The organism is Brachybacterium epidermidis, from assembly GCF_015209585.1.
Taxonomy (GTDB): domain Bacteria; phylum Actinomycetota; class Actinomycetes; order Actinomycetales; family Dermabacteraceae; genus Brachybacterium; species Brachybacterium epidermidis.
Map to the genome: position 1 here is coordinate 457,626 of NZ_JADEYR010000001.1, position 115,343 is coordinate 572,968.

At 70.5% G+C, this 115,343-nt stretch carries 93 protein-coding genes, 4 tRNA genes and 4 pseudogenes (1 of these 101 only partly in view); 61 read left to right on the top strand and 40 right to left on the bottom strand.

Annotation, left to right across the window (positions count from 1 at the left end; genetic code table 11):
• From IOE58_RS02090 to IOE58_RS02135, 9 genes are all read right to left on the bottom strand, one after another.
• Positions 1-199, bottom strand: partial view of a cation efflux transmembrane domain-containing protein gene (locus IOE58_RS02090; RefSeq protein WP_193864762.1) — the 5' end (the start) only. 821 nt of this gene lie to the left of the window's left edge; the window shows 199 of its 1,020 coding nt (coding positions 1-199); its start codon is at positions 197-199; its stop codon lies off the left edge, out of view.
• The gene (locus IOE58_RS02095) at positions 199-720 is read right to left on the bottom strand and encodes a substrate-binding periplasmic protein (RefSeq protein ID WP_193864763.1); all 522 of its coding nucleotides are present in this window, start codon (positions 718-720) and stop codon (positions 199-201) included. Before IOE58_RS02095 ends, IOE58_RS02090 begins: the two co-directional genes overlap by 1 nt.
• 7 nt (positions 721-727) lie before the next feature.
• On the bottom strand, positions 728-1,165 hold the full coding sequence (locus tag IOE58_RS14585; protein WP_228018480.1) for an ArsR/SmtB family transcription factor: 438 nt from the start codon (positions 1,163-1,165) through the stop codon (positions 728-730).
• Positions 1,166-1,420: 255 nt separating this feature from the next.
• Positions 1,421-2,320: an SDR family oxidoreductase gene (locus tag IOE58_RS02105; protein ID WP_228018481.1), complete on the bottom strand. Its 900-nt coding sequence runs from the start codon at positions 2,318-2,320 to the stop codon at positions 1,421-1,423.
• 228 nt (positions 2,321-2,548) lie between these two features.
• Complete coding sequence (locus IOE58_RS14100) at positions 2,549-4,429, bottom strand: cytochrome P450 (protein WP_228018483.1); 1,881 nt, start codon at positions 4,427-4,429, stop codon at positions 2,549-2,551.
• Positions 4,426-5,214: an NAD-dependent epimerase/dehydratase family protein gene (locus tag IOE58_RS02120; RefSeq protein ID WP_193864764.1), complete on the bottom strand. Its 789-nt coding sequence runs from the start codon at positions 5,212-5,214 to the stop codon at positions 4,426-4,428. Before IOE58_RS02120 ends, IOE58_RS14100 begins: the two co-directional genes overlap by 4 nt.
• Before the next feature lie 308 nt (positions 5,215-5,522).
• Positions 5,523-6,224 carry a TVP38/TMEM64 family protein gene (locus IOE58_RS02125; RefSeq protein WP_193864765.1) on the bottom strand — a complete coding sequence of 234 codons (702 nt, stop codon included), beginning with the start codon at positions 6,222-6,224 and terminating at the stop codon, positions 5,523-5,525.
• A 159-nt stretch (positions 6,225-6,383) separates the two neighbouring features.
• Positions 6,384-6,459 (bottom strand) — tRNA-His (locus tag IOE58_RS02130).
• A 155-nt stretch (positions 6,460-6,614) separates the two neighbouring features.
• Positions 6,615-6,866 (bottom strand): hypothetical protein, encoded by a 252-nt coding sequence (locus IOE58_RS02135; protein ID WP_193864766.1) that lies wholly within the window; start codon positions 6,864-6,866, stop codon positions 6,615-6,617.
• A gap of 236 nt (positions 6,867-7,102) precedes the next feature.
• Between IOE58_RS02135 and IOE58_RS02140 the strand changes: the two genes are divergently transcribed.
• Positions 7,103-7,447: a thiamine-binding protein gene (locus IOE58_RS02140; protein ID WP_193864767.1), complete on the top strand. Its 345-nt coding sequence runs from the start codon at positions 7,103-7,105 to the stop codon at positions 7,445-7,447.
• A 61-nt stretch (positions 7,448-7,508) separates the two neighbouring features.
• Here IOE58_RS02140 and orn read toward each other — a convergent pair whose 3' ends face one another.
• Positions 7,509-9,515: an oligoribonuclease gene (orn, locus tag IOE58_RS02145; RefSeq protein ID WP_193864768.1), complete on the bottom strand. Its 2,007-nt coding sequence runs from the start codon at positions 9,513-9,515 to the stop codon at positions 7,509-7,511.
• 67 nt (positions 9,516-9,582) lie between these two features.
• Here orn and IOE58_RS02150 point away from each other — a divergent pair, with 67 nt between their 5' ends.
• Complete coding sequence (locus IOE58_RS02150) at positions 9,583-10,110, top strand: acyl-CoA thioesterase (RefSeq protein WP_193864769.1); 528 nt, start codon at positions 9,583-9,585, stop codon at positions 10,108-10,110.
• A 727-nt stretch (positions 10,111-10,837) separates the two neighbouring features.
• Here IOE58_RS02150 and IOE58_RS02155 read toward each other — a convergent pair.
• The 3 genes from IOE58_RS02155 to IOE58_RS02165 all read right to left on the bottom strand — a co-directional run bounded on the left by IOE58_RS02155 (position 10,838) and on the right by IOE58_RS02165 (position 16,579).
• Positions 10,838-10,910, bottom strand: a tRNA-Arg gene (locus IOE58_RS02155).
• A gap of 47 nt (positions 10,911-10,957) precedes the next feature.
• The gene (locus tag IOE58_RS02160; RefSeq protein ID WP_193864770.1) at positions 10,958-11,857 is read right to left on the bottom strand and encodes a DNA-formamidopyrimidine glycosylase family protein; all 900 of its coding nucleotides are present in this window, start codon (positions 11,855-11,857) and stop codon (positions 10,958-10,960) included.
• 54 nt (positions 11,858-11,911) lie between these two features.
• Positions 11,912-16,579, bottom strand: a complete 4,668-nt coding sequence (locus IOE58_RS02165; protein WP_431831685.1) for a DEAD/DEAH box helicase — start codon at positions 16,577-16,579, stop codon at positions 11,912-11,914.
• Between the two features lie 283 nt (positions 16,580-16,862).
• On the opposite strand from IOE58_RS02165, the gene IOE58_RS02170 reads away from it, so the two are divergent.
• Positions 16,863-17,492 (top strand): superoxide dismutase, encoded by a 630-nt coding sequence (locus IOE58_RS02170; RefSeq protein WP_193864772.1) that lies wholly within the window; start codon positions 16,863-16,865, stop codon positions 17,490-17,492.
• A gap of 216 nt (positions 17,493-17,708) precedes the next feature.
• On the top strand, positions 17,709-18,221 hold the full coding sequence (locus IOE58_RS02175; RefSeq protein WP_228018485.1) for a single-stranded DNA-binding protein: 513 nt from the start codon (positions 17,709-17,711) through the stop codon (positions 18,219-18,221).
• 73 nt (positions 18,222-18,294) lie between these two features.
• Here the strand turns inward: IOE58_RS02175 and IOE58_RS02180 are convergent, their stop codons facing one another.
• The gene (locus tag IOE58_RS02180; RefSeq protein WP_193864773.1) at positions 18,295-18,861 is read right to left on the bottom strand and encodes a PPA1309 family protein; all 567 of its coding nucleotides are present in this window, start codon (positions 18,859-18,861) and stop codon (positions 18,295-18,297) included.
• 135 nt (positions 18,862-18,996) lie between these two features.
• Here IOE58_RS02180 and IOE58_RS02185 point away from each other — a divergent pair, with 135 nt between their 5' ends.
• The 3 genes from IOE58_RS02185 (at position 18,997) to IOE58_RS02195 (ending at position 23,046) form a co-directional block, all read left to right on the top strand.
• Positions 18,997-22,104, top strand: coding sequence for a UPF0182 family membrane protein (locus IOE58_RS02185; RefSeq protein ID WP_193864774.1), 3,108 nt, complete (start codon positions 18,997-18,999; stop codon positions 22,102-22,104).
• Positions 22,105-22,214: 110 nt separating this feature from the next.
• Positions 22,215-22,288, top strand: a tRNA-Met gene (locus IOE58_RS02190).
• Positions 22,289-22,392: 104 nt separating this feature from the next.
• Positions 22,393-23,046 carry an SGNH/GDSL hydrolase family protein gene (locus IOE58_RS02195; RefSeq protein ID WP_193864775.1) on the top strand — a complete coding sequence of 218 codons (654 nt, stop codon included), beginning with the start codon at positions 22,393-22,395 and terminating at the stop codon, positions 23,044-23,046.
• A gap of 27 nt (positions 23,047-23,073) precedes the next feature.
• Here the strand turns inward: IOE58_RS02195 and IOE58_RS02200 are convergent, their stop codons facing one another.
• The 6 genes from IOE58_RS02200 to IOE58_RS02225 form a co-directional block, all read right to left on the bottom strand.
• On the bottom strand, positions 23,074-23,916 hold the full coding sequence (locus IOE58_RS02200; protein WP_193864776.1) for a C2 family cysteine protease: 843 nt from the start codon (positions 23,914-23,916) through the stop codon (positions 23,074-23,076).
• 46 nt (positions 23,917-23,962) lie between these two features.
• Positions 23,963-25,183, bottom strand: a complete 1,221-nt coding sequence (locus IOE58_RS02205; protein ID WP_193864777.1) for a pyrophosphate--fructose-6-phosphate 1-phosphotransferase — start codon at positions 25,181-25,183, stop codon at positions 23,963-23,965.
• Between the two features lie 95 nt (positions 25,184-25,278).
• Positions 25,279-26,079: a histidinol-phosphatase gene (gene hisN, locus IOE58_RS02210; RefSeq protein ID WP_193864778.1), complete on the bottom strand. Its 801-nt coding sequence runs from the start codon at positions 26,077-26,079 to the stop codon at positions 25,279-25,281.
• Between the two features lie 100 nt (positions 26,080-26,179).
• Positions 26,180-27,226: a ribosome small subunit-dependent GTPase A gene (rsgA, locus tag IOE58_RS02215; protein ID WP_193864913.1), complete on the bottom strand. Its 1,047-nt coding sequence runs from the start codon at positions 27,224-27,226 to the stop codon at positions 26,180-26,182.
• The gene (gene aroA, locus IOE58_RS02220) at positions 27,220-28,548 is read right to left on the bottom strand and encodes a 3-phosphoshikimate 1-carboxyvinyltransferase (protein WP_193864779.1); all 1,329 of its coding nucleotides are present in this window, start codon (positions 28,546-28,548) and stop codon (positions 27,220-27,222) included. Before aroA ends, rsgA begins: the two co-directional genes overlap by 7 nt.
• A gap of 4 nt (positions 28,549-28,552) precedes the next feature.
• Positions 28,553-29,119: a hypothetical protein gene (locus tag IOE58_RS02225; protein ID WP_193864780.1), complete on the bottom strand. Its 567-nt coding sequence runs from the start codon at positions 29,117-29,119 to the stop codon at positions 28,553-28,555.
• A 313-nt stretch (positions 29,120-29,432) separates the two neighbouring features.
• On the opposite strand from IOE58_RS02225, the gene IOE58_RS02230 reads away from it, so the two are divergent.
• Both IOE58_RS02230 and IOE58_RS02235 read left to right on the top strand, forming a co-directional pair.
• Positions 29,433-30,086 (top strand): sigma-70 family RNA polymerase sigma factor, encoded by a 654-nt coding sequence (locus IOE58_RS02230; RefSeq protein ID WP_193864781.1) that lies wholly within the window; start codon positions 29,433-29,435, stop codon positions 30,084-30,086.
• Positions 30,083-30,430 carry an anti-sigma factor gene (locus IOE58_RS02235; protein ID WP_193864782.1) on the top strand — a complete coding sequence of 116 codons (348 nt, stop codon included), beginning with the start codon at positions 30,083-30,085 and terminating at the stop codon, positions 30,428-30,430. Before IOE58_RS02230 ends, IOE58_RS02235 begins: the two co-directional genes overlap by 4 nt.
• A 79-nt stretch (positions 30,431-30,509) precedes the next feature.
• On the opposite strand, the gene IOE58_RS14835 is transcribed toward IOE58_RS02235, so the two are convergent.
• The 5 genes and pseudogenes from IOE58_RS14835 to IOE58_RS02255 all read right to left on the bottom strand — a co-directional run bounded on the left by IOE58_RS14835 (position 30,510) and on the right by IOE58_RS02255 (position 37,337).
• A complete protein-coding gene (locus tag IOE58_RS14835; protein WP_369832988.1) occupies positions 30,510-30,584 on the bottom strand; it encodes a 50S ribosomal protein bL37 in 75 nt (24 codons plus the stop codon).
• A gap of 105 nt (positions 30,585-30,689) precedes the next feature.
• Positions 30,690-31,334: a GDSL-type esterase/lipase family protein gene (locus tag IOE58_RS02240; RefSeq protein WP_193864783.1), complete on the bottom strand. Its 645-nt coding sequence runs from the start codon at positions 31,332-31,334 to the stop codon at positions 30,690-30,692.
• Between the two features lie 49 nt (positions 31,335-31,383).
• Positions 31,384-35,300: pseudogene (locus tag IOE58_RS02245) on the bottom strand (multifunctional oxoglutarate decarboxylase/oxoglutarate dehydrogenase thiamine pyrophosphate-binding subunit/dihydrolipoyllysine-residue succinyltransferase subunit).
• Between the two features lie 139 nt (positions 35,301-35,439).
• Complete coding sequence (locus tag IOE58_RS02250; RefSeq protein ID WP_193864784.1) at positions 35,440-36,564, bottom strand: sensor histidine kinase; 1,125 nt, start codon at positions 36,562-36,564, stop codon at positions 35,440-35,442.
• Positions 36,561-37,337, bottom strand: a complete 777-nt coding sequence (locus IOE58_RS02255) for a response regulator transcription factor (protein WP_193864785.1) — start codon at positions 37,335-37,337, stop codon at positions 36,561-36,563. Before IOE58_RS02255 ends, IOE58_RS02250 begins: the two co-directional genes overlap by 4 nt.
• A gap of 289 nt (positions 37,338-37,626) precedes the next feature.
• On the opposite strand from IOE58_RS02255, the gene IOE58_RS02260 reads away from it, so the two are divergent.
• The 3 genes from IOE58_RS02260 (at position 37,627) to IOE58_RS02270 (ending at position 39,774) form a co-directional block, all read left to right on the top strand.
• Positions 37,627-38,517: a peptidoglycan DD-metalloendopeptidase family protein gene (locus tag IOE58_RS02260; protein ID WP_193864786.1), complete on the top strand. Its 891-nt coding sequence runs from the start codon at positions 37,627-37,629 to the stop codon at positions 38,515-38,517.
• Complete coding sequence (gene tsaD / locus IOE58_RS02265) at positions 38,514-39,566, top strand: tRNA (adenosine(37)-N6)-threonylcarbamoyltransferase complex transferase subunit TsaD (RefSeq protein ID WP_193864787.1); 1,053 nt, start codon at positions 38,514-38,516, stop codon at positions 39,564-39,566. The genes IOE58_RS02260 and tsaD overlap by 4 nt, the downstream gene beginning before the upstream one ends.
• Positions 39,567-39,701: 135 nt before the next feature.
• A tRNA-Arg gene (locus IOE58_RS02270) sits at positions 39,702-39,774 on the top strand.
• A 194-nt stretch (positions 39,775-39,968) separates the two neighbouring features.
• Here IOE58_RS02270 and IOE58_RS02275 read toward each other — a convergent pair.
• A complete protein-coding gene (locus IOE58_RS02275; RefSeq protein WP_193864788.1) occupies positions 39,969-42,245 on the bottom strand; it encodes a bifunctional alpha,alpha-trehalose-phosphate synthase (UDP-forming)/trehalose-phosphatase in 2,277 nt (758 codons plus the stop codon).
• A 203-nt stretch (positions 42,246-42,448) separates the two neighbouring features.
• Between IOE58_RS02275 and lysA the strand changes: the two genes are divergently transcribed.
• The 22 genes from lysA (at position 42,449) to IOE58_RS02385 (ending at position 63,769) form a co-directional block, all read left to right on the top strand.
• A complete protein-coding gene (gene lysA, locus IOE58_RS02280; protein ID WP_193864789.1) occupies positions 42,449-43,864 on the top strand; it encodes a diaminopimelate decarboxylase in 1,416 nt (471 codons plus the stop codon).
• A gap of 127 nt (positions 43,865-43,991) precedes the next feature.
• Positions 43,992-45,356: a homoserine dehydrogenase gene (locus IOE58_RS02285; protein WP_193864790.1), complete on the top strand. Its 1,365-nt coding sequence runs from the start codon at positions 43,992-43,994 to the stop codon at positions 45,354-45,356.
• Between the two features lie 4 nt (positions 45,357-45,360).
• Positions 45,361-46,419, top strand: a complete 1,059-nt coding sequence (gene thrC / locus IOE58_RS02290) for a threonine synthase (RefSeq protein WP_193864791.1) — start codon at positions 45,361-45,363, stop codon at positions 46,417-46,419.
• A complete protein-coding gene (gene thrB, locus IOE58_RS02295; RefSeq protein ID WP_193864792.1) occupies positions 46,416-47,333 on the top strand; it encodes a homoserine kinase in 918 nt (305 codons plus the stop codon). Before thrC ends, thrB begins: the two co-directional genes overlap by 4 nt.
• A 312-nt stretch (positions 47,334-47,645) precedes the next feature.
• Complete coding sequence (rho, locus tag IOE58_RS02300) at positions 47,646-49,679, top strand: transcription termination factor Rho (RefSeq protein ID WP_193864793.1); 2,034 nt, start codon at positions 47,646-47,648, stop codon at positions 49,677-49,679.
• A gap of 152 nt (positions 49,680-49,831) precedes the next feature.
• On the top strand, positions 49,832-49,987 hold the full coding sequence (locus IOE58_RS02305; RefSeq protein WP_193864794.1) for a hypothetical protein: 156 nt from the start codon (positions 49,832-49,834) through the stop codon (positions 49,985-49,987).
• Positions 49,957-50,997 (top strand): LacI family DNA-binding transcriptional regulator, encoded by a 1,041-nt coding sequence (locus tag IOE58_RS02310; protein WP_228018487.1) that lies wholly within the window; start codon positions 49,957-49,959, stop codon positions 50,995-50,997. The genes IOE58_RS02305 and IOE58_RS02310 overlap by 31 nt, the downstream gene beginning before the upstream one ends.
• 142 nt (positions 50,998-51,139) lie before the next feature.
• Complete coding sequence (rpmE, locus tag IOE58_RS02315; protein ID WP_193864795.1) at positions 51,140-51,352, top strand: 50S ribosomal protein L31; 213 nt, start codon at positions 51,140-51,142, stop codon at positions 51,350-51,352.
• A 97-nt stretch (positions 51,353-51,449) separates the two neighbouring features.
• On the top strand, positions 51,450-52,568 hold the full coding sequence (prfA, locus tag IOE58_RS02320) for a peptide chain release factor 1 (protein ID WP_193864796.1): 1,119 nt from the start codon (positions 51,450-51,452) through the stop codon (positions 52,566-52,568).
• On the top strand, positions 52,565-53,530 hold the full coding sequence (gene prmC / locus IOE58_RS02325; protein ID WP_193864797.1) for a peptide chain release factor N(5)-glutamine methyltransferase: 966 nt from the start codon (positions 52,565-52,567) through the stop codon (positions 53,528-53,530). Before prfA ends, prmC begins: the two co-directional genes overlap by 4 nt.
• A gap of 12 nt (positions 53,531-53,542) precedes the next feature.
• The gene (locus IOE58_RS02330; protein ID WP_193864798.1) at positions 53,543-54,523 is read left to right on the top strand and encodes an L-threonylcarbamoyladenylate synthase; all 981 of its coding nucleotides are present in this window, start codon (positions 53,543-53,545) and stop codon (positions 54,521-54,523) included.
• Positions 54,520-55,644 carry an MraY family glycosyltransferase gene (locus IOE58_RS02335; RefSeq protein WP_193864799.1) on the top strand — a complete coding sequence of 375 codons (1,125 nt, stop codon included), beginning with the start codon at positions 54,520-54,522 and terminating at the stop codon, positions 55,642-55,644. The genes IOE58_RS02330 and IOE58_RS02335 overlap by 4 nt, the downstream gene beginning before the upstream one ends.
• Positions 55,628-56,092, top strand: coding sequence for a Cg1360 family ATP-synthase-associated protein (locus IOE58_RS02340; protein WP_193864800.1), 465 nt, complete (start codon positions 55,628-55,630; stop codon positions 56,090-56,092). Before IOE58_RS02335 ends, IOE58_RS02340 begins: the two co-directional genes overlap by 17 nt.
• A 283-nt stretch (positions 56,093-56,375) precedes the next feature.
• Positions 56,376-57,092 (top strand): F0F1 ATP synthase subunit A, encoded by a 717-nt coding sequence (gene atpB / locus IOE58_RS02345; protein ID WP_228018707.1) that lies wholly within the window; start codon positions 56,376-56,378, stop codon positions 57,090-57,092.
• Positions 57,093-57,175: 83 nt separating this feature from the next.
• Positions 57,176-57,412: an ATP synthase F0 subunit C gene (gene atpE / locus IOE58_RS02350; protein ID WP_193864801.1), complete on the top strand. Its 237-nt coding sequence runs from the start codon at positions 57,176-57,178 to the stop codon at positions 57,410-57,412.
• 10 nt (positions 57,413-57,422) lie between these two features.
• Positions 57,423-57,968 (top strand): F0F1 ATP synthase subunit B, encoded by a 546-nt coding sequence (locus IOE58_RS02355; protein WP_193864802.1) that lies wholly within the window; start codon positions 57,423-57,425, stop codon positions 57,966-57,968.
• 9 nt (positions 57,969-57,977) lie between these two features.
• Complete coding sequence (locus IOE58_RS02360; RefSeq protein ID WP_193864803.1) at positions 57,978-58,793, top strand: F0F1 ATP synthase subunit delta; 816 nt, start codon at positions 57,978-57,980, stop codon at positions 58,791-58,793.
• A gap of 92 nt (positions 58,794-58,885) precedes the next feature.
• On the top strand, positions 58,886-60,517 hold the full coding sequence (gene atpA, locus IOE58_RS02365) for a F0F1 ATP synthase subunit alpha (protein WP_193864804.1): 1,632 nt from the start codon (positions 58,886-58,888) through the stop codon (positions 60,515-60,517).
• A gap of 71 nt (positions 60,518-60,588) precedes the next feature.
• Positions 60,589-61,503, top strand: a complete 915-nt coding sequence (locus IOE58_RS02370; RefSeq protein ID WP_193864805.1) for a F0F1 ATP synthase subunit gamma — start codon at positions 60,589-60,591, stop codon at positions 61,501-61,503.
• A 67-nt stretch (positions 61,504-61,570) separates the two neighbouring features.
• Positions 61,571-63,040, top strand: a complete 1,470-nt coding sequence (atpD, locus tag IOE58_RS02375) for a F0F1 ATP synthase subunit beta (RefSeq protein WP_193864806.1) — start codon at positions 61,571-61,573, stop codon at positions 63,038-63,040.
• Positions 63,037-63,312 carry a F0F1 ATP synthase subunit epsilon gene (locus tag IOE58_RS02380; protein WP_193864807.1) on the top strand — a complete coding sequence of 92 codons (276 nt, stop codon included), beginning with the start codon at positions 63,037-63,039 and terminating at the stop codon, positions 63,310-63,312. Before atpD ends, IOE58_RS02380 begins: the two co-directional genes overlap by 4 nt.
• A gap of 16 nt (positions 63,313-63,328) precedes the next feature.
• A complete protein-coding gene (locus tag IOE58_RS02385; protein WP_193864808.1) occupies positions 63,329-63,769 on the top strand; it encodes a DUF2550 domain-containing protein in 441 nt (146 codons plus the stop codon).
• A gap of 8 nt (positions 63,770-63,777) precedes the next feature.
• On the opposite strand, the gene IOE58_RS02390 is transcribed toward IOE58_RS02385, so the two are convergent.
• Positions 63,778-65,034, bottom strand: coding sequence for an N-acetylglucosamine-6-phosphate deacetylase (locus tag IOE58_RS02390; protein ID WP_193864809.1), 1,257 nt, complete (start codon positions 65,032-65,034; stop codon positions 63,778-63,780).
• Between the two features lie 38 nt (positions 65,035-65,072).
• Positions 65,073-65,780 (bottom strand): endonuclease NucS, encoded by a 708-nt coding sequence (gene nucS, locus IOE58_RS02395; protein ID WP_193864810.1) that lies wholly within the window; start codon positions 65,778-65,780, stop codon positions 65,073-65,075.
• Positions 65,781-65,914: 134 nt separating this feature from the next.
• Here nucS and IOE58_RS02400 point away from each other — a divergent pair, with 134 nt between their 5' ends.
• From IOE58_RS02400 to IOE58_RS14720, 3 genes are read left to right on the top strand one after another with little or no spacing between them, the layout of a single operon-like run.
• Positions 65,915-66,748, top strand: coding sequence for a hypothetical protein (locus tag IOE58_RS02400; protein WP_193864811.1), 834 nt, complete (start codon positions 65,915-65,917; stop codon positions 66,746-66,748).
• Positions 66,748-67,872, top strand: coding sequence for a DUF8094 domain-containing protein (locus IOE58_RS02405; RefSeq protein WP_228018491.1), 1,125 nt, complete (start codon positions 66,748-66,750; stop codon positions 67,870-67,872). The genes IOE58_RS02400 and IOE58_RS02405 overlap by 1 nt, the downstream gene beginning before the upstream one ends.
• A 52-nt stretch (positions 67,873-67,924) precedes the next feature.
• Positions 67,925-68,836, top strand: a complete 912-nt coding sequence (locus IOE58_RS14720; protein WP_193864812.1) for a co-chaperone YbbN — start codon at positions 67,925-67,927, stop codon at positions 68,834-68,836.
• Positions 68,837-68,935: 99 nt separating this feature from the next.
• Here the strand turns inward: IOE58_RS14720 and glgB are convergent, their stop codons facing one another.
• The 3 genes from glgB to glgX all read right to left on the bottom strand — a co-directional run bounded on the left by glgB (position 68,936) and on the right by glgX (position 75,652).
• Positions 68,936-71,254: a 1,4-alpha-glucan branching protein GlgB gene (gene glgB / locus IOE58_RS02415; protein WP_228018493.1), complete on the bottom strand. Its 2,319-nt coding sequence runs from the start codon at positions 71,252-71,254 to the stop codon at positions 68,936-68,938.
• The gene (locus IOE58_RS02420) at positions 71,247-73,229 is read right to left on the bottom strand and encodes an alpha-1,4-glucan--maltose-1-phosphate maltosyltransferase (protein WP_431831688.1); all 1,983 of its coding nucleotides are present in this window, start codon (positions 73,227-73,229) and stop codon (positions 71,247-71,249) included. The genes glgB and IOE58_RS02420 overlap by 8 nt, the downstream gene beginning before the upstream one ends.
• 197 nt (positions 73,230-73,426) lie before the next feature.
• Positions 73,427-75,652, bottom strand: coding sequence for a glycogen debranching protein GlgX (gene glgX, locus IOE58_RS02425; protein ID WP_193864814.1), 2,226 nt, complete (start codon positions 75,650-75,652; stop codon positions 73,427-73,429).
• Positions 75,653-75,832: 180 nt separating this feature from the next.
• Here glgX and IOE58_RS02430 point away from each other — a divergent pair, with 180 nt between their 5' ends.
• The 9 genes from IOE58_RS02430 to IOE58_RS02470 all read left to right on the top strand — a co-directional run bounded on the left by IOE58_RS02430 (position 75,833) and on the right by IOE58_RS02470 (position 84,849).
• Entirely contained in the window at positions 75,833-76,942 is a 1,110-nt protein-coding gene (locus IOE58_RS02430) for an AAA family ATPase (protein ID WP_396121460.1), read from the top strand.
• A 20-nt stretch (positions 76,943-76,962) separates the two neighbouring features.
• Positions 76,963-77,859 (top strand): DUF58 domain-containing protein, encoded by an 897-nt coding sequence (locus tag IOE58_RS02435; protein ID WP_193864815.1) that lies wholly within the window; start codon positions 76,963-76,965, stop codon positions 77,857-77,859.
• A complete protein-coding gene (locus IOE58_RS02440; protein ID WP_193864816.1) occupies positions 77,846-78,334 on the top strand; it encodes a hypothetical protein in 489 nt (162 codons plus the stop codon). The genes IOE58_RS02435 and IOE58_RS02440 overlap by 14 nt, the downstream gene beginning before the upstream one ends.
• Positions 78,325-79,347, top strand: coding sequence for a vWA domain-containing protein (locus IOE58_RS02445; protein WP_193864817.1), 1,023 nt, complete (start codon positions 78,325-78,327; stop codon positions 79,345-79,347). Before IOE58_RS02440 ends, IOE58_RS02445 begins: the two co-directional genes overlap by 10 nt.
• On the top strand, positions 79,344-80,342 hold the full coding sequence (locus IOE58_RS02450) for a vWA domain-containing protein (RefSeq protein ID WP_193864818.1): 999 nt from the start codon (positions 79,344-79,346) through the stop codon (positions 80,340-80,342). The genes IOE58_RS02445 and IOE58_RS02450 overlap by 4 nt, the downstream gene beginning before the upstream one ends.
• Complete coding sequence (locus tag IOE58_RS02455) at positions 80,339-81,298, top strand: hypothetical protein (protein WP_193864819.1); 960 nt, start codon at positions 80,339-80,341, stop codon at positions 81,296-81,298. Before IOE58_RS02450 ends, IOE58_RS02455 begins: the two co-directional genes overlap by 4 nt.
• On the top strand, positions 81,295-82,497 hold the full coding sequence (locus IOE58_RS02460; protein WP_193864820.1) for a cysteine desulfurase family protein: 1,203 nt from the start codon (positions 81,295-81,297) through the stop codon (positions 82,495-82,497). The genes IOE58_RS02455 and IOE58_RS02460 overlap by 4 nt, the downstream gene beginning before the upstream one ends.
• A 142-nt stretch (positions 82,498-82,639) precedes the next feature.
• Positions 82,640-83,728: a tRNA 2-thiouridine(34) synthase MnmA gene (gene mnmA, locus IOE58_RS02465; RefSeq protein WP_193864821.1), complete on the top strand. Its 1,089-nt coding sequence runs from the start codon at positions 82,640-82,642 to the stop codon at positions 83,726-83,728.
• Positions 83,725-84,849, top strand: coding sequence for a hypothetical protein (locus tag IOE58_RS02470; RefSeq protein ID WP_193864822.1), 1,125 nt, complete (start codon positions 83,725-83,727; stop codon positions 84,847-84,849). The genes mnmA and IOE58_RS02470 overlap by 4 nt, the downstream gene beginning before the upstream one ends.
• Before the next feature lie 13 nt (positions 84,850-84,862).
• Here the strand turns inward: IOE58_RS02470 and IOE58_RS02475 are convergent, their stop codons facing one another.
• Positions 84,863-85,990: a YeiH family protein gene (locus tag IOE58_RS02475; RefSeq protein ID WP_228018495.1), complete on the bottom strand. Its 1,128-nt coding sequence runs from the start codon at positions 85,988-85,990 to the stop codon at positions 84,863-84,865.
• Between the two features lie 71 nt (positions 85,991-86,061).
• On the opposite strand from IOE58_RS02475, the gene IOE58_RS02480 reads away from it, so the two are divergent.
• Positions 86,062-86,952 carry a LysR family transcriptional regulator gene (locus tag IOE58_RS02480; protein ID WP_193864823.1) on the top strand — a complete coding sequence of 297 codons (891 nt, stop codon included), beginning with the start codon at positions 86,062-86,064 and terminating at the stop codon, positions 86,950-86,952.
• Positions 86,953-86,974: 22 nt separating this feature from the next.
• Positions 86,975-89,412: pseudogene (gene ligA / locus IOE58_RS02485) on the top strand (NAD-dependent DNA ligase LigA).
• A 32-nt stretch (positions 89,413-89,444) separates the two neighbouring features.
• Here the strand turns inward: ligA and IOE58_RS02490 are convergent.
• Entirely contained in the window at positions 89,445-91,658 is a 2,214-nt protein-coding gene (locus IOE58_RS02490) for a RecQ family ATP-dependent DNA helicase (protein WP_193864824.1), read from the bottom strand.
• Positions 91,659-91,802: 144 nt separating this feature from the next.
• Positions 91,803-92,015, bottom strand: coding sequence for a hypothetical protein (locus IOE58_RS02495; protein ID WP_193864825.1), 213 nt, complete (start codon positions 92,013-92,015; stop codon positions 91,803-91,805).
• Between the two features lie 255 nt (positions 92,016-92,270).
• Here IOE58_RS02495 and gatC point away from each other — a divergent pair, with 255 nt between their 5' ends.
• The 7 genes and pseudogenes from gatC (at position 92,271) to IOE58_RS14120 (ending at position 99,083) form a co-directional block, all read left to right on the top strand.
• The gene (gene gatC / locus IOE58_RS02500) at positions 92,271-92,567 is read left to right on the top strand and encodes an Asp-tRNA(Asn)/Glu-tRNA(Gln) amidotransferase subunit GatC (protein ID WP_193864826.1); all 297 of its coding nucleotides are present in this window, start codon (positions 92,271-92,273) and stop codon (positions 92,565-92,567) included.
• A 7-nt stretch (positions 92,568-92,574) separates the two neighbouring features.
• Positions 92,575-94,083 carry an Asp-tRNA(Asn)/Glu-tRNA(Gln) amidotransferase subunit GatA gene (gene gatA / locus IOE58_RS02505; RefSeq protein WP_193864827.1) on the top strand — a complete coding sequence of 503 codons (1,509 nt, stop codon included), beginning with the start codon at positions 92,575-92,577 and terminating at the stop codon, positions 94,081-94,083.
• Positions 94,083-95,588: an Asp-tRNA(Asn)/Glu-tRNA(Gln) amidotransferase subunit GatB gene (gatB, locus tag IOE58_RS02510; RefSeq protein ID WP_193864828.1), complete on the top strand. Its 1,506-nt coding sequence runs from the start codon at positions 94,083-94,085 to the stop codon at positions 95,586-95,588. The genes gatA and gatB overlap by 1 nt, the downstream gene beginning before the upstream one ends.
• Positions 95,589-96,011: 423 nt before the next feature.
• On the top strand, positions 96,012-97,787 hold the full coding sequence (locus tag IOE58_RS02515) for an alanine/glycine:cation symporter family protein (protein WP_193864829.1): 1,776 nt from the start codon (positions 96,012-96,014) through the stop codon (positions 97,785-97,787).
• Positions 97,788-97,915: 128 nt separating this feature from the next.
• Positions 97,916-98,545, top strand: a complete 630-nt coding sequence (locus IOE58_RS14110) for an alanine:cation symporter family protein (protein WP_228018497.1) — start codon at positions 97,916-97,918, stop codon at positions 98,543-98,545.
• Positions 98,485-98,628: pseudogene (locus IOE58_RS14500) on the top strand (alanine:cation symporter family protein); the annotation flags it as partial. The gene IOE58_RS14110 and the pseudogene IOE58_RS14500, both read left to right, overlap by 61 nt.
• 89 nt (positions 98,629-98,717) lie before the next feature.
• Positions 98,718-99,083 (top strand): hypothetical protein, encoded by a 366-nt coding sequence (locus IOE58_RS14120; RefSeq protein ID WP_228018499.1) that lies wholly within the window; start codon positions 98,718-98,720, stop codon positions 99,081-99,083.
• Positions 99,084-99,140: 57 nt separating this feature from the next.
• Here the strand turns inward: IOE58_RS14120 and IOE58_RS02525 are convergent, their stop codons facing one another.
• Positions 99,141-99,512, bottom strand: coding sequence for a hypothetical protein (locus tag IOE58_RS02525; protein WP_193864830.1), 372 nt, complete (start codon positions 99,510-99,512; stop codon positions 99,141-99,143).
• Positions 99,513-99,973: 461 nt separating this feature from the next.
• Between IOE58_RS02525 and IOE58_RS02530 the strand changes: the two genes are divergently transcribed.
• Together IOE58_RS02530 and ilvD are read left to right on the top strand one after the other, a co-directional pair.
• Entirely contained in the window at positions 99,974-100,207 is a 234-nt protein-coding gene (locus IOE58_RS02530; RefSeq protein ID WP_193864831.1) for a hypothetical protein, read from the top strand.
• A 220-nt stretch (positions 100,208-100,427) separates the two neighbouring features.
• On the top strand, positions 100,428-102,260 hold the full coding sequence (ilvD, locus tag IOE58_RS02535) for a dihydroxy-acid dehydratase (protein WP_193864832.1): 1,833 nt from the start codon (positions 100,428-100,430) through the stop codon (positions 102,258-102,260).
• Between the two features lie 46 nt (positions 102,261-102,306).
• Here the strand turns inward: ilvD and IOE58_RS02540 are convergent, their stop codons facing one another.
• From IOE58_RS02540 to nirB, 5 genes are all read right to left on the bottom strand, one after another.
• Positions 102,307-102,507: a YbdD/YjiX family protein gene (locus tag IOE58_RS02540; RefSeq protein ID WP_193864833.1), complete on the bottom strand. Its 201-nt coding sequence runs from the start codon at positions 102,505-102,507 to the stop codon at positions 102,307-102,309.
• Positions 102,508-102,512: 5 nt separating this feature from the next.
• Positions 102,513-104,813 carry a carbon starvation CstA family protein gene (locus tag IOE58_RS02545; RefSeq protein WP_193864834.1) on the bottom strand — a complete coding sequence of 767 codons (2,301 nt, stop codon included), beginning with the start codon at positions 104,811-104,813 and terminating at the stop codon, positions 102,513-102,515.
• Positions 104,814-105,260: 447 nt separating this feature from the next.
• Entirely contained in the window at positions 105,261-106,889 is a 1,629-nt protein-coding gene (gene cobA / locus IOE58_RS02550) for a uroporphyrinogen-III C-methyltransferase (RefSeq protein ID WP_228018501.1), read from the bottom strand.
• Complete coding sequence (locus IOE58_RS02555; protein ID WP_193864835.1) at positions 106,886-107,314, bottom strand: nitrite reductase (NAD(P)H) small subunit; 429 nt, start codon at positions 107,312-107,314, stop codon at positions 106,886-106,888. The genes cobA and IOE58_RS02555 overlap by 4 nt, the downstream gene beginning before the upstream one ends.
• A 13-nt stretch (positions 107,315-107,327) precedes the next feature.
• Entirely contained in the window at positions 107,328-110,015 is a 2,688-nt protein-coding gene (gene nirB, locus IOE58_RS02560) for a nitrite reductase large subunit NirB (protein WP_193864836.1), read from the bottom strand.
• Positions 110,016-110,332: 317 nt separating this feature from the next.
• Between nirB and IOE58_RS02565 the strand changes: the two are divergent.
• From IOE58_RS02565 to IOE58_RS02580, 4 genes and pseudogenes are all read left to right on the top strand, one after another.
• Positions 110,333-112,088 (top strand): annotated as a pseudogene (locus IOE58_RS02565) (acetolactate synthase large subunit).
• A 2-nt stretch (positions 112,089-112,090) separates the two neighbouring features.
• The gene (gene ilvN / locus IOE58_RS02570; protein ID WP_193864837.1) at positions 112,091-112,627 is read left to right on the top strand and encodes an acetolactate synthase small subunit; all 537 of its coding nucleotides are present in this window, start codon (positions 112,091-112,093) and stop codon (positions 112,625-112,627) included.
• A 140-nt stretch (positions 112,628-112,767) separates the two neighbouring features.
• The gene (gene ilvC / locus IOE58_RS02575; RefSeq protein WP_348981841.1) at positions 112,768-113,799 is read left to right on the top strand and encodes a ketol-acid reductoisomerase; all 1,032 of its coding nucleotides are present in this window, start codon (positions 112,768-112,770) and stop codon (positions 113,797-113,799) included.
• A 127-nt stretch (positions 113,800-113,926) separates the two neighbouring features.
• Positions 113,927-115,258, top strand: a complete 1,332-nt coding sequence (locus IOE58_RS02580) for a hypothetical protein (RefSeq protein WP_228018502.1) — start codon at positions 113,927-113,929, stop codon at positions 115,256-115,258.
• Positions 115,259-115,343 lie beyond the last annotated feature (85 nt).

Consider the following 115,343-nt stretch of genomic DNA (forward strand, 5'->3'; position numbering starts at 1 on the left):
CCGCCCAGGCGGCGCGCATGGCCTGGGACTGGCCGGCCACCAGCCCCACCAGCACCACGGTGGCGCTCACCCACGCGATCGTGATCCATTCCAGGCGGATCGCACGGCGCAGGGTCTCGCGCTGCTGCTCGCCCATCGCATGGTGCCCCTGGGCTGCGCCGTGCGCGCCTGTTCCGCCCGGGTCCGTGTGCTGTGCCATCAGATCTCGCCCGCCGCTCGGGCCAGGAACAGCTCCAGGTCGACCATCAGGGCGTTCTCCCCGGGCCGAACGCCCATCACCACCTTCGCGGTCGAACCGTCGGGCCGCTCCAGGGTGGTGTAGGGGCGGGGGAAGGCGATGGTGCTGGTCCAGGGGGCATCGGCGGTGAACCCGCCGATCACCACGTCGAGGTCACCGTTTTTCATCGCCTCGGACAGCACACTCTCCGGTCCCGCGGTCCACTCGATCCGGGCGTCGATGCCGGCGGCGTACTGCTGAATAAGATCGACCTCCTCCCCGCTGACATCTCCGTTCTCCCCGACGACGGTGAAAGGGGGATGCTCGCTGACGCCCACCCGCAGCACGCCACCGGTCGCACGGTCCAGGGTGCCCTGGGAATCCCGGGGCATCGAGCCCAGGCACCCAGTGGTGACCAGGAGCATCACGATCAGTGCTGCTGCCGCGGCGACGGTGCGGCGAAGCCGTGCGCGTCGGGGCCCGACAAGAGGCCCGGGGTGCATGGCCGGCTCACGAGTCGGAAGGTGACTGGCGGGGAGAACGGCGCTGTCGCTGATGCGACCGATGGCCACGAGGACATGCCGGCCACCCTACTCCGCGGGGGTCCAAGGTCAGCCCGCGGTCCCGCCCTCCGGTCCGGTGATGCGGCGGGTTCGGGGACGCGGCGGGTTCGGGGACGCGGCGGGTTCGGGGACGCGGCGGGTTCGGGGACGCGGCGTGCTCCGCCTGGTGCATCGCGTCGGTCACGAGCCGTGCGGCATGGTCGTTGGTCAACCGGTAGAACACGCGGTTGCCCTCCTGATGGCACTCCACCATCGCCGTCATCCGCAGCTTCGCCAGGTGCTGGGACACCGCGGGCACGGGCTTGCCGACGGCCTCGCCGAGCGCCCCCACGGGCATCTCACCCTCGCGCAGCGCAGCTGTACGGCGGATCTGGAGGAAGTGCAAGTCTTCTCAGTGCTGCTGCAGGGCCGTCCCTGCTCCCTATCCTCTCCGGCAGGGTCGGTGACGAACGGAGGGACGCCTGTGAGGCGCCGGCGACAGTTCCGGGCTGGAAAGGGCATTCCCGTCCCGCACATCGCCAAGCATGACAAATCGGATGGCGCGGCCGAGCTGTCACAGCGAACGCCCGCCCCATCCATGAGAGGAGGGGCGGGCGTTAGGCACGGCGCGCCGGGCGGAGATCCAGTGCGGCGGCTCCGGTCACGGGGAGGGCATGCCGCCGTTGACGTTGAGGGTCTCGCCCAACACGTAGCTGGATTCCGAGGAGGTCAGGAACACATAGGCCGGGGCCAGCTCGGTGGGCTGGCCGGCGCGGCCCAGGGGTGTGCTCTTGCCGAACTCGGGAAGGGCCTCCTTGGGTTGGCCGTCGCTGACCTGCAGCGGCGTCCAGATCGGTCCCGGTGCCACGGCGTTGACACGGATGCCCTTGGGGGCGAGCTGCTGGGCCAGCCCCTTGGTGAAGTTGTTGATCGCGGCCTTGGTGGAGGCGTAGTGGACCAGGGTGGGGGAGGGCTCGTACGCCTGGATCGAGGTGGAGTTCACGATCGTGGAGCCCGCCGGCAGGTGCTTCAGGGCGGCCTTGGTGATACGGAAGATGGCGTGGATGTTGACCTCGTAGGTGGTGGTCCACTGCTCGTCGTCCAGCTCCGCCAGGTCCTCCAGGGCGATCTGCTTGCCGGCGTTGTTCACCAGGGCGTCCAGGCCGCCCAGCTCACGCACGGCGTCCTCCACCACCTGGGTGCAGAAGTCCTTCTTGCTCAGGTCACCGGGCAGCAGGACGGCCTTGCGGCCGGTCTCCTCGATGACCTTCTTGACGTGCTGGGCGTCCTCCTCCTCGGCGGGCAGGTAGGACAGGGCCACGTCCGCACCCTCGCGAGCGAAGGCGATGGCCACGGCCGCGCCGATGCCGGAGTCCGCACCCGTGATCAGGGCCTTGCGGCCCTCGAGGCGGCCAGTGCCGCGGTAGGAGTCCTCGCCGCGGTCGCTCTGCGGCTCGAGCTCGGCATCCAGGCCGGGCTCGGGCTGGTCCTGCTTCGGTGGGGTGATCTCGGGGAATCGGGTGACGGGGTTGCAGAAGACGAGCTGGTCCTTGGCGGTCATGCCGGTCCTTTCGACGGTGGCAGGATGCCTTCACCGTAGGCGTACGAGCCACCGGCCCGGAAGAGGGGAGCCGACCGACAGGTCGCAAGGAGGGCGCGGACGGGCCGTTCGACGGGCAGCAGGATGTGTCGGGAGCAGGCCCGCAGGGAGCGGGCCCGCCGGGTGCGTGTGCGCCCACAGCGGGCTCACCGCCGGTGTCCTCAGCAGCGGGGGCTCAGAAGCGGGCGCTCAGCCGCGGGGGCTCAGCACCACGGGGACATGGCTCCACCCGCCGGTGGGCGCCAAGGACCTGAGGCCCACGGTCTCGGCCGGCGTGACGTCGGCTGCGGCCAGCAGTTCCTGCAGCAGCACCACCAGCTCCAGCGTGGCCAGGGGGCGGCCCGGGCACACGTGCTTGCCGATGCCCCACACCAGGTTGTGCGGCGCATTGCCCTCGGGGTCGAAGCGGTCCGGATCCGCGAACACCCTCTCGTCGCGGTTGGCGGAGGTCCAGTGGATGATCAGCCTCTCGCCCTCCTCGATCCGGTTGCCCGCGAGGGTGACCGGGCAGGTGGCCCTGCGGCGGTTCTGCACGAACGGGTCGTCGATCCGCAGCAGCTCGTCCACGATCGCGCAGGCCTCCGCGTAGCTGCCCACCCGCAGTCGCTCTGCGACCGGCGGCATGGTGGTCAGAGCGGACAGCAACACCCCGGCGCACAGCGCGATCGAGCCCAGGTCGCCTCCGGTCCAGTTGCGCAGGATCGAGACGATCTCCTCGTCCCGCAGTGGGCGCTCGCCGGCCGGCTCGCCGTCCTCGGAGGAGACGGTGACCCGCTGACGCATCAACCGGGTGGTGACATCCTCGGGTGCGTCATCGCCGAGCTCCCGTCGCGGCGCGAGCACCGAGTCGATGATGGCGTCGAAGCGCTGTGCCACCTCGGCGGTGCGGGCCAGTTCGCCCGAACGGGTGGCCTCGCGGTTGTCCATCATCCACTGCAGCAGCTCGCCCTCGAGCTGGGCAGGCCATCCCAGCCAGGCGGTCTGCGCACGTACGGCGAACACGGCTCCGATCGCGGAGACGGCATCGATCTCGGTGCCGGCGGGGCCCACGTCGGCGATCAGCTCGCCCACCAGGTCGTGGGCGATCCGACGCAGCGCTGGTTCGAAGGCGGCCATCTCCTCGGGACCGAAGAATGGATCGGTGGCCACGCGCACCGCGGTGTGCTCGGCACCGTCCAGGCCGTTGGGGACCTGCAGGAAGCGGGAGACGGCCGAGGAGAACGCCTCGTGATCGCGCGCCACCTCGACGGCCTCCGCATGCCCCAGCACCATCCAGTGGCCGTCGGGGGTGCGGGCCAGGGGGCCCTCGGCGCGCTGTTCGTCGGTGGCCGAGCGGGGCTCGACGCCGGTGGGGTCGTAGAGGGGGATGCTCATGCGCTCAAGCCTAGGGGCGCTGCATCTGCTGCGGAGGCGATGTGTCCGGTGGGACCGCCGCTGGGATCGCCGCATCCGGCTGTCCGGGCGGGGGCGGAGGGGCCTGCGCAGGCGGCCGCCGAGCAGGTGCATCACGGCGGCGATGGAGACGAACGCGACCAGCACCACCGCGGTGGTCAGCAGCACCTGCGTCCAGGAGGAGGCCGTGGGATCAAGGAACTCGTACGGGTACCAGCCCGTGATCCCGCCCCGCACCCAGGTGAACACCAGGAACAGCACCGGGTACAGCAGCCACCACAGGATCCGCACCGCGCGCGGGCGGTGCGTGCGCGGGGTCAACATCCAGTCCAGCAGTGCCGCCACCGGCGCCAGGCGGTGCAGCACGATGCCGGTCCAGCCGATGTCCCAGCGGGTGAGCTCCTCCAGTGGCGCGACCAGCAGTGCGTAGATGATCCCGGTCATCACCAGGTAGAACGCCACTGCCCCGCGGGCGTCCTCGAACCACGGCGGCCTGCGCCCCCGCAGCAGCAGCCCGGTGGCCACCAGCAGCACGAAGGCGAGGTTGGACTGGTTGGTGAAGTAGGAGAGGTTCTGCGCGAGCAGGCCGTCCTGCCAGGCGGTGACCGCGTTGGACACCAGTGCGGTCAGGACCGCCAGCGCGACCACCAGCCGTGTCGCGGCCGCGGTCGTGCTCATGAATCCTTGGGCCAGTCGTCCCGCACGTCCTCGCCGCCCTCCACCACGTCCTCGGGGCCGGGCGCGTGGTCGGTCCAGGAGTCCTGGGGGCGGTACCCCAGCTCCAGGGTCGTGTTGGTCATGGACCAGCGGCGGTTGGGGTTGTCGGAGATCGCGTAGTACAGACCGAAGGTCACCTCGGCCTCGATCGCCCGGCGCACCACCTGCTCGCAATCGCCGGGGCTCAGCCACATGGCGTGCAGGATGTCCTCGTCCGCGCTGAACGGGTCCTCGCTCATCCACCCGATGCGCAGCGCGATGAAGTCCAGCCCGTGCTCGTCGTGGTAGAAGCGCCCCAGGGCCTCGCCGAAGATCTTGGAGACCCCGTAGAGGGAGTCGCCGCGGGGGAGCTGATCGGGGTACACCGGCCACTGCTCATGCCGGTCGTACATGCCCATCGCGTGGTTGGAGGAGGCGAAGACGACTCGCCTCACGCCGGACTCCCGCGCGGCCTCGAGCACATTGCGCAGGCCGATGATGTTGGCCTCCAGCACGGAGTCCCAGTCCGATTCGGGGGAGGCGGAGCCGGCCATGTGCACCACGGTGTCCACGCCGTCCATCAGGCCCAGCACCTCGTCGTAGTTGCCGAGGTCCGCGCGTTGGAGCACTTTCTCCTGCTCCTCGTTCTTGGGGGTGCGACCGTGCTGGACGATGTCGTAGTCACCGGCCAGCACCTCGGACAGGTGCAAACCGATCCCGCCGGTGGCGCCGGTGATGAGGACTCGCTTCTTCGTCGACGTGTTCATGGCCCCATTATGGGTGGCGGCGGCACCGCGGGGCCCGTCGGTCCCCACACATCTGTTCGGTCGGGGCCGGGACTGCAGGGCGGACGTGGTGCGCAGGCGCGGGGCAGCGGTGCTCTACTGCGCACGAACGCCCGGCAACGACCGGGCGGTCGTGCACGCGGCAGCAGTGCCGTAGCAGCCGTGCCGCGGCAGCCGTGCCGCAACAGTTGTGCCGCAGCAGCTGGCCGCGGGAGCTCGGTCCTGTCGGACGGCCGCGGAAGCTCAGTCCTACCAGACGGCCGCGGCGTCGGCCCGATCGTGCTTCGGTCTCAGTCCCCGTCGGACGACCCGGGCAGAGGGAGCCTCGCTGTGCCCTTCCACGATCGCCACGCCCAGATCGTCATCACGATCACCACGACCCAGGCGATGGCGACCACCGCCCCCATCGCGACGGTGGGCTGGCCCAGGAACGCGCCGATCGCCACCAGGGACACCTGGCCCGGGATCGACGCGACCAGGGAGGCGACCGCGAACACCTGGAACGGCACGCCCAGGGCCCCGGCCGCGTAGTTGATCGGCCAGTACGGCATGCCCGGCAGCACGCGCAGCGTGAACACGGCCTCGAAGCCGGCGTCCTCCAGCCGCTCCTCGAGGGTCTTGCGGCGGGATCCCAGCAGCTGCAGTACGGTCTCCCTGCCCAAACCGCGTGCGATCGCATAGCCGGCGAGGCTTCCCAGCATCGCTCCGATCACCGAGAGCACGCTGCCGATCGTCACCCCGAACAGCAGGCCTCCGGCCAGTGCCATGACGGTCACCGGGATTGGGGTGAGGGCCACCCCCGCGTAGACCAGGATGAACACGGCCCAGCTCCAGAAGCCGAAGTCGTCGATCCGGTCGCGCAGAGCGTCCATGCCCGGCAGGCGCACGGTCAGTGCCAGCCAGATCATCACCAGTGCGACGATCACCAGGCCGATGGTCCGGATGACGGGGAAGCCGTCGTCGGTGCGCGAGGAGTCAGGGGGGTGGGACACCGCGCAAGGATAGTCGGCGCTCCGGAGCGCTGCGCCATGCCCATGTGAGGGACAGCGGATGACAGCAGGCCCCTGCCGGATCGAGGCGGTCATCGGCCCGCCACGATGCCGGGGACCTCGCCGAGCAAAAGATAAACGCCCTGTCACCAGGGCGTTCTCTGGGGTGATCGACGGGATTTGAACCCGCGACCGCCTGGACCACAACCAGGAGCTCTACCAACTGAGCTACGACCACCATGTGCAGTCATCGACCGCAACGAGAGACAAGCATACCGTCTCTGCGGGTCTGGATCAGGCCTGGTGGGCCACCTGTTCGTGTGAGACGCGTTGCATCGACGGGACGATGCTGACCAAGGGGTTCGGAGCCGCAGCCCACGCGGTGAGAGCCGATCAGGAGCGGGTGTCGGGCCGGTGATGGGGATCAGTCTCCTCGGCGCTCCCGTCGAAGCTGATCACCAGGAAACTGAGGGCGGTCACCAGGAACGGCAGGCCTGCGTTGTTGCCACCGATCATCATGCCCACGCCCACCATGCCGAACACCGCAGCGATCAGCGCATACGGGTTGGACAGCAGCGAGGCGGGACCGTGTCCAGACCGATCGGGCCGGCCGTCGGAGTCGTCGTGCAGGGGTGCCATGTTCATGGCCTCCACGCTAGGAGCAGCTGCGGCACTGACCCACCCCTCCGGGGTCGCGACCTGACCCGTCCAAGGGACTGGATGCCTCCGACGATCGTCGGAGCGTCCTCGATCCGCGGGATGTGCCGGCTGCCCATCGCGGCCGGGTGACGGTCGCGGCCCGACGACCGCCAGGACTGATCCGCCGGCACTCAGCGGTGGGAGGGTTGCCAGAGGACCTGCCGCGGCGCAGAGTGGGACGCATGATCGTCGCTTTCTCCGTCCAGCCCACCGGTGAGCCCTCCGACCCGACCCTGCGTCGGGCCCTGCAGGAGGGATCCGACAGCGCCAGTGTGCACGACGCGGTCGCTGCCGCCGTGCGGATCGTGCGGGACTCGGGGCTGCCCCATCGCACCAGCTCGATGTTCACCGAGATCGAGGGCGAGTGGGACGAGGTGATGGACGTCGTGCGCCGCGCCACCGACGCGGCAGGGCGCTACGGCTCCCGCGTGTCCCTGGTGCTGAAGGCCGACATCCGGCCCGGCCGCACCGGTGAGCTCGACGGGAAGATCGAGCGGATGGAGCGGGCACTGGGCCCGCACCGGTGAGCTCGACGGGAAGATCGAGCGGATGGAGCGGGCACTGGGCCGCAACTGATCCGCGCCGGGATCAGGCCCTGCTGGAGTCCAGCATCCCCTCGCGCAGCGCAGCGGCCATCGTGGGCGTTACGGGCAGGCGCGGGATGATCGTGGCCTGGAAGGCGTGGTACACGTCCGGCTTGCCCGGCCAGGTCACGCCCTGCGGCTCGTTGTCCGCATCGAGCTCGTGGAACCAGGAGCCCCCGTCCGCATCGAGCAGGTAGGTGGAGATGTACTCCCACCACTGCTCGTAGCGCTCGGCCCACACCCGCTCCCCGGTCACCCGGTACATCACCGCTGCAGCACCCACGGCCTCGGCCGCCACCCAGTGCATACGCTCGCGCGCCATTGGGGTGCCGTCCCAATCCACGGTGTACACGAACCCGGGCGCACCGTCCGTGCCGAAGCTGTCGGCGGACTTCTCCATCAGTGCCGTGGCCGCCTCCAGCATCCACTCCGGGGCGGAGCCGTCGGCCGCCAGCAGGGCGGCGCGGGCGTGCAGCACCAGGCGAGCCCACTCGATCCAGTGGCCCACGGTGGCGCCGTAGGGACGGAACGGGTGGTTGGGCTCCTCGCGGTTGTAGTCCAGCAGCGGGTTCCAGTCCACGTCGAAGTGCTCGGGAAGCGCCCAGTCGTTGCCGCGGGCGAACTCGTCGATCGCGCGGGTCATGATGCCCACGGCCCGGTCCAGCCAGCGGCGCTCGCCGGTGACGTCGGCCGCGGACAGCAGCGCCTCGACGGTGTGCATGTTGGCGTTGATGCCGCGGTAGGCCTCGCACTCGGTGAAAGTGCGGTCGAAGGTGTCCACACTCATCCCGGCGGAGTGGTCGAAGAACTTCTGATCCAGCACCTCGAGCGCCGCGTCCAGCAGGCCCCGGGCGCCGGGCCGGCCTGCCGCGGTGGCGGAGGCCGCCGCGAGCACCACGAAGGCGTGGGCGTAGGCCTGCTTCGAGTCGTCCACGGGCCGACCGTCGGCCACGGAGGCGAACCAGCCGCCGTGCTCGGCGTCGCGGAACACGCCGCGTAGCGAGGCCACGCCGTGGTCGGCGAACCGTCCGAACTCGGGGCGGCCCATCATGTGGCCGAGCGCGAAGCAGTGGGTCATGCGGCAGGTGATCCACAGCTCGGAGGGGCGGGTGAGATCCGCCTCGCCGTTCTCGTCCAGCCAGGCGAAGCCGCCGTCCTCACGTGCTGAGTCGGTCGCGAACACCAGCAGGTCGTCGCCCTCGCCCTCGAGCCACGTGCGGTGCGCGGGCACGTCCAGCCACGGAGTGCGCGCGCCGGTGGCACCCTCCGCGGTGGATCCGGCAGGGCCTTCGGTTGCGGGGGAGTCGATGGTCACGGTGGTGTCCTCAGCGGTCGTAGCGTTCTCGGTGGTTGCGGCGTCCCCTGTGGTGGCAGCTGCGGGGGCGCCAACGGCAGGCAGTTCGAAGGACTTCGCCGCGGCCTGCACCTCGGCGGTAGTGGGGCCGGGCTCGGCCACCAGCAGCACCTGCCGGTAGTACTTCAGCTCCTGGATCGACTCGCGGATGTCCGCCAGTGCACGATGGCCGCCGTTCTTGCGGGGCATGTTGTAGTACACGCGGGGGAACCAGCGCTTGGCCAGCTCCTTGAGGCTGGACACGTCGATGGTGCGGTAGGAGAGATGCCCGGCGAACTTCGGCACGTCGCGGTCCAGGAACACGCGGTCGGTGCCCACGCTGTTGCCGGCCAGGGGCGCCTTGCCCGGCTCCGGGCAGTGCCGACGCACGTAGTCCAGACACGCCTGCTCCGCCTGGGCCAGGGTCATCCCGCCGTCGAGCTCCTCCAGCAGCCCCGAGGTGGTGTGCATGGTGCGCACGAAGGGGTCCATCTGTGTGAGCGCCTCCGCCGGAGGCTTGATCACGACGTCGACGCCGTCCCCGAGGATGTTCAGATCGGCGTCGGTCACGAGGACGGCGATCTCGACCAGCGCATCTCGCTGCTTGTCGAGGCCGGTCATCTCGCAGTCGACCCAGATGATGCGGTCCTGATTGCTGCGCGTAGGAGAAGAGCTCACGGGAAGAGACTACGGGGTGACCCTCCAGTAGGCTCACCCGGGTCCCCGACGTGGTGAAGGAGCCGACGTGAACCTGTTCTTCCGCCTGCTGGTGCTGATGGTGCGCGTGAGGTTCCGACGCCGCCTGTCCATCTGGGACACGGCCCGCACCCCGTTCCGGGTGAACCCGCTGGACCTGGACGTGCTGATGCACATGAACAACGGGCGCTACCTGTCGATCCTGGACCTGGGGCGGATGGACCTGATGCTCCGCTCGGGCTTCTGGAAGGTCACCCAGGAGCGGGGCTGGTACCCGGTGGTCGCCGGTCAGGGCATCACCTACCGCAAGTCCCTGCGGCTGTGGGAGAAGTTCGAGGTGCGCACCCGGGTGATGGGCATCGACGAGGCCTGGGTGTACATGGAGCAGAGCTTCCACCGCGGCGAGGTGCTGATCGCCGATGCGGTCGTGCGCGCCCGCTTCCTGAAGAAGACCGGCGGTTCCGTCACCAGCGCCGAGCTGATCGAGGCGGTGGGCGGCGTGCCCGCTGACCGAGAGGTGCCAGCGTGGGTGCAGGACTGGACGCAGGAATCCGCGCGGCACGCCCGCAACCGGTGAGGCACGATGCCGAGTCCGCACGGCGCCGACTCGGCGCGGCCCTGGAGATCCTGGCGGTGGTCGCGCTACCGCACCCGCGCCGCCCTTGGCTCCCGGCCCTGGGGATCCTTGCGATGGGTGTCGTCTTCGCAACCATCCGTGCGCGCTCCGGCACGCTGCACGTGCCACCGGCGCTGCATCTCGGCTTCTACTGTCTGTTTGCGTGACCGAGTGTCCGATACGGAGATGTCCGCGTCAGAGGGCCTCTCGGTGCAGCAGTAAACGGTCAGAGCAGACCAACGAGGTACCCCGCTACTTCCATGACCAGCGTGACCATGGACCAGAGCATCGCGATCAAGAAGACGATGAGCCCAGACCATCGGGCGATCGGCGACCATCGTCTGGCTGCCGGGGTCACAGGGGGAGGGGTCTGATCAGCGGCGGGGAAGATCCGAAGCATCAGCCTTCTGGCGACGAGGACTTCCTGCGCCTTTCCCTCCAGGGTCGCTCCCGCCAGTAGGAAGGCGAACAACCCACTGAACATCGCCCACGAGCGCAGTTCGCAGGCGACCGCGTCGACGTCAGAATCACCGTGAAGGCGAAGTGCCAGGGCAGTGACAAGCAGGCAGACCCCAATCACTGTCAGCGCGAGCGCTACCCAGGGGTGGCGGTACCAATGGATTCGAGCCTGTGAATGTCCTGACTCGCTGGGCGTAGTGATGCCGGTCCCCCCTCGTATGGCTCAGAGCGCCCCCAGCAGGACTCGAACCTGCAACCCACGGATTAGAAGGCCGTTGCTCTATCCATTGAGCTATGGAGGCTGGCGTCGGACTGGGCCGACGTGCCGGGTGGAACCGGCGCCACGATCCTACCGGCCGTCGGGAGGCTCACCCTGGCACCGGGGACAGGTGTGGATCACTCGGGCGGTGCTGCCCTCGATGCTGGGATCGGCCATCTCGCCGCGGCGGATGCGGGTTCCGCAGCGACGGCACGGCTTCCCGGCCCGCCCGTACACCCACAGGTCACCGTCGCGGCCCATCATTCCGCCCGTGGTCACCCTCACTGCGCGGTCCTTGTTGACCACCAGCAGTCGGCGGGAAAGATCCACCAGCGCCCCGGCTTCCCCGCCCGCAGCCAGCCAGCTGCTGACGGGCACGGTGGGGTGGACGCGCTGCAGGAAGCACAGCTCGGAGCGGTAGATGTTGCCCAGCCCCGCCATCACCCGCTGGTCCAGCAGTGCCAGGCCCAGCTCCCGATCCTCCTGTGCTATCAGGTTCGCCACGGCCCGTTCCCGGTGCTGGTCGCCCCAGCGCGGATCCAGCAGGTCCGGACCCAGATGGCCCACCAGCTCGTGCTCGTCGGCCGTGCGCACCAGCCGCACCTGCTTCACGTCGTAGCCGCTCGCCACCACGGTGCGGCCGTCCGGGTGCCGCGCCTGCAGGCGGATCCTCAGGGTGTGCGGGGGACGCGGTCCTGCCGAGGTGTCACCGGAGCGCAGGGCCCTGCCGTCCACGTGCCAGATCCCGTCCATCATCAGATGGTTGTGCAAGGTGAGCGGCGGGCGTGCAGGATCGCCGATACTGCCCTCGGGTGGCAGCAGCCGGATCAGGAGGTGCTTGCCCCGAGGCACCACCTCGCTCACCGACCAGCCGACCAGGTTCGCCGTAGCCGCACCGGGAACACGCAGATCCGCGACGGTGAGCACGGCGCCGGCCAGGGCCTCGTGCAGCACCCGGCACTGCCGATGCACGGTATCGCCCTCAGGCATGCTCGACCTCCCCGCGCCGCCCGCGGAACCGTCGCAGTGCCGGGACCGTTCTCATCAGCGACCCCCGGCCCGCACCCGTACCGACCGCGGGGAGCGGTAGCAGCCGGCCGCCACCAGCGCATCCACCACGGGCGCGTTCTGCTCTGCAGTGATCGGACGCCCGCTGATCCGCTCGATCGCCAGCGCCGGCAGCACCGCATCCTCCGCGACCGAGCGCACCAGCTGCACTGCGACCTCGGAACTCGCTTCTTGCCCCGCCCACCACAGCAGGTGCTTGCCGCCCTTGTCCACGAAGGCGGCCACCTCGCCGTCGCGCAGCACCACGATCGCACCGGCCCGACGAGCCGGGCGCGCGGTCACGCCCTCCGGTGGCTCCACCGGCAGCACGGGCCACGGCAGAGCCGCACCGTACGGGTTCGCGGGATCGGTCGCGGCCAGCACCGCGAACGACGAGCCGGACTGCGTGCCCGTCGCGTTCCCGTGGGAACGTGCCTCCTGCTCGCGGTCACGGTCGCGAAGCAGGTCCACCGCTTCGGTGGGGGCGAACTGCGAGGCGCCCAGCCCGTCGATGAAGTAGCCGCGCCGGCAGGAGCCGTTCTCCTCCAGGGAGGACAGCACTCGGTACACGGCTGCGAACGATCCCGGTATCGCCTCCACGTCCATCGCTCCGCGGGTGACGACCCCGTGCCGGTCCATCAGCAGGGTGGCGATCGCCGCCGCTCGCGCGGAGGCGTCCACCGGCTGCACGCGCACTGCTGACCAGCGGCCCGTGGCCGTTGGCCCCGCTGCCACCTCCAGCTCAGCTGGCGTGGTGGCGCCGGTGCGCATCATGGCGGCCGACAGCCGTGCCGCTCCCCGACGGGAGGCGGGACGCGAACGGCCGCCGCGGCGCGCACCGGAGCGGGGGGCCGGGCCGAGGGCGTGGGTGCGCAGCACGGCGAAGGAGTCGTTGGTGAGGAGAGTGGCGAACGCCAGGTGCCACAGCGCCGCCGTCAGATCGGCCGGGCCCACGGCGTCACCGTCATCGGCGAGGGCCCGCAGGATCTCCCCGTGTCGCAGCGCACCGGGGGAGGAGCGCAGCAGGTCCAGCACCCGGGCGGCCACCGAGCCCTCCTCCAGCGCTGACGCGGCGTGCTCCACCTCCTGCGCGTCCACGCCGAGCGGCAGGGCGTCGGTCAGGTGCAGACGGATCCAGCCGTCGTCGGCACCCAGACGGCCGTGCCCTGTCCAGGTGAGCTCCCCGGCCGCGAACAGGCCATCGAGCGTGGAGGCTGCGTAATCCGGCAGCCGGGCGGGCAGCACCTGGGCCTCCCAGGTGGACAGCGGCAGCGACACCCCGGTGAGCTGATCGATCACCGACAGCACTCCGTCCGCGCCGGACCACGCGGCACGGTCCCGCCGGCCGGCATCCCGCCGCTGCGCCAAGTGCTGCCAGTCGGCCAGGAACCGGCCGTACGCCTCCGGCCCCACCGGTTCGATCTGCCGGCGTGAGGCGGCGAGACTGGCCCGACGGATGCGTCGCAGCACGTCCGCGTCCACCCATTCCGTGCCCTCGCGACCCGGGGTGAACTCCCCCTGGTTCAGCACCCGCTTTGCGGTCAGGGCCTCCAGAGCGGAGCGGGCCACTCCGGGAGCCAGTCCCCATGCCTGGACCACGGCGCCCACATCGAAGGGGCCCCGGGACCGGGCCCAGCGCGAGACCAGCTCCTCGACCGGATGATCGACCGGAGCCAGGTGCACCTCGGCCACGCCGGCCGGGAGAGCCGCACCGAGAGCATCGCGCAGCAGGCCGGCATCCTCCGCAGCGGCGAAGCGAGCAGTCCCCGCGATGCGCACCTCGATCGCCCGCCGGGATTCCACCAGCTGGGCGATCGCAGCACCGGTGTCCACGCCGTCCGCGCCGCGCTGGGCGATCTCCTCAGCGGTGAGCGGACCCAGGCGTCGCAGAGCATCGGCGAGATCCTCCGCGCCCCGCAGCGCGCGCTCCTCCGTGAGGCCCTGCAGGCGCCGGGTGACCTCGTCAATCACGCCCGCATCCAGCAGCTCGCGCAGGCTCACGGTGCCCAGCAGCTCCGCCAGCAGCGACTGGTCCAGCGTCAGAGCCACCGTGCGGCGCTCCGCCAGCGGGGCGTCGGTGTCGTAGATGAACTGGGCCAGGTACCCGAACAGCAGGGAACGCGCAAAGGGGGAGGGGGCGGTGGTCTCCACCTCCTGCACCTGTACGCGGCGAGAGGCCACCTGCCCCATCAGCTCCACCAGGGAAGGCAGGTCGTACACGTCCTGCAAGCACTCCCGTGCCGCCTCCAGCATGATCGGGAACTGCGGGTGGGGCCGAGCCACATCCAGCAGATGCGCGGCGCGCTGGCGCTGCTGCCACAGCGGTGCCCGGGAGCGGGGATCCCGCCGGGGCAGCAGCAGGGCGCGGGCTGCGCACTCCCGGAAGCGTGAGGCGAACAGCGCTGAGCTGCCCACCAGACGCCGCACCTCCTCGTCGATCTCCTCAGGCGTGAACACGAACAGATCCGCCCCCGGCGGCTCCTCCCCGTGGGGGATGCGCAGCACGATCCCGTCATCGGCCGCCATCACCTGGCCCTCCAGGCCGTACCGCTCCTCGACGCGGGCCCCGACGGCCAGGGCCCAGGGCGCGTTGATCCGCTGCCCGAGCGCGCTGTGCAGCACGACGCGCCAGTCGCCGAGCTCGTCCAGGAACCTCTCGACCACCAGGTGCTGGGGGCCGGGCACGGACCCCGTCGCCTCCCGCTGCTCGGCCAGATGCTCGATCACGGTGCCGGAGGCGTTCTCGTCCAGGCCCAGCGAAGCGAGGCGCTCGCGGGCCGCCGGCTCCTCGAGCCGAGAGATCTCGGACTGGAAACCCGCGATCGCCCGCCCCAGTGAGGGGGCCCTGCCCACCCCGTCGCCGTGCCAGAAGGGGATCCGCCCGGACAGCCCGAAGGCGGGGGAGACGCTCACCCGGTCGTGGGTGATCTCCTCGATCCGCCAGGACGAGGTGCCCAGGGTGATCACGTCCCCGCGCCGCGACTCGTACACCATCTCCTCATCCAGCTCGCCCACCCTCCGGGCCTGGGAGTCGTCGTCCCCGGCCACGATGTACACCGGGAACAGGCCGCGGTCAGGAATGGTGCCGCCACTGGTGACCACCAGGCGCTGCGCGCCTGGCCGCGCGCTGAGGGTGCCCTGCTCGTGGTCGTAAACCAGGCGGGCGCGCAGCTCGCTGAACGCGGTGGAGGGGTAGCGGCCAGCCAGCAGGTCGATGGTCTGGTCGAACGCGGAGCGAGGCAGAGCGGCGTACGGATGAGCGGTGCGCACCAGCTCGAACCACTCCTCGACGTCCAGGTCGTTCTCGACAGCGGCGGAGACGGTGTGCTGGGCGAGCACGTCCAGGGCGTTGCGCGGCACTGTGAGCGGCTCGATCCTGCCCGCGACCGCTTCGCCGACGGTGACCGCGGCACGCACCACGTCCGCTGCGTGCAGGGGGTGGACGATGCCGTGGGAGACGGCGCCCACGTCGTGCCCGGCCCGGCCGATGCGCTGCAGGGTGGAGGACACCGAGAACGGGGTCTCCACCTGGATCACCAGATCCACCGCGCCCATGTCGATCCCCAGCTCGAGGGAACTGGTGGCCACCACGCAGCGCAAGGCACCGGCCTTCAGCTGCTCCTCGATCTGCTTGCGGTGCTCCTTGGACATGGAGCCGTGATGGGCGCGGGCCACGTCGTCGACATCTGCGCCTGCGCGCCTGCGGTGCAGCAGGTTCAGCTTGCTGGTGAGCCGTTCGGCCTGGCGGCGGGAGTTGGTGAACACGATGGTGGAGCGGTGGGCGAGCACCTCGTCCAGCACCGCGCGTTCCACGTGCGGCCAGATCGTGCCGGCCACGTCGTCCTCATCGGCGGCGTCGGCCGGGGGCTCGATCGCCGAGAGATCCGGCACCGGCAGCCGCACCGACAGGTCCCACTCCTTCCGGGAGGGCGGCCGCACCACGCTCATCTCCTGCGCGCGACCGTTCCCGGCCAGGAAGGCCGCCACCTCGTCGGCCGGCTCCACCGTGGCCGACAGGCCGATGCGCTGGATCGCGTGCGCGGCGAGCGCATCCAGGCGCGCCAGCGACAGGGCCAGGTGCACGCCGCGCTTGGTGCCGGCCACGGCGTGCACCTCGTCCACGATCACCGTGCGCACCGAGCGCAGCTGCTCGCGGGCGGCGGAGGACAGCATCAGGAACAGCGATTCCGGGGTGGTGATCAGAACGTCCGGCGGATGTGCGATCAGGCGCCTGCGCTCGGCGGGCGGGGTGTCCCCGGTGCGCACCCCCACCTCGATCGATCGGTGCGCATGGCCCAGCAGCTGCGCTGCCCGCATCGTTCCCACCAGGGGAGAGGTGAGGTTGCGCTCCACGTCCACCCCGAGGGCCTTCAGCGGGGAGACGTACAGGACGCTGGTGCCCGACGGCTCCTGGGCGTCCTCCTCAGGTCCGAAGGCCAGCCGGTCGATCGCAGTGAGGAACGCGGCGAGGGTCTTCCCGGACCCGGTGGGCGCCACCACCAGGGTGTCCTGCCCCGCGGCCACCGAGCGCCAGGCCCCCTCCTGCGCCGGCGTGGGCGCGCCGAACGCCTCGCGGAACCAGTGGGCAGTGGGCGCGCTGAACAGGTCCAGCGCACTGGTCGCCGTACCCGTTGCTGCGGTGCCGTCCCGGTCCTGTCGTGCCACCGCCCCATTGTGGACCGTGGGTGGGACACTCGCAGCACGACGGCGAGCGGGGGGCAGCATGCGGAACCAGGATCGGACACCGGATCGGATCGCGGTGGGCCCTGGATCGGGCGGTGCGGCAGCCCCCGATCCCGCACCGGGACTGGGACGATCTGGACCTCTCCACCTGAACGCGTGATCGGAGGGTGCAGCGGCCCCTCACCACACCTCGAACGATCGTGGCAGGATGGAAGGGCACCGGACCCCCTCGGGTTCGGAACGACCAACAGAGAGGATGGACGACATGGCGGAGTACACGCTTCCGGATCTCGACTACGACTACGGGGCCCTGGCCCCTTCCATCTCCGGCCAGATCATGGAGCTTCACCACTCCAAGCATCACGCCACCTACGTCAAGGGCGCCAACACCGCCCTGGAGAAGCTGGCCGCGGCGCGTGAGTCCGGCGAGTTCGGCAACGTCAACCAGCTCTCGAAGGATCTCGCCTTCAACCTGGGCGGCCACACCAACCACTCGATCTTCTGGAAGACCCTCTCCCCGGAGGGCGGCGACAAGCCCACCGGTGAGCTCGCTTCCGCAATCGACGAGTACTTCGGCTCCTTCGACGCCTTCCGCAAGCACTTCACCGCCGCTGCTCTGGGCATCCAGGGCTCCGGCTGGGCGGTCCTGGCGTACGAGCCGGCCGGCGGCAACCTGGTCATCGAGCAGTTCTACGACCAGCAGAACGGTGTCCCGGTGGCCACGATCCCGCTGTTCCAGCTGGACATGTGGGAGCACGCCTTCTACCTCGACTACCAGAACGTGAAGGCGGACTACGTCGAGGCGATCTGGAACATTGTGAACTGGGCTGACGTCCAGGCGCGCTTCGAGAACGCCCGCACCAACGCCTCGGGCCTGGTGGTCCCCCAGGCCTGATCGCGTCGCGGCCCCGGCCGCGCACCGATCCACGACCGACGGCCGGTCCCCTCTGCGGGGCCGGCCGTCGTCGTGGGCGACGAAGTTCCTCCCCAGAGTCCGTTCGTCCCCAATCCCCGTGACCCGGTGGTCCCCCGTCGCTGCGCTCGCCACGCTGAGGTGGTCGGCACGGAGTCGACGACGGGGACGGCCCCCGCACCGAGGAAGGACACCACCATGAAAGAGATCCGCAGCACCGTCGTGGGCAACGCCACCGACAACCCCCGTGAGAAGCAGTTCCCCAACGGCGACATCAGCGCCATGGTGCGCATCGCGGTGAACTCCCGCTACTTCGATTCGAGCATCAACGACTACAGCGACCGCAAGACCGAGTTCGTCAACGTCTACGCACGGCGCCAGCTGGCCCGCAACGTGATCGCCTCGGTGAAGAAGGGGCAGCCGCTGGTGGCCACGGGCCGCCTGGGCACCTCCGAGTGGACCGGGGACGACGGTAGGACGTACCACTCGCTCACGCTGACCGCCGAGACCATCGGCCACGACCTCACCTTCGGGACCGCCGAGTTCACCAAGCCGCCCCGAGTGGCGGACATCCCGGACGTCGATCACGACACCGGCGAGATCAAGGACGATGCCCCCGCGGGGGGATCGGAGGGGCTGGGCTACGGCGGTGCCGAGGGCCTGGTCGACCAGGACACGGCCGCTGACGACTCGCTGGTGGCCTCGCACTGAGTGCGGGCCCGGCTGCGCAGCTCCCGGGCTGCCGGTGCACCGGCGCTCGGGAGTCGCAGCACGTCCGCTCCGTTCAGGAGGCGGGCTGCAGGCTCTCCAGCAGTGCAGCGGTCAGATCAGGGAGGAGTGCGGCCCCCAGGGTGTACTGCTGGTCCCCGTCACGCTGCAGGGCCGACCACGTGGTGCCGTCCTCGAGCGCGCCGACCACGATGCGCAGTGGTCCCGTACTGCCGGCCCCATGATCACTCACCGCCCCGGGGGTGGCTGCGCTGGGGCCGTCGTCCTCGCGCACGGACCACTGCTCGGGAGCGAGGTCGCAGGCGAGTACTCCGCCGGCGGCCATCACCGGCCACTCGACGTGGGCCAGGGCGCGAAGCGGGTCGGCACTGTCCGCATCAGCAGTCTCGTCGAGCTCGATGGAGATCAGCTGCAGTTCGTCGCCGGCCATCACTGCCGCCGACTCCTCTCCCAGCAGAGCCGCGAGCCCCGGCTGCTGCGTGAGGAGCTGGGCACCGTTGGCCAGCGCGAACCAGCGCGGTGCGGCGAGCGGCTCGCCTTCGACATGCCGGGCGATCTCCAGCACTGCCGCGGCGAGGGCAGCCGTGGGCGCATCAAGGGGGTCAGGGCTCGGATTCGTCATCAGATCGAGAGGTTCCCTTACAGGTTCGCCTGAGAGAATGGACGGGCCACCGCCGTCAGCGGGGGCACCACACTGTACCCGGACCCCCACCGCGCCTGTCGCGGCCGCGGGCCCGAGATCAACACGAGGTCATCTGTGAGCTTCTCCGTCCCCTTCGGTGACACCCCTTCCCCGCGTCCGCGTCCGGCTGCTCGAGAAGGCGGCTCCCGGCCGAAGCTGAACCCGCTGAGCATCACGGCGATCGTGCTGGGTGCCCTGCTGGTGGCGCTGATCATCGCCTCCGAGGTGTGGACCACCTATCTGTGGTTCGACCAGCTGGGGCGCTCCGACGTGCTGTTCACCCGGTGGATCACCGAGGCGATCCTGTTCGTGATCGGCTTCGTGCTGTTCGCGGTGCCGCTGTACCTGAGCCTTCGCATCGCCTACACCAAGCGCCCCGTGTACCCGCCGGTCACCCGGGAGCAGGAGGCCCTGGAGCAGTTCCGCTCCGCCGTGGACCCGCTCCGCCGCGGCCTGACCATCGTCGGCCCCCTGGTCATCGGTGCCTTCGGCGGGCTCGCCGCCTCGCGCCGCTGGCAGGACGTCCAGCTGTTCCTGCACCCCCAGCCCTTCGGCGAGACCGATCCGGTGTTCGGCAACGACATCTCCTTCTACGTGTTCACCCTGCCCCTGATCGACCTGATCATCGCCTTCGGCCAGTTCGTCTGCCTGGTCGCCATCGTCGGTGCGGTGGTGGGGCACTTCCTGTACGGGGGTGTCGCCTGGGGGCAGGAGAGCGGTCTCGAGGTCACCAAGGCGGCCCGCCGCCACCTCGGCGTGCTGGCCACCGTCTACGTGCTGCTGCTGGGGCTCGGCCACTGGTTCCACCGTTATGACCTGCTGGTGACCCCGCACGGCCGCTTCGACGGTGCCTCGTACACCGACGTCAATGCGATCCTGCCCGCGCAGACCATCCTGGCGATCGCCGCGATCATCGTCGCGTTCCTGTTCATCGTGTGGATCGTGCGCGCGGACTGGCGGATCCCCGCCATCGGCGCCGGCCTGATGGTGCTGTCCACCCTGGTGGTGGGCAACCTCTACCCCTGGGCGATCCAGCAGTTCCAGGTCAACCCCAATGAGCGTGCCCTCGAGCAGCCCTACATCCAGCGCAGCATCGACGCCACCCGTGCCGCGTTCGCCATCGACGGCGTTCGCGAGGTCTCCTACGCAGCCAGCACCGATGCCGCTCCGGGAGCCCTGCGCGAAGACGCCGAGACCACCGCGCAGATCCGCCTGATGGACCCCAACATCGTCTCCAAGACCTTCGAGCAGCGCGAGGCCAACCGTCGCTACTGGGGCTTCGACGAGGTGCTCAGCGTGGACCGCTACGAGATCGACGGCGCCCTGCAGGACACCGTGATCGGCGTGCGCGAGCTGCGCCCGGACCAGTTCGAGCTGGACAGCCGCTCCTGGGTGGACCAGCACATCATCTACACCCATGGCTACGGCACCGCCGCCGCCTACGGCAACCGCCGCAACGCCGACGGTGAGCCCAGCTTCCTGCAGTCCGGCGTCCCCGGCGACGGGTCCCTGGGAGAGTACGAGGAGCGGGTGTACTTCGGCCGCCACTCCCCGGACTACTCCATCGTCGGCGCCCCCGAGGGTACCGAACCCGAGGAGTTCGACTACCAGCTCGGAACCGGGGAAGAGGACGGCGGCACCCAGGTGAACAACACCTACCAGGGTGATGGCGGCCCGTCGGTGGGCACCTTCTTCAACCGCCTCCTGTACGCCATCAAGTTCCGCGACCCCAACATCGTCATCTCCGACTACGTCAACCCCGAGTCGCAGATCCTCTACGACCGCGACCCGCAGCAGCGGGTGCGGGAGGTGGCACCGTTCCTGTCGCTGGACTCGCAGATGTACCCGGCGGTCGTCGACGGTGAGCTGGTGTGGGTGGTCGACGGCTACACCACCACCACCCACTACCCGTACTCCCGCAGCGTCAATCTGGACGACGCCATCAACGACTCCCAGACCACACCGGGGGAGACTGCGGGCAATCGGGTGCGGCAGGCCAACTACATGCGCAACGGCGTCAAGGCCACCGTCTCCGCCTTCGACGGATCTGTGAAGCTGTACGCGTGGGACACGGAGGATCCGATCCTCAAGGCGTGGGGCGAGGTGTTCCCCGAGGCCCTGCAGCCCGCCACGGAGATCAGCGGCGAGCTGATGAGCCACCTGCGCTACCCCGCGGACTACTTCAAGGCGCAGCGCGAACTGCTGGCCACGTACCACGTCACCGATGCGGATGACTTCTTCGGTCAGCAGGACTTCTGGCAGATCCCCCCGGATCCCACCCAGCCGGCCCCCCAGAACCCGGATGGATCCGCCGGTCAGCAGGCGCCGCAGCCGCCCATGTACCTCACCATGCAGGTGCCCGGGATGGATGATCCGCGCTTCACGCTGTCCTCCAGCTACATCCCGGCCCAGGGGCAGAACGTGCTCACCGGGTTCCTGGCCGTGGACTCCGAGACGGGCAGCCTGGAGGGCAACCCAGCGGAGACCTTCGGTGACATGACGCTGCTGGTGCTGCCGGCCACCAACCCGGTCAACGGACCCGGTCAGGTGCAGGCCACCTTCAACGCCGAGCCGAATGTGTCCCAGGCGCTGAACCTGCTGAAGTCCGGCAACTCCGAGGTCATCAACGGCAACCTGCTCACGCTCCCGGTGGGCGGCGGCCTGCTGTACGTGCAGCCGGTGTTCCTGCAGTCCTCCGCCTCCGGTGGCGGCACCCAGTACCCGCTGCTGCAGATGGTGCTGGTCTCCTTCGGCGAGAAGATCGGGTTCGCTCCCACGCTGAACGAGGCGCTGGACCTGGTGTTCGGCGGCGACTCGGGCGCCGACGCCGGTGATGCCGCGGTCACCGATCCGGACGGTGCCAAGGGCACGGCCGACACCGAGACTGGGGAGGGTGCGGTGGAGACCCCGGACGATGCTCCGGCGGAGGAGCCCACCGACGCCCCGACCGACGCGCCGCAGGGGGAGGAGACTGACAGCCCGGCGCCGGCTGCACCTGGCGAGGGCACTCCCCAGGAGCGACTGGACCAGGCCCTGGCCGACATGGACCAGGCGGTCAAGGACTCCGAGGCCGCCCTGGAGGCTGGTGACTGGGCCAAGTACGGCGAGGCCCAGGACCGCGTCGCCGACGCACTCGATCGCGCCATCCAGGCGAACCAGGAGCTCGAGGGCAGTGGCGGCTGAATGCCGGGTCCACCCCGGCGGTGAACGGGGCGTGAACGTGGGCTGTCCCACGTTCATGCCCTCCCGCCTGGACGGGCCGACGCCGCACCCCCTACAGTGGAGGACGTCGCCGCGGGGTGGAGCAGTTCGGTAGCTCGCCGGGCTCATAACCCGGAGGTCATAGGTTCAAATCCTATCCCCGCTACGAGATGAAGGCCCTGATCAGCAGGAATGTTGATCAGGGCCTTCGCTATTCCTCCAGGCCAGTCGTGCTCGCCCGATTCCTCGGCCGTCTGGCAGGATTGCCCCATGACGGCCACCGCACCCGCTGCCCGCGCTCAGCGATCCTTCCTGTTCCTCGGCGACTCCATCACGGACTGCAGCCGCGCCGAGGACCCACAGGGTCTCGGCTACGGCTATGTGCGCCTCATCGCCGAGCACCTCGCCGCTCACGAGCCCACCGCCCGCGTCATCAACCGCGGCATCTCCGGCGACCGGGCTCAGGAGCTGGTGCGTCGCTTCGATCGGGACTGCCTGGAGCTCGAGACCGACGTCATCACCGTCTACATCGGAGTCAACGACACCTGGCACGGCTTCACCCGGGGTGAGACCGTCACCGCGGAGGAGTTCGAGCGCGACTACCGGTACATGCTGGACCAGCTCTCGGCCACCCGGCCCGCTGTGCCCGTGCTGATGGTGGTCCCCTTCGTCACCGACATCGACCAGGAGAAGGCCGGCTTCCATGCCGATCTCGACCAGAAGGTGGCAGTCATCCGCGATCTGGCCCACGAGTTCCGGCACGCAGTGGTGGACCTGGAGCAGGTGATGGAGCGGGCCTGGTCGGTGGGGCACACACCCGCCAGCATCGCCGAGGACGGCGTGCACCCCACGATCGCCGGTCACCGCCTCATCGCCGACGCCTGGCTGGCCGAATTCGCACGGCTCGACGACGCCCGGGACTGACGGGACCGGCTGCTCCCGGCTGCCCGGTCAGCGCAGCGGCCCGGTGACATCCACCGAGATGAACCCCCGCCGGAACGTGCGTGCATCCACCCGCAGCACCCGCCCCGGGTTCACCGGATTCCGCAGCAGTATGTGACCACTGACCGGTTCCGCTCCGATCACCGCGAACACGTGGTTCGGCGGCAGAGGGCCGTGGGCAGTGCGCACCCGGCGGCTCAGCGGATGGGTGGAGGCGAGGATCGCACGGTGCTCGGCCCTCCAGGCCTCGATCTGACCGGCGGTGGGCATCGCCAGCAGCATGCGTCCCCTCTCGCCCAGCAGCAGCTCCAGGCCGAAGCGCCCGAAGCCCCGCTGAAGGAATCGGTAGCCGCCCGCCACCTGCACGGCGATGGCCTTCTCCAGCACCCCTGCCCAGCCGGGGCCTCCGCCGTCCTGCCGGCCGTAGACGAACACGCCTGCTGCGTCTACCGGCATCATCCGATCCACCCGCACGGGATGCCCGGCTCCTGGCAGCCGTACGGTCACCGATCCGTCCTGCTCCCGGGTCATCAGCGCCCGCAGACGCTCCGGAGCCGTCTCGTGCACCGCGAGCATCCCCGCCATCACCCAGCAGTCGCCCAGGCGTCCCTGGCGGGGCCGAGCCGATGGCCGCCAGGGCCCACGGTCCTGCGCGAATCGTACGGCATGCGGACCCGGGGCCAGGCCCTGCGAGGATGTCGTCTCTGAACCCGGCGAGGCCGACGAGGACGAGGTCACCCTGATGCGACCCAGGAGGCCGGCCAAAGCGGTCAGGGACCGTCGCCAGGTGCGCAGGCGCACGCGAGCCCCGCGCTGCCCGTGAGCGGTCGCCTCGGGGACGGGGGTGCTCATCGGGTGTGCGGGGCTCGTCGGGCGTGCGGTATCGGCCGGTGCTCGGTCAGTCCTTCTCGGCCGGGGCGACCTTCTGGCCGATGCGGTCCATCACGTCCGTGAACCACTGCTGGGAGATGTCGAAGGACTTGTGGCCGGCGATGCGGTCGAACTCGATGGCGCGCAGCACGTTCCCCTGCTCCTCGTCGTGGCCGATCACGCCGGAGCCGCCCTCGAGGGAGACCTGCACGGCGAGGTCGGTCATCGACTTGATCAGGCGCAGGTCCTCGGCGTTGGCCTTCGCGGAGCGCGAGAAGTAGCCGGACTTCTGCACCATGACCTTCTCCGCTCCCAGCTTCTCCGCGAACTGCCCCGCGAACCACTGGCCGGGGTTGATCTTGTCGATCTTGACGTGGCCGAAGGGATCCTTCTCCGGCTCCTCGCCGCGGCTCTGCATCTCGGCGATGATCTCGGGGATGCCCGCGCCCTCGGACAGGAAGATGTTCACGCAGCCGGTCTCGTCCATGACCTTCTTCAGGCGCTCGGCCTCGGCGTCGATGTCCAGCTTCATCTCCGGCAGGAACACGGCGTGCACGTCCCAGCGCTCGGCCTTGTGGCCGATCGCGGGCAGCCACTCCTGCTGGGCGTGCCACTGCTGGTAGTACTCGGCGGCCTGTGCGGTGAGGTACCCGCAGGCGCGGCCCATGATCTCGTGGATGATCAGCATGCGCGGGTTCGAGCCGTGCTCGGCGATGATGTTCTGGGCGAACACGCTGGTCTGCTCTGCGGCGGTCTTCGCGCCCAGGGACTGACGGATCGGCACGATGTCGTTGTCGATCGTCTTGGGCAGGCCCACCACATGCAGGTCGTAGTCGTTCTCGTGCAGGTACTTCGCCAGGTCCGCAGCGGTGGTGTTGGTGTCGTCACCACCGATGGTGTGCAGGACGTCGACGCCGTCCTGCTTGAGCCTGTTCGCGGCGACCTCCAGGGCGTTCTCGCCCTCCTTGATCAGGCCGCGCTCGACGAGGTCGGCGGTGTTGGTGAGCTTCACGCGGGAGTTGCCGATGGGTGAGCCGCCGTAGTTGTGCAGCAGGCCGGCCTTGGCACGCACCTCGTCGTCCACCACGATCTTCTCGCCGGACAGCAGGCCCCAGTAGCCGTGCTTGTAGGCGATGATCTCGACGTCGGGCACCAGCTCGTTGTACCGCTCGATGAGACCTCCGACAGCGGAGGAGAGGCAGGGGGCGTAGCCACCGGCGGTGAGCAGAGCGACGCGCTTGACGGTCATGGATGATCAGGTCCCTTCACGGTTCGGGTCAACGACGTCCAGAGTCTACCGATCCGGGTGGGGGACCCTGTTCAGGTGAATCCCTGCGGGAGGGATCAATCGCGCTCGGTGCGTGCGGCGATCGCCTCGAGCACCTCGTCGTGGAGGATCCCGTTGCTGGCCACGGCGCTGCCGCCGAAGGGGCCGTCCTCGCCGTCGATCGAGGTGAAGCGACCTCCGGCCTCGGTGACGATCGGTGCCAGCGCCACCATGTCGTGCAGGTTCAGCTCCGGTTCGCAGGCCACGTCCACCGCACCCTCGGCCACCAGCATGTACGACCAGAAGTCGCCGTAGGCGCGGGTGCGCCAGAACCGCTGCATGAGGTTCAGCATCTGGGGGAGCCGCTCCGCATCGGCCCAGCCGTGCAGGGAGGAGTAGGACAGCGAGGCGTCCTCGATGTCGTCCACCTGGGAGACCTGCAGCTGCGAGGCGGAGCTGATGCGGGTGCCCGTCCAGGCGCCCGCACCCGCGCCGGCCCACCAGCGGCGGGAGAGCGAGGGCGCGGAGACCAGACCGATCACCGGCTGGCCGTCCTCGATCAGGCCGATCAGGGTGGCCCATACCGGCACCCCGCGCACGAAGTTGCGGGTGCCGTCGATCGGATCGATCACCCACTGCCGGGGTGAGGAGCCGGTGGAGCCGAACTCCTCACCGATCACCTGGTCGCGGGAGCGGGAGCGGGAGAGCTGGGAGCGCACCAGCTGCTCGGCGGCGCGGTCGGCGTCGGTGACCTCGGTGAGATCCGGTTTGGTGGTGACCTCCAGGTCCTGTGCCTTGAAGCGGGACATGGTGAGCTGGTCCACGGCATCGGCGAGCACATGGGCCAGACGGAGATCATCGGCATAGCGGCTGGACATGGGTAAAGACTAGGGGCACCCGGTGCCGCTGACCGGGAGCGACGCGGCGGCCCGAGCCCGGACCTCCCCGGGCCCCGTCATCTCCTGCCTGCCTTTCGGCTCAGACGTCCCAGGGGTCGTTGCGGCGCAGGGCCGCAGCCAGGCGGCGGTAGGAGGCCAGGCGGGCCGGCCCCGCTGTGCCGGCCTCTCCCTGCTCCACCAGCTCGTCCAGGGCGCAGTCGGGGGCGTCCTCGAGGTGGGTGCAGCCCCGCGGGCACTGCTCGGCCAGCTCGGCGAGGTCCGCGAAGGCGTCCAGCAGCTCCTCGGGGGCCACGTGGCCCAGGCCGAAGGACCGCACTCCTGGGGTGTCGATCACCCAGCCCGCGGAGTCCGGCAGCTGCATCGCCAGCGCGGAGGAGGAGGTGTGCCTGCCGCGCCCGGTCACCGCATTGACCACCCCGGTGGCGCGCTCGGTGCCGGGCACCAGGGCGTTCAGCAGGGTCGACTTGCCGACGCCGGAGTGCCCGATGAGCACGCTGACGTGACCGGTGAGCCGCTCGCGCAGCTGCTCCAATCCCACGATCCGCCCGTCCTGATCCTGGTGGGTCACCAGGTGCTCGACCCCCAGCGGCGCGTAGGTGTGCAGGAAGTCCTCCGGGTCGCGCAGATCGGCCTTGGTCAGCACCAGCAGGGCGTCGATGCCGGCCACGCAGGCGGCCACCAGGCAACGGTCCACCATGCCCCCGCGGGGTTTGGGATCGGCGAGGGCCGTGACGATCACCATCGTGTCGACGTTGGCGACCAGCGGGCGCTCGGAGGAGTCGTCGTCGTCGGCGCTGCGGCGCAGGAAGGAGGAGCGCTCCTCTATCCGCACGATCCGGGCCAGGGCGCCGTCCGTGCCGCTGGTGTCACCCACCAGCGCCACCACGTCCCCGGGGACGACGGGGGAGCGGCCCAGCTCGCGGGCCCGCATCGCCGTGACGGTGCGCTCCTGGTCGGTGCCGGCGCCCACCACGGTGCGCCAGCGGCCACGGTCCACGGCGACCACGCGCGCCGGGATCGCGTCCTCGTGCGCGGGGCGGTCCTTGGTGCGGGGGCGGCTGCCCCGACGGTTGGGTCGCACCCTGACGTCGGACTCGTCGAGGTCGCGGTAGGAGCGCCTCACCAGGTGCCCCCCGCGGGAGCATCGGTGTGCAGCATCGACAGCCACATGCCCACGAAGTCGGGCAGGGTCTTCTGGGTGGTCTCCACGTTCACCACCCGGACGTCCGGCACCCGCAGTCCGATGATGGCGGCGGCCGTGGCCATGCGGTGGTCCTCGTAGGTCTCGAACACCGTCCCGCGCAAGGGACTGGGGTTGATCTCCAGGCCGTCCTCGAGCTCCACGGTGCGGGCACCCAGCCGGGTCAGCTCCGTGGCCAGTGCCCGCAGCCGGTCGGTCTCGTGACCGCGCAGGTGCCCGATTCCGCGCAGACGGCTCGGGGATTCCGCGAGTGCGGCGAGCGCCGCGATGGTGGGTGCGATCTCGCCGGTGCGGGAGAGGTCCGCGTCGATGCCCATGATGGTGCCGGTGCCGCTCACGCACAGCGAGTCGTCCTCGCGCCACACCTCTGCGCCCATCTGCTCGAGCAGGCCGCGGTAGGCGTCCCCGGGCTGGGTGGTGCGCTCGGGCCAGTCCGCGATCGCGATGGTGCCCTCGGTGACCATGGCGGCGGCCAGGAACGGGCCGGCGTTGGAGAGATCCGGTTCGACCACGATGCTGCCGGGGGCGATCGTTCCCCGGGCCACTCGCCACAGGTGCAGGCCGTCCTCGTCGACCTCGTGGCTGACCTGCACGCCGACGGCCCTGAGGGTCTCCATGGTCATGTCGATGTGGGGCAGCGACGGCAGCGAGGCGCCCCGGTGCACCAGCTCGAGGTCCTGGTCCCCCCGGGCGGCCACCAGCAGGGCATTGGAGACGAACTGGCTGGATTCCGAGGCGTCCACCTCGATGCGGCCGCCGGCCAGGTGCCCCTTCCCGTGCACCGTGAACGGCAGGCGTCCGGCCTCGCCGTGCTCGGTGACCTCCACGCCCTGCGCGCGCAGCACGGCGATCACCGGTGACATGGGCCGCTGCAGGGCGGCGTCGTCCCCGGTGAAGCGCACGTCACCGTGGTGCAGGGCGGCCAGCAGCGGCACGAAGCGCATCACGGTGCCGGCCAGCCCGGCGTGGATCTCGATCGGCTCGGCGGGAGCCTCCGACGGAGGGGGGATCGGGGTGACCTGCAGTTCCCCGTCCTGCACCGAGAGCACGGCCCCCAGGCGCTCCAGCGCATCGCGCATCAGGCGTGTGTCGCGGGAGACTAGCGCTCTGCGCAGCCGCGTGGGCTCATCGGCGATGGCGCCCAGCAGCATCCAGCGTGCGGTCAGCGACTTCGACCCGGGGACCCGTACCAGTGCGTCGACCGGCCCCTGTGCGACAGGAGCCGTCCACAGGACCTCGGACGTCACGCCGTCAGCCCCGCGCGGAGGCCAGCTTCTTCTGCGTGGCGTCCACGCGCTTCTTGGCCCGCTTGCCGACTGCGTCGGCCTTCTTCTCCATCTCGCGCTGCTTGGCCGCGGCGTTCTTCTTGCTGCGCTCGACGAACTTGTTCACCTGGTAGCCCAGCGAGGGACGGCCGTCGTGGTCGACCACGGCCAGCAGCACGCCGCCCAGCAGGCCGGCGTCGGTGAGGATGGACTGGATCTCCTGCATCCGCTCCTCGCCGCTGAGCTCCCAGATGCGCTTGCGGCCGGCCCAGCCCACCGAGGTGGTCAGCAGCAGGGTGGCAGCAGCCAGGCGGGGGCGGCGGTTCGTGGCGTACATGATGCCGGCGCCGGCGGCGATGGCACCGGAGGCACGGATGATGGTGCGGGCGTCCAGGAAGTCCGGGGTGGAGGTCTTCGCCAGGGCGGAGTCGACGGCCTCGAAGGCCTGGGGGTAGACGTCGATCTCACGCTCGGGCTGCGAGGCCGTGCGCACCCCCTCGAGGATGAAGGGAGCAGCGAGCAGGGGGCGGGCGATGCGGCGGACCAGGGCCATGGTGTCCTCACGTTCTCGACGATGGTTGGTGGTGCCGGGCCTGGGCGGTGGTGCCCACCCGAGGTGCCCGGCATGGCGCCCAGCCTACCGTGACTGGCCCCACTGCCAGGTGCAGCATCCTCTTCGGCCGTGGCGGAGCAGTCCCCAGCAGCCGCGGCGGCAGCGCCGGCGGCCGATGGGAACAACCGGAGCACCTGCCGCGTTCATCCGGTGCGGGCCCGAACCGGATCCGCACCGACATGCCGGACGAGCATCGAGAGGAGCGAGCATGGGCGTCGCTGTGCTGGAGCCACCTGGCGTAGGTTGGGACCTGATGACACAGACCGAGCCGACCGACCTGTCGCGGGAGGACTCCGCCCCGCAGGCGGATCTCGCCGCCCCCGTTGCCGCCGAGGACTTCGACTTCGAGGCCGAGGCCCTCTCCCATCTCGACTCTCTCTACGGCGGCGCACTGCGGATGACTCGCAAGCCCGCGGACGCCGAGGACCTGGTGCAGGAGACCTTCATGAAGGCCTTCCGCGCCCGCGAGCGGTTCACCCCGGGCACCAACATGCGTGCGTGGCTGTACCGCATCATGACCAACACCTACATCTCCACCTACCGGCAGAAGCAGCGCCGCCCCAAGGAGTCCTGGACGGACACCGTCGAGGACTGGCAGCTGGCCGAGGTCGAGTCCCACACCAGCAGCGGCCTGCGATCGGCTGAGGCGGAGGCGCTGGACCACCTGCCGGACTCCGCGGTCAAGGACGCGCTGGCGGAGCTGCGCGAGGACTACCGCCTGGCCGTCTACCTGGCCGATGTCGAGGGCTTCGCGTACAAGGAGATCGCCGAGATCATGGACACCCCGATCGGCACGGTGATGTCCCGGCTGCACCGCGGTCGGCGGCAGCTGCGCGAGCTGCTCTCGGACTACGCGCGCCGCAGCGGGTACCTGCGCGGGGACGAGCAGCCGGAGGAGGAGCGATGAACCGCGATCAGAGCCGGCGCGAGCAGCCCGGCGTCAGCAGCGGCGAGGACGGACGCGACCTGCGCTTCGGGCTGGAGGGAGCGATCGACGGCGAGTTGCCCGTCGAGATGGTGGAGCGCATGCTCCTCCACGCCCAGGACTGCCCCGAGTGCGCCGAGGAGCTCGAACGGCTGCGCCGGGTGAAGAACCTGGTGCGCCGCAGCTGTGCGGACCGCGCCCCCAGCTCCCTGCGGGAGCGGATCAGTGTGCAGTACCGCAGCGTGACCGTCTCGCGCACCGGGACCGACGGCACCTCCAGCGTGCGCATCACCTCCACCAGCTCCACCGTTCTGCCGCCGTCCTGACCGCGACCGGTCCGGGCATGAAGAAGGCCTCTTCCCAGGTGGGGAAGAGGCCTTCACTACGCCGTCGTGCTCGGTGGCGTCAGCTGTTGGGGCGCTTGCCGTGATTGGCGCCGTTCTTGCGGCGGGCCTTGCGCTTGCGTCCGCGCTTGCTCATCGCGCTCTCCTTCCTTCGGCCGGACAACCCCGCAATTGTGCCACAGTCACCGGGGTCGCTGCGCCTCGCAACGGCCCGAGCAGGCAGTGATGGAGGTCGGATCGATCACGCCGAGGTGCCCAGCCAGCTGCCGAAGCCGCCGTGCAGCACCAGCCACGCCATCAGCCCGTAGCCCGTCTGACCGGGATGATCACCCGGGGAACGAGCGATGTCCGCGGTCCACTGCTCGTGACCGTCCAGGGCGTTCAGCGTGTCCACGTACGGGATGCGCCGGCGGGAACAGACGTCCTCGTAGGCACCGGAGAGATCGCGCACGCTCGCGGTCAGCTCGGAATCGCGGCTGGGCGGCGGGCCCACTACGAAGGCCGAGAGCCGCTGCCGCTCCAGCCCGTCCAGCACCTTGGCGAGGTTCAGGCGCGAGCGCGCCAGGGAGATTCCTGTGGTGATGTCCGCGCGCCCCATCCCCAGCACCACCCGGTGGTCGATGCTGCCCTCGGCTCGGCCCCGCTCGTCGAGGCGGCGCGCCACCTCCGCATCCCAGCGCTCGGCCAGCTGCGCCGAGGTCTCCTGAGGCAGGGCGGAGGTGAACAGGTCGATGCGGCTGTCGGCACCCTGCTCGTTGGCCACCGCTCGGCCGAGCCAGCCCAGGGCGCGGGCATCACCCGCACCGGCGAGGAGCTCGTCGCCGAGGGCGATGATGCGGATGCGGGGCTCCTGACCGGCATCGGACGGGGTGGACGCTGCTGGCACCTGTACCTCCTGGGGCGGGGACGAAGTCTCCACTGTAGCGACGGACCGCTCAGCGCTCGAAGGCACGGCGCAGGAGGTCCTCCTGCTCGGCCTTGTGGACGCTGGAGGATCCGGCGGCGGGCGAGGCCGAGGCGGGACGCGCCACCACGCGCAGCGTACGGCCCACGGTCACGGCGAAGTTCATCGCCATGTAGAACCAGGCGCCCTGGTTGCGCGGCTCCTCCTGGACCCAGGTGAGCTCGGCGTCGGGGTACGCCTCCAGCACGGAGGAGAGCTGCTCGGCCGGCAGCGGGTACAGCTGCTCCACCCGCACGATGGCGGTGTCCTCGCGCCCTTCCTTCTTCCGCTTGGCGACCAGGTCCCAGTAGACCTTGCCCGAGGTGAGCAGCACGCGCTTCACCTTCGCGGGATCGACCGTGGTGTCCGGCAGCACAGGCTCGAAGGAGCCACTGGTGAAGTCCTCCACCTGGCTGGTGGCGGCCTTGTTGCGCAGCATCGACTTCGGGGTGAACACGATCAGCGGCTTGCGCGGGGTCGCCTTGGCCTGGCGGCGCAGCAGGTGGAAGTAGCTGGCCGGCGTGGACGGCATCGCCACACGCATGTTGTCCTCCGCGCACAGCTGCAGGAAGCGCTCGATGCGGGCGGAGGAGTGGTCCGGTCCCTGCCCCTCGTAGCCGTGGGGGAGCAGCAGCACCACCCCGGAGTTCTGGCCCCACTTCTGCTCGGAGGCGGAGATGAACTCGTCGATGATCGTCTGGGCGCCGTTGACGAAGTCGCCGAACTGCGCCTCCCACAGCACCAGGGAGTCCGGGCTCTCCACCGAGTAGCCGTACTCGAAGCCCAGGGCGGCGAACTCCGAGAGGGAGGAGTCGTACACGTTGAACCGCGCCTGGCCCTCACCGAGGTGGGACAGCGGGGTCCAGGTGTCGCCGTTCTCGTGGTCGATGAACACGCTGTGGCGCTGCACGAAGGTGCCGCGGCGGGAGTCCTGCCCCGCCAGGCGCACTCGGCGCCCCTCCAGCAGCAGGGAGCCGAAGGCCAGCAGCTCGCCGTACGCCCAGTCGATGTCGCCATCGATGGACATCTGCTGGCGCTTGGAGGCCAGGGGCGCCAGCTTCGGGTGCACGGTGAAGGACTCGGGGTAGCCCGTGTGGGCCTCGCCGATCCGTTCCAGCACCGAGGCGTCCACGGCGGTGGAGATCTCGTCCTCGTCGCTGGGGGCGCCGGCCGGTTCCTCCTGCTGGGACTCGGGCAGGTCCAGCCCCCGCACGCTGTCATCGGAGTCATCGACCTTGCTCGGCCGGATCGCGGCGAAGGCCTGGTCCAGGTGCTCCTGGAAGTTGCGCATCACGCCCTGGGTCTCGTCCTCGGTGAGGTCGCCGCGCTCGATCAGCGCCTCCGTGTACAGCTTGCGCACGGTGGGCTGGTTCTTGATCAGCGCGTACATCTGCGGCTGGGTCATCGAGGGGTCATCGCCCTCGTTGTGGCCGCGGCGGCGGTAGCACACCATGTCGATGACCACATCGCGGTGGAACTTCTGGCGGTAGCGGAAGGCGATCTCGGCGACGCGCACGCACGCCTCCGGGTCGTCCCCGTTGACGTGGAAGATCGGCAGCTGCGTGGACTTGGCAACATCCGTGGAGTAGTAGGAGGAGCGCGAGGAGTCCGGCAACGTGGTGAAGCCGATCTGGTTGTTGATGATCACGTGGATGGTGCCGCCGGTGCGGTAGCCGCGCAGCTCTGAGAGGTTGAGGGTCTCGGTGACCACGCCCTGCCCGGCGAAGGCCGCATCGCCATGGATCAGGATCGGCAGCACCGGGAAGTCGTTGCCGCGCTCCAGGCGGTCCTGCTTGGCGCGCACGATGCCCTCGAGCACGGGGTTGACGGCCTCCAGGTGCGAGGGGTTCGCCGCCAGGTACACCTTGGTCGTGGCCCCGTCCCGTGCGGTGAAGGTGCCCTCGGTGCCCAGGTGGTACTTGACGTCGCCCGAACCGAGATTGGTGCCGACGTTGCCCTCGAACTCCTGGAAGATCTGCGAGTAGCTCTTCCCGGCGAGGTTGGAGAGCACGTTGAGACGGCCGCGGTGGGCCATCCCGATGCACACCTCCTCGACGTTGTCGTGGCTGGAGTCGTGCAGGATCGAGTCCAGCATGGGGATCACGGACTCGCCGCCCTCGAGCGAGAACCGCTTCTGGCCCACGAACTTGGTCTGCAGGAACGTCTCGAACGCCTCGGCGGCGTTGAGGCGGTCCATGATGTGGGTGTGCTCCTCCTTGTCGAAGGGGCGGCGCGGGGTCTCGATCTCCCGCTGCAGCCAGTTGCGCTCCTCGGGATCGGTGATGTGCATGTACTCCACGCCGATCGAGCGGCAGTAGGAGTCCCGCAGCACCGCGAGGATCTCGCGCAGGGTCATCGAGTCCTTGCCGCCCAGCCCGCGGGTGGGGAAAGTGCGGTCCAGGTCCCACAGGGTCAGTCCGTAGGTCTCCACGTCCAGATCGGGGTGGTGGCGCACGCGGTACTGGAGCGGGTCGGTGTCGGCCATCAGATGGCCGCGCACCCGGTAGGAGTGGATCAGGTCCATCACCGGGGCCAGGCGCTCGGACTCCGAGTAGCGGAACGGGTTGTCCTCGACCCAGCGGATCGGCTGGTAGGGGATGCGCAGCGCCGCGAACACGCGGTCGTAGAAGGCATCCTTGCCCAGCAGCTTGTCGGCCATCACCTTGAGGAACTCACCGGAGGCAGCGCCCTGGATGATGCGGTGGTCGTAGGTGGAGGTCAGCGTCATCACCTTGGAGACCGCGAGGTCGGCCAGGGTGCTGGCGCTGGCGCCCTGGAACTGGGCGGGGTAGTCCATCGCACCCACACCCACGATCACGCCCTGACCCTTCATCAGGCGGGGGATGGAGTGGACGGTGCCGATGCCACCGGGGTTGGTCAGCGAGACCGTGGTGCCCGAGAAGTCGTCCATCGTGAGCTTGCCCGCGCGGGCCTTCTTCACGACGTCCTCGTAGGCGCGCCAGAAGCCCAGGAAGTCGAAGCGCTGGGCCGCCTTGATGTTGGGCACCACCAGGCCACGGGAGCCGTCGGGGCGCGGCATGTCGATCGCCAGGCCGAAGTTGATGTCCTCGCGCTTCAGCATTACGGGCTTTCCGTCGACGACGTCGAACCCGTTGTTCATGTCCTGGATCTCGGTGATCGCCTCGATCATCGCCCAGCCGATGAGGTGGGTGAAGGACACCTTGCCCTGGCGGTTGCGCTTGAGGTGGTTGTTGATGACGATCCGGTTGTCGAACAGCAGCTTCACCGGCACGTCGCGCACCGAGGTGGCGGTGGGCACGGTGAGGACTCGTCCATGTTGCGCACCACTGCCGCCGCCGGGCCGCGCAGCTTGACGGGCTCGGGCTCGCGCAGCTCCACAGCGGGGATCTGCGTGGTGGTGGTGGGGATCTTGGCGGGGCGGTCCGAGGTGCTGGAGATCCTGGTGCCGGCAGGAGAGGAGCTCGTGTCCTCGGACTTCTGCTCGGCCTTCTTCTCTGGGGACTTCTTCTCCGGGGCCCTCTTCACGTCAGCCTTCGGGGCCGCCTTCGTCTCGTCGGTCTTCTTCTCGTCGGCCTTCGCGGCGTCGTTCACGGGCTCGGATTCCTTCGCGGGGGTCGAGGAGGGGGAGGGGACGTCGAGGTTCTTCTGCGAGGCGGTGGTCCGGCCGCCGTCGTCGGGGTCGGCACCGTCGGATGTGCTCCCGTCCGAGCGGTCGGTGGGCTGCTCGGCTGTGCCTGCGCCGGCGTCGTCAGCAGGCTGCGGCGGTTCGGTGGCCGCGCTCCCGGCGGCAGGGTGGGAGGCGAAGTACTCCGCCCAGCTCCGGTCCACGCTCGTGGGGTCCTGCTGCCACTGCTCGCGGAGCGCGTCCACGAGCCACTGGTTGGGACCGAACTCCGGGGTGTCCGTGCTCTGTGTCTGCTGTGACACTGGGGGATCGCCAGCCTTCTCACGTTCGAGTGATGTGGATGCGACCAGCGTAACGGAGGCGGTGCCCCCTGGGGGAACCAGCCGCTGCTGCGCGAACGACCTCGGCGCACGGCGGCGGCGGATCGGTGATGTCGCACCGTCAGTATCCCAGGTCCGCCGGGGGTGTGGGTGCAGGGCCTGGCGCGGTGGTGACCGGAGTCGCAGGAGCACCTGCATCGGGCAGGGTGACGCGGATCAGGGAGGAGCGCCCGTGCACCGCCAGCTCGTCCCGCGGATCGTCGATCACCTCGATGCGCCCGCCGTGGAGCCCCACCGCCCAGCGGGCGATCGCCAGGCCCAGTCCGGTGCCCCCGGAGGGATCGGATGCGCCCCCGCGCTGGAACCGCTCGAACACGCGGTCGCGGTCCTCCCGTGCAATGCCCGGGCCCTCGTCGTGCACGTCGATCCGCACACCGCTGCCCGCCTCGTCGCGAGCCGCACTGACGCGGATGCGACCGCCCGGTGGCGAATGCCGGGTGGCGTTGTCCAGCAGGTTCGCGATGGTCTGGTGGAGCCGTGCGGCGTCGGCATGGACGGTGAGTCCGGCCGGCTCCACCTCGATCACCCAGCGCACGTCCTGAGCACCGGGCGCGAGAGCAGCGCTGTCCACCACCTCGTGCAGGAACGGCGTCAGCTCGATCTGCTCGTGCAGCAGCGCGGTGGCACCGGCATCGATGCGCGAGAGGTCCAGCAGGTGGTCCACCAGCTGGGAGAGGCGCTCGGTCTCGGCGAGGGCGACCGACAGCGCGGCGGGATCGGGCTCGGTGACCCCGTCGACGATGTTCTCGAGCTGGGCCCTCAGGCCGGCCACGGGGGTGCGCAGCTCGTGGGACACGTTGGCCACCAGGTCCCGTCGCATCCGGTCGGTCTGCTCCAGCTCCGAGGCCATGGTGGAGAAGGCCGCGGCCAGCTGCCCCACCTCGTCACGACTGCTGGCGCGGACGCGCTGGGTGTAGTCGCCGGTGGCCATGGCGCGTGCCGCCCGTGTCATCTCGCGCAGCGGCGAGGTCATGCCACGGGCCAGCAGCTGCGTGAACACCAGCGCGAGCAGCACCACCAGCGGGATCGCCAGGATCGGCTCCAGGCCCGCACTCAGGCTCACCCAGGTCAGCAGGGCGGAGACACTCACCACGGCCACCACCAGCACGCCCAGCTTGACCTTGAAGGAGCGGAAGCGGTCCAGCGGGCGGACGTCGAGCCGCTCGGGCACGCGCCTCGGGGTCATGCCCGATCGGCCGCCCGATCCGCCTCGGCGGCCTCAGGGGCCTCGCTGTCGGGACCGGGCAACTCGAGCGCGTACCCCACGCCGTGGACGGTGCGCACCAGATCCGACCCCAGCTTGCGACGCAGCGCCTTGACATGGGAGTCCACGGTGCGGGTGCCGGTGGCGTCCACCCAGTCCCACACGTCGGCCAGCAGCTGCTCGCGAGTGAGCACGGTGCCCGGGGTCGAGGCCAGGCACAGCAGCAGGTCGAACTCCGTGGGCGTCAGGTGCGCGGGTTCACCGCCGCGGGTGACGCGCCGACCGGCCCGGTCGATCACCAGGTCGTCCAGCTCGAGCATCGTCTGGGTCTCCCTGGCAGCATCCGGTTCCGCGGCCCGCCGCACCCGACGCAGCAGCGCCTTGAGCCGTGCCACCAGCTCCCGCATGGAGAAGGGCTTGGTCATGTAGTCGTCGGCACCCACGCCGAGACCCACCAGCATGTCGGTCTCGTCGTCACGGGCGGTCAGCATCAGCACCGGGACGGGTTCGTCGGCCTGGATCCGGCGGCACACCTCCAGGCCGTCGTAACCCGGCAGCATCACGTCCAGCACGACCACGTCCGGACGTACCTCGGCGACGGTCCGCACGCCCGTGGGGCCGTCCGGGGCCGTGCTCACGTCCCAGCCCTCGGCGGTGAGGCGATCCGCTATGGCCTGCGTGATGGTCGGTTCGTCCTCGATCACCACGACTCGTACGGGGGGAGCGCTGCTGCGACTGGTCTCAGGCGTCGACATGGCGACACTGTAGCGAGCGTCCCGGACGGCGGTCGGATGTGACGTGCCACCCGCGACCACGGAACGAACAACCGCGTTCCTGTCAAACCGACAAGGGGGTACGTCAAGAGTTCCCCCATCGCGGGCCCCCGGGGCAAAGATTTGGCAATGGGAGCGTTGACCTGCTCGTACGTCCTGACTGCCCGGCCGTAGCCTTGACGAGGTTGTTCGGCGACGCGTCCTTCCCATGTCCAGCGTCGCGCTCGGACAGACAGGACCCGACGTCGATCCCGGAAGCAGGTAGCAAGCAGTGGCGAACCATCGCGCCCATGGCCGAGCACTGGTGTGCGCACGCTCCGGCGGTGGAACGCACCGCGATTCCGCTGTCCGCGCCGGTGTCGTGAAGTCCGGCGTCCTGGGCGCCCTCGCCACCGCCACCATCGCCGCCCCGCTGGCCGCAACGGCCGCGGACGTCACCGAGGCGGCCCCGGCCGATCAGCCCGCTGCTTCCCCCGTCGTCGAGGCGCCCGTCGAACCGGTCCAGCCCGTCGCCCTCCCCGTCGCCGAGGCGTCGTTGCCCGCGGCCGAGGGTGCCGAGGTGCGTACCGAGGAGACCACCGCCACCCGCGCTCAGGAGCGCACCTCGCCCGCCGAGGGCAGTACCGCTTCCGCGGACGACCCGGCCGCCCCTGTCGAGGACGAGGCCACCCTGGCGGAGAACGAAGCGGTCACCGGCATCAAGGTCACCGTGCCCGAGCCGGAGCCTGAGCCCGCCGCGGTCGACGAGTCCGGCCAGGCCCTGCCCCAGAGCTCCGGCGGCTACGTACGCCCCGTGGGCGGCCCCATCACCTCAGGCTACGGCTACCGCACCCATCCCGTGCTCGGATACAGCAAGATGCACGATGGCGTCGACTTCGGTGCCAGTTGCGGCACCCCCGTCCATTCCGCGCAGTCCGGCACCGTCATCGCAGTCGAGTACAACGGCGCCTCCGGCAAGCGCGTGAAGGTGGACCACGGCAACGGCGTCATCACCGGCTACTACCACCTGCAGAGCTACGGCACCTCCGTGGGTGCCACCGTCGAGGCCGGCGAGGTCATCGGCTACGTGGGCTCCACCGGTCGCTCCACCGGCTGCCACCTCCACTTCGCCAAGATGGACGAGGCCGGCACCTACTCCAACCCGATGTCGCTGCTGCGGTGACCCGCACTCCCGTCGTCCTCGGTGTCGAGTCCTCCTGCGACGAGACCGGGTTCGGCATCGTCTCCGAGGGCACCCTGCTGGGCCAGGGCCTCGCCTCGAGCGCCTCCCAGCACGCAGAGTTCGGGGGAGTGGTCCCCGAGATCGCCGCCCGCGCGCACCTCGACGCCGCGGTGCCCATCCTGCAGATCGCCCTGCACGATGCAGGGGTGGAGCTGGGCGACATCACCCACGTGGCCGCCACCTCCGGGCCGGGACTGGCCACGGCTGTGCACGTGGGCCTGGCGGCCGCCAAGTCGGTGGCCTGGGCCCTCGATGTGCCGCTGTTCGGGGTGCACCACCTGGCCGGCCACGCCGCCGCCGACACCCTCGAGCACGGCCCGCTGCCGGAGCGCAGCATCGTGCTGATCGTCTCGGGCGGCCACACCTCCATCCTCGCCATCGGCGACCTCGTGCGGGACCCGATCGAGCACCTCGGCGACACCCTCGACGACGCCGCCGGGGAGGCCTTCGACAAGGTGGCGCGCCTGCTGGGACTGGGCTATCCGGGCGGACCGGTGATCTCCCGGGCCGCCGTCGACGGGGATCCTGCCGCATTCCGCTTCCCGCGGGCGATGATGCGCAGCGGCGATCCGGCCTACACCTTCTCCTTCTCCGGGCTGAAGACAGCGGTGGCCCGTACCGTTGAGACCATCGAGCGCGCAGGAGACCCGGTGCCGGTGGCGGACATCGCCGCCTCCTTCGAGCAGGCCGTGGTGGACGTGCTGGTCGCCAAGGCGGTCCGGGCCGTCAAGGACCACGGTCTGGACACCCTGGTGATCGTCGGCGGGGTCGCCGCCAACGCGCGACTGCGGGCCGTCGCGGCCGAGCGGTGCGAGGCCGAGGGCATCGAGCTGAGGATCCCGCCTCCGCGGCTGTGCACCGACAATGGGGCGATGATCGCCGCGGTCGGTGACCTTCTGGTGCGCGCTGATGCCGACCCCAGCGGCCTCGGCATCGCAGCGGATCCCTCCGCCGTGCTGCACGGGGCACAGCTTCCGCTGCCGGCCTGAGCACCGTCCTCCCACCGCCCCTCGCCCATTGCGTGACCTCCGCCTCACCTGCGCAGCACACCCACGCAGGAGACGGCATCCGGGGCACACCCATTGCTAGACTGCCGTGGTCGGTCGTGATCCGTTCGTGACCGGGCCCGCGTAGCTCAGTGGATAGAGCGTCTGCCTCCGGAGCAGAAGGTCGTAGGTTCGAATCCTGTCGCGGGCACTCGTGCTACGAGTCGCGACATCGTTGAGAGACGATGTCGCGACTCGGTTTTTCTGCGTGGGTTCACACTGGGTGCGATGCGGCACGACCCGAGGGCTCCTGCGCACCGACGCTCGCAGAGATCGCCGCGCACGAAGAGCGCTGGGCCCCGCCCCGTCGCCGGGGCAGGAACCCGGGCTCCTGCAGGCCCGGGCTCAGCCCTGCTCGCGGCGCAGCTCCAGCAAGCGGGCGAAGAGTGCGGAGGCCGCCTGGGGATCATCGATGCGCAAGGAGGCGGCGGTCTCCCCGCCGCCCACCTTGATCGCCAGGTCCGAGTCGCCCAGCTGGGCGAACACCGACTCGTCGGTGACGTCGTCGCCCACGTACAGCCAGGCATCGGCGGCGCTGGCGCGGGCCAGCGCATCCATCGCCACGCCCTTGGAGGTGTGGATGACCGAGAACTCCACCACCTCCTTGCCCGGGGTGACCACCACGTCCGGCAGGGTGCGGGCATAGGCCAGAGCAGCCTCGGTGGCGTTGATGGAGCCGCGCCCGCGGGCGTTGCGGGTGTGCAGCACGGCCGCGGCCGGCTTCGTCTCCACCTCCGACCCCGGGTTCTCTGCGGCGATGCGCCGCAGGGTGCGGGTCACCGAGGCCAGCAGCTGCTCCTTCTCCGGCGTCATGGCCAGCGCGGTGTTGTCCAGCACCTCGGCGTGCATCCACGGGGGCAGTGCACCCACCTCGGCGCCGTGGCTCCCCACCAGCACCACGGTGCTGGGCATGCGGGTGTGGTGGTCCAGATCCCCCAGGGCACGGCCCGACACCAGCGCCACCGAGGTGCCCGGCAGCTCGGAAAGGTCGCGCAGTGCCCCCAGCGCCGCCTGGTCGGGCTGGACCGCGTCGCGGTCGGCCACGATCGGTGCGATCACCCCGTCGAAGTCCGAGGCCACCAGGATCCGAGGGATCCGGGCGAACTGCGCCAGGGCTTCGTCGAGCTCGGCGGGATCGGTGGGATCGTCGCCGCTGAGCCGGATCACGGCCGGGGCGTCGTCCTGCGGCTTGCCGGACTGCTCGAGCTCGTCGAGGAAGGAATGGGCCCAGGCCTGCACGTCGTTGTCCATCACCTGGCGCCGCAGGGAGCGCATCGCCTCCTCCTGGTCCTCCTCGGGCATCGCCAGGGCGCGCAGGGTCGCGGCCTTGAGCTCGTCGATGTCGTGGGGGTTGACCAGCACGGCCGCACGCAGCTCGTCGGCCGCACCGGCGAACTCGCTCAGCACCAGGACGCCGCGCAGGTCCGGGCGGGAGGCCACGTACTCCTTGGCCACCAGGTTCATGCCGTCCCGCAGCGCCGTCACCAGCACCACGTCCGCGGCCATGAACAGGGCGGTCATGTCGCGACGGTCGAAGGAGCGGTGCTGGTAGGAGACGGCGGGCCGGCCGATCGGCGCGAAGTCGCCGTTGATGCGACCCACGGTGAGCTCGACCTCGTCGCGCAGCTGGCGGTAGGCCTCCACCCGCTCACGCGACGGTGTGGCCACCTGGATCATCACGGTCTCGTGAGGGTCCACGGAGCCGTCGTTGAGCAGCTCCTGCCAGGCCTTCAGGCGGTGCCGGATGCCCTTGGTGTAGTCCAGGCGGTCCACGCCCAGCACGATCTTCTTCGGGTTCCCCAGGTCCCGGCGCAGCTGCGCGGTGCGCTCGATGACGTCCTGGTCCTCCGTCAGTGCGGAGACGGCCGCCGAGTCGATCGAGATGGGGAAGGTCTTGGCGACCACCTCCCGGGCCGGGGCCGAGCCGATGCCGGGCACGGTGATCACGTGCCCCTCCACGTGGTACCCCAGCAGCTTGCGCACCGAGGCCAGGAAGTTCAGCGAGTCGCTCTCGCGCTGGAAGCCCACCACGTCCGAGCCCAGCAGGCCGCGCAGGATCTGGTTGCGCTTGGGCAGCTGGGAGAACAGCTCCACCGGGGGGAAGGGGATGTGGTTGAAGAAGCCGATGCGCACATCGGGGCGGGCGGCGCGGATCATCTCCGGCACCAGCTGCAGCTGGTAGTCGTGCACCCACACCACCCCTCGGCGGGACGTCACCGGTGCGGCGGCCTGGGCGAAGCGGCGGTTGGTGGAGACGTAGGAGTCCCACCAGGTGCGGTGGAACACGGGATCCACGATCACGTCGTGGTAGAGCGGCCACAGGGTCGCATTCGAGAAGCCCTCGTAGTACTTCTCCACGTCCTCCTGCTCGAGTGCCACGGGGTACAGGTGCATGCCGTCGGCCTCGAAGGGCTCGGGGGCCTCGCCCGGGCTGCCGGCCCACCCCACCCAGGCACCGGAGTCCACGGTGCGCATCACCGATTCCATCGCGGTCACCAGGCCGCCCGGGCTGGTCACCCACTCCGTGGCGCCGTCGGGCAGGGTGCGGGCGTCCACGGGCAGGCGGTTCGCGACGACGACCAGTTCATGGCCGGATCCGGACTGGGGCTCGGTGGTGGGCACGGCTACTCCTCGTGGGCGCAGGGGATGGGCCGGAGCGCTGTACGGCTCGACGGCGCCACGCTATCAAGTGGGCTCGCTGACCTGCTGATCGCGGAACGGACGGTCGAGCACGCGGACCGCGCAGCGGTCTAGGGTTCTCCTCGGCCCGTCACAGCCCTGTTGCCGGGCCCTGTCCTGCAGTCTCCCCACCCGAAGGAGCCGCCATGCGCGCCCACGAGGCCGGAGCCCTCCACGGCAACGATGCCGCGCCCACCTGGCTGCCCTATCCCGCCGACGTCAACGCACTGCTCGACGGGCTGTGGTCGCGCACCACCGTGCGGGGAGCCGACGGTGCCCTCGAGGTGGGCGGGGTGAGCGTGCACCGCATCGCCGAGGAGGTGGGCACCGCCGTGCTGGTGGTGGACGAGCTGGACTTCCGCGCCCGCGCCGCACGCTTCCGGGACGCCTTCGCCGCCGCCTTCGAGCCCTATCGCGGTGCGCACGTGTTCTACGCGGGCAAGGCGTTCCTGTGCACCGAGGTGGCCCGCTGGGTGGACCAGGAGGGCCTGGGGATGGACGTGTGCACCGGGGGCGAGCTCGCCGTCGCGCTGCGGGCAGGATTCCCTGCCGACCGCATCGCCATGCACGGCAACAGCAAGTCCGATGCGGAGATCCGCCGCGGCCTCGAGGCCGGGATCGCCCGACTGGTGGTCGACTCCCTGGAGGAGATCGAGCGCGTCTCGCAGATCGCCGAGCAGCTGGGCGTGGTGGCCCCGGTGATGCTGCGCGTCACCACCGGGGTGGAGGCCCACACCCACGAGTTCATCGCCACCGCCCACGAGGACCAGAAGTTCGGGATCTCCCTGCCCACGGGCGATGCCCTGGAGGCGGTGCGCAGAGTCCTCGAGCGGCCGGCCACCCTGGACCTGGTGGGCCTGCACTCCCACATCGGCTCCCAGATCTTCGACGTGAGCGGCTTCGAGATCGCCGCCCGCCGGGTGCTGCGCCTGGTGGCGGAGGTGCGAGAGCGCTTCGGGCACACCATCGACTCCCTGGACCTGGGCGGCGGCTTCGGCGTCATGTACAACACCCAGCACACGCCGTCCTCCCCGGAGGCGCTCGCGCAGGGGATCGCGCAGATCGTGGCCATGGAATGCCGGGACCTGGGACTGGAAGTGCCCCACCTGGCCTTCGAGCCGGGACGGGCCATCGCCGGGCCCTCCACCCAGACCCTCTACACGGTCGGCACCATCAAGGACGTGCACCTGGGCGGCCCCCACCATCGCGTGTACGTCTCGGTGGACGGCGGCATGAGCGACAACGTGCGCACCGCCCTGTACGACGCGGACTACTCGGCGCTGCTGGCCGGCCGTGTCTCCGACGCCGAGCCCACCGTGGCGCGCGTGGTCGGCAAGCACTGCGAGAGCGGCGACATCGTGGTCAAGGACGAGTACCTGCCTGCGGACCTGCGTCGCGGCGACCTGATCTCCGTCCCGGTCACCGGCGCGTACTGCTACTCGCTGTCCTCCAACTACAACCACGTGCCCCGGCCGGCAGTGGTCGCCGTGCGCGACGGCGAGATCCGCACGCTCCTGCGGCGCGAGACCGAGGACGACCTGATGGCCCTGGACGTCGGCTGAGGCCTCTGCTGCACCGCACTCTTTGACCCATACGTTCATACGACGACACAGGGGCGCTCGGTGCTCCGATACAGTGCCGATGCCGCCCGGAACCCACCGACGGACCGCATGGAAGGACCGCCGCACCATGACGAACACCCAGCCTGCACCCGCTCCCGAGAACTCCGCCCAGGACCTGCCCACCCTGAAGGTGGCGGTGCTGGGTGCCGGGACCGTCGGCACCGAGGTGCTGCGCCTGATCACCGAGCAGGGTGACGACCTCGCGCACCGCATCGGCGGTCGGCTCGAGGTGATCGGGGTCGCGGTGCGCGACATGGCGCGCGACCGCGGCCCCCACGTCGATCCATCGCTGCTGACCGATGACCCCTCCGCCCTGGTGCGGGAGGCGGACCTGGTGATCGAGCTGATGGGCGGGATCGAGCCGGCCCGCTCCCTGATCCTGCAGGCGATGGAGCACGGCGCCGCCGTGGTCCCCGCCAACAAGGCGCTGCTGGCCCAGGACGGCGCCACCCTCTACGAGGCGGCCGACCGTCACGGCGTGGACCTGTCCTTCGAGGCCGCCGTGGCCGGGGCCATCCCGCTGGTGCGCCCCGTGCGCGAGTCCCTCGCCGGTGACCGCATCGACCGGGTGATGGGCATCGTCAACGGCACCACCAACTACGTGCTGGACGCGATGGCCCGCACCGGTGCGAGCTTCGACGACGCCCTGGCCACCGCCCAGCAGCTCGGCTATGCGGAGGCCGATCCCACGGCCGACGTGGAGGGCCACGACGCCGCCGCGAAAGCCGCCATCCTCGCCTCCCTGGCCTTCCACTCCCGGGTGAGCCTGGCCGATGTGCACTGCGAGGGCATCACCTCCGTGTCCTCCCAGGACATCGCCGCCGCGGAGCGCATGGGACGCACCATCAAGCTGCTGTCGATCGTGGAGCGCGTCCCCGGGCAGGACGGGGAGAGGATCTCCGCGCGCGTGTACCCGGCGCTGATCTCCTCCGAGCACCCCCTGGCCTCGGTCTCCGAGGCGTTCAACGCCGTGTTCATCGAGGCCGACGCGGCCGGATCCCTGATGTTCTACGGGCAGGGCGCCGGCGGCGCACCCACCGCCTCGGCCGTGCTGGGCGACGTGGTCTCCGCGGCCCGCCAGCGGCTGCGCGGGGGAGCGGGCCTGCGCGAGTCGCACTACGCCGCCCTGGAGCAGATCCCGTTGGAGCAGCTGCGCAGCGCCTTCTACGTCTCCCTGCGGGTGCAGGACCGTCCCGGCGTGCTGGCCGAGATCGCCGGGACCCTGTCCAGCCACGGGATCTCCATCTCCACCATCCACCAGCAGCTGATCGAGGAGGACGAGGACGGCTCGGCGAGCGGACAGGGCAGCGCCCACATCGGCATCACCACCCACCGTGCCCTGGAATCGTCGATGACCGCCGTGCTGGACGTGTTCTCCTCCACCTCCACCGTGCTGGGGGTCGATTCCGTGCTGCGCATCGAGGGAGAATGACCCGATGGCACACCAGTGGCAGGGCGTCCTCGCCGAGTACCGCGACCACCTCCCGTTCACCGCGCAGGACACCCTGCTGACCCTCGGCGAGGGCGGCACCCCCCTGGTGCCCGCGCCCGCGATCTCCGAGGCCGTCGGCGCCGAGGTGCACATCAAGGTCGAGGGCCAGAACCCCACCGGCTCGTTCAAGGACCGCGGGATGGTCTCGGCGATGACCCGCGCCCTCAACGACGGAGCCACCACCGTGGTGTGCGCTTCCACCGGCAACACCAGCGCCTCGGCGGCCGCCTATGCGGCGCGCGCCGGCATGACCTGCGTGGTGCTGCTGCCGCAGGGCAAGATCGCCGCCGGGAAGCTGGCCCAGGCCGTCGTGCACGGAGCTCAGCTGGTGCAGGTGGACGGCAACTTCGACGACTGCCTGGAGATCGCGCGCAAGCTGCACGCCGAGCACCCCGTGGAGCTGGTCAACTCCGTCAATCCCTTCCGCCTGCAGGGGCAGAAGACCGCCGCCTTCGAGGTGTGCGACGCCCTGGGCCGCGCACCGGACGTCCACGTGCTCCCCGTGGGCAACGCCGGCAACATCTCCGCCTACTGGATGGGCTACCGTGAGTACCACGAGGCCGGCATCACCGAGGCCACCCCGGCCATGTGGGGCTTCCAGGCCGCCGGCGCCGCTCCCTTCGTGGCCGGGCACCCGATCACCGCACCGGAGACCGTGGCCACCGCCATCCGCATCGGCGCCCCGGCCTCGTGGAACCTCGCCGTGGCCGCCCGCGACGACTCCGGCGGGCTGATCGACGCCGTCACCGACGAGCAGATCCTCGATGCCCAGCAGCGCCTGGCCGAGGACGTCGGGATCTTCGTCGAGCCCGCCTCCGCGGCGAGCGTGGCGGGTCTGCTGCAGCAGGCCGAGCGAGGACTGGTCCCCGCCGGGGCCACGATCGCGGTGACCGTCACCGGCAACGGGCTCAAGGACGTGGAGGCGGCGCTGTCGCGCCGGGACCTGACGCCCACGGTGCTTCCCGTGGATCTGGCGGCGGTGGTGGAGGCCATCGGCCTGTGAGGATCCAGCACACGCGCGCCTCCGTCAGGGTCCCCGCCACCAGCGCGAATCTGGGGCCCGGCTTCGATGCTCTGGGCCTGGCGGTCGACCTGTGCGATGACCTCGAGCTGGAGGCCACCACCGGCGGAGTGGAGATCACCGCCCGAGGGGAGGGAGCCGGCTCCGTCCCCACCGGGGAGGAGCACCTGGTGGTGCGGGCCCTGCGTCGGGGCCTCGACGAGGCGGGCGCCCCGCAGGTGGGGGTGCGCCTGCACTGCACCAACCGCATCCCCCACGGTCGGGGAATGGGCTCCAGCGCTGCCGCGACGGTGGCGGGCCTGCTGCTGGCCCGGGCACTGGTGGGCGAGCCGGAGGCGCTGGACGACCGGACCGTGCTGCAGCTGGCCTGCGAGTTCGAGGGGCATCCGGACAATGCGGCCCCCGCACTGATGGGGGGCGTCGTGCTCTCGTGGATGCGAGGCGGTCACGCCCGCGCCGTCGCCCTGACCGTCGCCGAGGACGTGCTGCGGCCCCTGGTGCTGCTGCCGCGCGCCACCCTGTCCACCCACGTGGCGCGCTCTCTGCTGCCCGAGACGGTGCCGTACGGCGATGCCGTGCACAACGCCTCCCGCACCGCGTTGCTCACCCATGCTCTTTCCACGGGGGACAGCGACCTGCTGCTGGAGGCCACGGAGGACCGCCTCCACCAGGAGCACAGGGCCCCCGGCATGTCCCAGAGCGTGGAGCTGATGCGGGTGCTGCGCCAGGAGGGAGTGCCCGCGGTGATCTCCGGGGCGGGCCCGGCCGTGCTGGTGCTGGCCGGTGACCGCGCGCGGGTGGCGGGGCTGGTGCGCCGCATCGTCGACGATCCCTCGGCGTGGCGACTGGCTCAGGTGCCCCTGCGCCGACACCCCAGCCGTGCTGTGGTAGGTTGAGCCCGCGTCCAGGCGGTGTCGACTCCGTGTGGGAGCCACCGTGTGCGGCATGACCGCCGGTGCCCCTCAGGCGACGACCCCCCGCCATCGGTTCCGGGCGACCCACTCCTCCGCACCGCGGTGGCGAGCGGGCTCGGCCACCCGGCGCGGCGCATCCCGAAGCATCCCGGCAGGCGCAATGCCGGTGCCTCCCCGCACCCCGCCCTGCTCGGACGAGCCACGCAGCCCGTGACGACTCATCACCGCGGGCGACCGTGAGCACCTGACCCAGCACCTGGACCGGCCAGCCCGGTTCGACAGGAAGGAACCCGGGTGAACGACACCACCCCCTCCACCGGCAGCGCAGATCTCGCCGCGAAGAAACTCCCCGAGCTGCAGGCCATCGCCTCCTCGCTCGGCATCAAGAACGTCCGCCGCCTGCGCAAGGGCGAGCTGATCGAGGCCATCCGCAGCGGCGGCGCCCCCGGCTCCGGCCGGCAGCCTTCCACCGGCGATGCACAGCAGCACAGCGGCGGTGATGCGCAGCAGCGCGGCGACGGTGATGCGCAGCAAAGCAGCAGCGGCGGGTCCGCGCAGGACCGGCCTTCGCAGGATCGGCGTTCGCAGGACGGGCCCGCCCAGGACCAGCCCTCGCGGGAGCAGGCCGCTCGGGAGCAGGCCGCTCCCCAGCGCGCGGCGGATCCCGCACTTGAGATCGAGCTGCCCACCCGCGAGAGGAACGCCCGCGGCGATCGCCGCGAGGACCGCCGGCAGCAGGGGGACGGCCCCCAGCGCGAGGACGGTGATCGGCAGCGACCGGACCGCGGTAATCGCGAGCACCGCGGCGATCGCGAGAACCGCGGCGACCGCGAGAACCGCGAGGACCGCAGCGAGCGCGATGGCCGTGGTCAGCAGCGGCCCCGCCGCATCGAGGACATCGAGCTGCCCGATCGCTCCGGGGAGGACAACGGCGCCCAGGACAGCCGCTCCCAGGAAAACCGGGATGACAACGACGACCGCCGCGGCCGTTCGCGCAGCCGCAACCGCTCCCGTGACCGCAAGCGCCGCGGCCGCGGCCAGGACGACGGCGGCTCGAACCAGCAGGGAGGCCAGCAGGGCCGCTCCCAGGACGACCACGATGTGCGCGAGGGCGACGAGCTCGTCACCGTCGCCGGCATCCTCGACATCCGCGACAACAACGCCTACGTGCGCACCACCGGGTACCTTCCCGGTCCCAGCGACGTGTACGTGAGCATGAACCAGGTGCGCAAGTACGGCCTGCGCAAGGGCGATGCGCTCACCGGACAGGTCAAGGCCCCGCGCGAGGGCGAGGAGCAGCACGTCGAGCAGCAGCACCACGGTGGTGGCGGTGGCCGCAACCGTCGCGGCCGTGGGAACCAGAACCAGGGTAAGTACGCCGCCCTGGTCCAGGTGGACACCATCAACGGTATGACCCCGGAGCGGGCCCGTGCTCGGGTGGACTTCGGCAAGCTCACCCCGCTGTACCCGGACGAGCGGCTGCGCCTGGAGACGGCCTCCCACATCATTTCGCCGCGCGTGATCGACCTGGTCTCGCCGATCGGCAAGGGCCAGCGCGGTCTCATCGTCTCCCCGCCCAAGGCCGGCAAGACGATCATCATGCAGCAGATCGCCAACGCCATCACCACCAACAACCCTGAGGTGCACCTGATGGTGGTGCTCGTGGACGAGCGTCCCGAGGAGGTCACCGACATGCAGCGCACGGTCAAGGGAGAGGTCATCGCCTCGACCTTCGACCGCCCCGCCTCGGATCACACCATCGTGGCGGAGCTGGCCATCGAGCGCGCCAAGCGCCTGGTGGAGATGGGCCGCGACGTGGTGGTGCTGCTGGATTCCATCACCCGTCTGGGCCGCGCCTACAACCTGGCCGCCCCTGCCTCGGGCCGCATCCTCTCCGGCGGTGTGGACGCCTCCGCGCTGTACCCGCCCAAGAGGTTCTTCGGTGCCGCCCGCAACATCGAGAACGGCGGCTCGCTGACCATTCTCGCCTCGGCGCTGGTGGAGACCGGCTCCAAGATGGACGAGGTGATCTTCGAGGAGTTCAAGGGCACCGGCAACATGGAACTGCGCCTCTCGCGCAACCTCGCCGACAAGCGGATCTTCCCGGCCGTGGACGTCAACGCCTCCAGCACCCGCCGCGAGGAGGAGCTGATGGGCAAGGAGGAGCTGGCCATCATGTGGAAGCTGCGTCGGGTGCTGGGCTCCCTCGAGCAGCAGCAGGCGCTCGAGCTGCTCCTGGAGCGCGTGAAGAAGACCCAGTCCAACTCCGAGTTCCTGATGGCGGTGCAGAAGAACACCCCGAGCGTGGGCTCCCGCTCCGGAGACTGAGCTGCGGGCGCTGCGGCGTCCTCGTGCAGTGCCTGCCGCCGGTGTCGCCCCGCAGGGGCGGTGCCGGCGGCTTCGTGCGTGCCGTGATTGCTCCTGGCCGGGCGCGCCGGTAGCCTGCCGGGGTCCGGGAACGTTCACGAAAGGCCGTCCCCATGAGCAGCATCGTCCCTCGCACCCGATGGGCCGTCCTCGGTCCGGGAGCCATCGCCCTGCGCTTCGCTGGCCAGCTCCCGCACTCCCAGGGCCTGGAGGTGCAGCTCACCGACGGTGACATCGCATGGCTCGACCTGCGGGTGCAGCAGCGATGAGCGGGACGGTGCGCCGGTCCACCATCATCGACGTGGCCCAGCGGGCCGGGGTCTCCCGGCAGACAGTCACGCGCGCGGTCAACGACATGCCCGGCATCAGCGCTGCCACGCGGGAACGGGTGCTGCGCGCCGCACAGGAGCTGAACTACCGCCCCTCGCGCTTCGGGCGCGGCCTGGTAGAGCAGGGCCCCGCCACCCTCGGGGTGCTCATCAAGGACCTGTCCAACTCCTTCTTCGCCGAGCTCGGTGCCGCCGTGGTCCGCCGCAGCGCCCGCCACGGCTGGAACGTGGTGCTGGCGGAGACGGACAACGCCCCCGAACCGGAGGCCGCCGCTGCGGAGCTGTCCCGACGGGTCGATGCGATCGTCGGCTACGGCGTGCGCACCGAGGGGATCCGCGGTGCGATCGGCATGCCCGTGGTCCATCTGGACGGCACCGCGGAGCAGTCGGCCACTGCGGGCGTGGTGCAGTTCGGCTCCCGGCAGGCGATGGAGGATCTGGCCGTGCATCTGCAGTCCGTCGGGGCACGCCGCCCACTGGTGCTCGATCTCGACATCGCCCGCGCAGCCACAGCGCCCGCCGGTGCGCGGGAGCGCAGCAGTCGTGCGCACGACCTGGTGCGGGCATTGGATGCGATCCGCACCGACGGCACGACCCCCGTGCGCGCGGTCCACGCCACGGACGGGCACCGTGAGGTGCTCGAAGCGGCCCTGGCCGACGGTGCCGACGCGCTCATCGCCTTCAACGACGAACTGGCCGTGCGACTGCTGCGCACGCTGCGCGGGATGGGCGTGCAGGTGCCCGACGGGGTGCGGCTGGTCGGCGTGGACGGCCTGGAGATGTCCTCCCTCGTCACCCCGGAGCTGACCACCCTCGCGATCGACATCGGCGAGATCGCCGAGCAGACCGTGGACCTGGTGGCCGGGATGCTCGAGGGCCGCGTGCCGCTGCGCGGTGAACAGGCCCACCGCACGGTGCCGTTCCACCTGCGGGTGCGCGACTCCGCATGACCGCGCCGCCGGTGCCCGATATGGCGAACGCCGCACCCCGGTGACCTGTCGGATGCCCGTTCGACGTGGCACACTGGTGCGTCGGTTCTGGTTCACGGCGCCCGCCGGGCGCCGACCCAGCGACCCGAGAAGGAGAGAAGCGATGAAGGCCGAGATCCACCCCGAGTACGTCACCACCCAGGTCACCTGCACCTGCGGCAACACGTTCACCACCCGCAGCACCAAGACCGACGGCAAGATCAACACCGAGGTCTGCTCCGCGTGCCACCCGTTCTACACCGGCAAGCAGAAGATCCTGGACACCGGCGGCCGCGTCGCCCGCTTCCAGGCCCGCTACGGCAAGAAGAAGGCCTGAGACCTCTCGCAGACGCCGGCGCGCTCCCCACGGTGCGCGTCGGCGTCGTCGTATGTGACGGGCACCCGTGTCCGTCGGACGTCACGGGGGAGCAGAGTTGAGCACCGACCCGGGAGCGGACAGGCTCGCGCCGCTGCGCGCTGAGCACGCGCAGCTGCAGGACCAGATGGCCGATCCCACCCTGCACGATGACGCCTCCCGGGCCCGCCGCGTCGCCCGCCGCTGGGCGGAGGTCGAAGCGGTGCTGCGCGCGGCCGCCGTCGTCGGCGCCTGCGAGGACGACCTCGCCGCCGCCCGAGAGCTGGGCGCGGAGGATCCGGAGCTCGCGGCCGAGGCCGAGCAGATCGCCGCACGCCTGGCCGCCGAGCGCGAGCATCTCGAGGACCTGCTGGCGCCCCGCGACCCCGACGATGCGCGGGACGTGATCCTGGAGATCAAGGCGGGTGCCGGGGGAGAGGAATCGGCCCTTTTCGCCGCGGAGATGCTGCGCATGTACCGCTCCTTCGCCGAGCACCGCGGCTGGCGTGTCGAGGTGCTCAGCTCCGCCCCCTCCGAGCTGGGCGGGCTGCGGGACGTCACCGTCTCGATCGCCTCACGCGGCGCCACGACCCCCGCCGACGGTGTCTACGCTCATCTCAAGCACGAAGCCGGTGTGCACCGCGTGCAGCGGGTCCCCATCACCGAGTCCGCCGGGCGGATCCATACCTCGGCCGTGGGCGTGCTGGTGCTGCCGGAGGCGGACGAGACCGACGAGAGCGAGCTGCTCGCCGAGGCGCTGGCCCCCGCCAACCTGCGCATCGACGTGTTCCGCTCCTCCGGGCCGGGAGGCCAGAGCGTCAACACCACCGATTCGGCCGTGCGCATCACCCACCTACCCAGCGGCATCGTGGTCTCCTGCCAGGACGAGAAGAGCCAGCTGCAGAACCGGGAGCAGGCGATGAGGATCCTGCGCACGCGCCTGCTGGACCAGCACCGCGACGCCCAGGACGCCCAGGCCGCCTCCGCGCGCCGTTCCCAGGTGCGCACCGTGGACCGCTCCGAGCGGATCCGCACCTACAACTTCCCCGAGTCGCGCGTGGCCGATCACCGCACCGGGTACAAGGCCGGCAATCTCCAGCAGGTGCTCTCCGGCGATCTCGAGGAGCTGATCGGCTCCGCCCGCGCCGCCGAGCGGGAGGCCCGCCTGGCCGAGGCCCAGCAGGGCACGCCGCAGTGAGCACGGAGCCGGCCGAGACCGCCCGCGCGAGCGCCGACACCCGCGCGAGCGCCGACACCCGCGCGCGGCTGCGCGAGGCCCTGGCGAGCACCACCGCCCGCCTGGGCGCAGCCGGCGTCCCCTCGCCCAGCGCCGACGCCCGTGCCCTGCTCGCCCTGGCAACGGGCAGCGATGGCCCCCTGGTGCTGCTGGACTCGCTCCCGGACGACTTCGAGCCCCGACTGGACGCCCTGGTGGCGCGCCGCGAGGCCCGTGAGCCGCTGCAGCTGATCGAAGGGCATGCAGCCTTCCGCCGCCTGCGCCTGAACACGGAGCCCGGGGTGTTCATCCCCCGCCCGGAGACCGAGCTCGTGCTGGACCTGCTGCAGCAGCACCACCACGGCCCCCTTCAGCAGATGGCGGACCTGTGCACCGGCAGCGGGGCCCTGGCCGCTGCCCTGCTGGACGAGCTGCCCGAAGTGCGCGTGCTCGCCGTCGACATCGACCAGCAGGCCGTGGCCCTCACCCGGCGCAACACGGCCGCCTGGCAGGAGCGCATCGAGGTGCGCCGCGCCGACCTGACCTCACCCGGCTCCCTCGCCCATGCGCCGCAGCTGGATGCGGTCGTCTCCAACCCTCCGTACGTGCCGCCGGATGCCGTTCCCCAGGAGATCGAGGTGCAGCGGTACGACCCCGCCCGCGCCCTGTACGGGGGAGGGGCGGACGGCCTGAATCTGCCGCGCACCGTGATCAGCTGGGCCCACAGGCTGCTGCGGCCCGGCGGACTGCTGATCATGGAGCACGCCGACGTCCAAGGAGCCGCCACCCGCGCCGCCGCCGAACGCATCGGCGGGTTCGAGGACGTGGCCACCCTGCCTGACCTCACCGGCCGCGACCGGTTCCTGGTCGCGCGCCGGGCGGTCGATGCGACGCGGCCCGGGGGCGATGCGGCGCAGCCAGAGCCCGATGGACCACGGAAGTGAGAGACTGACCCGGTGAGCGTGCACGACACCCAGAACCCCGAGTCCCGCGAGGACGCCCTGCAGACCGCCGTCGACGCCGTGCGCGAAGGCCGCTTGATCGTCCTGCCCACCGACACGGTGTACGGCATCGGAGCCGATGCGTTCTCCGCCGACGCCGTCGACGCACTGCTGGAGGCCAAGGGCCGCGGCCGCGACACCCCGCCCCCGGTGCTGGTGGGCGATCCGTCGGTGCTGCTGGCGCTGGCGGTGGACGTCCCCGAGTACGCCGAGCGCTTGGCCGAGGAGTTCTGGCCCGGCCCGCTCACCCTGATCCTCACCGCCCAGCCCTCCCTGACCTGGGACCTCGGCGAGACCCGCGGCACCGTGGCCCTGCGCATGCCGGATGACGAGGTCGCGCTGGAGCTGCTGCGCCGCACCGGACCGCTCGCGGTCTCCAGCGCCAACCGGCACGGCCGCCCCGCCGCCCTCAGCGTGCTGGATGCCGCCACCCAGCTCGGGGACTCGGTCGAGGTGTACCTCGACGGCGGCACCGCGCGCATCGGCACCAGCTCCACCATCATCGACACCACGGTCGAGCCGCCCGAGATCGTGCGCGAGGGCGCGCTGTCCCGGGAGCAGATCGTGGAGGTCCTGGGCGACATCTTCACCGCCCCCGAGCCGGAGCCAGCCCAGGACGACGCCACTGCGGACGTCGACGACAGTGACGCCGGGGGGGCGACCGGCCCGGTGGAGAACTCCTCCGACGACAGCGACACCGACATCCGCACCCAGCCCGATCAGGACGATTCCGACCCGGCCGTCCCCACGGCCGGGACGACCGACCCGGCAGCTGCGGCCGATGCGATCGCGCTCCCCTCCGAGCCCGACATCGAGGACATCTCCTCGGGCGAGCAGCCCGCGACGGAGTCCGCAGCCGGGAACGAGACCCCGCTGGATACCTCCGCCGGTGAGGACACCGCCGACGGCGAGCGGACGGAGAGCGCGCCCGGGTGAGGATCTACCTCTTCCTGCTCCTGGTCGCCGCGGCCGTCTCCTTCCTGACCACACCGGCGGCACGACTGCTCGCCCGCCGGGTAGGAGCGATGACGGCGGTGAGGGCGCGCGACGTCCATGACGCCGTGACCCCACGACTGGGAGGCCTGGCCATGTTCGCGGGCGTCACCGCCGCGCTGGTGCTGGCCAGCCGCGTCCCGTTCCTGCAGGGGCTGTACGCGGACTCCGCCCAGCCCTGGGGGATCCTGGCCGCCGCGGGCATGGTGTGCCTGCTCGGCGCAGCCGACGACAAGTGGGATCTGGACTGGGTGACCAAGCTCGCCGGGCAGGTGCTCGCCGCGCTGCTGCTGGCCTGGCAGGGCGTGCAGCTGGTCTCGCTGCCGATCGGCGGGGTCACGCTGCTGTCCGGACGCACCTCGCTGATCCTCACCGTGCTGGTGGTGGTGGTGAGCATGAACGCCGTGAACTTCGTGGACGGCCTGGACGGGCTCGCCGCGGGCGTGATGGCGATCGGCGGCACCGCGTTCTTCCTCTACGCCTACCTGCTCACGCGCAGTGCCTCCACCACCGACTACTCCTCCCTCGCGGCCCTGATCACGGCCACCATGATCGGAGCGTGCCTGGGCTTCCTGCCTCACAACATGGCGCGGGCACGAATATTCATGGGGGACTCCGGCTCGATGCTGCTGGGCCTGCTGCTGGCCGCGAGCACGATCACCGTCACCGGCCAGGTGGACCCCGCCCGACTGACCGGGGCCGACCTGTTCGGGCAGTTCCTGCCGATCCTGCTGCCGATCGCGGTGATGGTGGTTCCCTTCCTGGACTTCGCGCTGGCCGTGGTGCGGCGCATCGGCTCGGGCCGCTCCCCGTTCCATGCCGACAAGGCGCACCTGCACCACCGCCTGCTGAGCCTGGGGCACTCCAAGACCACGGCCGTGCTGATCATGTACACGTGGACCGTGGTGATCTCCATCGGCATGCTGCTGCCGCTGGTGCTGGATGCGCAGTCCGTCCTCCTGTTCTGGGCCGTGGGCGTGCTGATCGCCGTGGTCCTCACCTTCGACCCCCTCGACTGGCGCCGTGCGCGCCGGCGGAAGGAGAACGATGTCCACGTCACCTGAGCAGCCCGTACGCACCCGCGGTGACCGCGGCATGCTGCGCGCAACCCTGGTCGCCCTGGCCGTCGGCGTCGCGCTCGACGCCGTGGTGATCGCGGTGGCCGCCGTCGCCTTCGACACCCCCGCCGTGCTGGGGGCCCTGGTGGGCACGGCGCTGACGCTGGTGGTCGTGGTGCCCACTGTCGTCACGGCCTATCTCGCCCCGAAGCTGGGGGCGATCGCCATGGCCGTGACGGTTCTCGCATCCTGGGGCGCGAAGATGGTGATCGTGATCGTGGTGCTGATCCTGCTGCGGGACACCGCACAGGTCTCCATCGCCTGGGTCGGGATCGCACTGCTGGTGGGAGCGCTGTGCGCGATCGCCGCCGAGATGATCCTTCTGCTCAAGGTGCGCCAGCCCCTCGATGTGACCTCGTCCCAAAGGACCGACGTCCGTGCCGAGGAGCAGTGATGCTCTGTTATGCTCCCAGAGGCGTCCCACCGCTGATCACGGGCTTGACCGGACAGCGCGGAGGCTTCCGGGCAGGTGAACCGAACGGCACCGACGCCACCCCCCAGCAGCGCATCCAGCGGAGCCGGGCTGCACGAAGTGAACATCAGGTCCGCCGCAGAGGCGGGCTGCACGACCACGGGAGATCGAGCTGAACACCGCCGACGTTGCGCCCCCTCTCCTCGCGGAGGGTGACTCCATCCTCCACATCCCCTCGCTGGAGGAGTTCTTCCCCGACCCCATCCTGTTCGCGGGCACCCCCTTCGAGTTCAACCGCATCCAGCTGGTGCGGCTGATCATCCTGGCCGCCGTGCTGATCTTCATGTGCGTGGTGGCCTCCCGCTCCAAGCTGGTGCCCGGCCGCGTCCAGAGCATCGTCGAGCTGCTGGTCGAGTTTGTGCACAAGAACATCGTGGTCAATGTGCTCGGCGAGAAGGACGGTCGGCGCTTCGGCCCCTGGCTGGTCACCGTGTTCGTGCTGATCCTGGCGCTGAACCTGGGGTTCATGGTGCCGGGGCTGAACATGTCCGGCACCGCCGTCATCGGCATCCCGCTGCTGCTGGCCCTGGCCACCTTCGTGATCTACGTCGCCTCGGGCATCAAGGCGCACGGCGTGGGCGGCTACCTCAAGCACGCCACCATGCCCCCTGGTGTGCCGGGCGTGGTGTACCTCCTGCTGGTCCCGATCGAGCTGATCCAGGTGTTCGTGGTCCGCTGGGCCTCGCTCACCATCCGTCTGCTGGCCAACATGGTGGGCGGTCACATGATCATCGTGGTGCTCATCGGCCTCACCCACGGCCTGGTGGTCTCCCTGAGCTGGCTCACCGCGGCAGCACCTTTCGCCGGTGCCCTCAGCCTGGGCGTCTTCGCCTTCAAGATCTTCGTCGCCGCCCTGCAGGCCTTCATCTTCACCATCCTCTCGGCGGTGTACATCCAGATGGCTGTCACCGACGAGCACTGACCGCAGTACCCCCCCCAACCTTCCAGCGCGCTGGAACCCCTGATCTGCCGTCCGCCCGGACGGCCCAACGAAAGGAAACCCCCGTGGATCCGATGCTCCTGTCCGCCATCGAGGGCAACATCGCCTCCGTCGGCTTCGGTCTCGCAGCCCTCGGCCCCGGCATCGGCCTGGGCATCCTCGTCGGCAAGACCGCCGAGGCGCAGGCCCGCCAGCCCGAGATGCGCTCGCAGCTGCAGACCACCATGCTGATCGGCGCCGGCTTCGTCGAGTTCCTGGCCCTGCTGGCGATCGTCTTCGGCTTCGTCCTCGCGTTCATCTGAGGATCACCCCATGATCCTCAGCGCAGGAGATTCCCCCACCCCGGGCTGGCGTCTGTTCATCCCGTACGTGCCGGAGATCATCTGGTCGGCGATCTTCATCGCGATCTTCGCCGTGGTCTTCATGCGCTTCGTCCTGCCCCGCCTCAATGCGGTGCTCGATGAGCGCGCCGAGAAGATCGAGGGCGGCATCCGCCGGGCCGAAGAGGTCCAGGAGCAGGCCGACCAGCTCAAGGCCGACCAGGAGTCCGAGCTCGCCGCCGCCCGCCAGGAGGCCGCTGCCATCCGCGAGAAGGCACGCCAGGACGGGCAGCGCATCGTCGAGGAGGCCAAGGCCCGCGCCGAGGCCGAGAACGAGCGCGTGCTCGCCTCGGGACGCCAGCAGCTCACCGCGGAGCGGATCGCCGCCTCGCACGAGCTGCGCGGCGAGGTCGGGACGCTCGCCAGCGATCTCGCCTCGAAGATCGTCGGCGAGTCCCTCACCGACGACGAGCGCTCCCGCCGCGTGATCGACCGCTTCCTGGACGACCTGGAGTCGTCCCAGGCCGCCACCCGATAAGGACCAGTGATGCGAGGAACGTCCTCCACCTCCCTCGGTGAGGTGCTCCGACACGTCGATTCCGCCCAGGCGGTCCCGACGGATTCGTTGGAGTCCGGTGCCGAGCAGCTGTTCTCGGTGGCCGATGCCATCGACTCCAGCAACCAGCTCGTCAGGCTGCTCTCCGACGCTGGCCGCCCGGCCGAGGTCAAGGAGTCCGCGGTCAGCTCCCTGTTCGCCGACAAGGTCAGCCCGCAGGCCCTCGAGGTCACCCACGAGGTCGTGCGCCGACGCTGGTCCGAGCAGGAGGACATCCTCGATGCGCTCGAGCTGGCAGGCGTGTCCGTCCTGCTCGGCCAGGCCGAGCGGGAGGACGTCCTGGGCGCGGTGGAGGACGAGATGTTCCAGGTGTCGCGGATGATCGACCGCAACGGCGAGCTGCACGCAGCTCTGGACGACGCCCGCGAGCGCCCCGAGCAGCGCGCCCGCATCGTCCAGGCCGTCCTGCAGGGCCGGGTGCATCAGATCACCCTCCAGCTGGTGACCCGGGCCGTGACCCGCCGCAGCGACGTCAAGCCCGCCCGGCGGATCTCGGAGTTCGCACGCTTCGCCTCCGACCGGCGTCGGCGCAGCTTCGCCAGCGTCACCAGTGCGATCGAGCTGAGCGAGGCCCAGAAGGCCCGGCTCGGCGCGATCCTCACCGGCATCTACGGCCGTGACATCCACATGAACGTCCAGGTCGACCCTGAGGTCGTGGGCGGCCTGCGGATCCAGGTCGGAGACGACCTCTACGACGCCACCGTCCTGGCACGGCTCGCCCGCGCCAAGCGACAGCTGGTGTCCTGACCAGCCCCGACCCCGCTCAGACGCCCAGGCGTCGCAGCATCACCAGCACATTCCCCGCACACGGGGAGACCGAGAGGAAGCGAAGCACAGCGATGGCCGAGCTCACGATCAGCCCGGAGGAGATCCGGAACGCACTGGACACCGCGGTGTCCACCTACCAGACCGGCGCCACCGAGCGCGAGGAGATCGGCCGCGTCACCGAGGCCGCCGACGGCATCGCCCGCGTCGAGGGCCTGCCCGACGTCATGGCCAACGAGCTCGTGGTCTTCGAGGACGGCACCCAGGGCCTGGCCCTGAACCTCGATCTGCGCGAGGTCGGCGTGGTGGTGCTGGGCGAGTTCACCGGCATCGAGGAGGGCCAGGAGGTCCGTCGCACCGGTGAGGTGCTCTCCGTGCCCGTCGGCGAGGGCTACCTGGGTCGCGTGGTCGACCCGGTCGGCAACCCCATCGACGGTCTGGGCGCGATCGACTCCGTGGGCCGCCGCGCGCTCGAGCTGCAGGCACCCACGGTGATGCAGCGCAAGGCCGTCAAGGAGCCCATGCAGACGGGCCTGAAGGCCATCGACGCGATGACCCCGATCGGCCGCGGCCAGCGTCAGCTGATCATCGGCGATCGTCAGACCGGCAAGACCGCCATCGCGATCGACACCATCCTGAACCAGAAGGCCAATTGGGAGTCCGGCGACCCGGCCAAGCAGGTGCGCTGCATCTACGTGGCGGTCGGCCAGAAGGGCTCCACCATCGCCTCGGTGCGCGCCGCGCTCGAGGAGAACGGTGCACTGGAGTACACCACCATCGTGGCGGCCCCGGCATCGGACCCGGCCGGCTTCAAGTACCTGGCCCCCTACACCGGCTCGGCCATCGGTCAGCACTGGATGTACGAGGGCAAGCACGTCCTGATCGTCTTCGACGACCTCTCCAAGCAGGCCGAGGCCTACCGCGCCGTGTCCCTGCTGCTGCGTCGGCCCCCGGGCCGTGAGGCGTACCCCGGTGACGTCTTCTACCTGCACTCCCGTTTGCTGGAGCGCTGCGCGAAGCTCTCCGACGAGATGGGCGGCGGCTCGATGACCGGCCTGCCGATCATCGAGACCAAGGCCAACGACGTCTCGGCGTACATCCCCACCAACGTCATCTCCATCACCGACGGCCAGTGCTTCCTGCAGTCGGACCTGTTCAACGCGAACCAGCGCCCCGCGGTCGACGTGGGCATCTCGGTCTCCCGCGTGGGTGGCTCGGCCCAGATCAAGGCGATGAAGTCCGTCTCGGGCACGCTGAAGATCTCCCTGGCGCAGTACCGGGACCTGGAGTCCTTCGCCATGTTCGCCTCGGATCTGGACGCCGCGTCCAAGCAGCAGCTGGGCCGCGGTGCGCGTCTGATGGAGCTGCTCAAGCAGGCGCAGTACTCGCCGTTCCCCGTCGAGGAGCAGGTCGTCTCGATCTGGGCCGGCACCACCGGCAAGTTCGACGACATCGAGGTGGAGGACGTCCGCGAGTTCGAGGCGCAGCTGTTGGAGCACCTGCGGCACAACGGCTCAGTGCTCTCGAGCATCCGGGAGACCTCCAAGTTCGAGAAGGACACGGAGGAGGAGCTCACCCGCATCCTCGAGGACGTCAAGCGCGACTACCTCGTCGGCAAGGACGAGCAGGACCGTGTCCAGCGGGCCGACGAGAGCAGGCGCATGTCCGCTGAGGACATCGAGCAGGAGAACATCGTCCGCGGTTGATCCGTCGCCGCCGCCCGCTCCGGCGGGCGGCGCACGGGCCACGGATGCATCCAGGGCGCACGAGGAGAGACATGGGAGCCCAGCAGAGGGTCTACAAGCAGCGGATCAGGTCCGCGCAGGGCATGAAGAAGATCTTCAAGGCCCAGGAGATGATCGCGGCAGCGCGCATCTCCAAGGCCCATGCCCGTGTGCGGGCCACCACCCCGTACGCCGAGGCGATCACCACGGCCATCGGATCGGTCGCCACGAACTCCGATGAGATCGACCACCCGTTCCTGCAGTCCAAGCGCGATGTCAATGGCCGCGTGGGGATCCTGCTGATCACCTCGGACCGCGGCATGGCCGGGGCCTACTCGCCCAATGCCATCCGCGGAGCCGAGCAGCTCGCCAACCTGCTGCGCGACCAGGGCAAGACCCCGGTGATGTACGTGGTGGGGCGCAAGGGCGACAGCTACTACCGCTTCCGCAACCGCGAGCCGCACCGCTCCTGGACGCCCTACAAGGAGGCCGAGCTGCCGGAACTGGGCCGCGAGATCGCCAAGGTCGTCACCGAGGACCTCCTGAGCGAGGACCTCGAGCAGCACATCGACGAGCTGTACGTGGTAGGCACGCAGTTCGAGAGCCGCTTCCAGCAGCGCACCAAGTCCGTGCGCCTGGTGCCCATGGGCGTGGTCGACGCGGATCCGGGCCAGGTGCGGCCCAGCTACCCGCTGTACGCCTTCACGCCGGATCCGGACACCGTGATGGAGCAGCTGATCCCGCGCTACGTCGAGGCGCGGATCATCAACATCCTGCTGCAGTCGATGGCCTCCGAGCACGCCTCCCGCCAGCGAGCCATGAAGACCGCCACGGACAACGCCGAGACCCAGATCAACAAGTTCACCCGACTGGCGAACTCCGCCCGTCAGGCGGAGATCACCCAGGAGATCACCGAGATCGTCGGCGGTGCCGACGCATTGTCGGGCTCCGGACGCAGCGAACGCTGAGAACCACGGACCACCCGAGATCCCGCCGCGAGCGCTCTCGCCCGCCATACCCACGGAGAGTACGGACATGACCACCACCGCCCCCGCCACCACCGAGACCACCACGCCCGGTGGCACCGGCCGCGTCGCCCGCGTCACCGGTGCCGTCGTCGACATCGAGTTCCCCCCGGGTCAGATCCCCGACCTCTACAACGCGCTGAACACCGAGATCGGCTTCAGCGGTGAGGGCGAGGACGCGCGCACCCTGTGGCTCGAGACCGCGCAGCACCTGGGTGACGGCATGGTGCGCGCGATCGCGCTCAAGCCCACCGACGGCCTGGTGCGCGGCCAGTCCGTGAACGACACCGGCGCCCCGATCTCCGTGCCCGTGGGCGACGTGACCCTGGGCACCGTGTTCGACGTGACCGGCGCGCCCTTGAACAGGGACGCCGCCACCTTCCAGGTGGAGGAGCGCTGGCCGATCCACCGCAAGGCCCCGAACTTCGACGACCTCGAGTCCAAGACCCAGATGTTCGAGACCGGCATCAAGTCGATCGACTTGCTCACCCCGTACGTGCAGGGCGGCAAGATCGGCCTGTTCGGCGGCGCCGGTGTGGGCAAGACGGTGCTGATCCAGGAGATGATCTACCGCGTGGCCAACAACCACGACGGCGTCTCCGTGTTCGCCGGCGTGGGTGAGCGCACCCGCGAGGGCTGGGACCTCATCGAGGAGATGACTGAGTCCGGCGTGATCGAGAAGACCGCCCTGGTCTTCGGCCAGATGGACGAGCCGCCGGGCACCCGCCTGCGCGTGGCGCTCTCGGCCCTGACCATGGCGGAGTACTTCCGCGACGTGCAGAGCCAGGACGTGCTGCTGTTCATCGACAACATCTTCCGCTTCACCCAGGCGGGCTCCGAGGTCTCCACCCTGCTGGGCCGCATGCCCTCCGCGGTGGGCTACCAGCCCAACCTGGCTGACGAGATGGGCGTGCTGCAGGAGCGGATCACCTCCACCCGCGGCCACTCCATCACCTCGATGCAGGCGATCTACGTGCCGGCCGACGACTACACCGACCCGGCCCCGGCCACCACGTTCGCCCACCTCGACGCCACCACCGAGCTCTCCCGTGAGATCGCCTCGCGCGGCCTGTACCCGGCCATCGACCCGCTGTCCTCGACCTCGCGGATCCTAGACCCCCGGTACATCGGCCAGGACCACTACGACACCGCGGTGCGCGTCAAGCAGGTCCTCCAGCGCAACAAGGAGCTGCAGGACATCATCGCGATGCTGGGCGTGGACGAGCTGTCCGAGGAGGACAAGGTCACCGTCTCGCGGGCCCGCCGCATCCAGCAGTTCCTGTCCCAGAACACCCACATCGCCAAGCAGTTCACCGGTGTGGACGGCTCCGACGTGCCGCTGCGCGACACCATCGAGGGCTTCAAGGGGATCTGCGACGGCGAGTTCGACCACATCCCCGAGCAGGCGTTCTTCAACGTGGGCGGCATCGACATGGTGATGGAGGCCCACCACCGGATCCAGAAGGAGCTCGGTCAGTGAGCACCCTCGAGGTCACCTTCGTGACGGCCGACCGCACCGTGTGGTCCGGTCGCGCCGCCCAGGTGGTGGTGCCCGCCGCCGACGGCTCGATGGGCATCCTGCCGCAGATGCAGCCCACGCTGGCGGTATTGGACCGCGGTCTGGTGCGCATCATCGCCGAGAGCGGTGAGGTCACCGAGCGCGACGTGGTCGGCGGCTTCGTCTCCGTCGACAGCGACGTGGTCACCATCGCCGTGGACGAGGCGGTGCGCGTCGGCGGCTCCGGGCGCTGACCCGCACCGCTCATCCATGCCCGAGCTGAGCATCCCGGTCCTCCTGGTGGGGATCGGGGTGCTCTTCGTCGTGCTGGCGGCGGCCGTGATCGGGCGGCAGCTGTTCGTCTCCCGTCAGCGCGGAGCCTTCGACTGCACGCTGCGCAGGCGCGGACTGACGGGACCCGAGAGCTGGCAGCGCGGCCTGATGCGCTTCGGCACGGATCGGGTGCGGTGGTTCCGGGCCTTCTCGATGCGGCTGTCGCCCTCGGCGGTGATCCGCCGGGCGGACATCGCGGAAATGACCCGTAGGCGCCTGCCGGCGCAGGTCGATGGTGACGAGGACGCCTGCCTGGTGGTGTTCCACCTGCGCAGCGGGCAGGAGCTCCAGGCGATTGTGGACCTCTCTGCCGGGGCGGCTCTGAACTCCTGGCTGGAAGCGGCACCGACCGGGATGGTCATCGGGGACGCGGACTGAGCCGCGGCTCAGATCTCCTCGCCGGCGCGCAGCACCGTCACCGGGTGGAACTGCGCGTCCACCAGCAGCACATCCGCACGGCACCCCGAGGTGAGGGACCCGATGCGCTCCTGCAGCCCGAGCACCCGGGCGGGGACCGCGGTGGCGGCACGGACGGCCCGCACCAGGTCCACTCCCGAGCCCAGCACCGTGTGGCGCAGCACGTCCAGCAGGTGAGCGGTTCCGCCCGCGACGGAGCCGCCGTGGGTGAGGGTGGCGACACCGCCAGCCACCGTGACGTCCTGCGCGCCCAAGCTGTACTGACCATCCGCCATGCCGGCGGCGGCCATCGCGTCGGTCACCAGCATCACGTGGTCCTCCGCGGCCACCGCGAACACGTGCGCGACGGTGCGGTGGTCCAGGTGCACGCCGTCAGCCACCAGCTCGACCACCATCTGTCCGCGCGCGGCGGCGTCCAGGCAGGCCAGCGCGGGGCCGGGGTCACGGTGGTGGATGGGGCGCATGCCGTTGAACAGGTGAGTGGCGGTGGGCAGCGCGGAGCGGCCGCGTGCGCGCTGCAGGGCCTGCAGCGAGCGCTCGACGCCTTGGGTCATCTCGGCGCTGGTGCAGTCGGTGTGGCCGAGCGACGGGATCGCCCCGGACTCCGCCAGCGCCGTGATCACCGCACCCGCGTCCTCCGCCTCGGGCGCGACGGTCATGGTGGCCAGAGCACCACCGGCGATGGCCGCCAGCTCGCGCACCAGCTCGGCGTCGCCGCCGGTGATGTGCTCGGGGTTCTGGGCGCCCTTGCGGGCCTCGGAGATGAACGGACCCTCCAGGTGGATGGCCGCGATCTCCCCGTCGGCCGCGAGCTGCGCCAGGTCCGCCACCCGCTGCCGCAGCGTGTCGGGGGAGGCGGTGACCAAGGAGGCGACCAGGGAGGTGGTGCCGTGGCGGCGGTGCTCACGCACGGCGTCCATCATCTGCTCGGGCCCGGAGGCGTCAGGGAAGGACGCCCCACCGCCACCGTGGCAGTGGATGTCCACCAGACCCGGAAGGATCAGCCCGTCGTGCCGGACGGTGCGCTGGGCGTTGTACTGCGGCGCCTGGACCGCAGGTCCCGACCAGAGGATCTCGCCGTCGCCCAGCAGCACCAGTGCTCCCGGGACCACGCCCCGTTCCAGGACGGCGGTGCCGTGCAGTGCCAGCTCCGCCTGCAGGGAGGCGCCCTCCGGGCCGAGCTCGGGCACGGAGTGGTCGGCGTCGGTGGGCTCAGCGGGGGCCATGGCTCTCCTGTGACGGTGCTGCGGGGGTTGTGAGGGGGTCAGAACAGGCGGGACTCCACGTCGTCGATGCCCCGCAGGGCGTCGTAGTCGAGGGTCACGCAGTCGATGTCGCGGTCGCCGGCCAGGACCTTCGCCTGGGGCTTGATCGCCTGCGCCGCGAACACGCCGCGCACGGGCGCGAGCAGGGGATCGCGGTTGAGCAGGTCGAGGTAGCGGGTCAGCTGCTCGACGCCGTCGATCTCGCCGCGCCGCTTGATCTCGATGGCCACCGTCTGTCCCTCCGGATCGCGAGCGAGGATGTCCACCGGCCCGATGGCGGTCGCGTACTCGCGTCGCACCAGGGTCCAGCCGGCGCCCAGGGTGTCGATGTTCTCGGCCAGCAGGGCCTGCAGGTGCGCCTCGACGCCGTCCTTGCGCAGCCCCGGGTCCACGCCCAGCTCATGACTGGAGTCCTCGAAGACCTCGTGCAGGCGCACCCGCAGCCGATCGCCGCTCTTGTCGTGCACCACGTCCCACTGCTCGATCCACTCGCCCTCGGGATCATCGGCGATCTCGTCGTCGCTGCGGCGGGTGGTGGTGAGGGTGCACGGCGGGGTCATCCAGTTCAGCGGCTTGTAGCTGCCGCCGTCGGAGTGGACCAGGACGCTGCCGTCGGCCTTGAGGATCAGCAGTCGCGGTGCCAGGGGCAGATGAGCGGTGAGCCGACCGGTGTAGTCGACAGAGCAACGGGCAACCACGAGACGCACCCGGCCAGAGTACGGCATCCGTGGGCGGGTGCACCTGCTCACGTCCCCCTGTTCGGTGGCGGGGGCCGATCGTATCGTGGGAAGGTCCGCCGTCGGGGAAGGAACCCGGCACGCTCCCAAGGAGAAGAACCATCGTGCAACGCGTCCTTGCCGTCCTGCTGGTGCTGCTCGGTGTGGCGGGACTGGTGCTCGGCAGGCTGGGGGGGACCGTCTGGGCTCCCGCCACGGAGCGCACCGCCACCGTCGAGCTGAGCGATCCCGGTCCCGCTGTGCTGATCGACCCCGGTGTGCTGTACGTCGGAGGGCGGGAGGGCGAGGTCGCCATCACCGGCGCCTCCGATGTCTCCCTGATCACCGCTCCGAACGGCGACATCGAGGCCTGGCTGGGCGACTCCCGCTACACGCGGGTGACGGGCCTGTCCGACTGGCAGACCATCACCACCGAAGAGGTGAACCCCGAGGGGCCGGCCGAGCTGCCCGCCCCCACCGAGTCCGACCTGTGGCGCACCGTGGACACCTCCCCCAGCCCGGTGACCCTCGACGTGGCCGAGTTCGCCGCACAGGAGCACGCGCCCAACGAGCAGATGTACCGCGCGATCCTGGTGGTGACCGACGGCACCGCCCCCGGCGCGGAGTCCATCTCGATCACCTGGCCGGTGGAGGCCAAGAACGAGTGGGTCCCCTACGCGTACGCGGGCGGTGCGACCCTCGCCGTGATCGGACTGGTCCTGCTGGTGGTCTCCGCCGGCACCCGTCGCCGTGAGGACGAGGACGAGCCGGTCGAGGAGGCCGACGAGCCCGCGGCCGCGGTGGCACCCGCTGCTGCCGCCGGTGCGGACCCGCGCCGGTTCCCGAGGGCGGAGCGCACCGAGCCGCAGACCGAGCGCATCGACCCGCAGGCCGCCCCGGGGGACGACGGCACCAACGGGACCGACGAGGGCGGCTCGCACCCGGCGGAGGTGCGCTGATGACCCCGACCGCTGACCACTCACCGAGCAAGGACTGCCCCATGCACGCTGCCGAGCCGCCCGTGTCCCCCGCTCCCGAGGCGACGCCATCGCCGCTGGGCCGCCGAGGCCTGCTGCTCGGTACCGGCACCCTGGTGGCCGGTGCCGTGCTGGCCGCCTGCGCATCCGAGCCGGAGCCCCCTGCGGCTCCGCCCACGGGCCCCACCCTGGCCGAGCCCACCCCGGTGACGGGGGAGGGGCAGTTCGAGACCTTCGTGGCCGAGATCCATGACGCTGTGGCAGCGGCCGACGAGGCCCGTGATGCGGCACTGCTGGCGCCGCGCGTGACCGGCTCCGCGGCGGAGTTCCGCACCGCGGCCTACGGCATGATCGCCAAGGCCGAGGAGTGGGCCGCGGATCTCAAGCACCCCGGCAAGGAGCTGATCGTCCCCATGACCTCTGTGGGCGAGGCATTCCCGCGGGTGGCGATCGCGCTGGTCGCCGACTCGGTCGACGAGGGCGTGCCCTACTTCATGGTGCTGCAGCAGAACGACGCCCGGTCCCCGTACACCACCTGGGGATGGGCACAGCAGGCCGTGGGCGTCGACATGCCGATGGTCCCCGACCAGCGAGTGGGCGCAGAGCCCGTGGCCGCGGACGAGTCGGGGCTGCTGAGGACCCCGGCCGAGGCCCTCGCGCTGTACGCCAAGGTGCTCAGCGACGGCGACGGCGCCGATCCCGACGACCTGCTGGCCCCCAACCCCTTCCAGACCGCCACCCATGAGCGCATCCAGGCCGAGCGTGCCGAGCTCAACGCCGGCGTGGAGTGGGACGAGGCCGCCACCATCAAGGAGGTGTACACGGTCAAGGACGGAGAGTTCGCCGGCCTGCGCACCGACGACGGCGGCGCCATCGTGATGGGAACCCTGATGTCCACCCGCAAGGTGAACGTGAAGGACGGCGCCACCATGAGCTACGCCGAGGACAACAAGTACACCAAGCTGATCGGGAAGAAGGAGTTCACCGACACCTACGTGCGTCAGTACGGCACCACGGTGGCGATGTACATCCCGCCGGCGGATGCGGGCACCCAGATCCAGCCCATCGGAGGCACCCAGTCCGCGCTCGGTGCGAGCGGGAGCTGAGCCCGCTTCTCTCTAGACTGGTGCCATCACCGACCGTTCAAGGAGCACACACGTGACCGATCCCTACGGCATCATCGACCTCGCCTCCCTCAAGAAGCCCACCGGGGCGGCCGCCGGCAGCGGTGGCGCCGCGGGTAGCTCGGCGCCCGGTACCCATGAGGTGGCGGTCACCGAGCAGGGCCTCGAGCAGCTGGTGGCAGACTCCCAGCGCATCCCCACCCTGCTGCTGGTGACCAGCTCCCGCGTGCCGGAAGGCCAGGCGTACCTGGACGCGATGCGCCGCGCGGTGGACGCCAAGGGCGGTGCCCTGCGCCTGGCCACGGTGGACGCCGACACCCAGCAGCGGGTCGCCGCAGCACTGCGCGTGCAGCAGCTGCCCACCCTGATGCTGCTGCTGATGGGGCAGGTGCAGCCGATCGCCGAGGCCGTGCTCCCCCTGAGCGAGATCGAGCCGCTGCTCACCCAGATCCTCGACGTGGCCCGTCAGCAGGGGATGGAGCTGCCCGAGGCCGAGGGGCAGGACGCCGCGCAGATGCCCGCCGAGGAGCCGCTGCCGCCCCTGGTGGCCGAGGCCTACGAGGCCATCGAGGCCGGGAACTTCGATGCGGCCGTCACCGCCTTCGAGAAGCAGCTCGACCAGGCCCCGGCCGATGCGGAGGCGAAGGCCGGGCTGGCCACCGTGCAGCTGATGCGGCGCACCCAGGGCGTGGACCTCGAGAGCGTGCGCACGGACGCCGCGAACTCCCCGCGGGACCTCCAGGCGCAGCTGCTGGCCGCCGATGTCGACATGCTGGGCGGTCACGTCGACGACGCGTTCGGGCGCCTGCTGGACCTGCTGCGCGGCGCCGATCAGGAGACCAAGGACGCGGTGCGCGCCCGCCTGCTGGAGCTGTTCGAGATCGCCGGCTCGGGCGATCCTCGCGTGGCCGCCGCCCGCAAGCGCCTGGCGAACCTGCTGTACTGACGCGCCTTTACCGCCGCGCGGCGGACTGCGCAGCACAGGCAACGGCCCGGACCCCGCGAGGGGATCCGGGCCGTTGCGCTCGGTTCCGTGAATGCGCCCTCAGCCGCGGCGCAGGCGCTCCGGTGCCAGCACCACCGCACCCAGCGGCGGAACGGTGAGCCGCACCGAATGCTCCCGGCCGTGCATCGGCACCTGCTCGACGTGCACCTTGCCGAGGTTGCCCACGCCGCTGCCGCCGTAGACGGGGGCATCGGAGTTGAGCACCTCGAGCCAGGCCCCGCCCTCCGGCATCGGCACGCGGTAGTCGTGCCACGGCTCGGTGGAGAAGTTCAGCACCACCACCACCGGGTCCCCGGCGCGGTTGCGGCGAACGAAGCAGAGCGTGTTGTGGCCGGCGTCGTCCCCGATCAGCCACTCGAATCCCTGCGGGTCCTGGTCCAGCTGGTGCAGGGCATCGAACTCCACCTGGAGGGCGTTGAGGTCCTTGACCAGCTGCTGGGCACCGCGGTGCAGCGGGTACTCCAGCAGCCACCAGGGCAGGCCCGCCTGCTCGGACCATTCGGTGCCCTGGCCGAACTCGGAGCCCATGAACAGCAGCTGCTTGCCCGGATGGGTCCACTGGTAGGCCAGGAAGGTGCGCAGCGAGGCCGCCTGCTGCCAGTCGTCCCCGGGGGCCTTGCGCAGCAGGGAGCCCTTGCCGTGGACCACCTCGTCATGGCTGATGGGTAGCACGAAGTTCTCGGAGTACTGGTAGACCATCGAGAAGGTGAGCTCGCCGTGGTGGTACTGGCGGTTGATCGGGTCCTCGCCCAGATACACCAGGGAGTCGTGCATCCAACCCATGTTCCACTTGAAGCCGAAGCCCAGCCCGCCCACGTCCGTGGGACGGGGGACGCCGGGGAAGGAGGTGGACTCCTCGGCGATCATCACGATGCCGGGCGCGCGCTTGTAGGCGGTGGCGTTGGCCTCCTGCAGGAAGTCGATCGCCTCGAGGTTCTCCCTCCCGCCGTGGCGGTTGGGGATCCACTCGCCCTCCTTGCGGGAGTAGTCCAGGTACAGCATGGAGGCCACCGCGTCGACCCGCAGGCCGTCCACGTGGAACTCCTCCAGCCAGTAGCAGGCGTTGGCGACCAGGAAGTTGCGCACCTCCTTGCGGCCCAGGTCGAAGATGTAGGTGCCCCAGTCGGGGTGCTCACCCTTGCGCGGATCGGCGTGCTCGTACAGCGGGCCGCCGTCGAATCGCGCCAGTGCCCATTCGTCCTTCGGGAAGTGCGCGGGCACCCAGTCCATGATCACGCCGATGCCGGCGGCGTGAAGGGTGTCGATGAGGTGCCGCAGCTCATCCGGCGAGCCCAGGCGCGAGGTGGGTGCGTAGTAGCCGGTGACCTGGTAGCCCCAGGAGCCGCCGAAGGGGTGCTCCGCCAGCGGCATGAACTCCACGTGGGTGAAGCCCATGTCGGTCACGTAGTCCACCAGCTCGGTGGCCAGCTCCCGGTAGCCGAGCCCCGGGCGCCAGCTGGCCAGGTGCACCTCGTAGATCGACATCCGCGAGGCGACCGCGTCGCTCTCGGCGCGGGCGGCCAGCCAGGCGTCGTCCTTCCATTCGTAGTCGCTGGTGGTGACGACGGAGCCGGTGGCCGGGGGCACTTCGGCCAGACGGGCCATCGGATCGGCCTTGTCGCGCCACACGCCGTCGGAGCCCAGGATGCGGAACTTGTACACCTCGCCGTCTCCGATGCCGGGGACGAACAGCTCCCACACGCCGGAGCCGCCGAGGGAGCGCAGGGAGTGGCTGCGCCCCTCCCAGCCGTTGAAGGAGCCCACCACCTGCACGGCGCGGGCGCTCGGGGCCCACACCGCGAAGCTGGTGCCCTCGACGTCCTCCACCGTGCGCACGTGGGCGCCCAGGGCGCGCCACAGCTCCTCGTGGCGGCCCTCACGGATCAGATGGAGGTCCAGCTCGCCCAGGGTGGGCCAGAAGCGGTACGGCTCCTCGAGGACGACCGGGTCCGCGCCCTCCTCCCACACGACGCGCAGCTGGTAGGAGGTCAGGGCGGCGAGGTTGATCGCGGCCACCCACACCCCGTCGTACTCGTGCTGCATCGGGTGCGCGGCGCCGTCGGCCGTGAGCACCTCAACGGCATGGGCGAAGGGCTTGAGGGTGCGCACGGTGACGCCTCCCTCGTACTGGTGGGCGCCCAGCACCGAGTGGGGGTCGTGGTAGCTTCCGGTGGCGGCCGAGCCCAGTTCGTGCTCGCCGAGCGGCATCACCCGGGGACCGCTGAGGGAGCCGACGGGCTCGTCGACCGACGGTGCCTGGGGTGCGGAGTGCGCCTGGGGGGCGGACTGAACCGGGCCCGCGGGTGCGGAGGGACGCTGCGGGTCCCTCGGGGTGGTGGGGTCGGGGGTCTCAGGCATCTCGTTCCTCCTCGGGATGGATCACGCGCAGGACATGGGCGGGCCGGTCGGCGGCGCTCAGGATCACATACGGGTCGCGGTTCCAGGTGAAGCGCTCACCGGTGAGCAGATCCTCGACCTCGAACTCCTCACCGACGCCCAGCGCCGCAGGATCCAGGTGGAGGGTGGTCCATGCGTCGCGGTCGTGCTCGGTCAGCGAGACCACCAGCACGGTGTCCGCCGTGCCGGTGCCGGTCTCCTCCGCCTCCAGGTGCTTGGAGAACACCAGCACCTGCGGGTCGTCCGCAGTGTGGAAGCGGATGGAGGTGAGGGACTGCAGGGCGGGGTGCTCGCGGCGGATCCGGTTCAGGTCCCGCAGCAGCGGTTCGAGGCTCTCGCCCCGAGCCAGGGCCCCGGCGGAGTCGCGCGGCTTGTACTCGTACTTCTCGTTGTCGATCTGCTCCTGGGCGCCGGGCCGCGGCACGTCCTCCACCAGTTCGTAGCCGGAGTAGATGCCCCAGGTGGGCACCAGGGTGGCCGCCAGGATCGCCCGCAGCACGAAGGCGCGGTGTCCGCCCCCGGTCATGAACGGGGTGAGGATGTCGTGGGTGGTGGGCCAGAAGCTCGGGCGCATGTAGTGCGCCGAGGCGGCGAGCTCCTCGAGGTACTCCCTCAGCTCGACGGGGGAGTGGCGCCAGGTGAAGTAGGTGTAGGACTGGTGGAAGCCGACCTTGCCGAGGGTGTGCATCATGGTGGGCCGGGTGAAGGCCTCGGCCAGGAAGATCACCTCGGGGTGGGTGCGGTCGAACTCCTCGAGCAGCTCCTGCCAGAAGCGCACGGGCTTGGTGTGCGGGTTGTCCACCCGGAACAGGGTCACCCCGTGCTCCACCCACAGCTCGAGCATGTCCCGGATCGCGGTGTACAGGCCCTCGTAGTCGGCCTCGAAGCTCAGCGGGTAGATGTCCTGGTACTTCTTCGGGGGGTTCTCGGCGTAGGCGATGGTCCCGTCGGGACGGATCACGAACCACTCGGGGTGCTCGGTGACCCACGGGTGGTCCGGGGAGCACTGCAGGGCGATGTCCATCGCCACCTCGAGCCCGAGCTCCTTGGCGCGGGCCACGAAGGCATCGAAGTCCTCCATGGTGCCCAGGTCGGGATGGATCGCGTCGTGCCCGCCGTCGGGGGAGCCGATCGCATAGGGCGAGCCGGGATCGCCCTCGCGCGGGTCCAGCGTGTTGTTGCGGCCCTTGCGGAAGGTGGTGCCGATCGGATGGATCGGGGTCAGGTAGGCCACGTCGAAGCCCATGTCGGCGATGCGGTCCAGGGACTCCGCGGCCGTGGCCAGCGTGCCGGAGACCCACCCGCCCTGCTCGGGGTCGAAACGGGCACCCTCGGAGCGGGGGAAGCACTCGTACCAGGAGCCGAACAGGGCCAGCTTCCGGTGCACGACCAGCGGGTACGGGCCCGCGACGGTGACTCCCTCCCGCAGCGGTCGCTCATGCATGACGCCGCGCAGATCCGCCGCCAGGGCCGGACTCACACGGCCGGAGGGTGACAGCGAGGTGTCGCGCAGGCTGCCGATCGCGGCTCGCAGGCGGGGGCCGTCGGCCTCGGGGCGGGTGCCCTCGGTGATCTCCGCCAGGGCGCGCTCCAGCACCTGGACGCCCTCCGCAGCCACCAGCGCGGTGTCGATACCGGCGGGGATCTTCACCTCGGCGGTGTGCACCCAGGTGTCGTAGGGGGAGGAGAAGGCCTCCACGCGGAAGGACCAGTGGCCGGTGGACCCCGGCCGCACGGTGGTCTCCCACAGGTCCAGGCCCGGGTTCACGCTCTCCAGGCGGCGCACCTGCTCGCTGCCGTCAGGAGCGGTGAGCACCACCTGCACACCCATCGCGTCGTGCCCCTCGCGGAAGGCGTTGACGCGGACGGGGACCGTCTCGCCCTCGACGCAGGAGGCGGGGAAGCGCCCGCCGTCCACGACCGGGGAGACATCCATGATCGGGATGCGGCCGATGCCGGCGTCGAGTCCCGCGGGCCGGGTGGTCTCGGGCCGGGAAGTCTCGGGTCGGGAAGTCTCGGGCCGGGATGGCGTGGCGCGCTGCTGCGGCGTCCGGGAGGGGACGGGCCGGCGTCCGGGGGCGATGGGCTCGGGCATGTCTGCTCCTGCCTGCGGTGAGGTCGTCCTGGCGGTTCTCACGATAGCCGCTCGACCGGGGTGATCCCGAGCACGATCACGCTTCCGGGACCGATCGGCACGCGCCCGCCCTGGACCGGCCCGGTGGGCAGGTCCCCCTGGTCCTCCAGCGCGCTGTCGAACAGCACGCGCGTGGGGCCCTCGGGCCAGGGCGCCGACGGCAGCGTGAGCTCCACCCGCTGGGCCTCGGTGGAGATCACGATCAGCAGGTGCTCGGTGCCGCCCGGGCCCGGGACCCCGGGGCGGAGCATCGCCAGCAGGTGCTGGGAGGGGTCCATCCAGTCGGCGTGCTCCATGCCGATGCCGTCGGCCCCGAACCAGGCCACCTGCCCCGCATCCAGGGCGTGGGGATCGGCCGGGCGCAGGAAGTGGGGGCTGCGCAGCTGCGGGTGCTCGGCACGCAGCCGCAGCAGTGCCTTGACCGAGTCCCGCAGGGCGCGGTCCTCCGGGCGCAGGTCCCAGTGGACCCACGAGATCTCGTTGTCCTGGCAGTAGGCGTTGTTGTTGCCGCGCTGGCTGCGGCCGAACTCGTCGCCCGCGGTGAGCATCGGGGTGCCCGAGGCCAGCAGCAGGGTGGCCAGCATCCCGCGGGCCGTGCGCCGGCGGGCCGCCCGCAGGGCGCCGGCCTCGTCGTCGTGGCCCTCTGGCTCCCCTTCGAATCCGTGGTTCCAGGAGCGGTTGTCATCGGTGCCGTCGCGGTTGTCCTCGCCGTTGGCCTCGTTGCGCTTGACCTCGTAGGTGGTGAGGTCGTGGAGGGTGAAACCGTCGTGGGCGGTGACGAAGTTGACCGAGGCCCACGGGGAGCGCAGGGAGCGGCCGACCGGGAGGTTCTCGGGATCGCGCGCTGTGAACAGGTCGCTGGAGGCGGTCAGGCGGGTGGCCAGATCGCGCACCCCGCCCACGGCATCGGTGCCGTGGCGCCGTCGCACCGCACGGTCGGAGAGCCAGAAGGCACGGATGTCGTCCCGGAAGGAGTCGTTCCACTCCGCGAACGGGGCGGGGAAGCTGCCGGTCTGCCAGCCGCCGGTGCCCACGTCCCACGGCTCGGCGATCAGCTTGACCCGTCGCAGCACGGGATCGGTGGCGATGGCGCGCAACAACGGGTGGTCGGGACGGAAGCCGCGCTCGTCGCGGCCCAGGGTGGCGGCCAGGTCGAAGCGGAACCCGTCGACGTGGACCTCCTCCACCCAGTACCGCAGGGAGCTGAGGATCAGGTCCATCACGTGCACCGAGCGCGGGTCGAGGGTGCCGCCGGTCCCGGTGACGTCCAGGAAGGATCCGTGGTCCATCCAGTAGTACTCGCGGTTGTCCAGCCCCCGCAGGGACAGGGACGGCCCGCCCGCCCCGCCCTCCGCGGCGTGGTTGTCCACCCCGTCCAGCACCACCTCCAGGCCTGCCGCGTGGAGGCTGCGCACCAAGGTCTTGACCTCGTCCAGCACGGCCTGGGCGCCCGCACGCTGGGCGGCCGCCGTGGCCAGGCCCGGCTCCGGCGCCAGGAACGACAGGCTCGAGTAGCCCCAGTAGTTGGTCAGGCCCAACCGGGTCAGGTGCGGCTCGTCCATCGCCGCGTGGGTCGGCAGCAGTTCGACGGTGGTCACACCCAGGTCCCGCAGGTAGCCGGTCACGGCGGGATGGCCCAGCCCGGCGTAGGTGCCGCGCTGCTCGGCCGGGACGTCCGGATGCAGCCGGGTGAAGCCCTTGACGTGCAGCTCGTACAGCACGGTCTCGTCCCAGTCCACCAGGGGGCGCAGATCGCCCTGCCAGTCGAAGCGGTCGCTGGTGACCACCGACCACACCGCCGTCTCCGCGTCGTCCTGGCCGCTGGGGACCAGCTGCTCGCCCACCGGGTCGAGCATCGCGTCGACCTCATGGGCGAAGAAGGAGCTCAGCAGGGGAGAGGTGTGGGAGATGCCGCGGGCGTAGGGATCCACCAGCAGCTTGCGAGGGTTCCCGTAGAGCCCGGCCTCGGGGTTCCACGGCCCGTGCACCCGCAGGCCGTAGCGGGTGCCGGGCGTCATCCCCGTGACGTGGTCCCAGCGCAGACCGCCGTCGTAGTGGCGCAGGCGTCGGCGCACCTCGGTGCTCCCGCTCTGGATGCAGAGGTCCACGTGGCCGGCCCGAGGTGCGGCCACCGCGAAGGTCCCACGACCGAGCTCGTCCACGCTGAGACCGGGGGCGGTGGGAGCCACCGGCGGGGTGGGGCGGTCGAAACGATCGGCATGCACCTCGGCATTGTTTCATCGTCGTCGCCAGGTACAGACCGCATCCTGCCCGCCCCGTGGTGCGACAGCGGCTAGTATCGCCTCGGTGCCCCGTGCTCCGTCCCGGTGCCGGACGCCGACCGTCCTCGGGGGAGGAACGGGTACCGTTCACCGAACAGTCCGCCGACGGGGGAGCCGCAGCAGATGAGCCAGCCACCGAACCAGCAGCCCGCCCGCCCCGGTGCGCCTGGCGCGCCCTCCGATCAGCCCGGTCGGGGCCACAGCGGCGGGCCCCAGCGCGGTGCCGGCTCCTTCGCACCGTCGGCCGCCTCGATCGCCCCGGCCGACATGGAGCGCTCCGCCGACATCGTGCGCACCATCACCGAGGTGTTCCAGTCCCGCGTGGTGGGGCAGGAGAACCTGCGGCTGAGCCTGCTCACCTCGCTCGCCGCCGGTGGCCACGTGCTGCTGGAGTCCGTGCCCGGTCTGGCCAAGACCACGGCCGCCAGCGCGCTGGCCTCGGCGATCACCGGCTCCTTCTCCCGTATCCAGTGCACCCCGGACCTCATGCCGAACGACATCATCGGCACGCAGATCTTCAACTACGGCTCCGGCACGTTCACCACCCAGCTGGGGCCGGTGCACGCCAACGTGGTGCTGCTGGACGAGATCAACCGCTCCTCGGCCAAGACCCAGTCGGCGATGCTCGAGGCGATGCAGGAGCGCCAGACCTCCATCGGCGGCGAGATCCACAGGCTGCCCGAGCCGTTCATGGTGCTGGCCACCCAGAACCCCATCGAGGAGGAGGGCACCTACGTGCTGCCCGAGGCCCAGATGGACCGCTTCCTGATGAAGGAGGTGCTCACCTACCCGCGCCCCGCCGAGGAGCACGAGATCCTGGACCGCTCCACCGCGGGCAGTCTCACGGGGCCCCGCAAGGCGGTGAAGGCGGTGAGCCTCGAGGACATCCGCTTCCTCCAGGAGATGGTGGACACCGTCTACGTGGACCCCGCGGTCAAGCGGTACATCATCGACGTGGTCTTCACCACCCGCGGTTCCGGGCCCCGACCGGTGCCCAACCTCACCCAGTCGGTGCGGGTGGGCGCCAGTCCCCGAGGCTCCCTCGCCCTGATGCGGGTGGGGCAGGCCCATGCCCTCCTGCACGGGCGGGACTACGTCACCCCGGACGACGTCCGCGCCATGCGCTACGGCGTGCTGCGACACCGCCTGGTGCTCACCTTCGACGCCCTGGCCAGCGGGATCAAGCCCGAGCAGATCATCGACGCGGTGTTCCACGCCGTGCCGATGCCCTGACGCGGGCGCGGAGCGCACCGATGGCGACCTCGCTGCTCACCCGGGTCAAGGCCCGGGTGGACCTGCACACCTCGAACCGGGCGCGCGGCCTGATCCAGGGCCGCGGCCGGTCCCTGTTCAAGGGCAGCGGCGAGGACTTCGACGACCTGAAGTACTACCAGCCCGGCGACAAGATCTCCGACATCGACTGGAAGGCCACGGCGCGCTCGGGCGAGCCGCTGATCCGTCAGTTCAACGAGGAGCGGGTGCGGCACCTCTCGATCGTGGCCGACACCTCCTCGGCGATGGCCGCGACCGCCGCCGACGGCAGCTCCAAGCGCGACACGATGGTGATGGCCGCCGGGATGATCTGCTACCTGGCCCAGAAGAGCGGGGACCTGGTGGGCCTGGTCGCCGGGGACGACTCCCACCCTATCCAGCTTCCGGCCCGCTCCAGCGACGGCCACCTCGAGCTGCTGCTGCGGACCATCCAACAGGCCACCACCACCGCCTCGCCCCCGAAGGACACGGCCTGGCTGCTCGAGCGGGCCTTCCGCGTCACCAGCCGCTCCACCCTGATGACGATCATCACTGACGAGGCCGGGCCCGACGTCGAGGACTTCTCGCTGCTGCGCCGCCTGACCACCCGCCACGACGTGATGGTGGTGCGCATCGCCGATGCCGACCCCCTGCAGCCCGCCTCCCTCGACTTCGACGTGGTGGATGTGGACTCCCCCCGGGAGATCGCCTCCATAGCCCGCACCTCCAAGCGGGTGGCGCAGGACGTCCAGGCGTACCGCCAGGCACGTCGGCAGGGCATCGACGAAATGCTGGATCGGCTGCACCTGTCCCACGTGCTGTCCACGGGGGAGACCACCGTGATCGACGACATGGTGACGATGCTGAGGTCGAGGGAGTTCCGCCATGCCCGTGCCTGAACGGATCCTCGCCGCCCCGCCGGAGATCATCGACCCGCCCCAGTACTCGGTGGCCTGGGCGATCCTCGCGATCCTGTGCGCCCTGACCATCACGGCACTGGTGTGGGGCACGCTGCGGATCACCCGGGGGGTCGAGAAGCGTGCCGCCTATCGCCGCCGGCCCAGCGACGTGGAGAACCTCAAGGCCGAGTTCCTGCGCTCGGTCAACGACATCGCCGACCGTCACGAGGCCGGGCAGCTGGAGGCACGGGCCGGGCACCTCGAGCTCACCGGTGTGATGCGGCGGTTCGTACGCCGCACCACCGGGCACGACGTGACCAGCCAGGACGTCTCCACCCTGCTGGCGGAGCCGCGCACCCGACCGGTGGGTGAGCTGATCGCAGCGCTGTACGAGCCGGACTTCGCTCCGGCCTCGGACGCCCAGCTGCACGACTCCGTGCGTCGCGCACGGGAGGTGATCCGGCGATGGTCATGATCTTCTGGTGGGTCACCGCCCTGCTGCTGCTGGCCGCCCTGGCCGTCTGGGCGATCACCTTCTGGAACCGTCGGGCGATGCGGAAGTCGCCCGTGCTGGTGGCGAACTCCTCGTACATGGACCACATCCCGAGCTTCGTGCGCGCCCAGCGCACCGCCCGCGTGGTGCGGGTGCTCCAGGTCGCGATCGCGGTGATCGGCGTGGTCGCCGCATCCCTGCTCTCCGGGCGGATCGCCAGTGAGCGGATCGAGACCCCTGACTTCGCCTCCCGCGACATCGTGCTGTGCCTGGACGTGTCCGGATCGATGTACGAGTACGACACCGAGATCCTGCAGACCTTCGCCGAGATGGTGGACGGCTTCGAAGGAGAGCGGGTCGCACTGTCGATCTTCAACTCCACCAGCCGCACGGTGTTCCCGCTGACCAACGACTACGACCTGATCCACCGCGAGCTCACCGAAGGTGCGGAGGCGATCGACTTCGACGAGTTCGGGTACCGACTGGGCACCCGCGACTACGACGACGAGAAGGTGCGCAAGTACGTCGACTTCGTGGAGGGCACGCGGGGCATCGCCGATGAGGCCTCGATCGTCCCGGACGGCCTGGCCTCCTGCGGGATGCTCTTCGACCGGGCCGAGGAGGACCGCTCCCGCTCGATCATCTTCGCCACCGACAACGAGGTCAACGGCTCCCCGATCTTCACGCTCGAGGAGGCCGCCGACTCGGTCGCACGCCGTGACATCACCCTGTACACCTTCTACCCCGGTGCCTACGAGTGCGGTGAGGAGTGCCTCGCGGAGCTGAGGACGGCCACCGAGGACAACGACGGCGTGCTGTACCAGTCCACGGACCCGGACGCGATCCCCTCGATCATCCAGGACATCCAGCGCACCCAGGCCGCTGCCATGGGGGCCACTCCCACGGTGGTGCGCACCGACCATCCGGGGCTGGGCTTCGTGCTGACGTTCCTGTCCCTGATCGGGGTCATCGCCATCGGATGGAGGGCCCGATGATCCGCCTCGAGCCGCTGATGCCGCTGTGGGCCTCGATCCCGCTGTTCGGTCTGCTGCTGATCGCGTGCGTGACACTGCTGGTGCTGCGGCCCCGCCAGCGGGTGGCGTGGCTGCGCCGCGCCCTGATGGTGATGCTGCTGCTGGTGGTGGCGCTGCGACCGGTCACCCCCCTGGAGGGCGAGCAGACCCAGCGCATGAACGCCAACGTGTTCTTCGTGGTGGACCGCACCGGCTCGATGAACGCCGAGGACTATGCGGAGGGCCGGCCCCGCATGGAGGGCGTCAAGGCCGACATGGACCGCATCATGGGCATGACCGAAGGGGCCCGCTACGGGATCATCGCCTTCGACTCCACCGCCACCGAGCAGCTGCCGCTGACCACCGACGCCGGCGCGGCGCGGGCGTGGATCGACACCCTCACCACCGAGCCCACCGCCTACTCCCAGGGCTCCAATGTCGATCGTCCACTGAACTCCCTGCTCACGGCCCTCTCGGAGACCCGGCAGCAGGACCCTGACTCGCACATCCTGGTGTACTTCCTCTCCGACGGGGAGAACACCGATGAGCGGGAGTCGGAGTCCTTCGGGCAGGCCAACCCCATGGTCGACGGCGGAGCGGTGCTCGGCTACGGCACGGCCGAGGGCGGGCCGATGAAGGCGCGTGGCGGGGAGAACGACGGGGAGTACATCCCCGATGGCGACGGCGGCCAGGGCATCTCCTCGATCGACCAGGCCCAGCTGGAGAAGATCGCCGCGGACCTGGGTGTGCCCTACCTGCACCGCACCGATCCGGAGGCACCCATCGAGGGCACCATGGAGGGGATCACCCTGCGGCCGGTGCCGATGGAGTCCTCGCGCAGCGTCGCCAGCTTCGAGGACTGGTACTGGATCGCCGCGATCCCCCTGGCGGCCCTGTTCATCTGGGAGCTGGGGGAGATGACCTACCGGCTGCCGCGACGGCTGGACCGCTACGACATCTCAGGAGCCCAGCGATGAGCACCTCGACCGATGCCCCGCGCGCCGAGCAGCATGCAGAGCAGGGGGATGCCCCGCTGGAGCGGGCCTCCCGCCCCAAGGGGCGCCCGGAGAACTTCGGCCTGGACGTCACGCGCCTGCGGCGCACCCGGGCCATCGTGTTCGCGATCCTGGCCCTGCCGATCCTGGCGCTGGGACTGCTGATGGTGAAGTTCGTGTCGATGCCGATCACCCAGGCATGGCATCAGTCGGCCTACGAGGACGGTGCCTACCCCACGGCGATCGAGCGCCTGCAGCCGGTGTGGGTGGCCAACTGGTTCGAGCCGTACCTCCCGCACCTGACCCGCGGCACGGACCTGCTGCAGCAGGGCGAGAACGCCGCCGCCGAGGAGGAGCTGCGCCAGGCCCTGGAGAAGTGGAACAACGGCAAGGACCTCAACCAGCCGCTGCACGCCCAGTGCAAGATCATCAACAACCTCGCCATCGCGATCGAGCGCCAGGCCGAGCAGATCGAGGACCCCGCCCAGCGCGCCGACCGGCTGTACGAGGCCGAGGAGCTGATGGCCGTGTGCGGCGGCGGAGGCGGCGGTGGCGAAGGCGAGGGGCAGGGCGGCGGTGGCGAGGGCGAGGGCCAGGGAGGCTCCGGCAACGAGGACTCCGAGACCACCGAGGAGAACGGCGAGCGCATCCGCGAGAAGCGCCGCGAGGCCGATGAGGAGGCCGGCAACGACCCCGACGACCGCGGCACCGAGCAGGGCGGGCAAGGCGACCAGCCCGGCGGGGACTCCCCGCCCCCGGTTGGCGACCCCAAGCGCGAGGACCCCGAGGGGGACGGCCCCGAGGAGGAGGCCCCCACCGACGGCGGCAGCGAGGAGCAGAAGAAGCAGGACGAGCTGGAGGAGCGCAACCGCGACGCCCAGGGCGGCGAGGGCGAGGACGACACCGGTGGCGACCAGGAGGAGACCAAGCCGTGGTGAGACCGGGCGAGGCCCAGCAGGGTGATCGCGCGAGGCTCGACGACCGCGCCTACCTCGACCATGCGGCGACCACGGTACTGCGTCCCGCGGCGCGGGAGGCCTACCTCGAAGCCTCGCTGGTGCGAGGGAACCCTTCCTCGGTGCACACCTCGGGGCGCCGCGCGCGTGCGGTGCTCGATGAGTCCCTGGAGCGCATCGCCGGACTGCTGGGCGTGCCCCGCAGCTGGCTGATCCTCACCTCCGGCGGCACGGAGGCCGACAACCTCGCCATCCGCGCGGTGGCGCTGGGCGCACGGGCAGCCGAGGGAAAGCGCCGGGCCGTGGCTGTCGCCGCGACCGACCACCCGGCGGTGCTGGCGACCGCGCGCTCCCTGGAGGACACCGACCTGAGGCTGCTGCCGGTGGACGGGAACGGGCGCCTGGTGCCCGAGGCAGTGGCCGAGGCCCTCGCCGACGGCACGGTGAGCGTGGCCAGCGCGGCCCTGGCGAACAACGAGACCGGTGCCGTGCAGGACATCGCGGCCCTCGCCGCGCTCGCCCATGAGCGCGGCACGCTGGTGCACACCGATGCCGTCCAGGGCATCGGGCACGTGCCCTTGCCTTCGTGGGAGGACGTCGACCTGATGTCACTGTCGGGGCACAAGATCGGTGCACCGGTGGGAGTGGGCGCCCTGGTCGCGAAGCCCGAGGTGCCGATGGCGGTGACCAGCACCGGGGGCGGCCAGCAGCGCGGTGTGCGCTCGGGCACCCTGGACGCCGCCCATGCCGCCTCCTTCGCGGCGGCCCTGGGGGAGCTGATGGGGCAGCGCGAGCAGGAGAACGCGCACTGCCGCGCGCTCGCCTCACGGCTGCGGGAGGGGATCCGTGCCGTGGACCCCACCGCCCGCCTCACGCTGGAGGAGTCCGCGCCCCAGGCCGGGCACATCGTCCACGTGGTGTTCCCGGGCGCCGACCCCGACTCCCTGCTGTTCCTGTTGGACGAGCGCGGCGTGGACTGCTCGGCCGGATCCGCCTGCTCGGCGGGGGTCACCCAGGCCAGCCCGGTGCTGGCGGCGATGGGCATCAGCGATGCGGATGCCCGGGGTGCACTGCGCCTGTCCCTGGGCTGGAACAGCACCGAGCGCGAGGTCGACATGCTGCTGCGGGCTCTGCCCGAAGCACTGACGAGGGCACGGGCCGTGGGCTCCCTGTTCGGCTGAGGGAGAGGACGCATCTCACGTCCTGTGTGCCGCCCGCCGGCCGCGGGGGTCCGTAGACTCGAGCACCGACATCGGGTTCGATCCGGGCGGGCGCAGCCCCCGGGGGCCCGGACGGCACGCATGATCAGAGGGGACCAGTGGCGTGAAGGTACTGGCGGCGATGAGCGGCGGGGTGGACTCCGCTGTGGCTGCCGCTCGCGCCGTCGAGGCCGGGCACGAGGTCGTGGGCGTGCACATGGCGCTGTCCAAGAACCGCGACCAGCGCCGCACCGGGTCACGGGGCTGCTGCACCGTGGAGGACGCCTCCGACGCCCGTCGCGCCGCCGACCGCATCGGCATCCCGTACTACGTGTGGGATCTCTCCGACGACTTCCACGACCTGGTGGTCGAGGACTTCCTGTCCGAGTACGCCGCCGGGCGCACTCCCAACCCGTGCGTGCGCTGCAATGAGCGCATCAAGTTCGCGTCCCTGCTGGAACGGGCCACCTTGCTGGGGTTCGATGCGGTGTGCACCGGCCACTACGCGACCATCGGCCGCAACGGCCCGGATGGTGCGCGGTCCCTGCACCGCTCGCGCAACAGTGCCAAGGACCAGAGCTACGTGCTCGCGGTGATGGGGCCCGAGGCCCTGGAGCGCTCCCTGTTCCCCCTGGGCGAGTTCGAGGACAAGCAGGCCGTGCGTGAGGAGGCCCGCACCCGCGGCCTCGGGGTCTCCACCAAGCCCGACAGCTACGACATCTGCTTCATCGCCGATGGCGACACCCGCGGATTCCTCGAGCGCAGCCTGGGGGAGGTGCCCGGTGAGGTGGTGGACACCGAGGGTGCCGTGCTGGGGGAGCACAGCGGCACCCACGGCTACACCATCGGCCAGCGCAAGGGGCTGGGGATCCAGCACCCCGCGGCCGATGGTCGACCCCGCTACGTGGTGGACATCGACCCCGGCCGCCGCCAGGTGGTCGTCGGTGCCGCCGAGCTGCTCAGCACCCGTGAGCTGATCGCCGCCGACGTGATCGGCTTCGAGCCGCTCGAGGCCGGCAGGCCCGTCCACGCCCAGATCAGGGCCCACGGCGAGGCCGTGCCCGGGACGATCGAGCATGCCCCCGACGGCGCCGACCGTCAGCTGCGGGTGCGCCTGGACTCACCTGTGCGGGGCGTGGCCCCCGGGCAGACCCTTGTGCTGTACGACGGTGACCGTGTGCTGGCCGCCGCAACCCTGGAGCGCCGCGCATGAACCCCCTGGTCACCGTCACCGGCGACGGCACCTTCCGGGCCCCCCTCGATACGGCCCAGGGGACCGTCGGCGAGCTGGAGGACCCCGTGCTGGCCGCTCTGCTGCGGCTGCGGTCCCTGCTCGGGGACGACCCCGAGGACCAGATCGCCACCAGGCTCTACCTGCCCTCGGCCCTCGGCGTCGACGACATCGACCACCTGCTGCCCGCCTCCTTGGCCCTGCTGACCGGCACCAGCGGCGACCTCACCAGCTACGGCTGGCGCCTGGGGCCGGGCATCGGTCGCGCCTGGCAGCGCGCGCAGGACCTGCGCGACCGCACCCTCGATGCCGCCCGGATCGCACTGCTGGGCTACCAGGGACCGCTCACCGTCACCACGATGGGGCCGGCCACACTGGCGGCCGCCACCTATCTTCCCTCGGGCGAGCGCACCCTGGCCGACCGAGGCGCGGTGAGGGACCTGCCGATGCTGCTGGCCGAGGGGATCGGCGAGCATGTGGCCGCGCTCCGCGAGCGCGTCCCCGGGGCGCGTCCCCACCTGCTGCTGCGGGAGGACGCCGTGGACGCCGTGGTCGCGGGCCGTATCCCCACCCCTTCGGGCAGGCGACGCTACCCGGCCGTGCACGGGCCGCAGGTGGGCACCCTGTGGCGGTGCCTGATCGCGGGCCTCGCCTCCGCCTGCGAGCTGGACCTCGAGGCGATCACCCTGGGCCTCGGCACGCATGTCACCGTGCTGCGCACGGCCCGCGAGATCGGGGTGCGGCGTCTCGCTGTCTCACCGGCCCGCCTGCCCGCGCTCGAATCGGCCGACGGGCGCGAGCTGTGGGAGGAGCTGGCCGCGGCCCATGACGCGGGCTGCCGGCTCGAGCTGGCCGTCGACCCCCGTACCGGCGGCATGAGCGCCGTGCTGGACCGTGTGCTGGAGACCTGGCAGAAGCTGGGGTACGGCCCGCGGGATGCGGCCGGGTTCACCCTGATCGCGCACACCGGGGCCTCACACGCCGTGCGCGGTTCGCGACCGGACCCGTCCGAGCAGCCCGATCGCTCGTCCCTGCTGGACGAGTCGACGATCGAGGCGCTCCTGCGGGCGGCCCCCGCGTGGGCCGAGCGCGTGGAGAGCTGATAGCCCGACGCCGTCAGGCCGCGAGCAGCGCGCCTGCCAGCCCGGTGCCCGTGACCACCACCAGCACCAGTGCTGCCAGGACGACGGGCCGGCCGCCCACTCCGCGCAGCAGGGAGATCCGCACCCCCGTTCCGAGCGCGAACATCGCCGCGGCCAGCAGCAGCGCCTGGGCCGGCTGCGCGAGGCCCAGCACCGGCTCGGGCAGGATCCCCGTGGAGCGCACCGCCACTGCCACCAGGAACCCCAGGATGAAGCCCGGGATCAGTGGCACGCCAGCAGCGCCGCCGCCGTCATCGCCCTCCACGGACTCGGCCGCGGCGCGGCGCAGGCTCAGCGTGACCACCGCCGCCACCGGGGCCAGCATCAGCACCCTGCCCAGCTTCACCACCACCGCGGCGCTCAGCGCCGGATCCCCGATCAGGCTGCCGGCGGCGACCACCTGGGCCACCTCCAGCACGGACAGCCCCGTCCAGATCCCCGCGGTCTCCTGCGGCAGTTCCAGCAGGTGGGCGAGCACGGGCATCAGGGGGATCATCAGGGTTCCGAACACCACCACCAGCGCCACCGCCGTGGCCGTGCGTGTCTCGTGCTGGGCCGCACGTTCCGGGTCGCGATCCCGGTGGGCCCCGGCGAGCACACCGCTGATACCGGCCACGGCCGCGGCCCCGCAGATCGAGAAGCCGCAGCTGATCAGCGCGGTCAGGTCCGCGGGGAGGCGCAGCAGGCGACCGATCAGCAGCCCGCTGCCCACGCCGACCGCCACCACCGTCACGATCGCAGCGATCACCACCGGCCCCAGCGCCAGCACGTCGCCGAGTGCCAGCTGCAGTCCCAGCAGCACGATGCCTGCGCGCAGCACGGTACGGGCCGCGACGTCCAGGCCGGGCTGGAGCGCGGGGTGTACCAGAGGGGAGTTCGCCAGCGCCGCACCCAGCAGGATCGCGACCAGTGCGGGGGAGGCGGCCGGGACCATGCGGCTCAGCGCCACCGTGGCCGCGCCGACCTTCAGGCTCAGCAGGAGCCCGGGCAGCACGCCGCGCGCACGGTGCTGCACCGAACCTCCGGACCCGCTGTCCGTCATGAGGGTGGGGCCGGGGCGGTCTGCAGGGGTGGACGTGGTGGGCACAGCAGTTCGCGGCATGGAGATCAGCCTCCGCCTGCCCGCGCTGCGGCGGAACCCCCGCGATCGGCCCACCCCATATCATCAGTGATATGGAGAGGTCGCGTGCACGCTCGGACATCGGCTCCCTCGAGCTGCTCGTCACCATCGCAGAGCGAGGCAGCCTCTCCGCGGCCGCGGCGGCCCTGGACATCGCCCAGCCCAATGCCTCCCGGCAGCTCTCCCGCCTCGAGCGGCTCCTGGGGGTGAGACTGTTCGATCGGGGCACCCGCGGCACCGAGCCCACACCGGCCGGCCGGGTCGCCGTCGAGCACGCCCGCCGAGTGCTCGATGCGGCCGACGGCCTCGTGGACCAGGTACGGGCCGCGGCCGGCAGCGGGCGGGTGCGCATCGTGGCCTCCCAGACCATCGCCGAGCACCTGATGCCCACATTCCTGGCAGCCCTCGCGGCGGACCTGCCCGGGGTGCCCGCCTCCTTCGAGGTGGAGAACACCGCCGGCGTGCTCGCCGCCGTCCGACGCGGGCGGGCCGATCTTGGCTTCGTGGAAGGGGCCGAGGACCCCGTCGGGCTCCACAGTCGCGTGATCGGGCACGACCGGCTGGTAGCGGTGGTCGCCCCCACCCACCCGTGGGCGCACGGCACCGGCATCGCGGCCCGTGCGCTGGCCGACACCCCGCTGATCGTGCGGGAGGAGGGGTCCGGCACCCGTGAGGTGCTTGCCCGTGCTCTTGCGCCGCTCCCCACCGCCGAGCCCGCTCTCGTCCTGCACTCCAACGCGGCCGTGCGCACGGCGGCGGCGGGTGGTGCCGGTTGCGCGCTGCTGAGCGAGCTGGTGGTCGCCGCCGATATCCGCGAGGGCCGACTGGTGCGCGTCCCGGTGCACGGGCTGGACCTGCGCAGATCCCTGAGAGTGGTGTGGGACGGCCCCTGGCCCGCGAGGCTCGACGGTGCTCTGCACGCACTGATCGATCAGCAGGGGTGAGGCGTCGGTGGGGCCTGACAGAATGTGCCCCGTGAGCAGAACGCCGAAAGATCAGACCGACGCCCCCGCCGAGCACAGCGACGCCCGGCCGGCGCAGGAGCGCATCGCCGAGCTCACCGCGAGGATCGAGCAGGCGCGCGTGGAGTACTACGAGCACGACGCCCCGACGCTCTCGGACGCCGAGTACGACCAGCTCGAACGGGAGCTGCGCACCCTCGAGGAGGCGAACCCGCAGCTGGCGGCCGCTGATTCGCCCACGCAGACCGTCGGCGGCGCAGTCGCGGTAGGTTTCGCCCCTGTCGCCCACATCGAGCGGATGATGAGCCTGGACAACGCCTTCGAGCTCGAGGAGATCGATGCCTGGGCCGCCCGGGCCGCGGAAGGCCTGGGTGCCGGTGCCTCCGAGGTGCGCTACCTGACCGAGCTGAAGATCGACGGCCTCGCCATCTCCCTGGTGTACGAGAACGGCGCGCTGGTGCGGGGCGTGACCCGGGGTGACGGCCGCGTGGGGGAGGACGTCACCGCCAATGTGCGCACCATCGAGTCGGTGCCCCACCGCCTGCACACCGAGGACCCGCCCGCGCTGCTGGAGGTGCGCGGAGAAGTGTTCTACCCCACCGCCGCGTTCGAGGAGCTCAACGAGCAGCGCCGCGAGTCGGGGCTGGCCGAGTTCGCCAATCCCCGCAACACCGCAGCGGGGTCCCTGCGGCAGAAGGACTCCTCCGTGACCGCCTCGCGGGCGCTCGCCATGTACGTGCACGGGATCGGCACCCATGAAGGGGTCAGCGTCGGTTCGCAGTCCGAGGTGTACGAGCTGCTGGCCTCCTGGGGGCTGCCCACCTCCCCCCACACACGTGTGCTGAAGGGCCTGGAGCAGGTGCGGGAGTTCATCACCGAGCGGGGCGAGAAGCGGCACGACGTCGAGCACGAGATCGACGGCATCGTGATCAAGATCGACTCCTTCGCGCAGCAGCGCGCCCTGGGCTCCACCTCCCGAGCACCTCGCTGGGCGATCGCCTTCAAGTACCCGCCCGAGGAGGTCACCACGAAGCTCCTGGACATCCAGGTCAACGTGGGCCGTACCGGGCGGGTGACGCCCTACGGCGTGATGGAGCCGGTGAAGGTGGCCGGCTCCACGGTGGAGATGGCCACCCTGCACAACCAGTTCGAGGTGGAGCGCAAGGGCGTGCTGATCGGCGACACCATCGTGCTGCGCAAGGCGGGGGACGTGATCCCCGAGATCCTGGGCCCCGTGGAGGCGCTGCGCGACGGCTCCGAGAAGCCCTTCGTGATGCCCTCCCACTGCCCCTCCTGCGGCACGGCGATCAAGCCGGAGAAGGAGGGCGACAAGGACTGGCGCTGTCCCAATGCGAAGGACTGCCCCGCCCAGGTCACCGGGCGTATCGAGCACGCCGCCTCCCGCGGGGCCTTCGACATCGAGTCCCTCGGTGAGGAGTCCGCGATCGCGCTGACCGACCCGGACAAGCGCCGCGAGCAGGCCCTCGCCGCCCTGCGTGCCGGCCATGCCGTGCACGTGCCGATCCGCACCGCGGAGGCGCTGGCGTCGGAGTCCTTCGCGGTGATCCAGGGCGGCCAGGTCACGGGCGGCACCGACGGGGTACCTCAGCTGCGCATCACCCGCGAGGACGATCCCGCCCTGCCCGCCCCCAGCAGCCCGTGGTGCGCACCGGGGAGAACCTCTTCGACCTCACCGCGGAGGATCTCCACGAGGTGGTGGTGTGGCAGCCCGAGCGGCGCGACGGTGAGCCGACGGGTGACTGGCGCATCACCCCCGCGTTCTGGTCCCGCCCCGCGTGGCGCTACTACAAGCGCGATGCGCAGTGGCGGCAGGTGGGCCAGGAGCGCCCCGCCGCGAACACCGTGAAGCTGATCGAGGAGCTGGAGAAGGCCAAGGACCAGCCGCTGTGGCGGGTGCTGGTGGCCCTGTCCATCCGGCACGTGGGGCCCACCGCCGCCCGCTCCCTGGCCACCGCCTACGGCTCGATGGACGCGATCCGCGCGGCGAGCGTCGAGGAGCTGGCCGGCACCGACGGGGTGGGCCCGATCATCGCCGAAGCGGTCACCGAGTGGTTCGCTGTGGACTGGCACGACGCCCTGGTGCGCGCCTGGGAGGCCAGCGGTGTTCGCATGGCCGACGAGGTCGAGGAGGGCTTCGTGAAGACCCTCGAGGGCCTCACCGTGGTGGTCACCGGCGGCTTGGAGGGCTTCACCCGCGACGGCGCCAAGGAGGCGATCATCTCCCGCGGCGGCAAGGCCTCCGGTTCGGTGTCGAAGAAGACCCACTACGTCGTGGTCGGTGAGAACGCCGGCTCCAAGGCCGCCAAGGCCGAGGAGCTGGGCCTGCGGATCCTCGACGAGGCCGGTTTCGTCGCGCTGCTGACCGAGGGACCCGCAGGCGTGGGGGATGAGCCCGAGGGCAAGAGCGCGGAGGAGTCGTGAGCGCGGAGGCCGACTGACCGACTCGGCTCGGGTCAGGCCCGCTGGGCCAGTGCCAGCGGCAGCACCGGCCCGGAGCCGGCGCGGCGCAGCAGGCGGCCCGCGATGGTCATGGTCCAACGGGTGTCGATCTCGTCGTCCACCAGCAGGATCGGCGCACCGTCCAGTGTCCGGATCGACTCCGCGAGCGTCGGGGTGATGGTGAAGCGGTCCCACAGTGCCGCCACCCGGAAGGCGCTGTTGCGTGCCCCGTGCAGGGGCGCCGCGGCGGGGGAGAGGCCCAGGTCCCCCAGGTCCTGCAAGCGGCCCACCCGGGCGATGCCGCCGGCCAGGGAGCGCACGAGCCGGGGCCGGCTGAGCGAGGGCACCGCGACCACGCCGACCGGGCGCTGCTCCCAGTCCCAGCCCGCCAGCACCTCGATCACCCGCTGTGCGATGCGCGGGGAGATCTCGGCATCGAGGGGATGCCCGCCCTGGTCCACGCCCAGCAGGTCCCGCAGGGGCACGGCCCAGCCCAGGTCGGACATGCGTGCCAGCACCCGGCCCTCCTCGACGCGCTCACCGGCGGGGATGTTCCCCCGCGGCGGCGAGCCGGATTCGGAGCGCACATCCAGGCGGTCCAGCCCCTGGGGCCATTGCTTGCGCGCATCCACCGGTACGCCCACCCGGTCCAGCAGGCGGGAGACGGCCTGCTGGGAGGCGGCATCGGAACCGGCGGACGCAGATGCAGCACCGGGGCCCGGGTACCAGGGGCCCGCGCACACGTCACAGCGGCCGCAGGCCCGCGCGGTGGTGTCGTCCAGCTGGCTGGCCAAGAACACCATCCGGCAGCCAGTGGCATCGCCGAGCTCGAGGCGCTCGTAGTCCAGCATCGCCTGCTGCTCGGCTCGGCGCGCGCGGGCCACGTTCTGGTAGCGGGGAGCGTCATACGTCCATGGCCGGCCGGTGGACACCCAGCCGCCCTTGACGTTCTCCACCGCGCCCTCCACGGCCAGCACCTTCAGCAGCAGCTCCAGCGCGCCGCGCTTCACATCCACACGGGCCTCCAGAGCGGGGGTGGACAGCGGGCCCTCCGAACGGCCCAGCTCGGCGAGCACGGCGTCGGCCGCCTCCTGGGAGGGCATCGAGGCGGTGGCGAAGTACTCCCAGATGGCGCGGTCCTCACGCCCGGGCAGGAGCAGGACGTCGGCCGTGTCGGTGGCGCGGCCCGCACGGCCCACCTGCTGGTAGTACGCCACCGGGGAGCTGGGCGCCCCCAGGTGCACCACGAAGCCCAGATCCGGCTTGTCGAAGCCCATGCCCAGGGCACTGGTGGCCGCGAGGGCCTTGACCTGGTTGTCCTTGAGCGCCTGCTCCAGTGCGGCGCGCTCCTCGGCATCGGTGCGGCCGGTGTACGCCCGTACGCGGCGGCCCGGGCGGTCCAGCAGATCGGCGAGGTCCTCCGCTGCGGAGGCGGTGAGCGTGTAGATGATCCCGGATCCGGGGAATGCATCCAGGTGCTCCACCAGGTACTCCAGCCGTGCGCGGTCATCCGGCAGCGTCAGGCACCCCAGCCGCAGCGAGTCCCGGGTGAGGGGGCCGCGCAGGGTCAGCACCGGGGAGCCGTCGGCGGCGGTGACGCCGAGCTGCTCCTCGACATCGGCCACCACGCGGGAGTTGGCGGTGGCGGTGGTGGCGAGCACCGGCACTGCCGGGTCCAGCTCGGCCACCAGATCCCGCAGGCGGCGGTAGTCGGGGCGGAAGTCGTGGCCCCAGTCCGAGATGCAGTGCGCCTCGTCGATCACCAGCAGGCCGCAGTGCTCCACCAGGTGCGGCAGCTGCTGCTCGCGGAACCGGGGATTGACCAGGCGCTCCGGAGAGACCAGCAGCACGTCCAGGGAATCGGCCGCGAGGCCCTGCTCGATGTCCCCCCACTCGGTGGGATTGGCCGAGCTGATCGCGGCGGCCCGCACCCCCGCGCGTCGCGCTGCAGCCACCTGGTCGCGCATCAGTGCGATCAGCGGAGAGATGATCAGCGCCGGGCCGGTGCCCCGCCTGCGTTGCAGCAGCGCTGCCAGGAAGTACACGGCGGACTTGCCCCAGCCCGTTCGCTGCACCACGAGCACCCGCCGCTGCTGCTCCACCAGAGCGGCGATGGCCTCGAACTGGCCATCGTGGAACTGGGCGTCCCCACGGCCGGTGAGTGCGCGCAGCGCCAGCAGCGCCTCCTCATGGAGCGGGCTGCCGGGCGATGCGGGGGTTGTCTGCATGCCCCCAGTGTGGCAAGGCGCTGTGACAGTACGAATCCGTCTTCAATGTTGTGGCCGACGCCGGGGGGGGGACCGGGCCCCTCTGCCCGCCGCTGATGCTGATGCCACCACCCGGCCCCGCGGATCGATGAACCGGTGGCAGGCTCAGGCCTTGCCCTTCTCCCGTTCCTCGCGGTCCAGGCGCTTCAGGCGCTCGGAGGTGGTCTCGGAGTCCCGCAGGGGATCCTCCTTGGTCGCCAGTGCGCGGCGCATCTTCGCTTCGTACTCCTGGGCCTCACGGATGCGCGGGTCGTCCGAGAGCTCCTCGTTGTCCTCGGGGTCGTGGGAGGAGTAGTCGATGTTCGGGTCGACGGACATGGCGCGGTCCTCTTTCCTTGCTCTGTCTCGCAGGACGATGAGGACGAGACTACCGGTGCTCGGGGCCGGGTCAGCGACCTCGGGCCCGATCCAGCGTGAGCGCTGCGACGTACAGGGCCATGCTGGTCCCGGACGACGACTGCATTCTCACGGCATCCCCCTGATTCCGGGGCGGCTCCGTCAGCCGCCCCCTGCACGGGATGGTGGACGAACCGGGCATTCGGCTCCCATCGACCCGCGACCTAGACTGTCCTCATGCCTTCTATCGGACGAGACGACGTCGCACGCCTCGCCGACCTCGCACGGATCCAGCTCACCGATGAGGAGATCGACCGCCTTCCCGGCGAGTTCGACGCCATCATGGACGCTGTCGCCTCCGTGTCCGAGGTCGCCACGGCCGACGTCCCCGCAACCTCCCATCCCATCGCCATGACGAACGTGTTCCGCGAGGACGTCGTCACCGAGACCCTCACCCAGGAGCAGGCGCTCGCCGGTGCTCCCGAGGCCGAGGACGGACGCTTCGCCGTCCCGCAGATCCTGGGCGAGGAGTGAGGACCACATGAGCAACGACATCATCCGCCGCAGCGCCGCCGCCCAGGCCGCCGCTCTGCAGGCCGGGGAGGTCTCCGCCGAGGAGCTCACCCGTGCCCACCTCGACCGCATCGAGGCCGTGGACGGCGAGCTGAACGCCTTCCTGCACCTGAACCAGGAGGACGCCCTGGCCACCGCGCGGGACGTCGACTCCCGTCGCACCGCCGGTGAGCAGCTGCACCCCCTGGCCGGCGTGCCGATCGCCGTCAAGGACGTCGTGGTCACCAAGGGGATGCCCACCACCGCAGGTTCGAAGATCCTCGAGGGCTGGGTGCCGCCGTACGACGCCACCCTGGTCGAGCGCCTGCGCGAGGCCGGCCTGCCCATCCTGGGCAAGACCAACATGGACGAGTTCGCCATGGGCTCCTCCACCGAGACCAGCGCCTACGGCCCCACCCGCAACCCCTGGGACCGCGAGCGCATCCCCGGCGGCTCCGGCGGTGGCAGCTCCGCCGCGGTCGCGGCCTACGAGGCGCCGCTGGCGATCGGCACCGACACCGGCGGCTCGATCCGCCAGCCCGGCGCCGTCACCGGCACTGTCGGTGTGAAGCCCACCTACGGCTCCGTCTCCCGCTACGGCCTGATCGCCATGGCCAGCTCCCTGGACCAGGCAGGGCCGGTCACCCGCACCGTCGAGGACTCCGCGCTGCTGCACGAGCTGATCGCCGGCCACGACGTGCGCGACTCGACGTCCCTGCCGGACCCGGTCGGCTCCTACGTCGAGGCCGCCCGCAGGCGGGACGTGAAGGGGCTGCGCATCGGCGTGATCGAGGAGCTCAAGGGCGAGGGCTTCGCTGCCGAGGTGCGGGCCCGATTCCAGGAGTCCCTGGAGCAGCTGGAGCAGGCCGGCGCCGAGATCGTGCGGGTCTCCTGCCCCAACTTCCGCTACGCGCTCGGCGCGTACTACCTGATCATGCCGTCTGAGGCATCCTCGAACCTCGCCAAGTTCGACGGCATGCGCTTCGGCCTGCGGGTCGTCCCCGAGGGCGGCGCCACCGCCGAGCAGGTCATGGCAGCCACCCGCGGTGCCGGCTTCGGCGCCGAGGTCAAGCGCCGCATCCTGCTGGGCACCTACGCGCTCTCGGCCGGCTACTACGACGCCTACTACGGCAGCGCCCAGAAGGTGCGCACCCTGGTGCAGCGCGACTTCTCCGCCGCCTTCGAGAAGGTCGACGTGCTGGCCTCGCCCACGGCACCCACGGTCGCCTTCCACCTGGGCGAGAAGCTCGACGACCCGATGGCCATGTACCTCAACGACATCGCCACCATCCCCGCCAACCTCGCCGGCACCCCGGGCATCTCCGTGCCCAGCGGCCTGGCCGAGGACGGCCTGCCCGCGGGCATTCAGTTTCTGGCACCCGCGCGGGCCGACGAGCGCCTGTACCGCGTGGGCGGGGCCCTCGAGGCCCTGCTCGAGGACGCCTGGGGTGGCCCGCTGCTGGACAAGGCCCCCGAGCTCGCTGGAGGAGTGAACTGATGCGTACCGATCCCCTGGTGGACTACGACGAGGCGGTGGACCGCTACGACCCCGTGCTCGGCATCGAGGTGCACGTCGAGCTGGGCACCGACACCAAGATGTTCGATGGCGCCCCCAACGTGTTCGCCGCCGATCCCAACACCGCGATCACCCCGGTCTCCCTGGGCCTGCCCGGCACACTGCCGGTGGTCAACGGGAAGGCCATCGAGTACGCGATCAAGATCGGTCTGGCCCTGAACTGCCAGATCGCCGAGCACTGCCGCTTCGCTCGCAAGCAGTACTTCTACCCGGACCTCACCAAGAACTTCCAGACCTCCCAGTACGACGAGCCGATCGCCTTCGACGGCTGGATCGACGTGGAGCTGGAGGACGGCGAGACGGTGCGGGTGGAGATCGAGCGCGCCCACATGGAAGAGGACGCCGGGAAGAACACCCACCTCGGCGGCGCCACCGGGCGCATCCAGGGCGCCACCCGCTCCCTGGTGGACTACAACCGCGCGGGCGTGCCGCTGGTGGAGATCGTCACCCGTCCCATCGAGGGCGTGGGCGAGCGCGCCCCCGAGGTCGCCGCCGCGTACGTGCGCACCCTGCGGGACATCTTCCGCACCCTGCAGGTCTCCGAGGCCCGCATGGAGCGCGGCAACGTGCGCGCCGACGTCAACGTCTCGCTGCGGCCTTCTCCCGAGTCGCCGCTGGGCACCCGCACCGAGACCAAGAACGTCAACTCCTTCCGCTCGATCGAGCGCTCCGTGCGCTTCGAGATCTCCCGCCAGGCGGGGATCCTCGACGCCGGCGGCACCGTGGTCCAGGAGACCCGCCACTTCCACGAGGACACCGGCGAGACCTCCTCCGGGCGGGTGAAGTCCGATGCGGAGGACTACCGCTACTTCCCCGAGCCGGACCTGGTCCCCGTGGCCCCCAGCCGCGCATGGGTCGAGGAGCTCCGCGCTGCCCTCCCTGAGCTGCCCGCTGCCCGCCGCCGCCGGCTGCTGGGGGAGTGGGGCTACTCCGATCTGGAGATGCGCGACGTCATCAACGCCGGTGCGCTGGACCTCATCGAGTCCACCGTGGCGGCCGGTGCCAGCCCCCAGGCCGCCCGCAAGTGGTGGATGGGCGAGCTGGCCCGCACCGCCAAGGAGCACGAGACCGAGCTCGAGCAGCTGGCCGTCACCCCGGCCCAGATCGCCGAGCTGCAGGGCCTGGTGGACGGCAGGAAGATCAACGACAAGATCGCCAAGCAGGTCCTCGGCAAGGTGCTCGAGGGCAAGGGCGATCCCGCCGCGATCGTCGAGCAGGAGGGCCTGGCCGTGGTCTCGGACGACTCGGTCCTCACCGGCGCGGTGGACCAGGCCATCGCCGAGAACCCCGACGTGGTCGAGAAGATCAAGGGCGGCAAGGTGCAGGCCATCGGCGCCCTGATCGGCCCCATCATGAAGGCCACCCGCGGCCAGGCCGATGCCGGCCGCGTGCGGGAGATCATCATGGAGCGCCTCGGCTTGAGCTGATGTGACCAGGCGCGGGCCGGATCGGCCCTCGTGAACGGCCCGGTCCCCTCGGGGGCCGGGCCGTTCGTGTGCCCTCGGTCACCCCCATTGTGAACGACCTGTGAAGAAGGGGTCACGACCACATCACAGCAGGGACGGGGCGAAACGACCGGGAACAGTATCTGACCTGGTAGGACGGGAGCGCGAGGGTCCCCGCACAGCGGTTGCCCAGCGGACACAGGGCCTCCCTACAGTGAAGGAGCCCAGAACGCAGCAGCCGTCGATCAGTGGGTCGGCGGTCGCTGCGGCGCGTCCTCGGCCCCGTGCCGACGGCCCGGGCCGAGCCCGAGCCGGGCCCGGCCGCAGCGGGTCGGGGAGCGATCCCGAACCCGGCGTGCAGACGAGACCAAGCGGCGGAGAACCCGCCAGAGGAGCAGCCTGCCCATGAACGGAATCGATGCCCTGATCGAGAGGATCTTCGGGCCTTTCGCCGAGGCGCTGAGCGCCATCGTGTTCTACGCGATACCGGTCGCCGGGGGCATCCCCATCATCGTGGTGTGGCTGATGGCCGCCGCGGTGTTCCTCACCGTGTGGCTGCGTTTCCAGCCCATCACCGGTCTGAAGCACTCCATCCAGGTGATCCGCGGCAAGTACACCGCCAAGACGGACCCCGGTGAGGTCTCCAGCTTCCAGGCCCTGGCCACCGAGCTCTCCGGAACCGTGGGCCTGGGCAACATCGCCGGCGTGGCCGTGGCCATCGTGGCCGGCGGCCCCGGCGCGGCCCTGTGGATCGCGATCTTCGGCATCTTCGGCATGAGCGTGAAGATGGCCGAGGCCACCCTGGGCGTCATGTTCCGCAAGGTGAACGCCGACGGCACCACCGAGGGCGGTCCCATGTACTTCCTGCGCGACGGCCTGGCCTCCATCGGGAAGCGCAAGCTGGGCGGGGTCCTCGCCACCATGTACGCGATCTTCGCACTGGTGGGCGTGTTCGGCGCCGGCAACCTCTTCCAGGCCAACCAGGTCGCCGCCATCATCTCCTCCGGCACCGGCAGCGAGTTCCTGCAGTCCAACCAGTGGCTGATCGGCCTGGTCATGGCAATCATGGTGGCCGTGGTGGTCCTGGGCGGCGTGAAGTCCATCGCCCGCTGGACCTCCGCCCTGACCCCCGCGATGGCCGTGGTCTATGTGCTGTGCGTGCTGCTGATCGTGGTCTCGAACCTCAGCGCCGTCCCGCAGGCCATCGGTTTGATCATCACCGGCGCGTTCACGGCCGAGGGCGTCACCGGCGGCGTCATCGGCGTGGCCGTCATCGGCATCCAGCGTGCCCTGTTCTCCAACGCCGCCGGCGTGGGCTCGGCCGCCATGGCGCACAGCGCCTCCAAGACCAAGGAGCCCGCCACCGAGGGCTTCACCGCCATGTGGGAGCCGCTGATCGACTCCGTGGTGGTCTGCATGCTCACCGCGATCGCGATCGTGGTGACCGGCGTGTACACCACCGGTGGTGCGGACGGCGTGCAGCTGACCGCGCAGGCCTTCGGCACCGTGGCCCCGTGGTTCCCGATGCTGCTGCTGGTGGCGGTGGCCCTGTTCGGCTTCTCCACCGTGCTGGCCTACGCCTACTACGGTGAGCTGAACGCCATGTACCTGTTCGGCTCCAAGAAGTCCGTGCAGACCGTCTTCCGCGTGGTCTGGGTCGTTGCCGTCGTGGTCGGTGCCGCCATCTCCCTGGACTCGGTGATCGCGTTCTCCGATGCCATGTTCTTCCTGATGGCGATCCCCAACCTGCTGGGCATCTACTTCCTGTCCAAGGTGCTGCGCCTGGAGATCCTGCGCCACAAGTACCGTGTCACCACCGGCGCCCTGGGCGAGGTGGACGAGGACCTGCAGGTGGGCATGCGCGACCACGAGCCCACCGAGGAGCAGGTCGCCCAGGCCGAGCTCGCCGAACGCGAGGAGCAGCAGCGCATCACCGAGGTGCGCCGCACCCTCTCCGACGATCCGGAGTTCCCGGTGCGCGCCGATCATCACGGCGAGGACCTGACCTCCCCGATGGGGGCGCCGGCCGAGCCGATCCCGGAGACCGGCCAGTTCCCGGTCGGCGCGGAGGAGGGCGGTTCGCATGTCGCCGGTGGCGCTGCCACGGCGACGGCCACGGCCGGGGACCGCATCCCCGGTGCACCCCAGGACATCGACGGCACCCCCTCGCGGGACGCCTGAGCCCAGAGTCCGGATCTTTGTGCAGGTCCGGCCCGTCCTGACCGCATAGGGGCGACCTACGAGCGGACGGGGCCGGACCCTGCGGGGTCCGGCCCCGTCCGTGTCCACGACGCGGAGGGGATGGGGCCATGCCGAACATCGACGAGCTGATCGAGAGGTTCATGGGCCCGGCCGCCGACGTGATGAGCGCGGTCGTCTTCTTCGAGATCCCCCTCTTCGGCGGGCTGCCGATCATCGTGCTGTGGCTCGCGATCGGCGCGCTGTTCATGACGGTGTGGCTGCGCTTCCAGCCGATCAACGGATTCCGGGCGTCCATGCAGGTGATCCGAGGGAAGTTCAGCGCCCGGACCGACCCCGGTGAGGTCTCCAGCTTCCAGGCACTGGCCACTGAGCTGTCCGGCACCGTGGGCCTGGGCAACATCGCCGGCGTGGCGGTGGCCGTGTCCCTGGGCGGCCCGGGCGCGGCGCTGTGGATCGCGGCCTTCGGCGTCCTGGGCATGAGCATGAAGATGGCCGAGGCCACGCTGGGGTCGAAGTTCCGGGAAATCCGCGAGGACGGCAGCATCCAGGGTGGCCCCATGGTCTACCTGCGCGACGGCCTCGCCTCCATCGGCTACCGCCGCCTGGGCGTCGTGCTGGGCTCGGCGTACGCCGTGTTCACCGTGCTGGGCGCCTTCGGCTGCTGCTCACCCTGGCAGTGGCACTCTTCGGCTACTCCACCCTGCTGGCCTACGCCTACTACGGTGAGCAGGCACTGACGTACCTCTTCGGCTACAAGAAGTCGATCATCTACACCTTCCGCGTGCTGTGGATCGTCGGTGCAGTGATCGGTTCGGCCGCCTCCCTCGACGCCGTGATCGCCTTCGGCGATGCGTCGTTCTTCCTGATGGCGGTCCCAACATCCTGGGCATCTACTTCCTGGCGAAGGTGGTGCGCCTGGAGATCTTCGGGTTCAACCGCCGTCTGTGTGCCGGGTCCATCGAAGCGGTCGAGGACGAGGACCTGCGGGTCGGGCTGGTCTCGGAGGACCCGACCCCGGCGCAGACGCAGCGAGCGGAGAAGGAGGAGCGCGCGGAGAAGGAGCGCCTGCGCACCCTGCACCGCACGCTCTCGGACGACCCGGACTTCCCGGTGCGCGCCGCCCACCACGGAGACGACCTCGCCTCACCGATGGGCACCCCCGATGAGCCGATCCCGGACACCGGACAGTTCCTGGCGGTCGAGGAGCGGCGCAGCGAGGGCGATGGGGGAGCGGGGAGTGGGCCCGCCGGCGGTGGATCGCACCGCGCCGACTGAGGCACAGGTGAGGAGGGCCTGGACCTTCGCCCTGTCCGTTCGTCCAGTTCGCAGGCGTCAGCGAGTGGTACGGGCGGCTGCGACCACGACGTCGGTGCCGTCGGACGAGATCAGCACCGTGTAGGTGGCGTTCGGATCCCTGGGGTTGGAGCCGCTTTCCCAGCGCATTCCCGTGTGCACCTCCTCCGGCGCTATGCGCGGGGAGATGGGGGCCCCGTCCTCACTGACGGGGAGGCCGTTCGTACCTTCCCCGAAGGCATCGGCCATCCACGTCTGCACCGTCTCGGCGCTGCCCGTGAAGGTGACTCGCAGACTCCATTCGAGGAGTTCGGTGTTGACGATTCCTTCGCTGAGAGTCAGTTCTGCGTCGGGGACAGGCAGGCCCACAGCGGTGAGTGCTTCTTCAGGAGTACTGGGCTTGCTTGTCATAGCCGTAGTCTTCTCATTCTTCGGATCGGAAATGCTGCAGGCCGTCAGCAGTGACGGTGGAACCAAGCTCAGAGCCCCGATGAGGGCGATTCGACGTCTCATGGCCCTGTCGTCCTTCTTGCGGTCGATCCGTGAAGAAGGACCTCCCACGCGTGGTCGGCAATAGTTGCATCCTCACTGGACCAGTCGCCGGCGCCGGGATCAACAGGATGCCATTCCGTCATCCCCGGGTCATTTGCAGTTGTGCCTGGCACTGGGTCGCCGAGACCGTCAGGGAGTCCGGATCCCAGTGGCCCGTCGGGGGGCCCGACTTCACTTCCATCGCCACGACGGTCATGCGCACGACCACCCTCGCGCCCCGCCCTGCTCGGTGCCTCCGGTCTTGGTGAAGCCGGGGGAGGGAGATGGGTCTGCACGCCCACGGGGTCAGAGGCCGCAGAGGCGCCGTCCTGTTCATCCGCATGAGCATCGGCTTCGCCGGCCAGGGTGCTGAACCTGGACGTCACGTCGATGAGGACAGGGAGAACGTCGGTGCGGACCGCGATTCGGAAGCTGTCACCGTCTGGCCCTTTCCAGATCGGGTCGCATTGGGCTGCCGGCTCCAGAATCGATCGAGTTCGCTCCAGCGCCTCTTGCCGGTCACGGAGGAGTTGAGCGAAGCGTCGAACGGCTTCCGGGTCGCTCCCCAGAAATGACGACATGCCCCGGACTTCCTCCTGGCGATCTCTACGTCGTAGAAGAATAGGGCTGCGGCCGTACGGTGTCGATGGGGAGAACTTCCCTGCGGGAAGAGACGGCGGGCACGCGTCCCGCAGTCCCGCGCGCCTCCGACAGGCCGGCATGTCAACCGACGACCGCGTGTCCACATCGTGAGCCTCACATCTCGCATCGTGGCGGCGGCGTAGACTGCCCCCCATGCCTCAGCTCCGCTCCCGCACCTCGACCCACGGCCGCAACATGGCGGGCGCGCGTGCCCTCTGGCGCGCCACCGGCATGGAGACCTCGGACTTCGGCAAGCCGATCATCGCGATCGCCAACTCCTACACCCAGTTCGTGCCCGGCCACGTGCACCTGAAGAACATGGGCGACCTGGTGGCCTCCGCCGTCAAGGAGGCCGGAGGCGTCGCCAAGGAGTTCAACACCATCGCGGTGGACGACGGCATCGCCATGGGCCACGGCGGCATGCTCTACTCGCTGCCCAGCCGCGACGTGATCGCGGACTCCATCGAGTACATGGTCAACGCCCACACCGCCGATGCGCTGGTGTGCATCTCCAACTGCGACAAGATCACCCCCGGCCATCTGATGGCCGCCATGCGCCTGAACATCCCGGTGGTGTTCGTCTCCGGCGGGCCGATGGAGTCGGGTGAGCCCGTGGACGGCGTGGTCGAGCACCGCCTGGACCTGATCGATGCGATCGTGCAGAGCGCGGACGACACCGTCACCGACGCCCAGCTTGCCGACATCGAGGAGAACGCCTGCCCCACCTGCGGCTCCTGCTCCGGCATGTTCACTGCGAACTCGATGAACTGCCTCACCGAGGCGCTGGGCCTGTCCCTGCCCGGCAACGGCACCACCCTGGCCACCCATGCCTTCCGCAAGGAGCTGTTCCTCGAGGCGGGGCGGAAGATCGTCGAGCTCGCCAAGCGCTACTACGAGCAGGACGACGAGTCCGTGCTGCCTCGCAGCATCGCTACCAAGGCCGCGTTCTGCAACGCCATGAGCCTGGACGTGGCGATGGGCGGCTCCACCAACACCGTGCTGCACATCCTGGCCACGGCCATCGAGGGCGAGGTCGACTTCACCCTCGAGGACATCGACCGCATCTCCCGCACCGTGCCGTGCCTGTCCAAGGTGGCGCCCAACGGCACCGCCCACGTGGAGGACGTCCACCGCGCCGGCGGCATCCCCGCCATCCTGGGCGAGCTGGACCGAGCCGGACTGCTGGACCACACCGTCCACTCCGTGCACTCCCCGGACCTGCAGTCCTGGCTGAAGGACTGGGACATCCGCGGCGGGTCGCCCACCGAGAAGGCCAACGCCCTGTTCCATGCGGCGCCCGGCGGCGTGCGCACCACCCAGGCGTTCTCCTCCACCAACACCTACAAGGAGCTGGACACCGATTCCGAGGGCGGTGTGATCCGCGCCGTGCCCCACGCCCACACCAAGGACGGCGGCCTGTGCGTGCTCACCGGCAACCTCGCCGCCGAGGGCAGCGTGATCAAGACCGCCGGCATCACCGAGGACCTGTTCCACTTCGAGGGCACCGCGGTGGTATGCGAGTCCCAGGAGGAGGCCGTCCAGAAGATCCTGGACAAGACCGTCAAGGCCGGCCACGTCGTGGTGATCCGCTACGAGGGCCCCCAGGGCGGCCCCGGTATGCAGGAGATGCTCTACCCCACCTCCTTCCTCAAGGGCCGGGGCCTGGGCCGCGACTGCGCACTGATCACCGACGGCCGCTTCTCCGGCGGCACCAGCGGCGTCTCCATCGGCCACATCTCCCCGGAGGCCGCCGAGGGCGGCATCATCGGACTGGTCGAGGACGGCGACCGCATCGTCATCGACGTGGACAAGCGCTCCTTGAGCCTGGAGGTGGACGACGCCGAGCTCGAGCGTCGCCGCCAGAAGAAGGGCGAGCTGCCCTGGCGTCCCGTCAGCCGCGACCGCAAGATCACCCAGGCGCTCAAGGTGTACGCGCACCTGGTGCGCTCAGCCACCTACGGCGCGACCCGTCGGCCCCTGGACTGATCACGGCTTCGACTAAGCGGCCGCCGCGCTGACTGCCCGATGCCGGTCAGCAGCAGCGGCTCCCAGGGTTCGCGTCCTGCTCGGCGTACCGCTGGCGCCAGAACTCCCGCTCGCTCAGGGGAGCGTGGGCACAGCCGGTGATCTCGTGGTGGCGAAGATAGTGATCGTAGGCATCCGAGCCGAGCACCCCGCGGGCGATGCGGCACGCACTGGCCAGCATCGACCGCAGGGTGCTTGTGAGGGCCATGACGCTCAGTGCCCCCCGCCTCGGGTCGAGAAGTCCTTCTCGGGGTGACGGCTCAGCCACTGCGCCCACTGCGCCTGCAGTGCCTTCTCCGATGGTGAGGCACCCAGGCCGGAGGGAGCGTAGTACACCGACTCCACCGGCTCCTCCTCCGTGTTCAGCAGGTTCTGGCCCCGCAGGGCCTGGATGGTGCGCCACACGGCCACGATCATCACGATCAGGGCGCACACCACGAACAGGATCGACAGCGAGCCCTGCACAGCCGTGTTGAACACCACCGTCTGCATCTCCTCGACACTGCCAGCCAGCCCCAGGGAGGTCTCACCGTTGGCCAGTGCCTCTTTGAACATCTGGTGATTGGCCCAGTACCCGATAGCCGGGACGGGCGAGAAGATCTTCAGGTATGAGCCGTACACTGTGATCACGGCCGTGAACAGCATCGGCACCGCAATGATCAGCAGGGTCCACCGTCGGCCCTTGCGGGCGAACACGACCAGGCAGATCGACAGGGCGATGGCCGCGAGCAACTGGTTGGCGATACCGAACAGCGGAAACAGGGTGTTGATTCCGCCCAGGGGATCATTGACGCCCATCACCAGGATGGACCCCCAACCGGCCACCATCACCGCGGTGGTGATCCACGCACCCGCCGTCCACTTCGGGTCGCGGAAGCGCTGGTACACGTTGCCGAGCACGTCCGAGAGCATGAAGCGGGCCACTCGGGTACCGGCATCCACCGCCGTCAGGATGAACAGCGCCTCGAACATGATGGCGAAGTGGTACCAGAACGCCATCATGGCGTCCCCGCCGATCACCCGCTTCATGATGCCCGCCAGACCGAGCGCCAAGGTGGGAGCGCCACCGGTGCGCGAGACGATGGAGTGCTCGCCCACTTGCTGCGCGGTGTGCTCCAGCACCTCGGGTTCGACGGACACCCCGGTCAGGCCGAGCGAACTGATGAACTGGGCCGCGCCCTCAGCGGTGCCGCCCGTGGCCGCGAACGACGAGTTCATGGCGAAGTAGATGCCGCGGTCGATGGAGGCGGCGGCCACCAGCGCCATGATCGCCACGAACGATTCCATCAACATGCCGCCGTACCCGATCATCCGGGTCTGGCTCTCCTTCTCCACCAGTTTCGGGGTGGTGCCCGAGGAGATGAGCGCATGGAACCCGGACAGTGCACCGCAGGCGATGGTCACGAAGAGGAACGGGAACAGCGGCCCGGCGAACACGGGGCCGTCGGCCCGGGAGGCGTACTCGGACAGCGGCGGAGCCTGGAGCGCGGGCCGCACCAGGACGATGGCCAGCGCGAGCATCACGATCACGCCCACCTTCATGAAGGTGGAGAGGTAGTCGCGCGGCGCCAGCAGCACCCACACCGGCAGCACCGCGGCCAGGAAGCCGTACCCGATGATCATCCATGCCAGCACGGGGCGGTCGATGTGGAAGAGGGTCTGGCCCCAGTCGCTCTCGGATACCCAGCGGCCGCCGATAATGGCCGCCAGCAGCATCGCGCACCCAATAGCGGAGACCTCCATGACCTTCCCGGGGCGGATGAACCGCAGATAGAAGCCCATGAACAGGGCGATGGGAATGGTCAGGCCCACCGAGAACACGCCCCAGGCGCTCTCCCCGAGGGCATTGACCACCACCATCGCCAGAATGGCGACGATGATCAGCATGATGCTCAGCGTGGCCACGAAGGCCGCGATACCGCCGACCAGGCCCAGTTCGTCGCGGGCCATCTGCCCTAGGGAGCGGCCGTGACGACGGGTGGAGATCGCCAGCACCAGGTAGTCCTGGACAGCACCGGCCAGGATCACCCCGACGATGATCCAGATCGTTCCGGGAAGGTAGCCCATCTGGGCCGCCAGCACCGGCCCCACCAGGGGGCCCGCACCAGCAATGGCCGCGAAGTGGTGTCCGTACAGCACCCGGCGATCGGTGGGAACGTAGTCCTTGCCGTCATAGGCGTACTCGGCGGGGGTGGCGCGGCGGTCATCGGGCCGCACCAAGTTGTCCTGGATGTACTTGGAGTAGAACCGGTAGCCGATCAGGTAGGTGCACACGGAGGCGAACACGAACCAGATCCCGTTGACGTGCTCGCCGCGCACCAGGGCCAGCATCACCCATCCCAGGCCGCCCAGCAGCGCGATGGTCGCCCAGATGGCGATCTTCGCGGGTGTCCAGCGGTGGTCGCGGGCATAGTCCTCGGCGGGCAGCGCTGTGGGTGGGTGGGGATCGGTGAGGGCGGCGGACCCGTTGCGGTCGACCGCCTCGGGTTCCTCGGGCTGGGCGTTGTGGCTCATAGCGGCTACCGTTCTTTCGCAGCGGGGAGCGAGAGGGGGTGCCGTTACCGTAAGCCCGTTCCCAGGTGATTCCAAGGTCCTTGGTCCCCTGCCGCTGCCGGGACGGAACGCGCTGTTCGCGGTGGTGCACGGTGGGTGCGCAGCCCGGTGCCGGACTCAGCAGAAAGAACGCCCCCGTGCCGAGGGTCTGCTGCACGGATAGGCGACAACCGGTCTGCCCAGCCCGTGGGGTTGGACTGGAGGGATGTTCACCGTGTCCAAGCCGTACCCCAAGGAGTCCCGTGACGACGTTGTGCGGGTCGCAACTCCGCTCTGGTGGCAGTCTCCGCCCCGCTCCTGGGCCGTGACGCCGCCCAGGCCACCCTGCTCGGGGCTCACCGGGGGCTTTTCGGGGCAGTCAGCGGCACGCATGATGGACCGTCAGTGCCTGCGTCCGCCGTGATCCGGTCAGTCTCCGACCGCCGCCCGGTACCGGTCCGCGATGACCTCGGCCACCAACGGATGCGTGCCCAAAGGCCGCGCCACCACATCGGCCCCGGACGCCTCCAGTTTCTTCTGGAAGTGTCCCGGTGCCAGCATGTAGGACGCCACCACCACGCGCTCGGCCCCGGCCTGGCGGGCCTGCCGCACCACGGTGGCCACATCCGGCGCGGAGGCCGCCACGTAGCCCAACCCGACCTCGGTTTCCAGAGCGCCCGCGAGCAGGTCACGCATCTGCTCGACCATCGCCACCCCGTCCGGGTCGCTGGTTCCAGCCGCCGCCATCACCACGGTGTCGCCCTTGCTCAGGCCCGCCTCCCGCAGGCGTTCGACCATCACGGTGGCCAGGCGCTCATCCGGGCCCAGCGGCGCGGTCGCCACGGCGGTGCGTCCGCGCACCGCCCCGCCGATGTCCTTGCGCACGTGGTAGCCCGTGGACAGCAGCACCGGCACCACCACCGCTGAGACCGGGGCATCGAGACGGGTGGCATCGGAGGGGCCGGCATGGGCGGCCACCGCATCCTCGATCGCCGGGGCCTGGATGTCCACGAAGGACTCCCGCACCGGGGCATCGACCAGCTCCGCGGCCATCACCAGCAGTTCGCGGATCACGTCGCGGCCCGCCCGGAAGCGGGTGCCGTGGGCGCAGCCGATCAGCACCGGGGAGCGGCCGGGGGCGTCCCCGCCCTGCGCGTCGCCCGCGGAGAACGGGTGCTCCGCCTGCTCCTGCGGGGCGGTGAGGTTGTCGCGGCCCGCGCCGCGACCGGTCTCCTGCGGCTCGGGGGGAGCCAGGAAGCCCTCGGCGGCGGTGCCGCCCACCGCGATCACGGCGGGCGAGGTGATCTGCTCGCGCTCCACGGTCTCCACGATGGTCGCCAGCGTGCCGCGCACGCAACGCTGCTCGAGCATGGTCGCGCTCTGCACGACGGCCACCGGGGTGGCAGGGTCGACACCGTTGAGTGTCGCCTGGGCCACCAGGCGCGGCAGCCATTCCACGCCCATCATCAGCACCGTGGTGGTGCCGGCGTCCCGCAGCGCGGCCAGATCGGCCGGCCCCAGGTCGCCGTGGGCGTTGACCACGTGGAGGGCGACGGCGGTGCCGCGGTGTGTGACGGGGACGTCGCCCGCGGCGGGCCCCGCGATCGAGGAGCTCACCCCGGGCACCACCTGGACGTCGATGCCGGCGGCACGGCAGGCCAGCACCTCCTCGCCGCCCCGGCCCAGCAGGAAAGGGTCCCCGCCCTTGAGCCGCACCACGCGCTTGCCCGCGCGGGCCCGCTCCACCAGCACCTGCTCGATCTCCGCCTGGGGGATCGAGGCCACGCCGGGGGTCTTGCCCACGGGGATGATCTCGACGTGCTCGTCGAGCAGCTCGGTCAGGCCCGCGGGGCCCAGACGGTCCACCACCACCACGTCGGCCTGGCGCAGCAGCGCCAGCCCGCGCACGGTGATCAGGTCCAGGGCCCCCGGCCCGCCTCCCACCAGGGCCACCGTTCCCGGCTCGAGGCGCGTGGTGGACAGGGCACTTGCGTCGAGGGGATCGGAGCCCGGGCGGGCGGGGGAGCCGGGAGCGGTGTCGGAGCCGCCCGCCATCATGAACCGGCGGCCAGCCGGGGCGAGGTGGCCACGTGAAGCTTCCCGTCCCGGATCTCGGCGTCGTACACGGCGATCGGCTGCGGCTCCCCACCCCCGGCATCCAGCACCTCGCCGGTGCTCAGGTTCCAGGCCTGCTTGTACATCGGGGAGGCGATCGTGGGCACGATCGTCCCGGGCTCCTCGCCCTCGCCCGGCACCAGGTGGGAGCCCACCAGTCCGCGAGAGAGGATCTGTGTGCCCGAGTACGGATCCAGCTGCTGGATCGCGTGCACGCTGCCGTCCTCCAGCAGGAACACGCCGATCTGGGTGCCGTCAGGCAGCAGTGCGGCGGCGCCGCGCTCCACGGTCAGGGCATCCACGGAGCAGATCTCGATCATCTCGCCGGCGGTGCCGGCCGAGGTGTCCACGGTGGCGTCGGTGTTCATCGCTGCTGGCTCCTCAGCTCTTCTGGGTGGGGTCGTAGCCGGAGGGCTCGGCGGTCCCCGGCGTGGCCATGGCGTGCTGGCGGGCTGCCAGCGGGGTCGGGTAGGTCTCGGTCTCGCCCTCGGCCGCCGGCCTGGCCTGCCCGCGCTCGAGCACGTACCTCAGTCCCGGGTCGGACTTCTCCGGGGCGTTGACGAAGGAGACGAACTTCGCGCGGCGCTCCGGGTCGTACACGGCCTCGGCCCACTCGTCCACGTAGGAGTCGGCGTGCTTCTGCATGGACTCCTCCAGCTGCTCGCCGATGCCCAGCGAGTCGTCCACGATGATGCGGCGCAGCTCCTCGATGCCGCCCGGGAACTCCTCCACCCAGCGCGCCGTGCGCTGCAGCTTGTCCGCCTCACGGATGTACAGCATCAGGAAGCGGTCGATGCACTTGACCAGGTTGGTGTCGTCCAGGTCCTCGACCAGCAGCTTGCCGTGGGCGGGCTGGGCGCCCCCGTTGCCGCCCACGAACAGGTTCCAGCCCTTCGTCGTCGCAATCACGCCGACGTCCTTGGCCTGGGCCTCGGCGCACTCGCGCGCACAGCCCGAGACGCTGATCTTGAGCTTGTGCGGCGAGCGCAGGCCGCGATAGCGCTTCTCCAGCGCCACGGCCATGGTGGTGGAGTCCTGCACCCCGAACCGGCACCAGTTGGTGCCCAGGCAGGCCTTGACCATGCGCAGGGACTTGCCGTAGGCGTGGCCGGACTGGAAACCGGCGTCCACCAGGCGCTTCCAGATCTCCGGCAGCTGCTCCAGGCGCGCACCGAACATGCCGATGCGCTGGGCGCCGTTGAGCTTCACGTACAGGCCGTAGTCCTTCGCCACCTGAGCGATCACCATCAGGCCCTCGGGGGTGACCTCGCCGGCAGGCATCGCCGGGATCACGGAGTAGGTGCCGTCCTTCTGGATGTTCGCCATCACGAAGTCGTTGGTGTCCTGCAGGGAGCCCAGCTGACGACCCACCGGGTTATGTCGGGAGCCGGTGATCGCGCCCAGGGTGGACAGGATCGAGGCCACCACCGGGCGGCACACCGCACAGCCGCGGCCGGTGCCGTAGGCGGCGACCACCTCGGTGAAGGTCTGCTGGCCGCCCTCCTCCACGAGCTTGAACAGCTCGGCGCGGGAGTACGCGAAGTGCTCGCACAGCCCCTTGGAGACCGTGATGCCGGACTTCTCCAGCTCCTTGTTGAGGATCTTCGTCAGCAGCGGCACGCAGGAGCCGCACACCGTGCCGGCCTTGGTGCACTCCTTGACCTGGCCGATGGTGTGGCAGCCCTGCTCGGTGACGGCGGCGCGCACGGTGCCGGCGGCGACGTTGTTGCAGGAGCACACCACGGCGTCGTCAGGCAGCTCGGTGTCGGGCATGGCGCCGGCGCCGGCCGGGGCGATCAGGGCCGACGGGTCCGCCCCGAGTGCCCGGCCCACCAGGGGCCGCAGCGAGGAGTACAGCTCGATGTCGCCGATGAACACGCCGCCCAGCAGGGTCTTGGCGTCGTCGCTGACCACGAGCTTGCGGTACTGGCGCTTGAACGGGTCGATGAAGGTGACGTCCAGGGCGCCCGGGGTGAGGCCGTTGACGTCGCCGAAGGCGGCCGCCTCCACGCCCACTCCCTTGAGCTTGGTGCCCTCCACCGAGCGCTCATGGGTGCGCTTGCCACCCAGGAAGCTGTCCACGACCACGTCGGCCATGTCGTTGCCGGGGGCCACCAGGCCCGCGCACACGCCGTTGAAGGAGGCGCACTCGCCGATCGCCCAGATGATCTCGTCGGAGGTCTGGCAGGTCTCGCCCACCACCACGCCGCCGCGTTCGCCGATCGCCAGGCCGGCCTCGCGGGCCACCTTGTCGCGGGGGCGGATGCCGGTGGAGAACACCACGATGTCGGCGGGCAGCTCGGAGTCGTCGGTGAGGTGGGCGGTGCCCATGGCGCCGTCGGCCGCGGGAGAGAAGCGTGCCGCCCCTACGCCGGTGCGCACACCGATGCCGAGATCCTCGATCAGCAGGCGCAGCATCTCGCCGCCGCCCTGGTCCAGCTGGACGGCCATGAGACGGTCCGCGAACTCCACGACGGTGGTGTCGACCGCCATGCCCTTCAGCGCGGCCGCGGCCTCCAGGCCCAGCACCCCGCCGCCGACCACCACACCGCGCAGCGGGCGCCCCACCTTCTCGGAGCGCAGGGTGACCCACTCGGCCATCCGCTCGACGTCCTCCACCGTGCGGTAGGAGAAGGTGCCGGGCAGGTCGTTGCCCTCGGCGCGGGGCGACCATGCCCAGGAGCCGGTGGCCAGCACCAGGCGGTCGTAGGCGTGCACGGTGCCGCTGGCGGTGGTGACCGTCTGCGCATCGCGGTCCAGGGCGGTCACGGCGTCGCCGGTGACCAGGGTGATGCGGGGATCGTCCCAGACCGTGGGGTCCAGGGTGAGCAGGTCCGCGTTGCGGCTGGAGAACCAGTTCGACAGGTGCACGCGGTCGTACGGCTGCTGGGGCTCCTCACCGATCATGGTGAGCTCCCAGCTGCCGTCGGGGTCCTGGGCCCGCAGCCGGGAGACGAATCGATGGCCGGTCATGCCGCCGCCGACGACGACGATCCGTTCGCCGTCCAGGGGTGGGGTCGTGGTGGTGTCCTCGGCCGTGGTCAGGGGGGAGTGTCCGGGGGCGGTCATCTGTGGTCACACGTCTCTCTGCGAGGGGCTGCGTCCGACCAGACTAAGGGAGAGCGCGAGGCGGGGCGGGACTTTTCTACCGCCCGCCGGCGGGCTCGCAGCTGATAAGCGGCGATGCGGTACGACCTGGGCCGATACGGGGGCGTCCGAATGGTGGACGGCTGGTCCGCCGTACGACGGGCGGGGGGCTATGGTGTCCGCATGCAGACGATCCTTCTCGTAATCACCGAGCGCGGCTGACGCCCGTTCGTCCCCACGAGACGTCCCGCGCCCCTCAGAGCCACAGGCCGAGGGGCTTTTTCTTTGAAGGAGTTCCGATGACACCTCAGCACCTCACCGGCGCACAGGCACTGGTGCAGTCCTCGAGCACGCCGGGGCCGAGGTCGTCTTCGGCCTTCCCGGCGGGGCGATCCTGCCCACCTACGACCCGCTGATGGATGCGCAGAAGCTGCGTCACGTGCTGGTGCGCATGAGCAGGGCGCCGGCCACGCTGCCAGCGGGTACGCCCATGCCACAGGGAGGGTGGGGGTGTGCCTGGCCACGTCCGGGCCGGGTGCCACCAACCTCATCACCCCCATCGCCGACGCCCAGATGGACTCGATCCCGATGGTCGCCATCACCGGGCAGGTCGGCTCCTCCTTCATCGGGACCGACGCGTTCCAGGAGGCGGACATCGTGGGCATGACGATGCCGGTGACCAAGCACAACTTCCTGGTCAAGGACGCCGCCGAGATCCCGCGCGTGATCAAGCAGGCCTTCCACATCGCCTCCACCGGCCGCCCCGGTGCGGTGCTGGTGGACGTCACCAAGGACGCCCAGCAGGCCACCGCGGACTTCGTGTGGCCCGAGACCCTGGACCTGCCCGGCTACCGACCCGAGCCCCGCCCCCACAACAAGCAGATCCGCGAGGCGGTCTCCCTGCTCATGCAGTCCCGCCGACCGGTGTTCCTGCTGGGCGGCGGCGTGATCCGCGGCCGTGCCTCCCAGCAGGTCACCGAGCTGATCGACACCAGCGGCGCACCGTTCGTCACCACCCTGATGGGCCGCGGCGCCCTGCCGGACTCGCATCCCAGCCACCTGGGCATGCCCGGCATGCACGGCACCGTCGCGGCGGTCTCCGCGCTGCAGCGGGCGGATCTGATCGTGGCCATCGGTGCGCGCTTCGACGACCGCGTGACCGGTCGCCTGGACTCCTTCGCGCCGAACGCGACGATCGTCCATGCCGATATCGACCCTGCGGAGATCTCCAAGAACCGCACCGCCGACGTCCCGATCGTGGGCCAGGCCGCCGAGGTGGCCACCGCGCTGACAGCAGAGCTGCGTGAGCGCATCGCCGCCGACGACACCCGTGACTACGAGTCCTGGTGGAGCACCCTGTCGATGCTGCGTGACACCTACCCGCTGGGATGGACCGCCACCGCCGACGGTTACACCGCCCCGCAGAAGGTGATCTCCCGGATCGGCGAGATCTCCGGACCGGACTCGATCTACGTGGCGGGCGTGGGCCAGCACCAGATGTGGTCCAGCCAGTTCATCCGCTACGAGAAGCCCAACTCGTGGATCAACTCGGGAGGCCTGGGCACCATGGGCTACTCCGTGCCGGCCGCGATGGGCGCCAAGGTGGGACGGCCCGAGACCACCGTGTGGGCCATCGACGGCGACGGCTGCTTCCAGATGACCAACCAGGAGCTGGCCACCTGCGTCATCAACGACATCCCGATCAAGGTCGCGGTGATCAACAACAGCTCGCTGGGCATGGTGCGGCAGTGGCAGAACCTCTTCTACGACAAGCGGTACTCCCACACCGATCTCAACACCGGGCACGGCACCCGCCGCATCCCCGACTTCGTCAAGCTCGCTGACGCCTATGGTGCGGCCGGACTGCGCTGCGAGAGGGACGAGGACATCGACGCCACCATCGAGCAGGCCATGGAGATCAACGACCGCCCGGTGGTGGTGGACTTCCAGGTCAGCGCCGATGCCATGGTCTGGCCCATGGTGCCCGCCGGCGTCTCCAACGACGAGATCCAGATCGCGCAGGGCATGAGCCCCGAGTGGGAGAGGGACATCTGAGAATGAACGCCACCGAATCCGCCATGCCCGCCGACACCCAGACCCTCTCGGTCCTGGTGGAGAACAAACCGGGCGTCCTCACCCGCGTCGCCGCACTGTTCGCCCGTCGCGGCTACAACATCGCCTCCCTCGCGGTGGGCCCCACCGAGCACCCGGAGATCTCCCGCATCACCGTGGTGGTGGACGTGGCCCAGCACCCCCTGGAGCAGATCACGAAGCAGCTCAACAAGCTGGTCAACGTGCTGAAGATCGTGCAGCTCGAGCCCCGTCAGACGGTGCAGCGCGAACTGATGCTGGTGAAGGTCTTGGCCGACAACACCTCGCGCACCTCGGTGCTGGAGATCGTGCAGATGTTCCGGGCCAAGGTGGTCGACGCCGCCGCGGACGCCGTGACGATCGAGGCGACCGGTACGCAGGACAAGCTCACCGCCCTGCTGAGCATGCTGGAGCCCTTCGGGATCCGCGAGATCGTGAAGTCCGGCGAAGTGGCCATCGGACGCGGCGGCCGCGCTCTCACCGACAAGAACCTGCTGGGCTGAGCCCGCCTCCCCACCCATCGCGTTCCATCATCTGATATTCCCTCTCAACCTGTAAGACGGCGGGCTGTAGGATGATCCTGCATCTGCCCCGATCAGCGACCCGATCCGGGCCCGCACCATCGACCCAAGGAGCACACACCGTGGCCGACATGTTCTACGACGACGACGCCGATCTCTCGATCATCCAGGGCAGGAAGGTCGCGGTCATCGGTTTCGGCTCCCAGGGCCACGCCCACGCCCTGAGCCTGCGTGACAGCGGGGTAGAGGTGCGCATCGGTCTCAAGGAGGGCTCGAGCTCCCGCGCCAAGGCCGAGGAGCAGGGCCTGGCCGTCGGCCCCCCCGCCGAGGTCGCCGACTGGGCCGACGTGGTGATGATCCTGGCGCCGGACCAGTACCAGCGCACCATCTACGACGAGCAGATCAAGGACAAGCTGCGCGAGGGCGATGCCCTGTTCTTCGCCCACGGCTTCAACATCCGCTACGGCTACATCCAGCCCCCGGCGGGTGTGGACGTGGCGATGGTGGCCCCCAAGGGGCCCGGCCACATCGTGCGCCGGGAGTACGTGGCCGGTCGTGGCGTGCCCGTGATCGTCGCGGTCGATGAGGATGCCAGCGGCAGTGCCTGGGACCTCGCCCTCTCCTACGCCAAGGCCATCGGCGGACTGCGCGCGGGCGGTATCCGCACCACCTTCACCGAGGAGACCGAGACCGACCTGTTCGGTGAGCAGGCCGTGCTGTGCGGCGGCATGAGCCACCTGGTCCAGGCCGGGTTCGAGACCCTCACCGAGGCCGGCTATCAGCCCGAGATCGCCTACTTCGAGGTGCTCCACGAGCTCAAGCTGATCGTCGACCTGATGATCGAGGGCGGCATCGCCAAGCAGCGCTGGTCCATCTCCGATACTGCCGAGTTCGGCGACTACGTCTCCGGCCCCCGCGTGGTGGACAGCCGTGTCAAGGAATCCATGAAGGCGGTGCTGACCGACATTCAGGACGGCACCTTCGCCACGCGTTTCATCGAGGACCAGGACAACGGCGCCGAGGAGTTCAAGAAGCTCCGCGCCGAGGAGGCCGAGCACCCGATCGAGAAGGTCGGCAAGGACCTGCGTAAGATGTTCTCCTGGAACAAGGACTCCCAGGATGACGGCTACACCGAGGGCAGCGCCGCGCGCTGACACACCCGATCCCCACCCGGCGGCGGGAGCACCCTCGAGGTGCTCCCGCCGCGGTCTTTCGTGCATCATGATGTTCTGAACACACACACGACAGCTCGGCCGACGTGCCGAGCAGGGGGATCCGGGGATGAGCAAGGACGCGACCACCCGCACGACCACACGACGCACGGCGCTGACCGGGCTGGGGGCCCTGGGCGTGATGACGACGGCGGGGGCATGCTCCCTGCTTCCGGGCGGGGACGAGGAGCCGGCCGGAGGGACGGACCCGGCGCCGGGTGCCGGAAGTGACGAGGGAGGCGCCTCCTCGGAGCCCGCCCCGGAGCCTGGCACCACCTTCGACGACTGGGCGGCGGCGGAGGATCTGCGGCTCGTGGAGATCGACACCGCCGCGGCGGACGAGCGCGCGAGGATCGAGCCAGGGCCGCTCGAGCGAGAGGACCGCTTCGGGACCTGGGCCTCTCCCGGCTTCCCGGATGACTCGCCCCTGCTCACCGCCGAGCCGCTCGAGTTCGACGCCGAGGCCGCGGCGGCACTCGGTGGGGAGTCCGAGGCGCGCAGCGCCCTGCGTGACGTGCTGCTCCAGACGGTCGTCGAGGTCGCCGACACCCCGCTGCTGCTCGAGGCCGACAACTCCCGCAGCGGTGAGATCGGGCCCGTCCTCGTGAAGGCGTTCGGGCTCGAGGGCTTCGACCCCTCGGCCTTCGACCCGCTGTTCGAGCAAGTCCCCATCAGCGGGGCGCCGACGCCCGAGGTGGGCGTGCCGGAGATGTTCGACCTCGAACCGGCGCCCTATCCCGAGGATGGTCCTCGGATGAGCGTGCTGGACACCTCCAGCCTCCTCGCACGGGTGCCGGAGGGCACCACGTTCCCCGGCGCGGGCGCCGCTCTGGTCGCGTTCGTGCGCGGCGTGGTGCCGATCGTGCGCGAGGGCGAGGACGGGTTCCTGCGGCGCGAGGTCGCCTTCTATCTCGGCGTCGAGGACGGCCGGATGAACGCGCTGATGACCTACGTCGTCGCCACGGTGCCCACGCTCGCGATCTCCGACGCGGAGGAGCTGCCACTGGTCGAGCCGACCGAGGTGCCCGAGGACTGGCAGGAGATCTCCTTCGGCCGCCTCACCGCCGCGATCCCTCCGACGTCGGGTGAGCTCGAGGAGGTAGAGCTCGGCATCTCCAGCGTCGACGAGGATGGCACTCGCAAGGGCGGGATCACCCTGTTCCGTCTGCCGGTCCCGAGCCCCTACCTGCTCGACGCCGTGCTCTACGCCGCGCGGGCGGAGATCGGCGGCGCGGACCTGGTCACCGCCGCGGTCAGCCGGGGTGGCGAGGACGGGATGGTCGTCGCCGTACGCGTGCACGTGGGGGAGGAGGAGTATCGCGTGCAGGTCAACGGGGTCTCCGCCGAGGAGGCGCCCGTCCTCGCCCACCAGGTGCTGGCGGGGATTCGCGTGGAGGGGTGAGCGGAGCGACTCCTCGGCGCGCTGCAGTTCGCCTCGACCCGGTGAACAGAATGCCTCGCAGTGATGAGAGGTCCGCTGCTTCGGC

Coding starts and splice junctions, on each gene's coding strand:
- IOE58_RS02095 (WP_193864763.1), bottom strand. CDS start 720: ATGCACCCCGGGCCTCTTGTCGGGCCCCGACGCGCACGGCTTCGCCGC.
- IOE58_RS02105 (WP_228018481.1), bottom strand. CDS start 2,320: ATGACCGCCAAGGACCAGCTCGTCTTCTGCAACCCCGTCACCCGATTC.
- IOE58_RS14100 (WP_228018483.1), bottom strand. CDS start 4,429: ATGAGCACGACCGCGGCCGCGACACGGCTGGTGGTCGCGCTGGCGGTC.
- IOE58_RS02120 (WP_193864764.1), bottom strand. CDS start 5,214: ATGAACACGTCGACGAAGAAGCGAGTCCTCATCACCGGCGCCACCGGC.
- IOE58_RS02135 (WP_193864766.1), bottom strand. CDS start 6,866: ATGAACATGGCACCCCTGCACGACGACTCCGACGGCCGGCCCGATCGG.
- IOE58_RS02140 (WP_193864767.1), top strand. CDS start 7,103: ATGATCGTCGCTTTCTCCGTCCAGCCCACCGGTGAGCCCTCCGACCCG.
- IOE58_RS02160 (WP_193864770.1), bottom strand. CDS start 11,857: ATGCCTGAGGGCGATACCGTGCATCGGCAGTGCCGGGTGCTGCACGAG.
- IOE58_RS02170 (WP_193864772.1), top strand. CDS start 16,863: ATGGCGGAGTACACGCTTCCGGATCTCGACTACGACTACGGGGCCCTG.
- IOE58_RS02175 (WP_228018485.1), top strand. CDS start 17,709: ATGAAAGAGATCCGCAGCACCGTCGTGGGCAACGCCACCGACAACCCC.
- IOE58_RS02180 (WP_193864773.1), bottom strand. CDS start 18,861: ATGACGAATCCGAGCCCTGACCCCCTTGATGCGCCCACGGCTGCCCTC.
- IOE58_RS02195 (WP_193864775.1), top strand. CDS start 22,393: ATGACGGCCACCGCACCCGCTGCCCGCGCTCAGCGATCCTTCCTGTTC.
- IOE58_RS02200 (WP_193864776.1), bottom strand. CDS start 23,916: ATGAGCACCCCCGTCCCCGAGGCGACCGCTCACGGGCAGCGCGGGGCT.
- IOE58_RS02205 (WP_193864777.1), bottom strand. CDS start 25,183: ATGACCGTCAAGCGCGTCGCTCTGCTCACCGCCGGTGGCTACGCCCCC.
- hisN (WP_193864778.1), bottom strand. CDS start 26,079: ATGTCCAGCCGCTATGCCGATGATCTCCGTCTGGCCCATGTGCTCGCC.
- IOE58_RS02225 (WP_193864780.1), bottom strand. CDS start 29,119: ATGGCCCTGGTCCGCCGCATCGCCCGCCCCCTGCTCGCTGCTCCCTTC.
- IOE58_RS02230 (WP_193864781.1), top strand. CDS start 29,433: ATGACACAGACCGAGCCGACCGACCTGTCGCGGGAGGACTCCGCCCCG.
- IOE58_RS02235 (WP_193864782.1), top strand. CDS start 30,083: ATGAACCGCGATCAGAGCCGGCGCGAGCAGCCCGGCGTCAGCAGCGGC.
- IOE58_RS02250 (WP_193864784.1), bottom strand. CDS start 36,564: ATGACCCCGAGGCGCGTGCCCGAGCGGCTCGACGTCCGCCCGCTGGAC.
- IOE58_RS02255 (WP_193864785.1), bottom strand. CDS start 37,337: ATGTCGACGCCTGAGACCAGTCGCAGCAGCGCTCCCCCCGTACGAGTC.
- lysA (WP_193864789.1), top strand. CDS start 42,449: ATGCGCGCCCACGAGGCCGGAGCCCTCCACGGCAACGATGCCGCGCCC.
- IOE58_RS02285 (WP_193864790.1), top strand. CDS start 43,992: ATGACGAACACCCAGCCTGCACCCGCTCCCGAGAACTCCGCCCAGGAC.
- thrC (WP_193864791.1), top strand. CDS start 45,361: ATGGCACACCAGTGGCAGGGCGTCCTCGCCGAGTACCGCGACCACCTC.
- IOE58_RS02305 (WP_193864794.1), top strand. CDS start 49,832: ATGAGCAGCATCGTCCCTCGCACCCGATGGGCCGTCCTCGGTCCGGGA.
- IOE58_RS02310 (WP_228018487.1), top strand. CDS start 49,957: ATGGCTCGACCTGCGGGTGCAGCAGCGATGAGCGGGACGGTGCGCCGG.
- rpmE (WP_193864795.1), top strand. CDS start 51,140: ATGAAGGCCGAGATCCACCCCGAGTACGTCACCACCCAGGTCACCTGC.
- IOE58_RS02340 (WP_193864800.1), top strand. CDS start 55,628: ATGTCCACGTCACCTGAGCAGCCCGTACGCACCCGCGGTGACCGCGGC.
- IOE58_RS02355 (WP_193864802.1), top strand. CDS start 57,423: ATGATCCTCAGCGCAGGAGATTCCCCCACCCCGGGCTGGCGTCTGTTC.
- IOE58_RS02360 (WP_193864803.1), top strand. CDS start 57,978: ATGCGAGGAACGTCCTCCACCTCCCTCGGTGAGGTGCTCCGACACGTC.
- atpA (WP_193864804.1), top strand. CDS start 58,886: ATGGCCGAGCTCACGATCAGCCCGGAGGAGATCCGGAACGCACTGGAC.
- IOE58_RS02370 (WP_193864805.1), top strand. CDS start 60,589: ATGGGAGCCCAGCAGAGGGTCTACAAGCAGCGGATCAGGTCCGCGCAG.
- atpD (WP_193864806.1), top strand. CDS start 61,571: ATGACCACCACCGCCCCCGCCACCACCGAGACCACCACGCCCGGTGGC.
- IOE58_RS02385 (WP_193864808.1), top strand. CDS start 63,329: ATGCCCGAGCTGAGCATCCCGGTCCTCCTGGTGGGGATCGGGGTGCTC.
- IOE58_RS02390 (WP_193864809.1), bottom strand. CDS start 65,034: ATGGCCCCCGCTGAGCCCACCGACGCCGACCACTCCGTGCCCGAGCTC.
- IOE58_RS02405 (WP_228018491.1), top strand. CDS start 66,748: ATGACCCCGACCGCTGACCACTCACCGAGCAAGGACTGCCCCATGCAC.
- glgB (WP_228018493.1), bottom strand. CDS start 71,254: ATGCCTGAGACCCCCGACCCCACCACCCCGAGGGACCCGCAGCGTCCC.
- IOE58_RS02420 (WP_431831688.1), bottom strand. CDS start 73,229: ATGGATGTCTCCCCGGTCGTGGACGGCGGGCGCTTCCCCGCCTCCTGC.
- IOE58_RS02430 (WP_396121460.1), top strand. CDS start 75,833: ATGAGCCAGCCACCGAACCAGCAGCCCGCCCGCCCCGGTGCGCCTGGC.
- IOE58_RS02435 (WP_193864815.1), top strand. CDS start 76,963: ATGGCGACCTCGCTGCTCACCCGGGTCAAGGCCCGGGTGGACCTGCAC.
- IOE58_RS02440 (WP_193864816.1), top strand. CDS start 77,846: ATGCCCGTGCCTGAACGGATCCTCGCCGCCCCGCCGGAGATCATCGAC.
- IOE58_RS02445 (WP_193864817.1), top strand. CDS start 78,325: ATGGTCATGATCTTCTGGTGGGTCACCGCCCTGCTGCTGCTGGCCGCC.
- IOE58_RS02450 (WP_193864818.1), top strand. CDS start 79,344: ATGATCCGCCTCGAGCCGCTGATGCCGCTGTGGGCCTCGATCCCGCTG.
- IOE58_RS02455 (WP_193864819.1), top strand. CDS start 80,339: ATGAGCACCTCGACCGATGCCCCGCGCGCCGAGCAGCATGCAGAGCAG.
- IOE58_RS02470 (WP_193864822.1), top strand. CDS start 83,725: ATGAACCCCCTGGTCACCGTCACCGGCGACGGCACCTTCCGGGCCCCC.
- IOE58_RS02475 (WP_228018495.1), bottom strand. CDS start 85,990: ATGCCGCGAACTGCTGTGCCCACCACGTCCACCCCTGCAGACCGCCCC.
- IOE58_RS02480 (WP_193864823.1), top strand. CDS start 86,062: ATGGAGAGGTCGCGTGCACGCTCGGACATCGGCTCCCTCGAGCTGCTC.
- IOE58_RS02490 (WP_193864824.1), bottom strand. CDS start 91,658: ATGCAGACAACCCCCGCATCGCCCGGCAGCCCGCTCCATGAGGAGGCG.
- IOE58_RS02495 (WP_193864825.1), bottom strand. CDS start 92,015: ATGTCCGTCGACCCGAACATCGACTACTCCTCCCACGACCCCGAGGAC.
- gatC (WP_193864826.1), top strand. CDS start 92,271: ATGCCTTCTATCGGACGAGACGACGTCGCACGCCTCGCCGACCTCGCA.
- gatA (WP_193864827.1), top strand. CDS start 92,575: ATGAGCAACGACATCATCCGCCGCAGCGCCGCCGCCCAGGCCGCCGCT.
- gatB (WP_193864828.1), top strand. CDS start 94,083: ATGCGTACCGATCCCCTGGTGGACTACGACGAGGCGGTGGACCGCTAC.
- IOE58_RS02515 (WP_193864829.1), top strand. CDS start 96,012: ATGAACGGAATCGATGCCCTGATCGAGAGGATCTTCGGGCCTTTCGCC.
- IOE58_RS14110 (WP_228018497.1), top strand. CDS start 97,916: ATGCCGAACATCGACGAGCTGATCGAGAGGTTCATGGGCCCGGCCGCC.
- IOE58_RS02525 (WP_193864830.1), bottom strand. CDS start 99,512: ATGACAAGCAAGCCCAGTACTCCTGAAGAAGCACTCACCGCTGTGGGC.
- IOE58_RS02530 (WP_193864831.1), top strand. CDS start 99,974: ATGAGCATCGGCTTCGCCGGCCAGGGTGCTGAACCTGGACGTCACGTC.
- ilvD (WP_193864832.1), top strand. CDS start 100,428: ATGCCTCAGCTCCGCTCCCGCACCTCGACCCACGGCCGCAACATGGCG.
- IOE58_RS02540 (WP_193864833.1), bottom strand. CDS start 102,507: ATGGCCCTCACAAGCACCCTGCGGTCGATGCTGGCCAGTGCGTGCCGC.
- IOE58_RS02545 (WP_193864834.1), bottom strand. CDS start 104,813: ATGAGCCACAACGCCCAGCCCGAGGAACCCGAGGCGGTCGACCGCAAC.
- cobA (WP_228018501.1), bottom strand. CDS start 106,889: ATGATGGCGGGCGGCTCCGACACCGCTCCCGGCTCCCCCGCCCGCCCG.
- IOE58_RS02555 (WP_193864835.1), bottom strand. CDS start 107,314: ATGAACACCGACGCCACCGTGGACACCTCGGCCGGCACCGCCGGCGAG.
- nirB (WP_193864836.1), bottom strand. CDS start 110,015: ATGACCGCCCCCGGACACTCCCCCCTGACCACGGCCGAGGACACCACC.
- ilvN (WP_193864837.1), top strand. CDS start 112,091: ATGAACGCCACCGAATCCGCCATGCCCGCCGACACCCAGACCCTCTCG.
- IOE58_RS02580 (WP_228018502.1), top strand. CDS start 113,927: ATGAGCAAGGACGCGACCACCCGCACGACCACACGACGCACGGCGCTG.